The sequence below is a fragment of the Pseudoduganella aquatica genome (assembly GCF_020865585.1).
In the GTDB taxonomy this organism is placed as follows: Bacteria; Pseudomonadota; Gammaproteobacteria; order Burkholderiales; family Burkholderiaceae_D; genus Rugamonas; species Rugamonas aquatica_A.
Genome location: NZ_CP086370.1, coordinates 2,566,847 through 2,677,493, shown reverse-complemented (window position 1 = coordinate 2,677,493; position 110,647 = coordinate 2,566,847). Strand labels below are relative to the sequence as shown.

Sequence of the window (110,647 nt, the reverse complement as noted above, 5' to 3'; positions counted from 1 at the left end):
GCCCGCGCTGCTGGTCGGCATGTGCGTGGACGTGACCGAGCGCCGCGCCGCCGAGGACGCGCTGCAGTCCACATTGCGCCAGCTGCGCGAACTGAGCGACCTGCAGGAAACCGCGCGCGGGCAGGAGCGCCACCGCCATGCGCAAACCCTGCACGACAGCCTGGGCCAGAGCCTGATGGCGCTCAAGCTGGACGCCAGCATGCTCGCCAGCGCCAGCCGGGCCAGCCATCCGCGCCTGCACGCCCATGCCCAGCGCGTCCAGGGCACGCTGGACAAGGCCATCCACACCGTGCGCTCGCTCATCAACGACCTGCATCCCAGCACGCTGGAGCTGGGCCTGCCGGCCGCCACCGACTGGCTGCTCAAGCAGCAGGAGCGCGGCGGCGGCATGCACTGCCAGCTGCACCTGATCAGCGACAGCGCCGTGCTGGCGCAGCCGCAAACCTGGGCCATCTTCCGCATGATCCAGGAGGCGCTGTACAGCATCCAGGCGCACGCCCAGGCCACCCGGCTGGACGTGTCGCTGGACCTGCGCGCCAGCGCGCTGCTGGTGGTCATCAGCGATAACGGGCTGGGCTGCTGGGCGGCGGGCAGCCGCCGCGCCACCCTTTCCATGCTGGCCTTGCGCGAGCGCGTCTCGGCCCACGGCGGCCAGCTGACCGAAGACAACACGCCAGGACGCGGCACCACCCTCACGTTCATGTTCCCCGGAAATGAAAAACGGGAGGCCGCAGCCTCCCGTTTGAGTGATTCCGTGCGCGCCTGATGGCGCTCCCGCACGCGTAGGGCGGGTTAGCGGGGCACGCCCCGCGTAACCCGCCACCGCCACCGCTTAATGCGTGGTCAGGAAAGTCTTCAGCTTGTCCGAACGCGACGGCTGGCGCAGCTTGCTCATGGCCTTCGCTTCGATCTGGCGGATACGCTCGCGGGTCACGTCGAACTGCTTGCCCACTTCTTCCAGCGTGTGGTCGTTCGACATTTCCACGCCGTAGCGCATGCGCAGCACTTTCGCTTCGCGCGGGGTCAGCGAGTCCAGCACTTCCTTGATCACATTGCGCATCGAGGCGTGCAGCGCGGCGTCCAGCGGCGCCAGCGTGGTGTTGTCTTCGATGAAGTCGCCCAGCTGCGAATCGCCGTCCTCGCCCATCGGGGTTTCCATGGAAATCGGCTCCTTGGCGATCTTCATGATTTCGCGGACCTTGTTCTCCGGCATTTCCATCTTCACCGCCAGCGTGGCCAGATCCGGCTCGCTGCCGGTTTCCTGCATGATCTGGCGCGAGATGCGGTTCATCTTGTTGATGGTCTCGATCATGTGCACCGGCACGCGGATGGTGCGCGCCATGTCAGCGATGGAACGCGTGATGGCCTGGCGTATCCACCAGGTGGCGTAGGTCGAGAACTTGTAGCCGCGGCGGTATTCGAACTTGTCCACCGCCTTCAGCAGGCCGATGTTGCCTTCCTGGATCAGGTCCAGGAACTGCAGGCCGCGGTTGATGTACTTCTTCGCGATCGAAATCACCAGGCGCAAGTTGGCCACGGTCATTTCGCGCTTGGCGGTGCGGGCGCGCTTCTCGCCGGCAGCCATCTGCTTGTTGATCTTGCGCAGGTCGGCCAGCGGCAGCGCCACGCGCGCCTGCAGGTCTATCATTTTCGACTGCAGCTCTTTCACGGCCGGCACGTTACGGCCCAGCACGGCGCTGTAGGGGTAGGCCGAATCGACTTCGCCGTCCACCCAATCCAGGTCCGTCTCATTGCCCGGGAAGACCTTGATGAAGTGGGCGCGCGGCATGCCGCAGCGGTTCACGCACAGTTCCAGCACGGCGCGCTCGATGGAACGCACCTGCTCCATCTGGCCGCGCAGGGTGTCGCACAGCTTTTCCACCACCTTGGCGGTGAAGCGGATGCCCAGCAGCTCGGCGGAAATCACTTCCTGCGCCTTGTTGTAGGCCGGCGAACCGTAGCCGCCGGCGGCCTTGCGCATTTTCTCGAACTGCACTTCGATCACTTCGAACTTTTCCAGCGCGCCTTTTTTCAGCTGCACCAGCTGCTCGGTGGAGAAACCGGCCGCGCCGCCATTGGCGTCGCCGTCTTCCTCTTCCACTTCTTCTTCCTCTTCCTCGTCCTCATCGGACGCGGCGTGCTGGGCGGCAGGAGCCGGGGCCGGCGCGTTGCTCGCCTCGTTCAGGTCGACGAAGCCGTCCACCACTTCGTCCACCTTGAGTTCGTCGTTTTCAATCTTCTTGGCCAGGGCCACGATCTCGGCGATGGTAGTCGGGCAGGCGGAGATGGCCTGGATCATGTCTTTCAGGCCGCCTTCGATGCGCTTGGCGATTTCGATTTCGCCTTCGCGGGTCAGCAGCGCCACGGCGCCCATTTCACGCATATACATGCGGACCGGGTCGGTGGTGCGGCCGAAGTCGGAATCCACGGTCGACAGCGCGGTGGCGGCGGCCGCTTCCACTTCGTCATCGCTGGTCACGGCGGCAACGTTGTCGGTCAACAACAGGCTTTCAGCGTCCGGGGCGCGCTCGTAGACGGCGATGCCCATGTCGTTGAAGGTGGCGATAATGCCTTCGATCGCTTCCGGATCGATGATGTTTTCCGGCAACTGGTCGTTGATCTCGGCATAGGTCAGGAAGCCGCGGTCCTTGCCCATGTTGATCAGGTTCTTGATCTGCAGGCGGCGGCGTTCCAGGTCCTCGGCGGTCACGCCTTCGGTGCTCAGCGCGTCCAGGCCCTTGGCCTTGCGCTCGCGCGCCTTGGACACGGCTTTCAGTTCGGCGCGCTCAACGGCGTTCAGCGCTGCCACTTCGTCGTTTTCCGGCGTGAATTCGCTCGGCTTACGGCCACGGCGGCCCGGCACCTTCACGCCCGGCAGCAGGTAGCCCGAGGTGTCGATGGTGGCCAGGGTGGCGGCGTCGGTGACCTGGCTCACGGCCGGGGCGGTGCCCGGCGCAACCACGGTGACCGGCGCAGCTTCAATCTTGCTCTTGGCGGCGCGGGTTTTCACCACCACCGGCTTGGGACCGGCAGGCGCGGCCAGCGAAACGGCGGCCGAAGCGGCGCCGGCCTTGCGCGCCACCTTCACGGTGGCTTTCTTTTCTTCCGCCGCCACGTCGGCCACGGCGGTGGCTTCCACCAGCGCCGGGGTCGCCAGTTCAGCCGCGCCATCCGTCTCGACGATGTCGGACGCGACGGCGGCCAGGCGGGAGCGCGTCTTTTTTACAACGGTAACTTTGCCGGCAGCCTCTTGCGCATTGTCGATGACATAAGATAGAGTGGTCTTAGGTACAGCCAGTTGGGCCGCGGAACTGCGTGGGGCTTTGGCGGACAGCGTGAGGGTTTTCGGCGTTTTCGTCATTACAAATATCTCTCAATAGCAGACCCAAGGGCCGGCGGCGCGTAGTGAAAACAATGCCACCCGGGCCGGCAAGGGTCCGATGGCGCTTAGGTGTGCTGGAATGAAAAAAGCCCGCATTGACGGGCTGGCAACTATGTATCAGTGCGGAGCTGGCAAGGGATGTTCACTTCCTGTTTCGAGCTGCTGAGTACGTGCTTCATTTGGTGCGTCGGCAATTATAGCGCGTTTCAGGCCGGCGCGCACGCGCAAAATTGTGGTTGAAATAACATTTTAGCGGATCTGGCAATGCACTCCCTTCCCCAGCGTGATATGCTGGCGGCTCTTTGCTTAACCTGTGATGTCGATGAACACTAGCCTTACCCCTGAGCCAGCGGCTGCCGTTACCCCTTCGGAAACCGCGCCGGCGCTGACCGCCCGCACCCTGCTGAAGCAGCTGCAGCAGCAATTCCCTCCATTCCGCGATTGCTTGCCCCTGTCGATCGGCATCGACAAGCAGATCCTGGCCCAGCTGCCAGGCATCGACAAAAAGCTCATGCGCACCGCGCTGGGCATCCACACCGGCTCGCAGCGTTATCTGCGCGTGATGGAAAAAGCCACCGTGCGCTACGACCTGGACGGCACGGCCGGCGCCGAAGTGACCGATGTGCACCGCAAGCACGCCAAGGAAGTCCTGAAAGAACGCCTGAAGAAGGAAGCCGACCGCAAGAAGGCCGAGCGCGAAGCTGCCGCCGCCGAAGAAGCGGCCCGCCTGCGCCAGGACAAACTGGCCCAGCTGACGGCCAAGTTCTCCAAAAAAGGCTGATGAGCGACACCGCCGGCCCGGCCAGCACCGCCGCCGCGCCGGCGCCCGAACTCCCCCCGTACATCGGCATTACGCTGGCTGAAGTGCGGCTGGTGAAAACCGCTGCCGACGTGGAAGAAGCGCAGGCTGCCCTGCTGGCGGCCGACGTGGTGGGTTTCGACACCGAGTCCAAGCCGACCTTCCAGAAGGGCCAGAGTTCCGACGGCCCGCACCTGATCCAGCTTGCCACTGACCGGCTTGCCTATCTGTTCCAGATCGGCGCCACGCCCTCGCCCGCCCTGCACGCGCTGAAGGCGGTGCTGGAATCCGAGCTGACCATGAAAGTGGGCTTCGGCCTGTCCGACGACGTGCGGCGCCTGCGCGCCAAGCTCGGCATCGAGCCGGCGCGCGTGGTCGATCTGTCGGTGGCCCTGCGCGGCGGCCAGCGCAATGACCTGGGCGCGAAAAGCGCGGTGGCCAAGTTCTTTGGCCAGAAACTGCAAAAGTCCAAGAAGATTTCCACCACCAACTGGGCCAGCGCCCGCCTCAGCGAACGCCAGATCCTGTACGCGGCCGACGACGCCCAGGTGGCGCTGCGCGTGTACCGCCACTGGATCGCCGCCGGCAACGCACTGCCGCCGCAGCGCCCGGCCAAGCAGCGCCGCCCGCCCCGTCCCCGCGCACCCGCACAGGAAGTGTAGGGCGATACTACCCGCGTATCAGCTCCCCAAGCGTGGCGATGGCGGCCGCATGTTCCGTGCTCCACGGATGCCCATAATTCAATCGCAGGCAATTGCGGAATTCGCGCTTGGCCGAGAACATCGGCCCCGGCGCGATGCTGATGCCGCGCTCCAGCGCCGCCGCATGCAAGGCCAGCGCATCCGCGCCCTCGGGCAGCACCACCCACAGAAAATAGCCGCCCTCCGGATGCGTCACGCGCGTGCCGGGCGGGAAGTGCTCGGCCAGCGCGGCAAGCATCTGCGCCTGCTGGCCCATCAGCGCGGCGCGCAGCTGGCGCAGATGGCGGTCGTAGCCGCCCTGCCCCAGGTATTCGGCCAGCGCCAGCTGCGACGGCATGGCGGCAGCCAGGCTGGTGGTCAGCTTGAGCCGCTCGACCGCCCGCGCGTAGCGCCCCGGCGCCGCCCAGCCCACGCGGAAACCCGGCGCCAGGCATTTTGAAAACGAACTGCAGTGCAGAACCAGGCCCTGCGCGCCGGGCGCGTCGTAGCGCTTGGCCAGCGCGGGACGGCGCGCGCCGAAATACAGCTCGCCATAAACATCGTCCTCGATCAGCGGCACGCCGTGCGCCGCCAGCAGGCCCACCAGCGCCTGCTTTTTATCCGGCGCCATCAGGCTGCCAAGCGGGTTCTGGAAGCTGGTCATCAGCCAGCACGCTGCGGGACGGTGGCGCTCCAGCGCTGCGGCCAGCGCGCCCAGCTCCATTCCTTCGCGCGGATGCGTGGCCACCTCCACCGCCTTCAGCTCCAGCCGCTCCAGCGCCTGCAAGGCCGCATAGAAACTGGGCGACTCCACCAGCACCGTGTCGCCCGGCCGCGCCACCGCCTGCAGGCACAGGTTCAGTGCCTCCAGCGCGCCATTGGTGACCACAATGTCGTCCGCCGCCACCGCCGCGCCGTCGAGCTGGTAGCGCAGCGCGATCTGGCGCCGCAGCTCGCCGTTGCCGGCGCCCAGGTCCGCCACCGTGCTCCACGGGTCCAGCCGGCGCGTGCTGGAGGCCAGCGCGCGCGCCAGCTTGGGCAAGGGGAACAGCTCCGGGCTGGGGAAGGCGGAGCCGAACGGCACCACCCGGCGCGAGCGGGCCGCCTCCAGCACGCCGAACACCAGTTCGCTGACGTCGACGCTGCGCGGCGCGCCGTCCGGCCGCGAGGGTTCCGGTTCGGGAGCGGCCGTCGGCGCGCGGCCCGGCGCCACGTAGTAGCCCGAGCGCGGCCGCGATTCGATCACGCCGCGCGCCTCCAGCAGGTAGTAGGCCTGGAACACCGTGCTGGGACTGGCGCCGCGCCGCGCGTGCTGCTGACGCACCGACGGCAGCCGCTCGCCCGGCCGCAGCACCTGCTGCGCCACCATGTCCTCGATTTCCTGCGCCAGCGCTTCGTACAGTTTCAATCTGATCCTTGGTTTTATTGCGAATCTGAGCCTGTCAAACTTGGCAACTCAGGCGTATCCTGTCCCCTGATTCCCATCCAAAAGCTATTTTAACGGGACAGCCATGCCTACCACCCTATCGAAAGTCTGCGCCGCTGCGCTGCTGGCCTGCGGCCTGGCCGCCGCAACCCGCGCAGGTGCAGCTCCTGCAACTCCAGCGGCGTTGAAAGCCCTGCCCGACACGCTGGAACAGCGCGTGGCCGCCTGCACCGCCTGCCACGCGGCCAAGGAACGCAGCGACGCCTACTTCCCCCGCATCGCGGGCAAGCCGGCCGGCTATCTGTACAACCAGCTGGTCAACTTCCGCGAAGGCCGCCGCAAGTATCCCATGATGACGTATATGGTCGACCATCTGCCGGACGCCTATCTGCGCGAGATCGCCCAGTACTTCTCCGAGCTGCATCCGCCCTACCCCGCGCCCGCGCCGAACGCGGCAACGCCGGCCATGCTGGAGCGCGGCCGCGTACTGGCGCAGCAGGGCGACCCGGCGCTCAAGGTGCCGGCCTGCATGGCCTGCCACGGCCAGCAGCTGACCGGCGTGGCGCCCGCCATTCCGGGGCTGCTCGGCCTGCCGCGCGATTACATCAATGCGCAGTTCGGCGCCTGGCGCAACAAGATGCGCCGCGCCCACGCGCCCGACTGCATGGCCGAGATCACGGCGCGCCTGCCGGACGCCGACGTGGCCGCCGTCTCCGGCTGGCTGGCCTCGCAGCCGGCCGACGCCGACGCCCGCCCGGCCGCATCCATCGCCCTGCCGCTGCCGCTGGCTTGCGGCAGCGTTCCTGCGGAGGCCAAGCCATGAAGAAGATGCCCATCATTGCCATCGCTGCACTGGCGCTGGCGGCCGGCGCCGGCTTCATGCTGTATCCGGCCGACGACCCGCTGCCGGCGCTGAGCAGGACCGCCTCCCTGCCGCAAGCCGAGCGCGTGGCGCGCGGCGCCTACCTGGCCAAGGCGGGCGACTGCATGGCCTGCCACACGCCGCGCGGCGGCGCGCCTTACGCGGGCGGCCGCGCGCTGCAAACGCCGTTCGGCAGCGTGATCTCACCCAACATCACCCCCGACCGGGAAACCGGCATCGGCCAGTGGAATGCGGACGACTTCTGGCGCGCGCTCCACAACGGCAAGTCGCGCGGCGGCCGCATGCTGTACCCGGCCTTCCCCTACACCAGCTACACCCATATTACGCGCGACGATGCGGACGCGCTGTTCGCCTACTTCCAGAGCTTGCCGCCGGTGAAGCAAGCCAACCAGCCGCACCAGCTGCGCTTCCCCTACAACCAGCAGCTCGGCCTGGCGTTCTGGCGCGCGCTGTACTTCCGCCCTGCCGCCTTCCGCACCGACAGCGCCCAGAGCGCCGACTGGAACCGGGGCGCTTACCTGGTGCAGGGACTGGGCCATTGCAGCGCCTGCCACAGCACGCGCAACGCGCTGGGCGCCTCCGCCGACGGCCTGTCGGGCGGGCTGATACCGGTGCTGGGATGGTACGCGCCGTCGCTGACTTCGGATCGCGAAGCGGGCCTGGGCGAGTGGGCACAGCAGGATGTGGAACAGTTGCTGAAGACGGGCGTGTCGCCGCGCGCGACCGTCTTCGGGCCGATGGCCGAGGTGGTGCGCGAAAGCCTGCAGCACCTGAGCGACGGCGATGTGAAGGCCATGGCGGTGTACCTGAAGACGCTGCCGCGCAAGGAGGCGGCCGAGCGCTACGAGCGCAGCCAGGCGCCGGAAGCGCGCGCCCAGCTGGAAGCGGGGGCGCGGCTGTACACGGCGCATTGCGTGGAGTGCCACGGTGTGACGGGCAAAGGACTGCCGCCGCACTATCCGCCGCTGGCGGGCAACCGCGCGCTGCTGATGGACGAGGCGGTCAATCCGATACGCATCGTGCTCAATGGTGGTTTCGCGCCCGGCACGACGGGCAACCCGCGCCCCTACGGCATGCCGCCGTTCAGCCACAAGCTTAACGACGTGGAGGTGGCGGCCGTGGTGTCCTATCTGCGCAGCGAATGGGGCAACAACGCGCCGCCGGTGAACGGCAACGATGTGAACCGCTATCGCACCGTGCCGCTGGACTAGCCGGCATGGCGGGTTACGCGCTCCGCGCTAACCCGCCATGCGTGGCATAGGGGCTGCACTGGCCCGCTACACGGCCAAACCGAGGCGGTCGGTGGTGGCGTTGCGCGCATCCTCGGCCGCGATCTTGCCCTCGCCCAGCAGCACGCGCAGCGCGGCGTTCATGGTGTGGCAGCCTTCGCCGCCCTTGGTTTCCATCCAGTCGCGGATGGCGTTGATGCTGCCGTTCTCGATCAGACGCGCCACTTCCGGGTTCATGGTCAGGCATTCCGTGGCCAGGTGGTAGCGGTTGCCCTCCACCGACGGCAGCAGCGCCTGGCACAGCACGCCGCGCAGCGCGTGCGCCAGCGCCTGCTGCTGCGGCTCGCTGTTGCCCAGCATGCGCAGCATCTTCTGCAGGCCCAGCTCGGTGGAGCGCGCGTGCAGCGTGGCCAGCACCAGCGGGCCGGATTCGGCCAGCGCCAGCGCTTCCTGCGCCGTCTGCGCGTCGCGGATCTCGCCGATGACGATCACGTCCGGCCGCTCGCGCAGCGCGTCCAGCGCGCCCAGGTAGAAGCTTTCCACGTCGCCGTCGAAGCCCACTTCGCGCTGGGTGACGATGCAGCGGCGCTGCGGTATCAGCGTTTCCACCGGGTCTTCAATGGTGATGATGTGGCCGGATCGGGTCTTGTTGATCTCGTCCAGCATGGACGCGATGGTGGTGGACTTGCCTTGGCAGGTATCGCCGATGATGAGCACCAGGCCGCTGGTCAGCTTGGAGAATTTCTGTTCGTTGGCGCGCAGGCCCAACTGCGCCATCGCATGCGGTTCCTTGGGGAAGCGGCGGATCACGCAGCCCAGCCGCTTCTTGCCCTGGAAGGTGAAGCAGTTGGCGCGGATGCGCGCCGTGTGCAGGTCGATGGAGCGGTCGAAAGCGCGGTCCTGGATGCGCTCGCGCCAGTTCGGCTCCACCACTTCGAAGAATTCCTCCAGCTCCTCGCGCGTAATGGGCGAATCCGTCACCGCCACCAGGCCTTTGGGCTGGCGCAACAGCAAGGGGCTGTTCTGGTGGATCAGGATGTCGCTGAAGCTCAGCCTGGAATTGAGCAGATGCAGGATCTGCTCGACCAGGGTGCCGAAGACCGGATGGTCTTCGTTTTCTTCATAGCTGAGGGTGCGGATCTGCGAAGACTGGTGGTTGTCCATCGTACTCTACTCTCCGGGTAATAAATGTCGCCTGGAAAGATTATACGGGACGCTTGGGGAATTCAAAGCCTGTTTTCAGGTCCATGTAGACCTTTACGCCACTCTTGTTGACAACCGACTTGGGCGGTGGTGGAACGCCGGCCAGTTCGCGCGTAAACACCTGCAGGCCCTCGCCCTTGCGCAGGTCTTCGTCGGCGCGCTGGAACACATTGGGGCAGCCGGTTTCGGCCAGCAAGGCCTGCACGATGGGCACTTTCCAGGCGTCGGCGGCGCCGGACTGGAAGCTGCACAGCAAAAAGCCTGCCGCGCCGCCGTAATAGTCCACCACCAGGCCGGGCAGGCCGTCTTCTTCGGCGTTAATCAGCTGCATCAGGTCTTCCGGTCCGAGCTTGGCAACGGCGGCGGCCCGCTTGGCGATGGCGGCTTTGACGCGGCGCTTCATCATGGCGTGGTCGACCGGCTCGTCTTCGCGGAAGGTCCAGACGCGGGCGCTGATCTGCTTGGCGTGCGCGTTGTAGGCGGCCCGCGCCAGGAATTTGCGCGACGACGACTGCACGGTGGCGGTGGCGCCGGCCTTGCCTTTTTCCTGCGGACGGCCTTCGACGCGCTCGATGGCGGTCGGATAGATCCAGGGGTCGCCGGCCAGCAAGCTCTTTTCCTTGCCCTGTTTGATGGTGATGATAAGCATGTATTTCCAATGTAGTTGCAGCCGCCATGATACCGCATGGCACGCGCCGCCCCCGGAGGAATGCATTCTATTCCGCCTTCGGCGCAGTCTGTCGCACGGCGGGGGCGTCCGCCGGGGCGATTCCGTACTATCTCCAACATCGAAGCAGATCATACGAGGAGATCACACCATGGCAATCAAACCGACCGTCCGCACCTTCCTGAGCACCACCTTGCTGGCCGCCAGCGCCCTGGCCATCGTGCTGCCGGCCGTCAGCGTGCAGGCCGGCCCTTTGAGCTGGCTGACCAACGGCGAGCGCGTGCAAGGCAGCGGCAAGGCCGGCAAGCAGACGCGCGACGTGGGCCACTTCACCGGCCTGGCGCTGTCCTTGCCGGGCGAGGCGGAAGTACGCATAGGCAATACCGAAAGCGTGACCATAGAAACCGATGACAACATCCTGCCGCTGGTGGAAACCGTCGTGGAGGAAGGCACCCTGCGCGTGCGCCCCGTCAAGCGCAATATGCGGCTCGATACGCGCAGTATGAAAATCATCGTGCAGGCCAGGAGCATGGACCGCATCGCCGTGGGCGGCTCGGGCACGGTGGACGCGGAGAACCTGAAGGGCGCCAATTTGACGTTCGACGTCGGCGGTTCGGGCGCCATCAATGTGCGCGGCATGGAAAGCGAATCGGTGTCGGTGTCGCTGGGCGGCAGCGGCAGCCTGAAGGCAAGCGGCAGCACCGAGCGGCTCAAGGTGTCGATAGGCGGCTCGGGCAAGGTCAACATCGGCCAGCTGGCAGCGCGCGACGCCTCCGTGAGCATAGGCGGATCGGGCCAGGCGACGGTGTGGGCCAAGCAGTCGCTCAGCCTGAGCGTGGCCGGTTCCGGCGACATCGGCTACTACGGCGACCCGCAGATCAGCAAATCCATCATGGGTTCGGGCAGCGTCAAGCGCCTGGGCGGCAGCCCGCAATAATCCTGCGCAGATCACTCCAGCCCGGCAGGCGCACACCCCGCCGGGCTGCACTATTTGGTGTTGAACACGTCCTGCGCGGCGGCGCCGTCGAGCAGGCGCTCGATCCACTCATCCAGCTGAGGCGCCGGCGCAGCGGCGATCCGCGCCGCCAGGCGGGGCGGCACCGTCCCGGCCTGCCGCACCAGCAGCCGCGCCACCATCTGCCGCAGCGCTTCCGCCCGGCCCAGCGCGCACCCTTCCGCTTTACCCTCCGCTTTACCCTCCGCTTTACCCTCCGCTTTACCCTCCGCTTTACCCTCCGCTTTACCCTCCGCCAGTCCGAGAGCCCTGGCCTCTGCACGCTCGCGCTTGCGCGTCTGCTTCGCTTCACGAACGATAGACGCGGTCCATTCATCCAGAGTCAAATTCCCCATGACAATCTCCTCATCAGGCACAAAGTCCGTCATATATTCCTTGCGCTGAACACATCCGGACAACCAGCGCAGCAGGCTGTCGCGGAAAGGCTCGGTGCTGCCGGCTTGCAGCCATCTGGCCAGCGACCTCAGGACTTCCACGCAAGCTTGCCGCGACCGCGAGCGCTCCAGGGCAAACAGCGCCGCGACCATATTGCGCTCGGTATCATCCAGCGTAGTCGCCACCTTGTTTTGATCTATCAACAGGTATTTTAGTTCCGGCTGAAGGGCTGCCAAGCCCTCGGGCTGCGGCAATCTCAAACCCGACAGGGTGTGGCTTGCACTCCAGCGGCGCCTGCCGTTGTAGAGCACGATGGGCAATACCGGCGGCAGCTTGCCGCGCCGGCCAAGTTTGTGCTGCTTGATGAGATCCTGGTATAGCAAGCCCGTATAGACCTGCATGCGCAGCGCCATCCAGTAATCGCAAGTCGACTGGAATTCCAGCAGCAGGTAGACATAGATGCACTGGCCGCCGACGCGCAAGCGCCACACCATGTCGTCATGGCGCTGCTCGCCGTTGCTGCCGACATAGCTGGCATTGATGCGCTCCAGCGCGGATACATCCAGGTTCTTGACCCACGGGTAGAAAACAAACCCGCGCAACAAGTCCAGCATCAGCTCAGGATGCCCAAACAGCTGCTTGTATCCGGTATCGTGCTTGGCCTTCATGGCCTGATTCTAGGTCGCCGCGCCGGAGCACGGCCGCGCTACCGGTACCGGCTTTGACCGGCCTCAAGCAAGGGAGAAAAAGCCCGGCCAGTGGCCGGGCGAGGGGAACTTACAGGTCGAACTTAAGTTCCGCGATCAGCGTGCGCTGGGTGTACGGGTGGAAGGCCCAGTACTTGCGGTTGTTCAGGTTGTCGATACCGAGCGCACCGGTCCACTGGGGCGAGAAGCGGTAGCGCACCCGCAGGTCGGCCACGAAATAGTCCGACACGCCGGTGTAGGTGGCGCCGTTCGGATCGCTGTTGTCCAGCGTGCCGTACTGGCGCCCGCTGTAGCGCGCACCCAGGCTGGTGGTCCATTTGTCCCCGAGGTGGTAGGACGCCAGCAGCGTCGCGCGCCAGTCCGGCACGCGCGGCTGCCGCTTGCCCACGCTGGCCGGCAGCCTGGCGTTGCGGACGATCTCCGAATCGGCGTAGGTTGCGCTGCCGGTCAGCGACAGGCCGTGCACCGGCACATGGTCTGCCTGGTAGGACAGCTCCAGGCCCGTGGTGCGGATCTCGCCCACGTTCTGCACCGTGTTCACCGTGGGCGTCAAGGCCTGCGAATACAGCGCGTCGCGCGTGTTCTCGTGGAACACGGTGGCGCGCAGGCTGCCATGGTCCAGCATGCGCTCGGCGGTCAGCTCGCTGGTCCACGAGCGCTCGGCGCGCAGCGTGGGATCGGTGTTGATGATCTTGCCGTCCACGATGGAGCCCTGGAACAGTTCCGCCGCCGTGGGATTGCGCACGGCGCGGCCGGCGGAGGCTTTCAGCGTCCACAGCTCGGACGCGCGATAGGCCAACGCCGCCTTGGGCGACCAGCTGCTTTCCGAGCGCCCCGGGAAATACAGCAAGCCCGCCGCATTCGATATTTCGCCGCCGAACGCCTGCCAGCGCTCGAAGCGCAAGCCCAGCGTGGCTTTCCACAGTTCGTGTATGCGCCAGGTGTCCTGCGCATACAGGCTGTCCAGCCGCATCTCGCCGTTGAAGGTGGACACGTGCTTGCCATCGCCGGCGCCTATCCAGTCGGCGCTGCTGAAGACGCGGGTGCGCAGCTTGGCGCTGTCGCGCTGCACGCCGAAGTCCAGCACATGCGGCGCCGCGCCGCCTTGTGCGTCCACGCCCGGCCGCCACGTGCCTTTCAGCGCCAGCGTATTCCAGCCGCTGCCGCCCATGTCCGTGATGTTGCCCTGTCCATTCGTATTCAGGTCCGGCACCGCCACCGTGGGGGTGCGCACGCGGTCCCTGGCGTAGTCGTACAGGCTGGCCGCCACTTCCCAGCTGAACTCGCCCTTGCTGTGCTGCTTGAGCGAGAAGCCGTGCATGACGTGTTCAAGATCCCCACGGCTGGGCGCAAAATCCGACGGCAGCAGGCTGTATTTCACGCCCCCCACATTGATGTCGCCCCGGTAGACCGGATTCCCTGCCGCGTCGCGCAGATACGATTGCGACGAGCGCTCCGCATCGTTCTTCCACCAGCCCAGCGTGTAGCTGGCGCGCAGTATCGGCGACGCGTCGTAAGCCAGCTTCACCTTGGCGTGGTCCTGCACCGTATGGATCTGGTTGGTTGCGCCCAGTATCAGCCAGTCCTTGTTGACCGGGTTGCGGTCTGCGATGGCGCCCGTCACAGGCACGCCGCCGCCGCCAACCGTCCCTTGCGACAGCAGCTTGTTGGCGAAGGCGATGGGCTGGCCGTTGCTGTCCAGGCGCGACACATCCAACCACCACGACCACGCGCCCTGGCGGTCGCCGATGGAGGCGCTGCCCTGCTTGCCGTAATGATGGGTATCGCTGCCGTACTGCTTGAAGCCCTGGCCGTAGCCGGAAAGCTTGACGTGCGCTTCCAGGCGCGTCGGCATGCGGGTCTGGAAGTCCACCACCGCGCCCACCGAGTTGCCCGGATATGCAGCCGAAAACGGCCCGTACAGCACATCCACGCGTTCGATTTCCTCCGGCGTGACCAGGCCCCAGCGCGGCGTGTACGTGGCGCCGTTGCCCAGCAGGTTGGACAGCAGTATGCCGTCCGCATACACCATGGAGCGCGCGCTGTTGCCGGTGCCGGACGCCCGGCTGGCCAGCACCGCATGGTCATAGTCGCCGATGTAGCGCTTGCGCACGTTCAGGCTGGGCAGGTATTTCAGCGCGTCCTCGCTGTCGCTGGCGTTGATGCGGTCCTCCACCTGCGCGCCGGTGATGCCTTCTATGGTGGTGGGAATCTGCGTCGGCAGCGAGCTTGGGCGGCCGCCGTTCACGGTGACCACGGCATGATCGGCGTGCGCAGGACAAATCACGGACGCAGCAGCGCCCATCGCCGCCAGCATCACTGCCAGCGGCTTGCATTTCAAATTGTTCATGGCGTTCTCAGTGCTGGTGTACGGGGCCTTCGGCCGGAAGGACGTTCAGTATGGGTGCGGGCGCCTTGACTTTGACGCCAGCCTCGCCGGGAAGCTCATCCCAGGCCACACTACCCTTCACGCACTGCTGCACTATCTTGAAATACTGCTTGCCCGGTTCGGCCGGCAACTTGACCTGCATGGTGAACTCGTCGAAATACGCGTCCTCCAGCGGGCCGCCGGTCCACGTCACCTCGCGCACGGAGGTGGCTATCTTGCGGCCGTGCGACTCCACCGGCACCGACAGCGGACCTTCCACGGTGCGGATTTTCCAGCCCGGCTTGGGCATGGGCTTGGCGCCCGTCACCGCCTCCGGCAGCATGACGGTGATGGACTTGGTCGGACTGCCGTCGCAGCCATGGCCGACGCGGAAGGTCAGCTTCTGGTAGCTGTCCGCCACCGCGGTGGTCTGCTCCAGCGTGACGTGGGCCTGCGCCTGCGCGGCCACGAACAGGGCGGCGCATAAGATGGTTTTCTTCATGGCGGGCCTCACTTCGCGGCGGAATAGGTCAGCGGCCGCACGGCCACATTCAGCTCGATGGTCTCAAGCTTCTTGTCCTTCTTCTGCACCACCAGCGTGAGCGGCACGGTTTCGCCCTCTTTCAGCTGGCGTTTCAGCTGCATCAGCATGATGTGGTAGCCGCCGGAGGCCAGCTCCACGGTCTTGCCGGCCGGGAGGTCCACGCCATCGACCGGCTGCATTTTCATCATATTGTTTTCCATCCCCATCTGATGGATTTCGGCCATGCCGGCCGCGCTGGAGCGCACCGCCACCAGGCGCGCATCCTGCGCCGACTGCAGCTGCATGAAAGCGCCGCTGGCTTTGGCGGCGGGAACGGTGGCGCGCACCCAGGGATCTTTGACGGTGACCTGGGCCTGGGCGCAGGCGGTGGAGAACAGCAGCGCGCATGCCAGGGCCGCGCCGGTAAAGAAAGTGGTTTTCATATCTACCTCTGAAACGATTACGGGATGCGCACTAAGGCGCAGGTGTAAAGCAGTATCAGACTTGCGCGGGCGGCCCGCGCGGGCGCGCGGCCGACCACACCGCGAGCGGCTGCGGTGCGCGATAGAACAGGAATGGGTGCAGCCGGGACGGCGCGGCGTATGGGAGGCCGGACACCAGCGAAGGCGGCATGCCGAGCGTACCGGCGTGGTTGAGGCAATAGCCGCAATCCTCGCCCATGGACATGGCCTTCTTGCCGCCCACGTCCTCCAGCTGCAGGAAAGAGAGCGACAGCGGCTTGCTCTTGTCGGCGCGGCAGATTTCAAAGGCTGCCGGGTTGCCCTCGGCGTAGGCCATGGCGTGCGAGATCGACGGCGCGAGCGCGTTCATCAGCACCGCGGTAAGCGCGATCCAGATCCACAGCGCCTGGTATTTCCACCGTTTGGTCAATCTCGTTTGCATGGTGCGAAATTATACATTAGCTAGCGCCCCGCTGCTTCAAGGATGCCGGCCAGCTCCTGCGCCGCCTTCCAGCGCTGGGACGGCGCCGGATGGACGTGCTGCTCGAAATTGGGCGCGTGGCTGGCGCGCACCAGCTTCAGGTAGTAGCGCGCCAATGCCGCGCCTGGCCAGCCCACGCGCCAGGCCAGCTTCAGCCCTTCGCGGTCGGCCTCGGCCTCCTGCTTGAGGCCCAGCGGCGCGAGCTTGCGCATCAGCGCCGAGTCGTTGTCGACCGCGTCCTCCAGCTCGGCGAAGGGACGCTCGCGCCACGCCGGCTCCAGGCGCATGGCTTCCTCGTACTCCAGCAGATTGTGGCGCAGCACGGCGTGCGCAATCTCATGCGCCAGCAGCATGGCCAGTTCTGCGTCGCCGAGCAGCAGCTTGTCCACGTAGGCGCGGCTGACCAGCAGCTTGCCGCCCGCCATGGCATAGGCATTGTCGTCGCCTTCCGGCGTGGTGTGGACTTCCCATTGCCAGCCGGCCGATTCGGGATAGTCGTGCATGGCCTGCGCGATCAGGGGCTTGACGATGCGCTGCACGCGTTCGTGGAAAACCGGATCGGAATCCAGCTGGTGCTGGGCCTGGAGCTCGCGCAGATAGCCGCGATACTGGCGCTCGGCGCCGGCCATGACTTCGGCATGCGACAGCGCCGAGGCGGCGCCCGCAGAGAGGAGAAGCAGCAATCCGAACAGAAAGCGGTGCATGCAGTTATTGTGCCACAGTGCCGGCGGGTTAGCGCTCGTCCTTGAAGGTTTCGCGCTCGATCAGCACCGTGTCGGCGCCGTCGGTCAGCCAGATCTGGCCGTCCTGGATGGTGCATTGCAGCTGCATGGTACGCTGGGCCATCTTGGCCAGCTGCTCGGTCGCCTCGGACTGCAGGTTGATCACGCTGAGGTTCTTCGCGCGCTCCACCTTGTTCGCCAGCGCCTTCCACCAGATATGGCTGGTGGCGTTGTAGCTGTACACCACCACGTGCTCCGAACGGCCCGCGCCTTTCAGCAGCTTCTTGTCATCCGGCTGGCCCACTTCGATCCACAGCTGGATGGCGCCGGTCAGATCCTTCTGCCACAGGTCCGGCTCGTCCACGTCGAACAGGCCCTTGGTGAAGGTCAGGTGCTCGTGCGCGTGGATGGCGAACGCCAGCAGGCGCACCATCATGCGTTCGTCGGTCTCGGACGGATGGCGCGCCAGCGTCAGCACATGCGTGTCGTAGTAATTGCGGTCCATGTCCGCAATCGATAGTTCTGCTTTGTAGATTGTTGCCTTGAGTGCCATTGCTTACTTCACTAAATTCTAAAGGGTTATTTGAAGACGACGGTCTTGGCGCCGTTCTGCAGCACGCGGTGTTCGACGAACCATTTCACGGCGCGCGCCAGCACAACGCACTCCACGTCGCGGCCGATGGCCGACAGCGTGTCCGCGTCCATGGAGTGGTCCACGCGCTCCACGTCCTGCTCGATGATAGGGCCTTCATCCAGGTCGCTGGTGACGAAGTGCGCCGTGGCGCCGATCAGCTTCACGCCGCGATGGTGTGCCTGCGCATATGGCTTGGCGCCCTTGAAACTCGGCAGGAAGGAATGGTGGATATTGATCGCCTTGCCCTTCAGGCGCGCGCACAGCTGCGGCGACAGGATCTGCATATAGCGCGCCAGCACCACCAGGTCGATCTGGTGGTTGTCCATCAGCTCGATAATGCGCGTTTCCTGCGCCAGCTTGGCCTCCTGGGTCGCACCGGCCGCCAGCGGCAGGTAGTGGAAAGGAATGTTGTAGCTGGCCGCCAGCTGGTAGAAGTCCATGTGGTTGGACACGATGGCGGGAATCTCCACCGGCAGCAGGCCGCTCTTGTAGCGGAACAGCAAATCGTTCAGGCAGTGGCCGATTTTCGATACCATCAGCATCACGCGCGGCTTGGCGTGCGCGTCGCGCAGCTGCCAGTCCAGCTTCATGCTCTCGGCCAGCTGGGCAAAATCGGCGCGCAGCTGCTCGTCGCTCACGCCCGGCTCGTCGCGCGAAAAATGCACGCGCATGAAAAACAGCTGCGATTCCGCGTCGCCGAACTGCGCGGAGTCTATGATGTTGCAACCGTGTTCAGCCAGGAAGCCCGACACGCGATGCACGATGCCGCGCTGGTCCAGGCAGGATAAAGTAAGGATGTATTCTGGATGCGTCATGTCAATTTGTAAGGTTAGACGAATATCAACCCGCTATTGTCGCACGCTTGCGCGGCCGCGCCCTGAATTTGAAAAATAGCACGGTCGTTCAATTCTGCGCTATAGTTAGCAAAGCAGTTAAGAACCTCACCTATCTGGAGACATACAAATGACCTTGGAGAACCTGCAATTCCGCCTGGCCAGCCGCCCCGTGGGCATGGCGAAAGACACCGACTTCCAGCAAGCGGCCGAAGCGCTGCGCGAGCTGGCCGACGGCGAGATCACCGTCAAGACGCTGTACCTGTCGCTGGACCCGGCCATGCGCGGCTGGATGAACGACGCCAAATCCTACATCCGCCCGGTGGCCATCGGCGAAGTGATGCGCGCCGGCGGCGTGGGCGAAGTGGTGGCCTCCAAGTCCCCCAAATTCGCGGTGGGCGATGTGGTCTCCGGCGGCATCGGCGTGCAGGCCTACTGGCAAGGCGCGGCCACCGACAAGACCGCGTCCTTCTTCAAGATCGACAGCAAGCTCGCGCCGCTGACCACCTGGATGAACACCCTGGGCATGCCCGGCATGACGGCCTACTTCGGCCTGCTGGAAGTGGGCCAGCCGAAAGCCGGCGAAACGGTGGTGGTGTCCGGCGCGGCCGGCGCCGTGGGCCAGACCGTGGGCCAGGTGGCCAAGCAGCTGGGCTGCCGCGTGGTGGGCATTGCCGGCGGCAAAGAGAAATGCGACTTCGTGGTCAAGGAGCTGGGCTTCGACGCCTGCATCGACTACAAGACCGGCTCGGTGCGCGACGGCCTGAAAGAACACTGCCCGCAAGGCGTGGACGTGTATTTCGACAACGTGGGCGGCGACATCCTGGACACGGTGCTCACGCGCATCAACATGAAGGCGCGCATCGTGATCTGCGGCGCCATCTCGCAATACAACAACACCACGCCGGTGAAAGGCCCCGCCAACTACCTGTCGCTGCTGGTCAACCGCGCCCGCATGGAAGGCATGGTGGTGTTCGACTACGCCGACCGCTACCACCTGGGCGTGGCCGCGCTGGCGGGCTGGCTGAAGGAAGGCAAGATCAAGAGCAAGGAAGACGTGGTGCAAGGCCTGGAAAACTTCCCGCAAGCACTGACCATGCTGTTCGAAGGCAAAAACTTCGGCAAACTTGTGCTTAAAGTCGCCTGAACCTCAAACTCGCGGAACTAAGCGCCGCGACACTTCTCTAATTGACGGAGCAGCCAGCTAGGCTGCCCGTCCAACACTCACTAAGATCAAGGAGAAGGTCATGGCTACAAGCGAACAAGGCAAAAGCAGCACCACCAAGGGCACGGCAAAACGGGGCTTTGCGGCAATGGATGAAGCGCAGCAGCGCAGCATCGCGAGCAAGGGCGGCCAGGCCGCGCACCAGAAAGGCACGGCGCACGAGTTCGATTCCGAAGAAGCGCGCCGCGCCGGCCAGAAAGGCGGCGAAGCAGTCAGCCGCGACCGCGAGCACATGGCGGAAATCGGCCGCAAGGGCGGTGAGAGCCGCCAGTCCGCCAGCCGCCAATCAGCCAGCCGCGCTGCCGGCAACCGCCAGGGCGCCGACAAACCAGAAGAAAAATGAGGGCGCCGGCCGGCCCGGCTGCTAGCCCGGTGCGCCGACGATGACGCTGGAGGCCTTGAACAAGGCGGTCACTTCCATGCCCTCCTTCAGTGCCAGGGCCGCGCAGCTTTCCAGCGTCACGGTGGCGCCTATGGTGCCGCCGCCCGGCAAGGCGATGCTCACGTCCGCATTCACGGCGCCCGGCACCAGGCGCGACACCACGCCTTTCAGCTGGTTGCGCGCCGACAGCCGCGTCCCGTCGGCGTGCACCGCCACGATCACCGAGGTCGCCTTCACCAGCGCGAACGCGGCCGAGCCCACCGCCAGCCGCAGCGCTTCCGTACTCTCGCGCGTGATGATGGCGACGATGCGCTGCCCGCCCACTATGTCTATGCTCACTTCATCATTCACCGCACCGGCCTTGATGGCGGCCACGGTGCCGGCAAAATGGTTGCGCGCGCTGGTCTTCATTTTCATGGTCTGGATCAAAAGGAAATCATCGGCCAGCGCATGCGACTGGCTGCTCAGGTGCTCGACGAACAGGCGGTGCTCGCGGTCTATCTTGCGGAAATTCTCCACCAGCTGCGCACCGCGCCGGGTCAGGCGCGTGCCGCCGCCGCCCTTGCCGCCCGCCAGGCGTTCCACCAGCGGTTCGCCGGCCAGATTGTTCATCGCCTCGATGGCGTCCCACGCGCCCTTGTAGCTCATCTTGACGGCCTTGGCAGCCTGCGTGATTGAACCGTGCTCGGCAATGCTGGCCAGCAGCGCCACGCGGTCCGTACCGCCCAGCTGCTGGCCGCCCACCGTCATCCAGACTTTGCCTTGCAGAGCCAGTTCCTGCCCTTGTTCTTGATCTTTGTCAGCCATGGCGGCCTCCCTCCCTATTTTCTTCGACAATGGCGCCGTCGGCCATCGTCAGCACATGGTCGCCGAAGATGCGCGCATCCTCCGGATCATGGGTAATCATCAGCATGGGGATGCCCAGGCGCGCCAGCAAGGCGTCCAGCTCCGCGCGCATGCGCACGCGCAGCACCGGGTCCAGCGCGGCAAAGGGTTCGTCCAGCAGCAGTGCGGCCGGGTCGGCGATCAGCGCGCGCGCCAGCGCCACGCGCTGCCGCTGCCCGCCCGACAGCTGCGACGGAAACTGGTGCGCCACCGCCTGCAGCTGGAAAGCCTCCAGCCAGTATTCCAGCTGTTCGCCGTGCGCGCGCGGCGAGGGATTGAACCAGCCCTGCTTCAGCCCGAATACGATATTCTGCCGCACGTTCAGATGCGGGAACAGCGCATAGTCCTGGAACAGATAGCCGACGCGGCGACGCTGCACCGGCAGGTTGACGCGCGCCGCACTGTCGAACAGGCGGCGTCCGCCCAGTTCTATGCTGCCCGCGTCCGGCGTAATCAGGCCAGCCACGGCTTTCAGCAGCATGCTCTTGCCCGCTCCCGACGCGCCATAGATGACGATGCGGCGGCTGTCCGAGCGCAGGCGCGCCTTGAGCGTGAATTCGCGCGTGCCGGCGCGCAGGGTCTTGGCGATGTCGATCTGGATCTGCATATCAGGCTTCCCGCTTGGGCGTGAGCTTGTTGGCCAGCACCAGCACGGCGACGCAGGTGACGGAGGTGATAATGACCAGCAGGTTGGCCGTGTCGTCCTGCCCCGCCTGCACCGCCTCGTAGACCGCGATGGACAGCGTCTGCGTCTTGCCGGGGATGCTGCCGGCCACCATCAGCGTGGCGCCGAACTCGCCCATGGAGCGCGCAAACGCCAGCAAGGTGCCGGCCAGCACGCCGCGCCAGGCCAGCGGCAAGGTCACGCGCAGGAACACGCCGATGGCCGAGACGCCCAGCACGCGCGCGGCGTCCTCCAGCTGCGTGTCCACCGTTTCAAAAGCGGAGCGCGCCGCCTTCAGCACCAGCGGAAACGCCACCACGGCGGCGGCGATCACCGCCGCCTGCCAGGTGAAAATCAGGTTGATGCCGAAGTGCTGCTGCAGCCAGTGGCCTATCGGGCCGTTGCGGCCTATCAGCACCAGCAGGTAGTAGCCCAGCACCGTGGGCGGCATCACCATGGGCAGGGTCAGGAGCGCGTCCAGCATGTCGCGGCCGGGGAAACGGCAGCGCGCCAGCAGGTAGCCGAAGGCCACGCCGCACACCACGTCCAGCAGCGTGGCCCACAGCGCCACCTTCAGCGACAGGGCAAGGGCGATCCATGCGGACTGCATCTATTACGGACGCCCGAAGCCGTATTTCGCCAGGATGGCCTGCCCGGCCGGCGCCTGCGCGAACGCCAGGAAGGCGCTTGCGCCGGCCGCGTTAGGCGCGGTGCGGATGGCGGCGATGGGGTACAGCACCGGCGTGGTGGTCGGCACCGGCAGCGCGACCTTCACCTTGCCCTTCATCACCAGCGCATCGGTGGCATAGACGAAACCGGCGTCCACTTCGCCGCGCGCCACATAGTCCAGGCTCTGGCGCACCGAAGTGCCAAACACCAGCTTGGGCTCGACCGCGGCCCACAGGCCGGCCGCCTCCAGCGCTTCCTTGCTGTAGCGGCCCACCGGGACGCCGGCCGGGTTGCCCATGGTGATGCGGGCCACGGCGGGCAGGCGCAGGTCGGCCAGGGTTTTCAGCGGCAAGGTGCTGGCGGACGGGACCACCAGCACCAGCGTATTGCTGACGAAGTTCTTGCGGCTGCCGGCGGCCAGCAACTGCTGCTGCGTGGCCTTGTCCATCGCATCCTGGTCGGCGGAGGCGAACACGTCCACCGGCGCGCCCTTGGCGATCTGGGCGACGAGAGCGTCCGAGGCGGCGAAGTTCAGCAGCACCTTGTCGCCCGGATGCGCGGCTTCATAAGCCTGCGCCAGCTCCTTGAAGGCGTTGGTCAGGCTGGCGGCGGCGGACACGGTGATATCCGCAGCGAAGGCGCCGCCCATGGCCGACGCGAGCGCGGCGGCGAGACAAATCTTCTTCAGCATCAAGTACTCCTTCTGGATGGAAAACCGCAATATACCTGATTATATAGCGGAATATGATACATTCTCGCCTCCCCACCTATCCGGCAGTCCGTATATGCAGCCCCTGAAGTACCTCAGCGCCTATTCCGAGCAAATGCAGCAGCAAGTCCAGCAACTCATTGCGCAGGACAGGCTGGGCGAAGTGCTGAAAAAACGCTACCCGAGCGCGCACGACATCCGCACCGACAAGGCGCTGTACCAGTACGTGCAGGATTTAAAGACCGAGCACCTGCGCAACGCCTCGCCGATCGACAAGGTGGCGTTCGACAGCAAGATCCACGTGATCAACCACGCGCTGGGGCTGCACACGTCCATCTCGCGGGTGCAGGGCGGCAAGCTGAAAGCCAAGCACGAAATCCGCGTGGCCACCATGTTCAAGGAAGTGCCGCTGGAATTCCTGCGCATGATCGCCGTGCACGAGCTGGCGCACGTGAAGGAAAAGCAGCACGACAAAGCCTTCTACAAGCTGTGCACCTATATGGAACCGAACTACCACCAATACGAGTTCGACCTGCGCCTCTACCTGACGCAGCTCGACATCAGCGGCAGCAAGCTCTGGTAGCTGCTGAAATGCAAAAAGGGGTCAGGGTTAAAGGAAACGCTGCAGCAGCGTGCCGGGCACCGATTCGACCATCATCAGCTCGGCGTGCTGGGGACGGATGAAGCCTTGCCCGGTGGCGTGGCCGATGAAGCCTACCAGGCTGTCGTAGAAGCCATCCACATTCAGCAACCCTACCCGCTTGCTGTGGATGCCGAGCTGCGACCAGGTCAGCATCTCGAACAGTTCTTCCATCGTGCCCATGCCGCCGGGCATGGCGATAAAGCCGTCCGACAGCTGCGCCATCATGGCTTTACGCTCGTGCATGTCCTTGACGATGAACTGGCGCGTCAGCCCGGTGTGCCCCACTTCGCGCTCGACCAGGGCGGTGGGAATCACGCCCGTCACTTCGCCGCCCAGGCGCAGCACTTCGTCCGCGATCACGCCCATCAGGCCGACATTGCCGCCGCCGTACACCAGCGACAGGTTGCGCTCCACCATGCCGCGCGCCAGCGCCCTGGCCGCTTCCGCATAGCGCGGCGTGGCGCCGCTATTGGCGCCGCAGTACACACACAACGATTTCACTTATTCTTCCTCGATCTCGGCCTTCGCCAGTTCCACGTCCAGCCGCTCGTTCGCGTCGCGCGCCTCGAATGCGGCTGCCTCTTCGTACAAGGCGACAGCTTCGTCCATTTTCTTCTTGCCGTCCAGCATGGCCAGCGCATTGGCGTATTCGATGCGCGCTATAGCACTGTCGGGATTGAGCTCCAGCGCCTTCTTGAACAGCTTGTAGCCTTCTTCCTTTTTCGCGCCGTAGGTCAGCCCGCCTATCATGGCGCCCACCTTGTCGACGATCTCGGCGTGGTAGCTGCCCAGCGCAATGTGCGCGTCGGCGTGCTTGGGCGCCAGCTTGATGGCCATGTCCAGGCTGTTCTTGACCTTGGCGCCTATGCCCTGCGCCAGCGCCTTGACCACCGAGATGCCCTGCGCGTAGCGGCCCAGCGAGTAGGCGTGCCAGTAGTAGGCGGCGGCGTTCTTGGGCTGCTCTTGCTGCTGCTGTTCGCAGCGCTCGGCCACTTCCTGGAAGATGGCGAGCTTTTTCTTTTCGCTCGGTTCCAGATAGGTGGCGTAGATGCAGGTGGCGCGGTGCGCTACCGAGTAGCCGTCCGCGCCCAGCGCCAGGCCCAGCTCGGCGGCTTTCTCGAACTCGCCGGCATGGTAGGCGATCCAGGCCTGCACCAGTTCCGCCTTGGCCGGATAAGGTTCGGCGTCGTTGGCGTGCAGGCGCGGCCAGGCTTTTTTCAGGCTGGCTGCCGTGTAGACGTAAGTGTCTTCAGGATGCGGGAAGGTCTTCCATGCCATGCTTATCTCCTTAGCTTATCTTTTTTAGGTATTCTTCCGACAGTTTCTGGAACAGCAGCTGCGTTTCATTGCGCAGGTAGGGGCCGATTTGCGACAGCACCTGGTAGCAGCCGCGCGCCAGCGCGTCCGCCATCGATTGCTGCTCGCTGTACTTGCGCGGGTTGCGCACATATTCGTAGGACAGCCAATACGTCGCCACCACCACCATATTGGTGGACATGGCCTCGATCACCGCGTCCGACGCTTCCAGCGAGCCTTCGCTGCGCAGGTCTTCGCACAGCTGCTTGGCGACCTTGATCTTGTGCGCCAGGATCTGCTTGAAATGCAGCTCCAATTTGCGGTTGCGCGACAGCAGGTCGTTCAGGTCGCGGTAGAAAAAGCGGTAGCGCCAGATCAGTTCAAACATCAAATGCAGATACAGCCACACGTCTTCAATATTGGAGCGGCGGCCGTCCGGCACTTGCAGTATGCGTTCTATCTCCCCTTCGAATTGCGTGAAGATGGAATTGACGATGTCGTCCTTGTTGCGGAAGTGGTAATACAGATTGCCGGGCGAGATATTCATCTCCTCGGCGATCACCGTCGTCGTGATATTGGGCTCGCCGAATTCATTAAACAGGCGCAGGGATAATTCGAGAATTCGTTCGCGGGTACGGCGAGGTGCTTTCTGTAGCATGGCGGATGATCTTTGTTTTTGTTCCCGCAAGGATAACACCGATGATGCGCTTTTAGAAACGGCGTACCGGTCAGCGCCCATGCGCTACTTTCAGGTAGCGCTCCAGGTCGGACAGGGCCGCATCCAGCCGTCCCAGCGCCTTGCGGCGCGGCCGCTGGCGCACCAGGGTCAGGCTGCTGTCTTCCAGCACGTTCAGCTTCAGCCGCATGCCGTGCCGCGCCAGTTTGGGGCCCAGCTCGTGGCGCTGCTGCCACAGCATCAGCCGCGTGTTCTGGTAGGCCTGCTCGCAGGTGCGGCGGCGGTTGTTATAGCTGAACATATTGGTAAAGAACAGCTCGGCATCGTCCTCGCTGGGCTGGAACAGCAGGATGTCCACGTCCGGATGGCTGACCTGGTAACTGGCCAGCCCGGTCTCCAGGCGCGAGTGCAGGATGGAACGCACGGTCTGCGACAGCACGTCGATCAGCCCGCCGTTGGTGAGCTTGCGCGCGCCCTGCCTGAAGCGCGCGTTGTAGGGCACGATGGGATTCACGCACAACAGCAGGTCCACACCGTGCTCGAGCGCGATGGAGCCGTGCATGGTCTTGCGCAGCGCGCCGTCGACAAAATGGTGGCCGCCGATTTCCACCGGCGGGAACAAGCCGGGCACGGCGGAGCTGGCTTGCACGGCGACCGAGATCGGCGTGTCGTCCCAGCCGGGCTCGCCAAAGCAAACGGCTTTGCCGGTATCGAGGTCGGTGGCGACGATGCGCAGCTTGCGCGGCAACTGGCGGAAGTCGTTGCTGCGGCCCTGGGCGGCGAAGGCGGCCTTCAGGAAATTGCCTATGGCGTCACCGGACAGGAAGCCGGCCGGCAGCGCTTCGGTCAGGCGCTCGAAGGACGATGCCAGGCTGCCGCGCTGGCGCGCATAGTGCAGCGCGCCGCCGGCCAGCAGGCCGGGCAGCATGCGCGCGCGGCGGCCGAACTCGCGCAGGGCGGGACGCAGCAGGGTTTCGGGTTTGAACAGCATGGCGCCGGCCGGGGCGTGCGGATCGTCCACATCGCTCTCGACGAACAGGCGGCACATCTGGTGCGGGGTGTAGCCGTTGGCCAGGGCGGCGCTGATGATGGCGCCGGCGCTGACGCCGACGTAGATTTCGGCGTCGTTCAGGTCCAGGCCTTCAATGGCTTCGGCCAGCGCGGCCAGGGCGCCTATCTCGTAGACGACGGCCAGCGGTCCGCCGCCGGCCAGGGCCAGGCCGACCTTGGGTGCCACGGCAGGCGCGGCAGCGGGTTTTCTAGGCATAGACTTTCATTGCAGCTTTCCCTCGGACCCGGTCCGCGAACGGACCGGGGGAGGAGGACCGAGGGAACTGTTACAGCCGGCTTGCTTAAGCGGCTTTATTGGCGGCGCTTACCGATTCAGCGGTTGGGAAGGCAATCGCCGGGGCCTTGGGGGCAGCCTTGGCTTTTGGAGCGGCCTTCACTGCCGGCTTGGCGGCTTTGGCAGCAGGCTTGGCTGCGGCTTTGGCGGCCTTGGCGGCTGGCTTGGCAGCGGTTTTTGCTGCAGGCTTGGCGGCTTTAGCGGCTGGCTTGGCGGCTTTCGGCGCGGCCTTGGCGGCTGGCTTGGCTGCTGGCTTGGTTGCTGGTTTAGCGGCGGTTTTTGCAGCGGCTTTCGGCGCGGCCTTGGCCGGGGCCAGCTTCTTGCCGGTCAGTGCTTCCACGGCCTTGGTCAGCGCCTCAACGCGGGCGTTCAGTTCCTGCACGTCCTTCTGGGTCGGCACGCCGATGGTGCCCAGGGCGCGCGACACGCGGTCTTCGAACACCTGCTCCAGCTTGTCCCACGAACCGGCGGCTTGCTTGCCCACGCCGGACACCGTTTCACGCACTTCCGATACTTTGTCTTCCGCCAGGTCGCGGGTGCGCTGCTGCAGCGCATTGCCTTCTTTGACCAGCTTGGCGAACACGCGGCCGCCTTCTTCCTGTGCCTTGGCAAAAGCGCCCAGGCCGGCTTGCCAGATTTGCTGGGCCGAATTGCGCACTGCGCTGGCCAATTGCTTGTCGTCGGCGTTCGCCAGGGATTTCAATTTCTTTACCATAGTGGGCTCCAGTGGGACTTCGTTGGGTTGGATCGTTACTTTTGATGAAATCATTCTAGGCCCCATTTCTAGAGATGGGCTTCTAATGGGGTAGAGCGCCGGTTCTAATCAACTATGCAACAGCGCTTGCCATTTGTTGCCCATCCTGTAATGATTGTCCGCAGCAAATACCTAAGAATAAAGGAGAGACTTGATGCAATATTTTGTTACCGGAGCCACCGGTTTTATCGGCAAGCGCCTCGTGAAAAAACTGCTGGCGCGCAAAGGCAGCGTCGTCTATTTCCTGATGCGCGAAAGCAGCCGCGACAAGCTGGCCGGCCTGTATGAATATTGGGGCACCACCAAAGCCCGCGCCATTCCGGTATTCGGCGACCTGCGCAGCGCCAAGCTCGGCGTCTCCAAGGACGATATCAAGAAGCTAGCCAAAACCATCGACCATTTCTATCACCTGGCCGCCGTCTACGACATGCTGGCGGACGCCGGGGAACAGATCGCGGTGAATGTGGAAGGCACGCGCAATACCGTCGATTTCGCCAACGCCATCCAGGCCGGCACGCTGCACCATGTGAGCTCGATTGCCGCCGCCGGCATGTTCGAAGGTATCTTCCGCGAAGACATGTTCGACGAAGCGGAGAATCTCGACCATCCCTATTTCGCCACCAAACACGAATCCGAGAAAATCGTCCGCAATGAAACCAAGGGCGCGTGGCGGGTCTACCGCCCCGGCCTGGTGGTGGGCGATTCCAAGACCGGCGAAATGGACAAGATCGACGGCCCCTATTACTTCTTCAAGCTGATACAGCGCATCCGCCAGCTGCTGCCGCCGTGGATGCCCACCATCGGCATCGAAGGCGGCCGCATCAACATCGTGCCGGTGGACTACGTGGTCAACGCCATGGACCACATTTCCCACCTGCCCAAGCTGGACGGCCGCGCCTTCCACCTGACCGACCCCGAGCCTATGCGCGTGGGCGAAGTGCTGAACACCTTCTGCCGCGCCGCGCACGCGCCGACCATGAGCATCCGCATCAACGCCGCGCTGTTCGGATTCATTCCGAAGTCGATCAAGAAAGGCGTGTTCGCGCTGTCGCCGGTGCGCCGCGTGCGCGACGCCGTGATGAAGGACCTGGGCCTGCCCCCGGACCTGATGACCTTCGTGAACTACCCTACCCGCTTCGACAACCGCGACACCGCGCAAGCGCTGAAGGGCACCGGCATCGCCTGCCCGCCGCTGGAAAAATACGCCGCGCCGGTGTGGGACTACTGGGAGCGCAACCTGGATCCGGACCTGTTCATCGACCACACGCTGCGCGGCCAGGTGGCCGGCAAGGTGGTGCTGGTGACGGGCGGCTCGTCCGGCATCGGCCTGGCGGCGGCGCACAAGCTGGCCGAAGCGGGCGCCATCACCATCATCTGCGGCCGCGACGAGGACAAGCTGCTGGAAGCGAAGAAGGAAGTGGAAGCGCGCGGCTTCGAGCTGATCACCTACCCTGCCGACCTGTCGGACATGGCCGATTGCGACCGCTTCGCCCAGGTGCTGATCGCCAACCACGGCGGCGTGGACGTGCTGGTGAATAACGCCGGCCGCTCCATCCGCCGCGCGATCGAAGCGAGCTACGACCGCTTCCACGACTTCGAGCGCACCATGCAGCTGAACTACTTCGGCGCGCTGCGCCTGACCATGGCGCTGCTGCCGTCGATGACGGCCAAGAAGCGCGGCCACGTCATCAACATCTCGTCCATCGGCGTGCTGACCAATGCGCCGCGCTTCTCGGCCTATGTGGCCTCGAAAGCGGCGCTGGACGCGTGGACGCGCTGCGCCTCGTCGGAGCTGCAGGATCTGGGCATCAAGTTCACCACCATCAACATGCCGCTGGTGCGCACGCCGATGATTGCGCCGACCAAGATCTACCAGAACGTGCCGACCCTGTCGCCGGAGGAAGCGGCCGACCTGGTCGCCAACGCCATCGTGTACAAGCCGGTGCGCATCGCCACCCGCGTGGGCATCTTCGGCCAGGTGCTGCACGCCATCATGCCGCGCGTGGCGCAGATCGTGCTGAACACCAGCTTCCGCATGTTCCCGGATTCGGACGCGGCCAAAGGCGAAGGCAAGAAGGCGCCGCAGATGTCGTCCGAGCAGATCGCCATGCAGCAGCTTCTGCGGGGCGTGCACTTCTAAGCTAGTGGCCCGCCTTGGCCGGCACGCCGGCCTTGGCCTCGCCCGGCAGCGGGTAGCCGGGCAGCCACTTGCGGTGCAGCTTCTGGAAGGTGCCGTCGCGCTTCATGTCGCGCAGCGCGGCCTCCCAGGCCTGCACCGTGGCCACCGGCGTGGCCCTGGAAAAGGCAAAATTCACTTCCTGCGTTTCCAGGCGCTGCAGCAGTTCCACCTCGCCATCGCGCAGGCCCGCCGCCCGGGCGGCCTCCATGGCGATTTCCTCTCCCTCGAACCACAGGTCGAACCTTCCCTGCACCAGCATGCGCGCCGCCGATTCGGAGCCGTTGGTCTCGTCCGTGATGCGGTAGCCATGACGCTGCGCGATGCCGATAAAAGCGCTGCCGCGCCGGGCGGCGCCGCGCAGCGCCAGCCAGGCCCCCCTGCCCTGCGCGCGCAGTTGCGGCGCCTGGGACTTGCTGGCGAAAATGGCGATATAGGAATTGAAAATGGGGCCGACAAAGCGCATCGTGAGCTCGCGCTCGGGCGTGCGCACCATGGTCAGCGCCATCACATTCGGGGCCGCCAGCGCCATGGCGCTGGCGCGTGCCCAGGGCACCACCTTGATGTCGTCGTGCCGGTTCAAACGGTATGTCACCTGCTGGGCAAGTTCAACGGCAAAGCCGGCCGGCTTGCCGTTCTCGGTAAAGCAGATAGGTTTGCTCTCCATGCCGTAGATGACCAGCGCGGGTTCGTGGTCCGCAGCGCGGGCCGCGCCGGCCGTCAGCGCCAGCATAATCAGTAACCGCGATAGTCTTCCCGATGCATGCATATTCCCGCCAGTAGAGTGATCGCCCTAGCCGCAATATTACTCTTTCCGTTCAGGGATGTTTGAGTTCGCCGCCCCGGGCGTCGGCCGGCAGCGGATAGTGCGGCAGCCATTTGCGGTGGATCTTCTGGAAGCTGCCGTCGCGCTTCATCTCGCGCAACGCAGCGTCCCAGGCCTGCACGGTGGCGGGCGCGGTGCCGGCGGAAAAGGCGAAATTCACATCGTCCATGCTGAGCTGGCGAACCAGTTCCACGTCGGCCCGCGTGTAGCCCGCCTGTTCCAGCGCATGGCCGATGATTTCCTCGCCGTCGAACCACAGGTCGAAACGGCGGCTCATCAGCATGCGCGCGGCCAGCTCCGAACTCACGGGTTCATCGGTCACGGTGTAGCCCATGCCGCGCGCGCGCTCCACAAACACGCTGCCGCGCCGGGCGCCGCCGCGCAGCTGGTAGATGCCGTCGCCCATGGCGGCTATCCTGGCCGCCTCGCCCTTGCGGGTGAAGACCGAGATATAGCCGACAAAAATCGGGCCGACAAAAGTAAGGCGCCGTTCGCGCTCCGGCGTGCGGATGATGGACAGCAGCAGGACATTGGGCTGGTTCATGGCCACCGTGTTGGCGCGCGCCCAGGGTACGATTTCTATCGGATCGCGGCGTCCCAGCCGCTGCTGGATGTGCTGCGCGACCTCCACCACGATACCGGAGGGGCCGGACGCGCCCATGAAGCTGACCGGCTTGCTCTCCATGCCGTAGATGCGCAGCGGCGCTTCCTGCGCCCTGGCCGCGCCGGCGGCCAGCAGCACCAGGCACAGTACCAGCGGCAGCGCCCGCAGCGCCGTCCTGCGCGAAAGGCGCTGCGCGCACACCGGCTTACGCCGCCGCTTGCGAAGGCCCGCCGTGCACCTGGCTGTGCAGGCGGAAGCCTTCCTTGATGTTCTCGCGCAGCACCGCGCCTTTCCACGGCTTGGTGTAGAAGCGGTCGATGGCGCCGTGATTGATGGCGGCCATGATGGGCGTGAGGTCCGCATAGGCCGACAGCATGATGCGGAAGGTGTCCGGCGCCAGGTTTTTCACCCGCTCCATGAACTCGGTGCCGCTCATCAAAGGCATGCACTGGTCGCACAGGATCACCTGCACCTTGTGCCGCGCCAGCACGTCGAAGCCCTCGGCCGCCGTCTGCGCGGTGAGGATGCGGTAGCCGTCCTGGGCCAGGAAGTCGCTCAGCACGTCGAGCATGAAGGCGTCGTCGTCGACGATCAGCAAGGTCTGCTGGTCGGCCTGGACCTCGTCCACCGGCGCCTGCAGGTATTTGCCTTCCCTCATCATGGCCTCGAACTCGTCCTCCGGCAGCGGGCGGCTGAAGTAATAGCCCTGCATCTCGTCGCAATTGTGGCGGCGCAGATAGGCCAGCTGCGCGTCGCGCTCCACGCCCTCGGCGATCACCTGCAGCTTCAGGCTGTGCGCCATGTTGATAATGGCCAGCACTATGGCCGCGTCGTCCGGATTGCTGGTCACTTCGCGCACGAAGGCGATATCGATTTTCAGCTTGTCGATCGGGAAGCGCTTCAGGTAGGCCAGCGAGGAATAGCCGGTGCCGAAATCGTCGATGGAAATCTGGATGCCGAGCTTCTTCAGGTTCTGCAGCACCGTGATGGTTTCCTCGGCGTTCGACATCAGCGAGCTTTCCGTCAGCTCCAGCTCCAGCAGCTCGGGCGCGATGTCGTGCTGCTTGATGGCGCGCATGACCTCCTCCTCCAGCCCGCCCACGAAGAACTGGATGCCGGACACGTTGACCGACAGGTGCACCGCGCCGATGCGGGTCCTGCCCCATTCGGCGATCTTGCGGCAGGCCTCGTTCAGCACCCAGGTGCCCACCCGCACGATCAGCCCGGTCTCCTCCAGGATGGGGATGAACAGCGCCGGCGACACCATGCCGTGGCCGGGCCGCTTCCAGCGTATCAGCGCCTCGGCGCCGCTCACGCGGCCGCTGCCGATATCGATCTTGGGCTGGTAGTACAGCACGAACTCGTCGTTGTCGATGGCGCGCCGCAGCGCGTTCTCCAGGTCCAGCCGCGCCAGCGACTGCGCGTTCATCTCCGCCGTGAAGAAGCGGAAGGCGTCGCGCCCGGCCGCCTTGGCGCGGTACATGGCGGTGTCGGCGTACTGTATCAGCGTATCGGCGTCGGCGCCGTCGTCGGGAAAGACGGAGATGCCGATGCTGGCCGTCACCGTCACCTCGTGGCCCTTCAGGTCGAAGGGCTTGCGCATCGATTCGCGGATCTTGTCGACCACGGCGATGGCGTTCTGCGCCCCCTCGGGCAGCATCAGGATGGCGGCGAATTCGTCGCCGCCGAAACGGCCTATGGTGTCGCGCACGCGCAGGCAGTCGACCAGGCGGCTGGAGAACTGGCGCAGCAGCTCGTCGCCTATGGTGTGGCCCAGCGTGTCGTTGATGTTCTTGAAGCGGTCCATGTCCAGGAACAGCACCGCCAGCGCCCATTTGTGCTCGGCCGCCTGGTGCAGCGAGTGCGTCAGCGAGTCGTAGAACTGGCTGCGGTTGGGCAGGCCGGTCAGGGTGTCGAAGTGGGCCAGCTTGAGCAGGCGCTGCTCGGCTTCCTTGCGCTCGGTGATGTCGCGCGCCACCGCCACCAGGATCCAGCTCTGGCCCGAGCGCAGCGTGCGGCGCTGCACTTCCACCGACAGCGGCGAGCCGTCCTTGCGCTGCAGCAGCAGCTCGGCCATGGCGCCGCTCTGGTCGCCGGCCAGCAGCTTGTCGTACAAGTCCTCCAGGCGGCGCAGGTCGCCGTCCACCGACTTGTTCGGACCTACCTTGAGGAAGTCCTCGCGCAAATAGCCCAGCATGCGGCAGGCGGTCGCGTTCACGTCCACAAAGCACATGCCGGCGCGGTCCACCAGGAAGATGGCGTCGGCGGTGGCGTCCATGGCCAGGCGGAAGCGGCGCAGGTCCTCGTCCAGGCGGATGCGGGCGTTCATGTCCAGCTGCAGCTGGGCGTGGTGGCGCCGGATCTGGTCGTACAGCAGCAGGTTTTCATAAGCCACCGAAATCTGCGCCGCCACCGTGGCGGCCACGCGCTCGTCCACTTCGCTGAAGCTGTCCGCGCCCAGCTTGTCCACCAGGTAGAGCCAGCCGTGGATGCGTTCGCGCGAGGCGATCGGCACGCCGAGGAAGGAGTGCACCGGCGGATGGCTGGGCGGCAGGCCGATGGCGGCCGGGTCGCCGGCCAGCGCGTCGATGCGCACCGGCTGGCGCTGCTCCAGCAGCCCGCCCAGCACGCCGGCGCGCGGCGTGGAGGCGATCAGGCGCGCGTGCTGGCCCACGCCGCAGGCGGCGAAATGGCTCAGCTCCTGCGCGCCCGCTTCCAGCACGCCGATGCAGGCGTACTTCGATACGCAGATATTCTGCGCCACGCGGCAGCCCACTTCGATCAGCGCCTGCGGGTCGCGCTCGGCCCCCAGCTCTATGCCCAGCTCGATCAGCGCAGTCAGGCGCAGGCTCACCGCCTGCAGGCTGGACAGGGAGCGCGACAGGCGCTCGGTCATCGACGTCAGCGGCTCGGCGCTGGCGTGCGGCGACTCGCCGTTGCTGGCGATCTGCGACAGCAGCGCGCTGCTCGACTCCAGCTCGCCCAGATACTCGGCCACCTTGTTGTCGATGCCGAGATAGCGCCCGCCGCTGGGCGGCTCGGGCGAGAACTGCGGCACGTCGTCCTCGCCGTCCGGCAGCACGCCCAGCGCCTCGCGCACGGTGCGCAGGATCACGTCCGGGTCGGACGGCTTGGGCAGCACCCAGCGCACGCCGCAGGCCTCGGCCACCGCCATCGCTTCGCGCTCGCGGTAGGTGGCGGTGTAGAAGATGATGGGCACATGCGCCGTGTCCGGATTGCTGTGCATGCGGGTGACGAACTCGTAGCCGTCCATATTCGGCATCAGGATGTCGGAGATGACCAGGTCGGGCCGTTCGGCGCTGACCATCTTCAGGCCCTCGGCGCCGTTGGAGGCCTCCAGCAGGCGGTGGCCGCCGTAGCCCAGCAGCGTCATCAGGAACTCGCGGTTGAGCACGTGGTCGTCCACGATGAGGATGGTGGCGATGTCGTTTTTAACCGGGGGCGACATCTCCCCCGGCAAGAAAGACTCGATTTGCGCCACGAAGGTGTCCGGCTCGATGGGCTTGCCGATATAGCCGTCGAAGCCGGCCGCCAGCAGGCGCTCGCGGTCGCCCACCATGGCCAGCGCGGTCACGGCCAGCGCCGGAATGGGCCGCAGCGCAGGATCCTGCTTGAGCTGGGCCACCACGCCGTAGCCGTCCAGCTTGGGCAGGTGCACGTCGCAGATGATCAGATCGGGCAGCTCGCGCCGCGCGGTGGCCACGCCCTCCTCGCCGTCATGCGCAATCAGCGGCGTGTAGCCGAAGGCGTTGAGCAGATACACCATCAGCTCCATATTGGTCGGATTGTCTTCTATGATAAGGATGCGTGCGGACACGTTTGCACTCCCGGTTAAGTCATTCTTACGGCAGACTGGGCCGCCGCCAGCGGCACGGCCAGCGTAAACACGCTGCCCTGCCCCAGGTGGCTGGCCACACTGATCCGCCCATTCAGTAGCTGCGCCAGCTGCAAGCTCAACTGCAATCCCAGGCCCGTGCCCTCGTACTGCCCCCCGCCGCCAAGCCGGCTGAACGCCTGCGCCAGCATGCGCTGGTGGTCCGGGGCCAGGCCGGCGCCGGTATCGCTGACGCTGACGGTGGCGCAAGCCCGTCCGTCCACGTCGGCCATACCAAGCTCGATGTGCACCGCGCCGCTGTCGGTGAACTTGATGGCGTTGTTCACCAGCCGGCTCACGATCTGCTGCATGGCCCGCCGGTCGCAGCATACATGCAGCGCGTCCTTCGGTGCGTTGAAATCGAACTGCAATCCCTTCTGGTGCGCTTGCGGCTGGAATACTGGAAGTAGCTCCGCGATCAGCGCGTGGCACTCCAGCTGCTCCAGCGTCAACTCCACTTTACCCGAAGCGATCTTGCTCAGGTCAAGCAAATCGTTTATCAAGGCCAGCAACTGGCGCGCACTGGCCTGGATGGTGCGCAACTGGCGGTCCTGTTCCTGCGTCACCGGGCCGGGCAGCTTCATCAGCAGCGTGCCGGCAAAACCGATAATGGCGTTGAGCGGCGTGCGCAGCGCATGCGACATGCTCGCCAGGAAGGTATCCGTGACGCGCCGGGCATGGTCCAGTTCTGCATTCTTTGCGGCCAGCGCGAGGTCGAGGCGCTGGCGGTCGTGGCGGTCGCGGACGGTGCTCAGTATCAGGGTACAGCCGTCGGCGTTGATGATCTGGGCCGCGCAATCGACTGGCAGCGGCGTGCCGTTCTGATGCTGCCACAGCGCCTCGTAGCGCGCGTGGCCATGCTGCGTGATGTGCTGCTCGATGGCCAGGCCATCGTCGTCCTGCCCGGCCGGCAGCAGCAACTGATACAGCCGGCGGCCCAGCGCGTCCTGCTGCGTGTAACCGAACATCGCTTGCGCGCGGCGCGTCCAGCATACTATCTCCCCGCCCTCCCTGGTTACGATAACCGCGTCGGGCAACTCCTCCAGAATCAGCTTAGCGAAGTCAGTTGGCATCGTCTTGCCTTGTGCTGGGCATGCATGCATGCATAACCATACAGCAACCGGGCGCGCGGAATCTCACCAATAGTCACAAGCACCCGGACAGCCAGGGCAAGATGAGCACGCTATGGATTGCCTCTATCCAATGCAGTCTACCTAAGGACTGGCGGGCTGTCTATTTTGTTTCTGAAACTGCAAAATTTGGTGAAATTTGGGTGATTTCGTCCAGAACAAAACGCAGTACCTGGGGGTGGTAGCCGAGTTCAACGTGGCCTATGCCGCCCAGTTCCACATTGCGGGCGCCCGGCAAATGGCCGGAATTCTGCGGCGCCACGATGTTGTCGTGATGCGACCACACTGAAACGATCAGCGCGCGCAGCGAAGGCGCTTCGGACGCGGCCAGCTGCGCCAGCCAAGGCGAACCGCGGCGCATCTGGCGCGCATTCAGGCCGGGACCGAATCCGGCCAGCGCGGTGCCGTGGTGCGGCGTGCCCACGGTGATCACGCGGGCCACGCGCGCACTGCCGAAAGCGCGCAGATGCGCGCGCGCCACCAGGCCGCCCATGCTGTGGCCCACCACGACGGCCTGCGGCTGGCCCGTGGCGGCGCACAGCCGCTGCAGCGCCGCTTCTATTTGCGGCGCGTAGTCGTCTATGCCCGCGCCCAGCGGCTCCAGGTCCACCGCCAGGTAGCTGCGCCCGGCCTGGCGCAGCAGCGCGGCCAGCCGGCCCCAATAGGCGCCGTTGCAGGCATAGCCGTGCACCAGCAGCACCGGCAGTTCGGCATTGCCGGCAGCAAGATGAAAGGTGCTGCGCGGACGCAACACCGTCCACGAGGACAGCTTCATGGAGGAGGAAAATTCGCGGCAAAACATGCGCAGCGAAGCGGCCGGCGACAGCGCGTGCGGCGCCGGAACCGGCCCGCCGGCGCGGCGCGCCATGCGGAAATTGTTACTAGAAATCACTAGTCGGACCAGCACCACGCTGGCCAGGCCCAGCAGCAGCGCGGCCGGCCAGCCCGGACCGGACCAGCCCAGCAGCACACCCGCGAACACCGCCAGGCCGGCCACCGCCAGGCCAAAGCACAGCTGCAGCAGCAGGATGGCGAAGAGCAGGCGGCGCAGCATGGCAGCCTCAGGCAGCCCGCACCAGCGGCACGGCGGCGCCCGCTGCATACTTAGGCGCAGGCTTGCCGGTCAGCTGTTCGGCCAGGCCGCTGGCCAGGCGGGCGGTGATGCCATAGATCGACAACTGCGGATTGGCCCCGATCGACGTGGGGAACAGCGAGCCGTCATGCACGGACAGATTGCCCACGCCGTGATAGCGCCCCTTGCCGTCCACCACGCCGTGGCGCGCATCGGCCGCCATGCCGCAGCCGCCCATCACGTGCGCCGACACCACCCGCATCAGCAAATTCTTGAACGGCAGCGCGTTGATGGCCTCGCGCGCCTGGCTCCAGCTGGTGTAGCTCTGCGCCAGCTCGTGCACCGGCAGCACGCTGCGCGCCCCGGCGGCGAACTGGATCTCGGCCATGGACAGCAAGGCGCGCCGCGCGCCGTCCCACATGAACGGCGTGATGCGGTAGTCCAGCACCGGCTCGCCATGCCGGTTCAGCGCCACGGTGCCGCCCGGCGCTTCGGCATGGAAACCGTCGCGCAGCAGCGCCAGCAGGCCTTGCGCGTGCGGGAACTGGCGCATCATGGCCGCGTGCTGCTCGCCAAAGCCGGCCATGGTGGTCGACAGCAGCAGCGGATGCAGCGGCGGCGCTTCCAGCTTGTAGCCGACGGCGCCGTCGATGGCCTGGGTTTCCAGGAAGTGGTCCGAATAAATCGACTGCGGCGCACCCGCGTAGCCGTCCACGCGCTGCTCGAACAGGCCGGCCGAAATCACGGTGGGATGCAAAAAGGTGCGCTTGCCCAGCAAGCCGTGCGGATCGGGCGCTCCCGAGCGCAGCAGCAGGGCCGGCGTGTTGATGGCGCCGCCCGCCACCACATAATGGCGCGCCTTTACCATCACCCGCTTGCCGGTGGGTGCCTGCCCGCTGGCCGACAGCGGCGTGGCCAGCAAATGGTCCACCTGGCCGTTGCGGAACACCAGCTGCTCGGCGCGCACCCGCGTCAGCAAGGTGGCGCCCTTCTCCAGCGCGGACGGAATGGTGGTCACCAGCATGGACTGCTTGGCGTTGGTGGGACAGCCCATGCCGCAATAGCCCAGGTTCCAGCAGCCGTTCACATTGCGCCGGATGGCCGCCGTGGGTATGCCCAGCCTGGCCGCGCCGCGCCGCAGCAAGTCGTTGTTCTCGTTGGGCGGCACCTCCCAGGGCGTGACGTGCAGGCGCTGCTCCATCATGGCGAACCAGGGCGCCATCGCTTCCGGCGAGTAGTCCGTCAGGCCGAAATTGCGCTGCCAGTACCCCAGCGTGGACGGCGGCGTGCGGAAGCTGGAGGTCCAGTTCACGGTGGTGGAACCGCCCACCGTGCGGCCCTGCAGAATGTTGACGCCCTTGTCGCGCGTCTTGCGCGCGCCGGCCTCCTGGTACAGCGTGGGATAGGCGTCCGCCTCGCGCATCTTGAAATCGCTGGACGACTTCAGCGCGCCCTCCTCCAGGATCAGCACCTTCAGGCCCGCCATCGCCAGCAGCTCGGCCGTCACGCCGCCGCCCGCGCCGCTGCCTATCACCACCACGTCGGCGTCGAAGCCGCGGTCGCGCTCCAGGGCGGAGCAGTCCACCACATCCCAGCCCGCCGCCAGGCCGGCGCGGATAGGGTCGGGGATGATGTTATGCGTTGCGCTCATCAGCTCAGCTCCTTGATGGGGCCGGGATAGCCGGCGCCGGCCCAGCTGGCCGGGTCGGCATACCAGGCGCCCAGCACCAGGTCATGCAGCGCGTGGTAAGCCGTTTGCAGCATCTCCAGCCGGTGCAGGCGCCAGTCCTGCAGGAAGGCGGCGGCCTGCTCGGGCGTGGTGTCGCGCCAGGCCGGCACGCCCGCCAGCAAGCGCCGCGCGGGCGCCAGCGCCAGCAGGCCGAACAGGTCCTGCACTTCCTTTTGCGTACTCAGCGGCAAGCTGGCAACCGCCTGCTGAATCCCGTCCGTGGTGCGGGAAACGGCGGCGTCGCGCGCCGCGCCCGCCGGCGGCAGCATGGGGCCGACAATGGCCGGAATAATCGCCACCAGCACGGCGCGCGCCTCGCCGTCCAGCACGTAGCGCTGCAGCGGCGCGGCGCCCTGCACCGAGCGGTACAGCGCGCCCCCGGCCGCCAGCGCCAGCGCGCCCAGCACGCCGGTCTTCAAAAAGGTTCTGCGTTTCAGCATGTCTCTATTTATATCCTGAATATTTTCGTAGGGCGGCGTGCGCGGCGTAGGGCGGGTTAGCGAAGCGTAACCCGCCGAATCCAATGCACCGCCAAACCCAGTGTACGCCAAAGCCCCCGCCCGCCCCGCGTGCAAAAATAGAGCCACGCATCTATTTGCTTCTGGTAAAAACGCATGCATGAAGACACAAGCCAACCCAAGTCCGCTGGAACAGCAGCTGCGCGCCGCCCGGCTGGAACGCCAGGCCGCCGGGCGCGATCCGGCGCTGGCGTCGGCCCGCCTGGCGCTGAAAACCTTCCAGGCCGCCCGCCTGGCGCGCACCCACGCCGACCTGCTGGCCGCGCCGGACACCCGCGACGCGGCGCTGTTTTTCCTCGAAGAACTATACGGCACCCACGACCTGAGCCAGCGCGACACCGACCTCGAGCGCATCGCCCCCACCATGCAGCGCGTGCTGCCGGCCGACGCCCTGCAAACCATCACCGAAGCGATGCGCCTGGACGCGCTGGCCGAGCGCCTGGACACGGCCATGGCCCGCCTGCTAGGCCCGCAATTCACGGAGGACGACTACATCCAGGCCTACCGCGGCGCCCTCGCCCCGGACGACCGCGCGCGCCAGCTGGAGCTGGTGCAGGCGCTGGGGGAGTCGCTCAGCCAGCTGGTGCGCGTGCCCATGCTGAGCACCACGCTGATGCTCATGCGCGGCCCGGCCAAGCTGGCCGGACTGGGCAGCCTGCAGCAATTCCTGGAGCGGGGATTTTCGTCCTTCAAGCGCATGAAGCAGGCGCGCGCCTTCGTGGCCGCCGTGGTGGGGCGCGAACAGGCCATCATGGACCGGATCTACGCCGGCCATGCGGCGCCGTTCGAGCTGGACTAGCTTTTGGACTTCGCGTCCATGATCTTGCGCGCAATGCCGCGCAGGATGTTGACTTCCTCGGTCTCCAGCTGGGCGCGGGAAAACATGCGTTTCAGGCGCGGCATCAGCTTGCGCGGATTGTTCGCGTCCAGGAAGCCGATCGCCACCAGCGCCTCCTCGAGATGGGCGTACATGCCGTCGATCTGCGCCAGGCTGGCCGCCTCGCCCTGGAAGCCGATGGCGGGCGCCTCGGCGGCCACCGGCGCCTTCGAGGCCCCCTGGGCCGCCAGCGCGGCCATGCGGCATTCGTACACCAGCACCTGCGCCGCCTGCGCCAGATTGAGCGAGGAATAATCCGGATTGGCCGGAATATTGATCAGCGCATTGCACTTTTCCACGATCTCGTTCGGCAGCCCGAAGCGCTCGTTGCCGAAGATTAGCGCCGCGTTCAGCTCGGCGCCGGCCGCCGCCTGCTCGGCGAACTGGCGCGGCGCCAGCACCGGCGGCGAGTATTCGCGCAGCCGGGCCGACACGGCCGCCGCGAAGTTGATGCCCTCCAGCGCCTCGGCCATGCTGCCCACGATGCGCGCCGACGCCAGGATGTCCTGCGCGCCGCTGGCAAAGGCCACCGCCTCCTCGTGCTCCAGCATGCCTTCGAAGCGAGGCGTGACCAGCACCAGCTCGGCAAAACCCATGGTCTTCATGGCGCGCGCCACCGAGCCAATGTTGCCAGGACGACTAGTTTCCACCAAAATTATTCGTAGGCGTTGAAAAAGAGTCGCTGTGTTTTCGGGCTGCTTCATTTAAAATAGCGCCATTACGCGCGTCTGAGGTGGATTTCGGTGGCATTCTAACCATTCCAACCCGTTCCCGCACCGCTCTTTCTCATAATTGTTCACACGCCAACCTGCCTGGATGCAATGCGCCCGGCGGGCAGCAGCGTTTTTTAAATCGGAAGCTTACATGCACCCAATGCTCAACACGGCTATCAAAGCCGCCCGCCGCGGCGCCGCCGTCATCAACCGCGCCAGTTTCGACCTGGATCGCGTCATTGTTAATGAAAAGCAACACAACGACTTCGTCACCGATGTCGACACCGCTGCTGAACAGGCCATCATCGAGGTGCTGAGCAAAGCCTACCCCGACCACGGCTTCCTGGCCGAAGAATCCGGCGCATCGGCCAATGTGAACGACGAGAGCGAGTACGTGTGGATCATCGATCCGCTCGACGGCACCACCAACTTCATGCACGGCTTCCCGCAATACGCCATCTCCATGGCGCTGCAGCACCGCGGCGTGATCACGCTGGCCCTGGTCTACGACCCGGTGCGCAACGACCTGTTCACCGCTGAAAAAGGTTCCGGCGCCTTCCTGAACGACAAGCGCATCCGCGTGGGCAAGCTGGACCGCATCGCCAAGGCCCTGCTGGGCACCGGCTACCAGGCCGGCAACCCGGGCGCGCTGACCGAATACCTGAAAATGTACGGCATCATGGCCGAACGCAGCCAGGGCGTGCGCCGCGCCGGTTCGGCCGCGCTCGACCTGGCCTACGTGGCCTGCGGCCGCCTGGACGGCTTCTACGAAAAAGGCTTGAAGCCTTGGGATATCGCCGCCGGCGCGCTGCTGGTGGCGGAAGCGGGCGGCATTATCGCCGAGTTCAACGGCGAGTCCGATTACCTGCACAAAGGCAACATCATCGCCGGCAGCCCGAAGGTCTTCGGCCAGATGGTCGGCCTGCTTGCTGAGTTTGCATGATATAGACACAAGTCAACAAAGTTTGTTACAAAATAAAAGGGGCTGCGGCCCCTTTTTCATTTCCGCAACGCAACTTGAATGACAACTAGCTGTTATACTCGGCGGTGCGGCAACTCAACCAGTCCACGGCCGCCACCCCGAGAAATTACAGATTGCCTCTGACTGGCGCCCACAAGGCGATGAGCCGATCCTCACACAAAGTTACTATGTCATTTACTACTCTTGGCCTGTCTGACGCCATCGTTCGCGCTGTCGCCGAAACCGGTTACACCACGCCGACGCCCATCCAGACCCAAGCGATTCCGGCTGTACTGAACGGCGGCGACCTGCTGGCCGGCGCACAGACCGGCACCGGCAAAACCGCCGGTTTCACCCTGCCCATCCTGCACCGCCTGTCCACCGACGCGAATGGCGCCAAGCTGGGCAACCGCACCGCCGCCCGTCCCATCCGCGCGCTGATCCTGACCCCGACCCGCGAGCTGGCGGCCCAGGTTGAGGAAAGCGTGCGCGTGTACGGCAAGTACACCAATCTGAACTCCGCCGTGATTTTCGGCGGCGTCAGCATCAACCCGCAGATCAAGCAGCTCAAGCATGGCGTCGACATCCTGGTCGCCACCCCGGGCCGCCTGCTGGACCACATGATGCAAAAGACCATAGACCTGAGCAAGGTCGAGATCCTGATCCTGGACGAAGCCGACCGCATGCTGGACATGGGCTTCATCCGCGACATCAAGAAAGTGCTGGCCGCCCTGCCGCCGAAGCGCCAGAACCTGCTGTTCTCGGCCACCTTCTCGGACGAGATCAAGGCCCTGGCCGACACTCTGCTGGACAGCCCGGCCACCATCGAAGTGGCGCGCCGCAACTCCACGGTGGAAGTGATCGCGCAGAAGATCCACCCGGTCGACCGCGACAAGAAGCACCCCATGCTGTCGCACCTGATCCGCGCCCACAAGTGGACGCAAGTGCTGGTGTTCACCCGCACCAAGCACGGCGCCAACAAGCTGGTGGAACAGCTGGGCGGCGACGGCATCGGCGCCATGGCCATCCACGGCAACAAGAGCCAGGCGGCGCGCACCCGCGCGCTGGCCGAGTTCAAGGACGGCACGCTGCAAGTGCTGGTGGCCACCGACATCGCCGCGCGCGGCATCGACATCGACCAGCTGCCGCACGTGGTGAACTACGACCTGCCCAACGTGCCGGAAGACTATGTGCACCGCATCGGCCGCACCGGCCGCGCCGGCGCCACCGGCGAAGCGGTCTCGCTGGTGTGCGTGGACGAGCACGGCATGCTGAAAGACATCGAAAAGCTGATCAAGCAGACGCTGACGCGTGAAGTGATACCCGGCTTCGAGCCGGACCCGAACGCGCGCGCCCAGCCTATCCAGCTGCGCAGCGGCGCCGGCCAGCACCGCAACCCGCGCCAGGGCGGCGGTGGCGGCGGCAACGGCCGCAACAAGCCAGCCGCAGGCGCGGCAGGCGCCGGCAAACCGCGCAGCGCAGGCGGCGGCAATGGCGGCGGCGGCACCGGCGGCCGTGCCCCGGCCGTGCCGGGCGGCGGCCGCAGCGCCCCGCGCGCAGCGCCACCGCACCGCTCCGGCGGCCGCGGCCGTTAATTCCCCGCCGCCCCTGATCCGGGCGGCAATATAGGGAAAGCAAAAAAGGGGTCAGGGTTAATTAAGTCGGTATACTTAATTAACCCTGACCCCTTTTTTATTGCTGTATGCCAAAGTTCTGCGCCAATCTGTCCATGCTGTTCACCGAGCTGCCCTTCCTGGACCGCTTTGCGGCGGCGCGCGAGGCGGGCTTTGATGCGGTGGAATTCCTGTTCCCCTATGCCTACGATCCGGACCAGCTCAACGAGCGCCTGCACCGCCATCGGCTGAAGCTGGTGCTGCACAATATGCCGCCCGGCGACTGGGCCGCCGGCGACCGCGGCATGGCCTGCGATCCGCGCCGCGCCGACGAGTTCCGCGACAGCGTGCAGCAGGCCATCGCCTTCGCCACCGAGCTGGAGGTGGACAAGCTGCATTGCATGGCCGGCATCCTGCCCGGCGGCCTGGCGCCCGAGCGCGCCCGCGAAACGCTGGTCGGCAATCTGCAATACGCGGCGGACCGTTGCCAGGAGCACGGCATCGCCCTGCTCATCGAGCCCATCAACACCTACGACATGCCGGGCTACTTCCTGAACCGCAGCAGCCAGGCGCTCGACATCATGGCCGCCTGCGCCCGCCCCAATCTGTTACTGCAGTACGACATCTACCATATGCAGCGCATGGAGGGCGAGCTGGCCAACACCATCCGCGCCTGCCTGCCCCGCATCGGCCACATGCAGCTGGCCGACACACCCGGCCGCCACGAGCCGGGCACCGGCGAGATCAACTACCCCTTCCTGTTCCGCCTGCTCGACGAGCTGGGCTATGACGGCTACCTGGGCTGCGAATACACGCCGCTGGCCGGCACGGCCGAAGGCCTGGGCTGGATCGCGGGGCTAGCTGACGGCCGTTTGCGCTAGCGCAAAACCCCGATCTTTGCTCGGAGCAAGATAGGTCCTCACCTTCAAGGGAGAGGACCCGATGAAACTGCCCCGCATTCCGGCAAGCGCGCTTGCCGCCCTGCTCGCGGCGCTGGCCGCCGCGCTCGCCCTCGGCGGCTGCGCCGGCAATCCGCGCCTGCACGAAGCCCGCGAGTTCGCGGCCGAGTCCGCCAAGCTGGGCGGTTTTGCCGACCTCACCCAGCGCTTCCGCGACACCTACCAGCGCGAACAGCCCTACCTGTCCCCCGCCGCCGACCAGCGCGAGCGCGCCGCCGACGCGCGCCGCCACGCCGCCTATCCGGACCTGATGGCCATCCACGAAGCGGTGCTGCTGTATATGCAAACGCTGGGCAAGCTGGCCGGCGGCGAGACCTTCGACCTGAAGGCGCCGCTCAAGACCATGGGCGCCGGCATCAAGGCCTGGCCGGACACCGGCCTGACCGACCGCCACGTGAACGCCTACAGCGGCCTGGCGCAGCTGCTGGCGCGCACCGTCACCAACCCCTACCAGGAGCGCGCCGTGCAAGCCATGGTGCGCGACGGCGACCAGCAGCTGCAAGCCTTGCTGGAGGCGATGCAGAACCTGCTGCGCTACTACGGCAAGAGCAGCGACAACGAGCGCGACATCGTGCTGGGCATGCTGGAGGTGGAGATCGCCTACGCCGACACGCCGCGCGACCGCCTGCTGGCGGCGCTGGCCAAGTCGCACCGCCTGGCCAAGCGCAACGAGTACCGCCTGATCGGCCTGCGCCACACGCTGGCGGCCAAGCATGTGGCGGCCATTGCGGCGGCCCACGCGGCGCTGGTGCAGCACATGGCGCAGGAAGGCAAGCCGGACGCCGCCCTGGCCGACGAATATTCCACCGCAGCCGCCGCCCAATAAGGAGCACGCCATGAACCCATCCGCCCCCCCAGCCGTGACCGCCCGCGCCTTTGAAACGCTGGCCGACAGCCTGTCCGCCTGCGCCGACGAACTGCATCTGCGCATCATGAAGGCGATCCGCCGCAATCCGCCCGGCGGCCCGCCGCGCGAGCCGCAAACAGACCCGACCACGCAAGCCGCGCTGACCGGCCTGGCCCCGTCCGCCCCCGCCGCTGCCCCGTCCAGTCCAGCCAGCGGCAAGCTGGAGCTGGGCATTTCCCACGGCGCCGCGCAGGCGCTGTTCGAAAACGAAGTGGCGCTGCGCCAGCGCGCCAACAGCCTTTACGTGGACGCCGCGCTGCTGGCCGCGTCCGGCCTGCGCGTGCCCGAGCGCACGCTGCTGGACCTGGTGGCGGTGGCGCGCCGCCGCATCCGCGACGCCGGCCTGCTGAAAGACCTGATCGGCATCACCGCCGACATGCTGGGCCTGGCGGCCGCGCTGGCCGCCGGCAAGCCCGAGCATCTGCCCGGCGTGGTGGAAAGCATCAAGGACCGCTACGCGCGGCTGAAGGAAGACCGCGCCGGCTGATGCCGCAGCGGCCTATAATCAAGACATGCCCCCGCCAAGGAGCGCCGCATGTCTTACAAATCTATCGTGGTCCACGTGGACGAAGCGCCGCGCGTGGCCGAACGCATCCGCTATGCCGTGGAACTGGCGCAGCAGGACGATGGCCATCTGCTGGGCGTCGCCATGACCGGCATCGCCCGCGCCCTGTACCAGAACGCCATCGTCGACGAGCAGGATCCCAACCTGGCCCTGCATCTGAATTTCCTGAGAGAACGCGCGAACCGCGCGCTGGAGCAGTTCGGGCCGCTGGTCCAGCGCCTCGGCCTGCAGGACTATGAACAGCGCGTGATCGACGACGACCCCGGCGCCGGCCTGAGCCTGCTGGCGCGCCATGCCGACCTGGTGGTGATAGGCCAGGCCGATCCCGAACACGCGTCCACCTCGGCCGGCAGCGAGTTTCCGGCCCAGGTGCTCAGCCATGCCGGCTGCCCGGTGCTGCTGGTGCCCTACGCCGGGCTGCCCCGGCCCGCGTCCGGCCAGGCCGGGCCGGCGCGGCGCATCCTGGTGGCCTGGAACGCCAGCAAGGAGGCGGCGCGCGCGGTGCGGGAGGCGCTGCCGCTGCTGCGGCGCGCCGAGCGCGTGCAAATTGCCGTGTTCGATCCCGACAGCGAGCGCGACCTGCACGGCGCCTCGCCCGGCGCGGACCTGCTGCAATACCTGGCGCGGCAAGGCGTGCAGGCGGACATCCTGGTGCGCCAGTCGCAGCGCGCCGGCCTGCTGAAGCGCCCCACCGGCACCGGCGAGGCGCTGCTGGCCCTGCTGGCGGAGGAAGGCTGCGACCTGCTGGTGCTGGGCGCTTACGGCCATTCGCGCTTCCGGGAAACGCTGCTGGGCGGCGTCACGCGCACCGTGCTGGAAAGCATGACGGTGCCGGTGCTGATGGCGCACTGAACCAGCGCATCGCGCTGGCGCGCCGGCTAGCCCTCGGCCCAGGACTGGCTGCGGATCTTGGCCACCTGGCGCTGCGCCAGCCATTTCCACAGCTGCAGCGCGTCGGCCTGCGGCGCGCCCGCCATGCGGCGCGGGCTGGCCAGGGCGATTTCGCAGTCGCGGTCGGACCATTCGGCGAAGATGATGTCGCCGCCGCTGGCCACTTCCACTTCATACATCAGGCCGTCGTCATAGCCGAAGCGCAGCACGGCCGTGCCGGGGCCGCCGTCCGGTCCGGGCACGGCCCCGCTATAGATTTCCGCCAGGGCCGCAGCCAGCTGGGATTCCGTCGGCGCAGCCACGTCGCGGCCGTCCGGGCGAGTCAGCACTACCCATGCCTGTGTCATTGACGCTCCCCCTTCTCAACTCGTTAGCATTCTTCTGGCGAATAATGTACCGGCTCGGGCAACTACGCCATGATCCATGTCTAGCATGGGCCTTGAGGACCGCATATTGGTATTTTTATTGTAGCAACAATCCAGCCCATGGCCTGCCCGGCTTATAAATTCCCTGTCCCGGTTGCAGGCCCACAACAACGCGCGCCAGCCAGTGGGTTTCGTCTTGCAATCGGGAAAGAAGCAGCCCCGTCCTGCGGCGCTGCGCGCCCGGCATGCTGCGCGCACGCAGCGCCACGCCCGCCGTATAATCAAAGCAACCGCCGCTCCCACGCCAGCATGTTCACCGATAGGAACGCCCGATGGAACTGGATGCCACGCCGCAGTTATCCGCCCGCGTCAAGGAACTGGAAGACCTGCTGGCCTTCCACAGCACCTACGACAAGCTGACCGGCCTGCCCAAGCGCAACCTGTTCACCGACCGCCTGCAGCAAGCCTTGCTCAAAGCCCAGCGCCGCAACGGCCAGCTGGCCTTGCTGTGCATCGGCATCGACAACTACAACTTCATCAACGAAAGCCTGGGCCACACCGGCGGCAACCAGCTGCTGGCCGGCGTGGCCGAGCGCCTGCGCGCCTGCGTGCGCAGCGACGACACCGTGGCCCTGTTGGGCGGCAACGAGTTCATCGTCATGCTCAGCGAGGTCGGCAGCCCGGCCGACGCGGTGCCGGTGTGCGAAACCATCTTCGCCACCCTGGCGCCGGCCTTCGCGCTGCAGGGCCAGCAGGTGCACGCCAGCGCCAGCATCGGCGTGGTGCACAGCCCGCAGGACGGGCGCGACGGCGCCACGCTGCTGCGCTACGCCGACATGGCGCTCACGCGCGCGCGCGAGCTGGGCGGCGCGCACTACCAGTTCTTCGCCTCCGAGATGAACCACCGCACGCTGGAACGCATCGGCATGGAGGCGGCGCTGCGGCTGGCGGTGTTCCGCGACGAGCTGCAACTGCGCTACCAGCCGCTGGCGGACCTGCAAAGCGGCGCCGTGGCCAGCCTGGAGGCGCTGGTGCGCTGGCAGCATCCCGAGCTGGGACTGATCCCGGCGCAGCGTTTCGTGCCGGTGGCCGAGGAAGCCGGCCTGGCCGGCGCCATCGGCGCCTGGGTGCTGCGCCGCGCCTGCCAGGACATGCGCGCCTGGCGCGACGCCGGGCTGGCGCCGGTGCGGGTGGCGGTCAACCTCTCGCCCAAGCAGTGCCGCGACCGGCTGCTGCCGGGCCAGGTGGCCGCCGCGCTGGAGGAGTACGGCCTGCCGCCCAGCGCCCTGGCGCTGGAAATCACCGAGGCCGCGCTGCCGCTGGACAGCGCCGCCGGCGGCGAGCTGCTGGGGCCGCTCAAGGCCCTGGGCGTGGCGCTGGTGCTGGACGACTTCGGCACCGGCTACTCCTCGCTGAGCAATCTGAAGCGGCATGCTTTCGACGTGGTCAAGATCGACTGCGCCTTCATCCGCGACATCATCACCGACGCCGGCGACGCCGCGCTGTCCAAGACCATCATCTCCATGGCCCACCTGCTGGGCATGCAGGTGGTGGCCGAGGGCGTGGAAAGCGAGGCGCAGTGCGACTTCCTGCGCCGCCACAGCTGCGACCTGATCCAGGGCTATTTCTTCGCCGCCCCGCTGCTGGCCGACGAGGTGGCGGCCCTGCTGCGCGACGGCCGCCGCCTGCCGCCGCACCTGCTGCGCATCCAGAAGCAACAGCGCAGCCTGCTGCTGGTGGACGACGAGCAGAACATCGTGTCGGCCCTGAAGCGCCTGCTGCGCCGCGACGACTACCAGATCCACACCGCCCACAGCGGCCAGGAAGGCCTGGACCTGCTGGCGCGGCAGGCGGTGGACGTGATCGTGTCCGACCAGCGCATGCCCGGCATGCTGGGCGCGGACTTCCTGCGCAAGGCCAAGGAGCTGTACCCGGACACGCTGCGCATCATGCTGTCCGGCTACACCGAGCTGCAGTCGGTGACGGACGCCGTCAACGAAGGCGCCATCTACAAATTCCTGACCAAGCCCTGGGACGACGAACAGCTGCGCGGCCATATCGCCGAAGCCTTCCGCCTCAAGGAAATCGCCGACGAGAACGAGCGCCTGAACCTGGAACTGCGCACCGTCAACCTCGAACTGGCCTCGGCCAACCGCCGCCTGGAGGAAGTGCTGCGCCAGAAGCAGCAGCAGATCAGCCGCGACGAGATCAGCCTGGGCGTGGCGCGCGAGCTGCTGCAGCACCTGCCGCTGCCCGTCATCGGCATGGACGACCAGGGCATGATCGCCTTCGTCAACGCCGCCGCCGAGCATTTGTTCCGGCACGGCGGCCCCCTGCTCGGCGACGAGGCCTGCGTGGTGCTGCCTGAACTGTTCCCGGCCGGGGACGGCTTCCAGGCCATGGCCGCCGGCGGCCTGCGCGCGCCCGGCACGCACGAGGCCGACATCGGCGGCGTGCGCTACGCGGTCGATGTCTACCCCATGGGCGAAAGCTCCAGCTCGCGCGGCAGCCTGATCGCCCTGAGCCGCACCGGAACACTGCCATGAGCGCAATACAAATTGAACTCGAGGAAGCCAGCGCCGGCATGGTGCTGGCCGAGGCCCTGCTCGACAGCCACGGCGGGGTGCTGCTGCCGCCGGGCGCCGTGCTCAGCGAGTCCACGCTGGCCTCGCTGCGCCGGCGCGGCATTGCCGGCTGCAGCGTGCTGGCGCCGCAGGAACCGGACGGCGAGGACGCGTCCGACCCCGCGCTGGCCGCCGCGCGCGCGCAGCAGCGCCTGCAACGCCTGCAGCACCTGTTCCGCCACAGCGCGGACACCGAAGCCACGGGCCAGCTGCTGCGCCTGCTGGCCGCCTACCGCAGCCGGAGCTGACCATGGCCACCCTACCCACCATGGAAGACGTGGCCCGCCGCGTGCAGGACCTGCCCTCGCTGCCGGCCGTGGTGGGCGAGCTGCTGGCCTGCGTGGGCCAGGAGGGGCTGGACTTGCAGGTCCTGGCCGGCAAGATCGCGCTCGACCAGTCGCTCTCGGCCAAGACCCTGCGCCTGGCCAACTCCTCCTTCTACGGCATGCCCTCCCGCGTGACCACCATCCAGCAGGCGGTGGCGGTGCTGGGCGTGCACAATATCCGCACCCTGGTGACGGCCTGCTCGGTGACCGGCAGCTTCCGCGGCATGGCCGGCAGCAGCTTCGACCTGCCCGCCTTCTGGCGCCACTCCGTGGCCACCGCCGCCTGCGCGCGCGCGCTGGCCCGCCCGCTGCGCCAGAACCCGGACACGGCCTTCATCGCCGGCCTGCTGCACGACCTGGGCACGCTGGTGCTGGCCACCCGCTACCCGGACGAATACGCCATGCTGGAAGCGCACCGCGTGCAACAAGATTGCAGCCAGAGCGAAGCCGAGCGCGCCATCTTCGGCTTCGACCACGCCGGCATAGGCGGCGCGCTGGCCGCGCGCTGGCAGTTCCCGCTGCAGATCCAGCGCGCGGTGGCGCGCCACCACAACACCGAGGAACTGGAAGCGCCTTCGCTGGCCCTGGCCATCCACCTGGCCAACGCCGTTGCGCACGGGCTGGACCTGGCCGGGCGCGAGGACGAGCAGGCGCCGCCGGTGGGCTGGCCGGCCTGGCAGGCCGCCGCGCTGAGCGACCAAGTCTGCCAGGAAGTGTTCGCCGAGTCCGAGCGCACCTTCCACGACCTGTGCCAGATCCTGGTCAACTGAGCGCCCGGGAGAGCCGCCATGCCCCACAGCACAGCCAGCGCAGCCAGCACCAGCGGTCCCGGCGCGCATGCGGCCGGTGAAGCCGGCCCGGCCGCCATCGCCCTGTCGGCCTTCCTCGACGGCCACCCCGTGGCCACCTTCGTGCTCGACACCGCGCACACCATCACGCACTGGAACAAGGCCTGCGAGCACCTGCTGGGCTGGAGCACGGAGGAAATGGTGGGCACGAAAAACCACTGGCAGGCCTTCTACCCCAAGCAGCGCGCGCTGCTGGCCGACCTCATCGTGTCCGGCGTGGACCCGGCCGCCAGCGAGCACTACCGCGAACGCCACAAGCGCTCCGCGCTCATCCCCGGCGCCTACGAGGACGAGGACTTCTTCCCCAATATCGGCGTCAGCGGCCACTGGCTGCACTTCACGGCGGCGCCGCTGCGCGACGGCGGCGGCCAGGTGGTGGGCGCGATCCAGACGCTGCGCGACGTGACCGAGCGCCGGGTGGCGGAAAACGCGCTGCGCAAGGCGCACGACAGCCTGGAGCACCTGGTCGAAAAGCGCACGGCCCAGCTGGCCGAGGCGAACCAGCGGCTGGAGGACGACATCCGCCAGCGCGAACTGGCCGACGCCGAACTGCGCCGCCGCAATATCGAGCTGACCGAACTCAACGAGCAGCTCGGCATGGCCCAGCAGCAGTTGCTGCAGTCGGAAAAACTGGCCTCCATCGGCCAGCTGGCGGCCGGCGTGGCGCACGAGATCAACAACCCCATCGGCTACATCTTCTCCAACTTCGGCACCCTGCAAAGCTACCTGGGCAGCCTGTTCGAGATGCTGCAGGCCTACCGCGAGGCCGAGCCCCACGTGGCCGACGCCGCCACCGCCGAACGCCTGCGCGCCATGCGCGAGGGGCTGGACCTGGACTTCCTGCGCGAAGACATCCCCTCGCTGATGAACGAGTCCAAGGAAGGCATCGTGCGCGTGCGCCACATCGTGCAGGACCTGAAGGACTTCTCGCGCGTGGACGCCAACCAGGAATGGGTGTGGGCCAATCTGCACCAGGGCATAGACTCCACGCTCAACATCGTCAGCAACGAGGTCAAGTACAAGGCCGACGTGGTCAAGCACTATGGCGACATCCCGGACATCGAATGCCTGCCGCTGCAGCTCAACCAGGTGATCATGAACCTGGTGGTGAACGCGGCGCACGCCATAGCCGGCGAGCGCGGCACCATCACCGTCGCCACCGGCGCCGATGACGGCGGCCACGTGTGGCTGGAAGTGCGCGACAACGGCAGCGGCATCGCGCCGGACAACCTGTCGCGCATCTTCGACCCCTTCTTCACCACCAAGCCGGTCGGCAAAGGCACGGGACTGGGGCTGTCCATGGCCTACGGCATCGTGCGCAAGCACAACGGCGCCATCACGGTCCAGTCCACGGTGGGCGCCGGCACCACCTTCCGCGTGCTGCTGCCGGTGCGCCATGACAAGTCCCCGACCGAACCAGGAGCCCCCCAACCATGACGCCTGCCCAGCCCCTTGCCGCCGCGCCCCCGCCCGCCGCACCCGCGGCGGCCATGCCCACCCTGCTGTGCGTGGACGACGAGCCCAACATCCTGGCCTCGCTGCGGCGCCTGTTCCGCCCCGCCGGCTACCGCGTGCTGCTGGCCGAAAGCGGGGCCGAGGGCCTGCGCGTGCTCGAGGCCGAAGCGGTGGACCTGGTGATTTCCGACATGCGCATGCCGGAGATGGACGGCGCCCGCTTCCTGGCCCAGGTGCGCCAGCGCTGGCCGGACACGGTGCGGCTGCTGCTGACCGGCTACTCCGACATCCAGTCCATCCAGGACGCCATCAACTGCGGCGAGATCTACCGCTACATCACCAAGCCCTGGGACGACAACGACATCCAGCTGGTGGTGCGCCACGCGCTGGAGCGGCGCGCGCTGGAGCAGGAAAAGCAGCGCCTGGAAGCGCTCACGCTGCGCCAGAACGAGGAGCTGAAGCAGCTCAACCACAGCCTGGAGGCCAAGGTCGAGGCGCGCACCCTGCAGCTCAAGCTGTCGCGCGACGCGGCCATCGCCGCGAACGACAAGCTCAAGCACAATTTCGTCACCACCATCAAGGTCATTTCCAGCATGCTGGAGATGCGCGGCGGCGCGCTGTCCGGCCACGCGCGCCAGGTGGCCGACCTGGCGCGCAAGATCGCCGTCCACCTCAAGCTGGACGCGCGCGAGGCGCAGGACGTGTTCGTGGCCGGCCTGCTGCACGACCTGGGCAAGATAGGCTATAGCGACGACATGCTGGCCACGCCGCTGACCATGCTGCACGGCGAGGAGCTGGGCCTGTTCCGCAAGCATCCCGTGCGCGCCGAGCAACTGCTGATGCCGCTGGAGGACTTGCGCGGCAGCGCCGCCATCCTGCGCGCCCAGCTCGAACGCTTTGACGGCAACGGCTTCCCGGACGGCGTGGCCGGGCTGGCGATCCCGCTGGGCGCGCGCATCCTGGCGCTGGCGGTGGACTATTTCAACCTGCAGCAAGGCGCCATGGTGCAGCGCCACCTGCGCGCCGACGAGGCCAAGTCGCTCATCATCAACGCCAGCGGCACGCGCTACGACCCGCACGTGGTGAACGCCTTCCGCCATGTGGTGGACGGCGGCGGCGGCGACGAGGCCAGCGGCGTGGAGATGCTGTCGGGCGAACTGGTGCCCGGCATGGTGCTGGCGCGCGACCTGGTCAGCCGCGACGGCCTGATGCTGCTGGCCGCCGACCATGTGCTGGACGCGCGCATGATCCAGCAGGTGCAGGACTTTGAAGCGAAAAGCGGCGGCCGCCTGCCGATACGCGTGCGGCCCGCAAAGGAGAAGCAATGAGGCGCATCCTGCTGCTGGACGACGAAATGAATGTGCTGCTGGCCCTGCAGCGCTCCATGCGCGCCCACCTGGCCATCCCCGACCTGCGCGTGGAAATCTTCACCAATCCCTACGACGCGCTGCAGCGCGTGTGCGCCTGCGAGTTCGACCTGGCCATCTCCGACTACCGCATGCCCCACATGAGCGGCGTGGCCTTCCTGCAAGCGCTCAAGGACGTGGCGCCCAACACCATACGCATGATGCTGACCGCCTCCACCGATTTTGAAACCGCCATGAGCGCCATCAACGACGCCCAGGTGTTCCGCTTCATCCCCAAGCCCTGGCACCTGGCCGAGCTGCAAACCAATATCGGCGAAGCGCTGGCGCAGCGCGACAGCCTGCTCGCCAGCCAGGGGCTGCAGCCCGCGCCGCCCACGCCGCTCACGCCGCAGGAGCTGGAGGCGCAGCGGCTGGAAGCGGAGGAACCCGGCCTGCTGAAGGTCAACTGGGCGCCGGACGGCTCCATCATCCTGTAGCCGCGGCCGCTTCGGTCTTGGGCGGATGCACCGGCAGCCGTATCGTGAAGCGCGTGCCCTTGCCCACCTCCGAGGCCACCTCGATGCGGCCGCCGTGCTTGTGCACGATGCCGTAGGACAGCGACAAGCCCAGCCCCGTGCCGCTGCCCACCGGCTTGGTGGTGAAAAAAGGTTCGAAGATGCGGTTCAGGTTCTCCGCCGGTATGCCGCAGCCGCTGTCGCCCACCTCTATCCACACCCAGCCTTTCTCGGCGCCGGTGCGCAGGGTGATGGTGCCGCGCTCCTTGATGGCGTGGCCGGCGTTGACCAGCAGGTTCATGAACACCTGGTTCAGCTGCGAGGCCAGGCATTCGACCTGCGGCAGCACGCCGTAGTGCTTCTCCACCGTGCACTTGTACTTGATTTCATTGGCCACGATATTCAGCGTGCTGTCCAGGCCGTGGTGCAGGTCGGCCACCTGCCACTCGGTTTCGCCCACGTGGGAAAAGTCCTTGAGCGCCTGCACAATGTCCTTGACGCGCTTCAGGCCGTCCATGGATTCCTTCACCAGTTCGGTCACGTCCTCGCGCAGAAACGCCAGGTCGGCCGCCTGCCGCGCCGCCGCGATGCGCCCGGCCAGCACCGCCGGCAGCGGCTGCGCGGCCAGCGCCTGGTCGTAGGCGTCGAGCACGCCGAACAGCGTGCCGACATAGCTGCGCAGCGTGTTCATATTGGAATTGACGAAGCCCACCGGATTGTTGATCTCATGCGCAATACCGGCCGCCAGCTGGCCGATGGAGGCCATTTTTTCCGACTGCAGCAATTGCTCGTGCGCCTCGCGCAGCTTGGCGATCAGCTCGTGCTGGGCCTGCTCCATATGCTTGCGCACCGTGATGTCGGTCAGCGAGCCTATCACCTCCAGCGGCGCGCCGTGCTCGTCGCGTATCAGGCGCAGGCTGTCGTGCATCCACAGGTAAGAGCCGTCCGCCGCGCGGAAGCGGTACTCGTAGGCGCGCTGCCCTTCGGTGAAAATGCTGGCCAGGCTGGAGAAGATATTCGGCGCGTCGTCCGGGTGGATATGGTCGAACCAGAAATTCGGGTCGGCAACCATGTCCTCCGGCCGGTAGCCCAGCACATTGAGGGCGTTGTTGCTGACGAAGGTCATCTTGAAGTCGCCGCTGGGCACGGTGCAATAGATGATGGCGGGGGTGTTGTCGACCAGGTACTGCAAGCGCACCAGCGGCGAGGCGGCTTCGGCGGCGGTGGCCGGCGCCGAGGGGGCTTGCGTGAAAAAATCGAATTCCTCGAATTGCATGCAGCCCTCCGCCCACGCCAGGGATATGCTGCGATTATGCGCTTTTCCGTTTTGGAAAGCGCACTATTTATTCGCCCGCTACCAGCTTGCAATCGCGTAGGAACGGCGCGGCTCGCCGCTGTGCGCCGGCATGGGCGCCAAGCCCGTGGCCAGCGCCGTCAGGGGCTCCGGCGGCGCAGGCTGCGCCAGCCAGGCGCGCGGATCGACCCGGTAGTATTTCAGGAACTCGCCGAACAGCGCGGCATGGCGCTCGGCCATCTGCCACGGCTTTTCGAAAAAGGTCTCGGTGGCCACGGCGAAGAATTCGGCCGGGCTGGTGGCGCCGTAATGGTCGATCACGCTGTCCTGGCGGCCGTAATAGGCGTCGTAGCGCAGGTTGTCGTAGTCGCGCGACAGCACGGCCGACCAGCTGCGGTAGCTGTCCTGGCTGCCCAGGTAGGGCGCGCCGTTGGTGCTGCCCGATTCGCTGTCGAGCTGGTGCGCAAACTCGTGCAGCACCACATTGTGGCCGTCGGTCCAGTCGCGGTAGCCGAGTTTGACGTCCGCCCAGGACAGCACCACGCGGCCGTCGTCCCAGGATTCGCCCAGCAGGGTTTGCTTATGGGCCGTCACCACGCCGCCCGCCTCCATCTGCTGGCGCGGCGCCAGGAAGGCGCTGGGATACAGCAGGATGGTGTGCAGCGCGCGGTAGACCTTGCTGGGCCGGTTCAGCAGCAGCAAACAAGCCTGGCCGGCGATGGTGTAGCGCATCTCGTCGTCCACCTCCAGCCCTTCGCAGCCGACGAACTTCTTGGTGTGCAGGAACTGTTTGATCAGCTGCTGCAATTGCAGCTGCAATTCCGCGCCCATGCTGCTGTAGACCGGGATATTGCGCAGCAGCACGGCCTGCGCGGCGGCCGGCAAGGGCCGCGCCAGCGCGCGGCGCAGGGTCCAGCGCGGGTACAGCAGGGGTGCGGCCAGCGCCAGCGCCAACACGGGGAGCCACAACAATCCGTCCATAGTGCCATCCATAAGGAAACTCGTCCGCCTCAGGTGGGGTTCCTTTGCGCCAATTCAATGCGCAACAGCCGGAACGCTGTCCGGCTGTTCTTACTTTAGCACTGCGGCGGCGCTGCTGCGCCGGACTTACGCTTTCTGCAGCGAGGTGGGCGCGCCGAACAGGGCGGCGACCAGCGGATCGCGGGTGACCGGGCCGCGGTTCACGCGGATGGCGTAATGGGTGTCGTCGGCCAGGATGTGGAAATGGCGTCCGGCACCGGCCATGGCCTGCTCGCGCAGGCTGGGGCGTTCCTTGCGCGGCGGCGCGCCTTCGCGCTTGGGCTGCGAAATGGCGGCCAGGAACATCTTCACGCGCTCAGGGTCGGGCGTCAGCTGGTAGACCGCCTTGCCCAGGTAGGTGGCGGTGCCTTCTATATAGCGCGCCAGTTCGATCACGCCGGCATCGCGCAGGTCGCGGATGTATTTGCGCGCGCCGGACGGCGAAAACTTGAGGAACCATGCAATCTCGTCCGCCAGCATCTCGTGCTGCTGCAGCTCGCCGATCAGTTTTTGCATATTCTCGATGCGGCGCAGCGTGGCCGAAGTCGAGCGCACCCGCTCGATCGGCGCCAGCGACAGGGCCTTGCGTTCAGAAATGGGACCGGGACGCTCCACCAGCGTCAGCCGGGGCTTGTCAGCCGATTTGATGGGCTCCTGCAGGGCAAGACCGGAATTTTGGTTTTGTATGATTGCATGCATTTCATCACTCCTTTAACGATAGCCAGCATTGCTTGGAGCAGGCCCGACTGCCTTTTCCAGCGACACACTAGTCTGGTTTCTTGGCTCCAGAATGCCGCCGGGGCCATTTTTGGTCTGTGCGGCAACGAACATAAATGAGCAATACGCAAACTTGGGCTTGGTGCGTTCGCGTACAGAAGGGAACGCTGAAGACCGCTAATCTGGCTGCAGCTTGTCCACTTGAAGAGAGGATTCATCATGAAACTGTCCGTCCTGTTAGCTGCCGCCGCCGCCACCCTGGCCCTGGCTGCCTGCGAACGCACCACCGTCAACAATCCGCCGCCGGTAGACACGCCGGCCCCTGCCGCCGTTCCCGTCCCTGTGCCGGTGCCCGTCCCCGGTCCCGCCGGTCCGCAAGGCGCACCGGGCGAACCCGGCAAGCCAGGCGACACCCTGATCGTGGTGCCGGACGCCGCCAAACCAGCCCCGGAACCCGCCCCCCCGCCACCGGCACGCTGATTACAAGTAATTACAAGTCAGTGCAAGCCATTACAAGTCACTAAGCTTGTTACTCTGATACAATGCCACCGCGCCGCACCATTTTTGGTTGCCGGCGCTGTTTCCATTGGACCGCGCAATTTGCGTGTGGTTCACGGACTGGGGCGTCACAAATCGACAACACTTTTGATTTTGCGCAAGGTTTTGTGCGGTAACGCACGGTTCAGTTGGATAAATGTCCATAAAGTCCAGTCCAACAGCAGAGCAAGACGCTGGAAACTTCGCTGTGTAGGCAGCACCACCTTCAAATAAAAACGGGAGTTACTTGTGAAAAAGACCAACAAGCTCGCTATCATTGCAGCCATCGTTACGCTGTCGTCGACCGCCGCCATGGCCCAAGACGCACAGATCAATCCAAACTGGTACATCCAGCCTAGCGTGAGCGCATTCAAGCCGGACTCCGGTTTCGTAACCGACCAGAGCGCATACGGCGCGGGCCTGAAATTCGGCAAAGCCATCGCCCCGAACTGGGACATCCAGGCTGGCTACACCTATGCCCGCGCCAAGGAAGACGCGCGCCGCTACCAGCAAGAGACCCTGGGCCTGGACGGCTTGTACCTGTTCTCCCGCAACTCCTTCCGTCCCTTCCTGCTGGCCGGTATCGGCGCCGAGCGCGACACCCAGAACCAGCCTCTGCGCAGCGAAGTGCGCAAGAGCTCCCCGTTCATCAGCGCCGGCCTGGGCTTCCAGGCTGACCTGACCGACCGCGCTGCGCTGCAAATGGACCTGCGCAATGTGCACGGCTTCCTGCGCGGTTCGGCCTTCCCTGCCGTCGGCAGCAAGAGCAACAACCTGTACCTGACCGTCGGCCTGAACTACGCCCTGGGCGCCAAGCCAGTGCCGCCGGCGCCGGCTCCCGCACCAGCGCCGGCTCCCGAGCCAGTCGCCGCGCCGGCGCCTGCACCGGTTGCTCCGCCGCCGCCGCCAGCGCCGCGCTTCGAAAAAATCACCATGTCGGCGACCGAACTGTTCGCCTTCGACAGCGCCAAGCTGAACCCGAACCAGCCTAAGCTGGACGAGCTGGCCACGCTGCTGAACAACAACCCATCCGTGGGCAATGTGACCATCACCGGCCACACCGACCTGATCGGTTCGGACAAGTACAACCAGAAGCTGTCGGAACAGCGCGCCAACTCGGTCAAGGCTTACCTGACCGGCAAAGGCGTGGCTGCCGACCGCCTGACCGCCGTGGGCAAGGGCGAGTCCCAGCCTGTCGTTAAGTGCGACAACAAAAAACGCGCAGACCTGATCAAGTGCCTGGAGCCTAACCGCCGCGTTGAAGTCGACCAAGTGACCATCGAACGCCGCGTGAACTAATCGCACGGCTGGTCATCTGACTGATAGAGAGGGGGCTTCGGCCCCCTCTTTCCATTTCGGAAGGAGAACTTGCCATGAAACACATTCCGCCCCGGGTGAAGACGCTGCGCAGCGTGGCCGTCTGCACCGTCACCGAATGGCTGGAGCACCGCGCCAGCAGCAAAGGCGCGGCGCTGGCCTTCTACACCATGTTTTCCATCGCGCCCATCCTGGTGCTGGTGATCGCCATCGCCGGCGCCTTCTACGGCCAGCAGGCGGCCCAGGGCGAACTGTTCGGCCAATTGCGCGGCCTGGTCGGGCCGCAGGGCGCGGAAGCGCTGCAGGCGGTGCTGGCCGGCGCGCGCAATCCCGAGCAGGGCCGCTTCGCCACCTTGGCCGCCGGCGCCCTGCTGCTGTTCGGCGCCACCACCGTGTTCGCCGAACTGAAAGCCAGCCTGGACGAAATCTGGCAGCTGCCGCCGCTCACGCAGGGCACGCTGTGGGACACCGTGCGCACCCGCTTGCTGTCCTTCGGCATGGTGCTGGTGCTGGGTTTCCTGCTGCTGGTGTCGCTGGTGGTGAGCGCGGCGCTGGCCGTGCTGGACAAGTACTGGCAGGGGCTGTGGAGCAAGGCCACGCTGGCGTTAAGCGTGCTCAACTGGGTGATCGGCTTCGCCGTCATCGCCGCCATGTTTGGCGTGATCTACAAGCTGCTGCCGCGCATCGTGCTGTCGTGGCGCGACGTGACCATAGGCGCGCTCGGCACGGCGGCCCTGTTCACGCTGGGGAAGTATGGCATCGGGGCGTATATCGGCAACAGCGGCGTGGCCAACAGCTTCGGCGCGGCCGGCTCGCTGATCGCCCTGCTGCTATGGGTCTACTACTCGGCGCAGATCTTCTTTCTCGGCGCCGAGTTCGCGCGCCAGTACGCGCTGCAGCTAGGCAGCCTGCGCCACCACCCGCGCGACGAACACGGCAATCTGCTGTTCTAGTGCCGCTCGCCAGGCAGGCGGGCCGCCGCGTGGGTGATCTCCAGGCGTCCGCCGCCCAGGCAGCCGGCAATGGCGGCCGGCACGGCGCCGGGCCGGTTCACCGCATGCAAATGGAATAGCAGCTGGCCCGCCGCCAGTTCGCCCCAGCCGGCCATGGCCAGCTCGCCCGAGCGGTGCTGCACCAGCACGTGCACGCTGCAAGCCAGGCCCGCCACCGGCTCGGCCAGCAGCATATGGTCGATACGGTAGACGTCCTCGTCCATCGCACGCGTGGCGACCGCGCCCAGCACGGTCTTCTGTTTCAGCAGATTGCCGGCGCGGTCCGGCGCCAGGGCCTGGCGCGCCATGCAGACCATGTACTCGGCCCGGCCCAGGCGCAGGCTAAGGAATTGTTCGGGGTCGCACTCGAGCTGGGGCGCCGCTTGCTGCAAGGCGGCCATGGCGGCGCGCGCAGCCTGGGGGGCCGGGCGCAGGACGGGAATGGCGTGCCCGCCGCAGTCCTCCAGTTCCAGCAATTCGTCGGTGCAGGGAAAAGGCAGCGCCGTGCCTTGCTTGCCTTCAAAAAGAATAGCCATCATTATTCTCCGGTCAGTGCCAACGCAGGGGTGGTGTTGATTTTATACGCCCCCTGCCGGAGAAATTCAAGCCCGCTCTATTCTCCCAGCAGCTCGGCCACCGCTTCCATGCCTTCCACCCGCTCGGCCACCACTTTGACGATCACGATCACCGGCACGCCCAGCAGCAGTCCCCACACGCCCCACAGCCAGCCCCAGAACAGCAGGCTGACGAACACGGCGGCGGGATTCATGCGGGCGATGCGGCCGGTCATCCAGGTGGTGACGAAAGTGCCCACCAGCGTGGCGATGGCCAGCGAGGCGCCGGTCACCAGCAGCACCATTTGCAGCGATTCGAACTGCATGAAGGCCACCACGCCGGTGGCGCTGGTAATGAGCAAGGGGCCGAAGTAAGGCATCAGGTGCAGCAGCCCGGCCACGATGGCCCACGCGCCCGCGTTCTCCAGGCCGATGGCGCGCAAGGCCATCCACATCAGCAGCGCCAGCAGCACATTGGTCACCAGCAGCATGAACATATAGCGCTGGATGCTGCTGTTGATGTCCTCGAGAATATGCACGGTGACTTTTTTGCGGCTCAGCGAAGGCCCGGTCAGCTTGACCAGCTTGCGCTTGAAGGTGTCGCCCGAGAGCAGCAGGAAGAACACCAGGAAGATCACCATGGTGGCCTGGCTGACAAAGCCGGCCACGCCCATGGAGCCGGCCCACACCCAGTCGATCACCTTGATGCCGCCCTGCTCGGCCGGCACGGCCTTGCGCACGGTGCGCTTGGCGCTGCCGGACGCGGCCTGCTCGATCTCGGTGGCGACGGCCTGGATGCGTTCTATCGTGCTGGGGCCTTTGCCCAGCTTGTCGGACATCAGGCGCGCGAGTTTATGGGTAACGGTGGGAAGCTCGTCGACGATGCTCTCGAATTCGCCGTGCAGCTTGTCGGCAATGGCGGCCGAGCCGCACAGGATGGCGACGGTGACCAGGGTGGCGCCCAGGGCGCGCGGCAGGCGCAAGCGCTCCAGCCAGCACACCAGCGGATTCAGGGTATAAGCGAGGAAGATGCCGAGCAGCAGGGGCACGAGGAAATTCTTGGCCCATTGCAGCGCGTAGAGAAAGGAAACGGTGGCAATAATGCCGAGCGCGATGCCGCGCGCGTGTACATGCAGTGGAAGGCGGGAGGCAGCCTCGGTGTCGTCGGCGGGCGTCATGGGGATGTCGGCAGGCGGCGCCATCCCCGCAGGGACGGCGCCGCGCGCAGCTTACTTCACGCGAATGTCGTTTTTCACCGACTTCACGCCGGCTACGCCGCGCGCAATTTCACCGGCCTTGGTGATATCGCCAGGCTGGGCGACAAAGCCGCTCAGCTGCACGGTGCCTTTGAAGGTCTCGACATTGATCTCTGTCGATTTCAGCGTAGGCTCGTTGAAAATGCTGGCCTTCACTTTGGTGGTCAGCACGGTGTCGTCGACGTATTCGCCGGCGCCTTCCTTGGTCGGGCTGGAGGCGCAGCCAACAACGGTAAAGACGGTAGCGGCGGTAAATACAGCGGTAGCGAATTTTTGAGCGATCTTCATGGTCTTCTCCTTGGTTTTGAAAGGTGCTCAACTGAGCAGTCTGCAGTTTGGCCCAGGCGCGGCGCGGCTTCTGTACGCTAGCGTACACACCATGAATTATTTGCCGCATTTGAAACAAACCCTGCAGCAAAAGGCTCCGTGCGTCATCGCACAGACCCCGGAAGGCAAGCTGACTATGCTGTAAGCACACTTTCCAGGAGATCGATATGAAGACCACACCTACTCTTGCGGCATTGATGATCGCAGCTTCCGCCTTGATCACCGGCTGCTCCAGCACCCCCATGCAATCCACCAGCTACACCACCGCCGGCAACGAAGCCACCACCGGGGTGATCGACAACATCCAGATCGTCCGCCTCGATCCCGCCACCAGCGGCGTGGGCGCCGTCACCGGTGGCCTGGTGGGCGCGCTGGTAGGTAACCAGGTCGGCTCCGGCACAGGCCGCGCGGCTGCCACGGCGGCCGGCGCGATCGGCGGCGCCGTGGTCGGCAACCAGGTGGAACGCAACCGCAACCAGCCTTACGACGCCTATCAGATCACCGTGCGGCTGGACAACGGCGAGTACCGCACCATCAACCAGGACAGCGTCTACGACCTGCGCGTGGGCAACCGCGTGCGCATGGTCGACGGCCGCGTCTACCGCTACTAAGCAGCCACTACACAGCCACCAAGCAGCCACCAAGCAGCCACCAAGCACCGCACCACCAATTACAACTCAAGGAGAACGCCATGGGAACCATCATTCTGATCGTATTAGTCCTGCTGCTGATAGGCGCGCTGCCGGCCTGGCCGCACAGCCGCAACTGGGGCTATGCGCCCAGCGGCGTCACGGGACTGATCGTACTGGTCCTGCTATTCATGCTGATTACCGGCCGGCTGTAAGCGGCCGCATGCACAAGGAGCCCATCATGAAACGCACTCTCGTCTTAGGCCTGCTGGCCGCCTGCTGCGCGGCCCAGGCACAGGTCACGCCGCCGGAGGTGGAGAAGCACCAGCGCCAGGAACTGCGGCACGGCGATCCCGCCCGCTGGACCAAGCCTGACCGCACCGAAGCGCAGCAGCTGGCCACGCTGCGCAAGGAAATCAATGCCGCGCTGGCCGAGGCGCGCACCGCCTGCAAGCAGATGGAGCAGGCTGAACGCGCCGATTGCCTGAAGGAAGCGCAAGCCACTTATGTGGCGGATATGGGGAATATGCGCCAGCAGCTGGCCAATGCCAACAATCCGCGCCAGGCCGTGTACGACACCAGCGGGCAGTAAGCCGCCGGCTCAAAAAAAACGCCGCGATGATCGCGGCGTTTTGCTTTATCTACAGTGCTTATGGCTTGCGCCGCGAGAGCCACAGGCCGGCCGCCAGGGCGGCCACGCCGGCGACCAGCACCGGCTTGACGAGGCGGCGGCGCGCCACGAAGGAGCCGACGCGGATTGCCATCGGCAGCGCCCGCGTCAATCCCATGCCTTTGACCACGCCAATAATGCCGGCCAGGCTGGCCAGCCCGCCCAGGGCGGCCGTACCGCCCTCGCCCGCCGCGCCATCACGGCCGCCATGGCCGCCGAACAAGCCGGCGAAACGGTGCTGCACCGCCCCCAGCGCGTGCTCGATGGCGCCGTGCACCAGTGCGTCCGGCCGCAGCGCATTGCCCAGCTGGGCCTTGGCGTGCACCACGCTGACGCGGTAAAGCTGGCCTTCCAGCATCAGCTTCTCCTTGGCGGCGGCGTGCGCCGCGCGTTCTTCCTTGGTCATCGATCATTCCTTGGCACGTTACAGCAGCATGTCGCGGTCGCCTTTCAGCTCCGCCATCGTCATGGGCAAACCCAGCTTGTTCTGGCGCAGCAGGGCGCGCGCCATCATCACCAGCCATAGGGTGATGAGGACGAACGCCACTGCCAGGATCAGCAGGATTTTCCAGCCTATCGCGGCCCACGCCAGGTAGACCACAGTGGCGGTGGTGAACGCCACCGCGAACCAGCCGGCCACCAGCGCCAGCGCAAACACCACCGACAGCTGCACCAGGTGCTCGCGCACCTCGGACAGCTCCAGCGCGGCCAGTTCTATGCGCGACAGTATCAGCCGCGCGGTGTTGCGGCAGACACCGGCCAGCGAGCCGATCAAGCCAGGGGCGTGCGATGCGGGTTGCTCCATTTCAGCTCCTGGCACGCGCAATTACTTGCGGCCCAGGATCACGCCCACCAGCAGGCCGACGCCGGCTGCCAGGGCGATCGAACGCCATGGGTTTTCTTTCACATAGGCGTCGGTCGACTGCGCCATTTGCTTGCCGGCCGCAACCGCGCTTTGCTGCGCTTCGTGGGCCTTGGCCAGCGCCGTGTCCAGCGCGCGCATGCCGCGGCCACGCAGTTCCTCGGCCTTTTCACCGGTCAGCGCGGTGGCGGCGGTGAACAGGGCCTGGGCGTCTTTGACCAGGGTTTTCACGTCGTTGTTCACGGTACTGATGTTATTTTCAAGCATGATGGACTCCTGTTGTTATGGTGGGTTGAAACGGTACAGCAAAAAAAATATTCTATTCCAGCAAGTCTCGCATATCGTCGGCGTGTTCTTCCTCCACCGCCATGATCTTGATCAAGAGTTGCCGCGTCGTCGGGTCCGATTCGCCGATCTGCTCTATCATCTGGCGGTAGCTTTCAATCGCGACGCGCTCGGCGATCAGGTTGGCGCGCACCATCGATTGCACCTCCGCTGACTCATCATACTCGGCATGGCTGCGATCGAGCAATGTTGCCGGATTGAAATCAGGTTCGCCGTTCAACTGAATGATACGCTCAGCCAGCCAATCGGCGTGCTCCTGCTCCTGCGTGGCGTGCTCCAGGAACTCGGCCTTGACCCCGGCGTTGTCGCGCCCGGTGACCGTGTAGTAGTGGCGCTTGTAGCGCAGAATGCAGACCAGCTCGGTGGCCAGCGCGCCGTTCAGCATTTTGATCACCGCCTCGCGGTCGCCTTTGTAGCCGGCCGTCACCGGGCCGTCCGCCAAATTCTGCGCTGCCGCGCGGATGGCGGCCGTATCGATGCCTGCCGGTGCATGGGATGCTGGGGTTACTGTCGATTCAACCATGATGCGTCCTTTTCAAAAGTTCATTGGCGCGAGGTGACAGGGCGGCCCGCTTCGGACAGCACGATCTCCACGCGACGGTTCAGCTGGCGGTTGCCCGCCGAGTCGTTGCCGGCCACCGGATAAGCTTCGCCGTAGCCGCGCGTGGCCACCCGCGTGCCTTCCACGCCCATGCCCATCAGCGCGCTGCGCACCGCCTCGGCGCGCCGCTGCGACAGCTCCAGGTTGTGCGCCGAGGTGCCGGTGCTGTCGGTGAAGCCTTCCACCATCACATTGCGGTCCGGATTCTGCTTCAGCACGTCGGCCAGCTTGCGGATGGTGCGCTGGCCGCCTTCGGTCAGCACGGCCTGGTCGGTATTGAACAGCACGTCGCCGAAGGTGATGACGATGCCGCGTTCGGTTTGCTTGGCTTGCAGCTCGGCCAGCTGGGCCGCCAGCGCATCGGCTTTGGCTTGCGCCTCGCGCGTGGCGCCGGCCTGCTGCTCGGCGGCCATGCGCGCCGCATCGGCCTGCGCCTTGGCGGCCTCCGCCTCGGCCTGGGCCTGCTCGGCGCCGCGTTTGGCGCGGTCCGCCTCGGCGGTGCGCGCATCCAGGCGGAGCTGGTCGCGCTGGCGCGCCGCATCGGCCACCGACGCCTCGGCGCCCTTCTGCTTGGCCACTTCCTGCGCCACGCCTATGCGCTGCTTGGCGATATAAGCCAGCTTGTCAACGTCTGCGGCATTCTCCTTGCGCGCGGCCGCTTCGTTGGCGCGGTCCAGCGCGGCCGTGGCCTGGCGCCACTCAGCCTGGGCATACTGCGCCACCGCCGGATTGTTCTGCGCCGCCGTATAGTCGCCGCGGGTCTGGTCCAGCAAGCTGGTGGTGGTGGGCGCGGAGCTGCAGGCGCCCAGAGCGGCAGCCAGCGCCAGCACCAGCGCGGCGGGTTGGAAGATGGATTTTTTCATGGTGGCCTCCTGCTTATTTGACGGTGGTGGTGTTGGCGCGGTCCAGCTCTTCGCGCAGCACGCGGATGTTTTCCTGCAGCGCGTCGGCGGCGGCGGTGGCTTTGGCCGAGTTGGCCTTGCTTTGCGCCAGGCGCGCATCGGCCTGGGCCTGCGTGGCCAGGTCGCGCGCGGCCTGGTAATCCTTGGCGGCCAGCGCCTGGTTGGCGCGCAGCATTTTTTCACGGGCCGACGCAATCTCGGCCGGGGCCAGTTCGGCCGCGCCGGACGAGGTGGCGCTGTCGACTGCCGCGCGCGACACGGCGACATCGGCGGTGGCGGGCGTCTTCTGGCTGGCGCAGCCGGTAATCACCAGCAGGGCCAGGCCGCAAAGGGCGGCGGCGGATTGCCTACGCAGCGGTGTGTTCATTGTTATTCTCCTTGATGGTTGCGATGTGTAAACGTTATAAGCGTTCCCAGGAAACCATTCAGTACGGTGCCGCACATTGCAGCCGCGACGCGTGGTGTAGGCTGCGCGTATAAACATAGAACACAAAGAAAGGCCGCATCATGCCCATGCCACGAAAGACAAAAATCGCCCTCGCCATCGGCGCCACCGTGCTGGCCGTGCCGGCCGTGGCGCTGGTGGTGCTGCTCAACTACGACTGGAACCGCGCGCGGCCCTGGCTCAGCGAAAAAACCAGCGAGGCCATAGGCCGCCCCTTCGCCATCAAGGGCAACCTGGCGCTGACGTGGGAAAAACAGATCGTGCCCGAACGCGAGCGCAGCTGGCGCGACCACCTGCCCTGGCCCCACTTGGTGGCGCGCGACGTCCACCTCGGCAATCCCGCCGGCATGGAGCCGGCCGAGATGGCCAGCGTGGGCGAGTTCTCCTTCTCGCTGAATCCCTTCGCGCTGCTGGGCAAGGAGATTTCGATACCGGTGCTGCGCTTTGAAACCCCGTCCGTGCTGCTGCAGCGCGGCGAGGACGGCCGCAACAACTGGACCTTCGACAAAAAGGACAAGCCCTCGCCCTGGCGCCTGGACCTGCAGCGCGTGGTGTTCACCAAGGGCACCGTGCACTACAAGGACGCGCTGGCCAAGGCCGACGCCACCGCCGAGATCGACACCATCAACGCCGACCCGTTGTACGGCGTGTCCTGGAAACTCAAGGGGCAGTGGCGCGGCGCGCCCGTCAGCGGCGGCGGCAAGGCCGGCGCCGTGCTGTCGCTGCAGCAGCAGACCGCGCCCTACCCGATCGCGGCCGACGTCAACCTGGGCGGCACCCGCATTGCCGTGGAAGGCACGCTGACCAAGCCCGCCGCGCTGGCCGCGCTGGACATGAAGCTGACCCTGTCCGCGCCCAGCATGGCACGCCTGTACGCGCTGACCGGCATCGTGCTGCCGGAGACGCCGCCCTTCACCACCTCGGGCCACCTGAGCGCCACGCTGGGCAAGGACAGCGGCCACTACACCTACGACAAGTTCACCGGCAAGGTCGGCTCCAGCGACATCAGCGGCCATATGGAATACCAGCAAAAGCAGCCGCGCGGCTACCTGAGCGGCAACGTCCACTCGCGCCTGCTGCAGTTTGCCGACCTCGGCCCGCTGGTGGGCGCCGATTCCAACGCCAGCAAGGAAGCGCGCGGCCTGCCAGCCGTGCAGCCCAGCGGCAAAGTGCTGCCGGTGGAAAAATTCCGCACCGAGCGCTGGACCAGCATCGACGCCGACGTGAAATTCAAGGCCGACCGCATCGTGCGCGAGCACCAGCTGCCGATCGCCAACCTGGTGACCGACTTCCACTTGAAGGACGGCGTGCTGGCGCTCACGCCGCTCAATTTCGACTGGGCCGGCGGCACGCTGGCCTCCAACGTCAAGCTGGACGGCAGCGGCCGCACCGACAAGAACGCCATCCGCGCCGAGCTGAAAGCCACCGCGCGCCACCTCAAGCTGAAAGAACTGTTCCCCACCCTGGACGGCCTGAAAGCCAGCGTGGGCGAGATCAACGGCGACGCCTCGCTCAGCGCCACCGGCGACTCGGTGGCCACCCTGCTGGCCGGCTCCAATGGCGAAGTGAAGGCGCTGATCAACCAGGGCAGCATCAGCAAGCTGCTGCTGGAACAGATGGGGCTCAACCTGGGCAACGTGGTGCTGACCACGCTGTCCGGCGACAAGCAGGTCAAGCTCAACTGCATGGCGGCCGATTTCGCCGTCACCAAAGGCCTGGCGCAGACGCGCGAGTTCATCGTCGACACCGACGACGCCGTCATCAACGTGAACGGCAGCGTGAACCTGGCCAGCGAGCAGCTCAACTTGACGCTCAAGCCCGACAGCAAAGGCCTGCGCATCATCACGCTGCGCTCGCCGCTGTATGTGACGGGCACCTTCAAGCAGCCGGACGTGAGCGTGGACAAGGGCGTGCTGGCCCTGAAGGCCGGCGGCGCGCTGGCGCTGGCCGTGGCGGCGGCCCCGGTGGCGGCGCTGCTGCCGCTGATCAACACCGGCCCCGGCAAGGACAGCGAATGCGGCAAGCTGCTGGCGCAGGCGCGCGTCAAGCCGGTGGCGCCGCCGCCCGGCAAGACCCTGAAAAGCAAGCCCGCGCAGAAACAATAGGCCAGCTTTGCTCCAGCGTGAGGTGGCGTACAGAACAATCAGCCGCGACGGGCTACGCTGATCCTGTAGCAAGCGCCGCTCCAGGCGCCACACCACAAGGAGCCAATAATGAAACCTCTGCAATCCCTCCCTGCCCTGCTTGGCGCGCTGATGCTGGCCGCCACGGTGGGCTGCGCATCGACGAGCACCTCGGAAAGCACCGGCGAGTATCTCGACGATACGGTGCTGACCGCCAACGTCAAAGCCGCAATGGTGAACCAGCCGGACCTGAAAGCCTCCGAAATCAACGTGGAGACCTACAAGGGCGCCGTGCAGCTTAGCGGCTTCGTGTCCTCGCAAGAGGAAATCGACAAGGCAGTGGCGGCCGCGCGCAGCATCAACGGCGTGAAAAGCGTAACGAACGACATGCGTCTCAAGTAATCCCCCCAACCATCAAGGAGAACCACCATGAACACCATCAAACACCTCGCGGCCATCGCCGCCATCCTGTCCCTGAGCGCTTGCGCGGGCATGTCCCAGCAAGATAAAAACACGGCGGTCGGCGCGGCCGTCGGCGGCGTGGCCGGTTCGGTGCTGACCGGCGGCAGCGCGGTCGGCGCCGTGGGCGGCGCGGCAGTGGGCGGCGTGATCGGCAACCAGGTCAACAAGCCACCGCGTTAATCCCCGCCGGCTGTCACAGAAACACGTTAGCCATACCGATACTCCCCGTGTCCTTGACCATCTCGTAGCAACGGCAGGACACGGCCTCCAGGCCGGCCGAATCCAGTATCTCGATATTGCCCCGGCTGTAGGTAATCAGCTTCTGGTTCTGCAATGCGCTGGCCGCCTTGGTCACGCCGACGCGCCGCACCCCCAGCGCGTGCGCCAGGAATTCATGCGTCAGGTGGAATTTCTCCGATTGCAGCCGGTCCCGCGTAATGAGCAGCGAACGCGCCAGCCGCGCCTCCAGCACATGGAAGCGGCTGCACACGGCAATCTGGATCGCCTGCGCCAGCAAGGTATCGGTGTAGCGGTACAGCAGGCGCTGCAGCGACTCCATGCGGCCGAACTCGGCGCAGAAATCGCCCGCCTGGATGCGGCTGGCGTGCCCGGCTCGCTGCACCACGGCCCGCACCTGCGCCAAGCGATGGCCCAGCGCCACGGACGCGCCTATCATGCCCTCGCGCCCCACCGAGCCCACTTCCAGCGTCATGCGCCCTTCCGCCACGGCCAGCAGGGAAATCAGGCTGTCGCTGGGGAAGTAGATGTACTGGATGGCCTGGCCCGGCTCGTACAGCACGTCCCCGACGTCCACATGCACCTGCTCGCAGAGCGAATCGAGGTGCAGCAAATCGTCTTCGGGCAGGCTGGCCAGCAGCCGGTTGCCGAAGTCCGGCGGCGGCATGCTGCTATGTGCGGAGGCGAAGGTCAAGTCCATGGGATGGGAATAATTATCGTTTCTTTATCGTGAATTTCAGATTAGCGGCAATGAATAGCGGTGTATGTACGCTGACGCACTGAACCAGCCGGGCAGCGGGGAGAAAATCCTACGCATCAGACTGTTAAGGAAACCATCATGAACACCACCTCCCTGCGCACCAACCATCCACTGCTGCTGGCTGCGGCCATTGCCGTCATCCTGTTCTGCAGCGTGGGCATCGCCGCAGTGATGGGCTGGCTGCCCAACTCCAACAGCACGCCATCGCCCCGGGCCGAGCTGCCCGTCCAGGCCGCCGCAGCGCCGCTGCCAGAGGCACAGGGCCAGACGTCCTATCCCGGCTACCACCCCGGCCCCGGCCCCGGCTCCAGCCTGACGCCGGTGCCGCCGCCGGCGAACCGCTCCGGCGCCGATGCGGGCGGCGGCTACGCTCCCGCCGCCGAGCCGCAGCGCGTGGCGCAGGCCGAGCCTGCCGCACCTGCCGTGTGCAAGAGCTGCGGCGTGGTGGAATCCGTACGCGAAGTGAACACGCGCGCCCAGGGCAGCGGCCTGGGCGCCGGTGCTGGCGCCGTGGTGGGCGGCCTGCTGGGCCACCAGATCGGCGGCGGCACGGGGCGCCAGCTGGCCACCGTGGCGGGCGCGGTGGGCGGCGCCGTGGTGGGCAACCAGGTGGAAGGCAATATGCGCGCCACGCGCAGCTACACCATCAAGGTGCGCATGGACGACGGCAGCTACCGCACCTTCCACCGCAGCGCGCCAAACTGGCAGCAGGGCGAACGCGTGCGCGTGGTGAAAGGCGAACTGCGTCACGGCTAGGAAATTTTCCTGTATGTACGGCACCGTACAGATAAGCACTGCATCAACGCCGATACTGAAGCTTCCAACATCAACATCCACACGAGAGGACCACTATCATGCTCTATACCATCGCGGTTGTACTGATCATACTTTGGCTGCTGGGCCTGGTGACTTCCTACACCATCGGCGGCTTCATCCACGTTTTGCTGGTAGTGGCGGTCATCATGATCCTGCTGCGCCTGATAAGCGGACGCGGCATTTAGCGTAAAGGAGTCACCATGCAGCAAATCAGCAAGAAAAAACTGAGCGGCGCCCTGGCCGGCGCCCTGGCGCTGGCCATCGCCAGCACCGGCTGCGCCGACATGTCGGCCACCCAGCGCGGCACGGCCACCGGCGCCGGCGCCGGCGCCGCGCTGGGCGCGCTGATCGGCGGCACCACGGGCAGCCACAGCAGTGGCCGCACGGCCGGCGGCGCGCTGATCGGCGCGGCGGCCGGCGCCGTGATCGGCAATATCTGGTCCACCCGCATGGAGAACCAGAAGCGCGCCATGGAACAGGCCACGCAAGGCACCGGCGTCCAGGTCAGCAAGACCGACGACAACCGCCTGCGCCTGGAAATTCCCAGCGATATCTCCTTCGACACCGGCCGCGCCGACATCAAGTCCAACTTCCGCCCCATCCTGGACCGCTTCGCCGCCACGCTGAACGAGAACCCCGCCGCCACGGTCAGCATCATCGGCCACACCGACAGCACCGGCAGCGACGCCATCAACCAGCCGCTGTCGGTCGACCGCGCCAGCAACGCGCGCGACTACCTGGCCGCGCGCGGCGTGTCGCCCACCCGCATCACGGTGGAAGGCAAGGGCTCGCGCGAACCCATCGCCTCCAACAACGACGACAGCGGGCGCGCGCGCAACCGCCGCGTCGAGATCTTCGTGGCGGAACCGCAAAGCCGGGGCTGATTGGAGTATGCTGGCGGCTGAACTGACAGGAGCCGCCATGCCACAAGCCCGCCACATCCTGCCGGCCGCCATCCTCGCGGCCGGCTTTTTGCTTCCCGCCGCCGCCCAGACCATACGGCCCGGCCTGTGGGAAATCACCAACAAGATCCAGTCCGCCAGCGGCGGCAACGCCCAGGCCCTGTCCGAGGCGCAAAAGCAGCTCGCCAGCCTGCCGCCCGAGCAGCGCAAGATGGTGGAAGCCATGATGGCCAAGCAAGGCGTGGCCCTGAGCAGCAGCGGCGACGGCGGCATGAAGCTGACCTACTGCGTGACCAAGGAAATGGCGGAGAAAAAGGAATTGCCGACGGGGCAGCAAGGCGACTGCAAGTCCACCAGCACGCCCGTGGCCGGCGGCATGAACGTCAGCTTCACCTGCACCAAGCCGCCGTCCAGCGGCAGCGGGCAGGTGATCTTCCAGGGCGACAGCGCCTACACCGTGCGCATGACCATCAACGGCGCCATGCAGGGCAAGCAGGAGAGCATGACGGTGGACAGCACCGGCCGCCTGCTCAGCCCGGATTGCGCGGGCAGGAAATAGTCACTGGGTAATCAGTGCTGGTCCATGAAGGCGAAATACAGGTCGCGCGCCTGCGTGGCCACCGGCCCGACAGGCAGCGTCCGCCCTTCATAGCGCACGCAAGGCGTGACCTTGCCGTAGTTGCCGGTGTTGAAGATCTCCACCGCCGTCAGCAGCTCTTCCGGCTTGACCGAACGCTCCTCCACCGCCACGCCGGCCTCGGCCAGCAGCTTGATCACGCGCGCGCGGGTGATGCCGGACAGAAAGGTGCCGTTCGGCACCGGCGTCACCACCTTGCCTTCAGGCGTGACGAAGAACAGATTGGCGGTGGCGAATTCGGCCACGTGGCCCTGGCTGTCCACCATCACCGCATTGTCGTAGCCCTTGTCCTTGGCCAGGCGCAGCGCCTTGGTGGAATTGGCGTACAGCGCGGACGCCTTGGCGTCGGCCACGGCCATGTCGGCGTCCGGACGGCGCAGCGAGGACAGGCAGGCGGAAAAGCCCGTGAACGGCGGCATGGGCGCGTCGAACAGCGTCAGCGCGAAGGCCGACTTCTCGGCCACGGGGATCAGCAGGCCGTCGGTGCCGAACACCAGCGGACGGATATACAGCTCGGCGTCGGCCGGGAATTTGGCCACGCCCTCGCGCACCAGCTTTTCCATCTCGTCCACGCTCAGCGGGCACACCAGGCCCACGCTGGTGGACGAGCGCACCACGCGCTCCAGGTGCGGGCGCAGGTCCGGCATATGGCCGCGCACCGAGCGCGCGCCGTCGAAAACGGAAGAACCTAGCCAGACGCTGTGGTCCATGGCGCCGAACAGCGGCGCATTGCCTTCACTCCAGCTGCCATTGAAATAGGTGAGATACATAGGTTTCCAAGCGGTAGTTGTACACAGTCTTCGACTGTAGCACAGCCGCCTAGAAGGAGTGGTGCAAGCCCAGGTTGATGCCGCTGTTGCCGCGCCCCCTGTCGGTGGCGTTGCCCACCGTATAGCCGGCGCCGTTCTTGTTCTTGATCTTGGCGTAGGCCGCGTACAAGCTGGTGCGCTTGGACAGCGCGTAGGTCACGCCGGCCGCGAGCTGGTCCGCGTCCTGGTTGGCCAGCGTGCGGTCGTTCTTGTGGATGTAGGAGACCATAAAAGTCGCCGCCCCCACCGGCACCGCCACGCCGGCCAGCATGTCGTGGCTCTTGCTCGACGGCGTGGGCGCCACCAGCGCGCCGTAGGGAGTGGACGCGTCCCACGGCGAGCTGCCGAGGCCCCGGTTGACCCCGTAAGCCGCGTACACCGTGGCCCGGCCCAGATTCACATTGGCCGCCACCAGCGTGTTGCGCGAGGAATAATCGACCGCCGGCACGACGCCGGTCGCGTCCGACAGATTGTTCTTGCGCTGGTGCGCCACGCGCAGCGTGAACGGCCCCTTCTCATAGCCTATGGTGGCGCCGTAGGCGCGGTTGAAGCGTGTGCTGTAGGGCGACTCGCCGAAACTGTAGATGGCGCTCGCGCTCCAGCCATGCAGCTGTGGCGTGGCGTACTTGACGGTGTTGTCGTAGCGCCGCGTGGTGTAGCCGGCCAGGTTGGTGGCAGCACCCGCCATGCCGCCCCGGAACGGGTCGGCCACGTCGATCAGGGCCTCGTACTGCAGATTGTACTGGCGGCCCAGCGTAATGGCGCCCCAGCCGCTCTGCAGGCCCACAAAGGCCTGGCGGCCAAACAGCCGCCCCTCCTCGGACTGGCCGGTGTCCGCGCCCAAGCCGGCTTCCAGCGTGTACACCGCCACCGTGTCGCCGCCCAGCTGTTCCTTGCCGGACACGCCCAGCCGCGAACCGCTGGCGACGCCGCTGCTGACCTTGGTTTTGGCGCACGCCGTGCCGCAGCCGCGCTCGGCCACCACGCCCGCATCGAGCACGCCGTAAATATTGACCGACGACTGGTTGCCAGCCGACTGCGCCAGCGCAGGCAGCGGAACGATCAAGGCCAGGGTACAGAGCGCGGTTTTCATGATAAGGACCAGCCTACGCCCCCGAGCCGGGCAATTCTGTGCGCGCGCTCACATTCAAACCGGTCAATTGTCGTCCACTTGATATTCATCATATCAACAAGGGTATAGTTTAGAGAAAAATAGACGCAGATCAAAAACCCGGAAAGGCAGGAGACCATGAACACCGCAGCATCGCAGTACGCCAAGCAATACGCCGACAAGCGCATGTCCGCCAGCGACGCCATCGAGCAGGTGCGCGACGGCGACTTCATCATCGTCCCGTCCGGCGCCGGCGAGCCGCCCACGCTGCTCACCGAGCTGTCCGAACAGCGGCGCCGCTTCCGCGACGTGAAAGTGTCGCAAATCCTGGCGCTGCGCAAATACGGCTATTTCGACTGCGACACGGTGCAGCATGTGCGCCACGTCGCCCTGTTCTTCGGCGGCGCCTCGCGCGCGGCCGGACAGGCGGGCTGGGCCGATTTCATCCCCGCCTATTTCTCCGAGCTGCCCAGCCTGATCGAGCGCGCGCAGATCCCGTCCGACGTGGTGTTTTCCATGGCCTCGCCGATGAACGAGCAAGGCTGGTTCTCGCTCAGCCTGGGCGCCGACTACACCATGGCGGCGGTGCAGAAAGCCCGCGCCGTGGTGCTGGAAGTGAACCCCAACGTACCCTTCGCGCACGGCCAGTGCCACGTCCACATTTCGCAGGTGGCCGCGCTGGTGGAAAGCAGCGAGCCCATCATTGAAGTGGGCCTGCCCAAGATCGGCCCGGTGCAGGAAGCCATCGGCAAATACGTGGCCGACATGATAGAAGACGGCTCCACCCTGCAGATCGGCTACGGCGGCATACCGGACGCGGTGGTGATGCAGCTGACCGGCAAGCGCGACCTCGGCATCCACACCGAAATGATAGGCGACGGCATCCTCAACCTGGTGGAAGCGGGCGTGGTGACCAACCGCAGGAAGACCTGGCTGCCGAACAAGATGGTGGCCACCTTCGCGCTCGGCTCCAAGCGCCTGTACGACTATATGCACCACAACCCCATGCTGGAAATGCACCCGGTCAACACCACCAACGACCCCTATATCGCCGGGCAGAACGACAAGCTGATCGCCATCAACGCCAGCCTGCAGATCGACCTGCTGGGCCAGTGCGGCTCGGAGAGCATCGCCCACCTGCCCTACTCCGGCACGGGCGGCCAGGTCGACTTCGTGCGCGCGGCCAACCGCTCGCGCGGCGGCAAGGCCTTCATCGTGCTGCCCTCGACGGCCAAGGACGGCACCATCTCGCGCATCGTGCCCACGCTCACGCCGGGCACCCACGTCACGACGGGCAAGAACGACATCAACTACGTGGTGACGGAATACGGCGTGGCCCAGCTGCGCGGCAAGTCCGCCCGCCAGCGCGCCGACGAGCTCATCAGCATCGCCCACCCCGACTTCCGCGCCGAACTGCGGCAAGCCGCCGCGAAAATCAACCTCTGCTAAAGCAAAAAAGGGGTCAGGGTTAATTAATCCGTCCTGGACGAATTAATTAACCCTGACCCCTTTTTTGAGTCCTTTTTGCAGTGGAGAAAATGTGCGCTTGCAGCATTTAGGGTAAACTGTCGGGATGCTTAATATTCTTGAAAGCATCTCCGATGCGAACACCGGCATCGATACGCTGGTAAAACTGTTCAACACCCTGCGCCCCAAGCGCGCTGCCGACGCGGGCAAGGCGATCGCCAATGTCCGCACCCTGACCCGCTTGCTCAAGGCCGATCCGGCCCATGCCCAGGCCTTGCGCGACTACATCGTGCGCCTGCTGGGCGAGCGCCGCCATTCGAGCTTGTACACCGAGATCGGCGTGCTGTCGAACGATGGCTTCTTCACCGAGCTGAAGCGCCGCATCGCCTACCGCCTGCTGCCGCCCGCGCTGGGCGACGAGTACCTGAGCGATGCGCTCGACCAGCTGGCCCACGAGCAGACCGACCACCTGTGGATCGCCGCCGTGCCCGCCGCCGACTGGCTGGACCTGTTCGACACCATCTTCACCGCCGTGCCCGGCATGCGCAATGTGATGCTGGCCGGTCTGCTGGACGCGATCCGCACCCTGTCCTACCGCGTGGCGGCCATCGGCCTGGAGCCGAAGCTGACCAATTTCCACACCGAAATCGAGGTCTTCGATTCCCCCTTCACCGAGCAGAACCGCGAAGTGAACGCCTACCTGGACGGCTACCAGCTGCTGCTGGCCGGCGAGGCCGCCGAGGTGGAGGACGCGCGCCACCTGCTGGTGATGCTGGACCAGTGCGAGGACGTGGTGGCCAAGATCCGCAAGAAGGCCCTGGTGCAAGGCACCAGCATCGCGCTGACCTATCTGCTGGTGACGCTGACGCAAAGCGTGGACCGCCTGCGCAAGCTGCTGTTCCTCGTGGACACCCCGGACGCCTCGGCCGAGGCCCGCCGCGCCGCCGCCGTGGCCCTGATGCTGGAGCTGATCGAAGCCCACAACAAGAAGTACACCGTGCGCGACCTGCTGGCCGACAATATCCACCTGCTGGCGCGCAACGTCACCGAGAACGCCAGCCGCACCGGCGAGCACTATGTGGCCGACAAGCGCAGCCAGCTGGGCGGCATGTTCCTGTCCTCGGCCGGGGCCGGCGTGGTGATCGGCTTCATGGCGCTGTTCAAGATCCTGATGTCCTATCTGCGCGCCGCGCCGCTGGTGGAAGCCTTCCTCTTCAGCATGAATTATTCGCTGGGCTTTATGTTCATCCACCTGCTGCACTTCACGGTGGCCACCAAGCAGCCCGCCATGACGGCCTCGCGCATCGCCACCGGCCTGCAGAGCCGGGACGGCAAATACCTGGACATCGACAGCATGGCCGAACTGGTCAACAAGGTGTTCCGCACCCAGGTGTGGGCGGTGCTGGGCAACCTGGCCACCGCCATTCCCGTGGCCTGGCTGATCGCCTTCGGCTGGCAGCGCATCACCGGCCACCACCTGGTGTCGCCGGACAAGGCCATGCATCTGCTGCACGATATCGACCCCATCGGCAGCCCCGCCCTGCTGTACGCGGCGGTGGCGGGCGTGTGCCTGTTCCTGGCCGGCCTGATCTCGGGCTACTACGACAACAAGGCGCTGTACACGCGCTTTGCGCAGCGCGTGTCGCAGCGGCGCGGCCTGGGCCGCCTGATCGGCCAGCAGCGCCTGGACCGCCTGGGCGTCTACCTGGAGAACAACCTGGGCGGCCTGATGGGCAATTTCTACTTCGGCATCCTGCTCGGCACCATAGGCACGCTGGGCTTCCTGCTGGGCCTGCCGCTGGATATCCGCCACGTTACTTTCTCCTCTGCCAACTTCGCGACAGCAATTGTTGGACTCGATCACAATGTCAGCTGGCAACTGGTGTTGAAGTCCGTATCGGGATTCCTTGCCATCGGCGCGGTCAACCTTATGGTCAGCTTTGCGCTGGCGCTGTGGGTGGCGCTGCGTTCGCGGCAGGTGCGCTTCAAGCATGGCTTTGCGCTGCTGAAAGCGCTGGGACGCCGTTTCATCACGGCGCCGGTGGACTTCTTCCTTGGGGCCAGGGATACGGCCCCCTCGTTGCCGGACGAGTCCACTATCAAGAGATAAACCATGACACTCCGAGGCGCGCACTGCTGGCTGGCTACTTTACTGACCTGCTGGTCCCTGGTGGCGTGCGCTTCGCTGCCGGCGGTGGTGGCGGACGACGCCAAGGCCAAGGCGGCCGTCTCCGCCCCGCCCCGCATCGAAACCGCCGACGGCAAGCTGTCCGCCAGCACCAGCGCCGCGCTGCTCAAGAAGCGCTGGGCCAAGGGCGCGCTCGACGTGCAGCAACAAGCGGCGCTGGAGGAAGCGGCCACCGGCGTGCCCCTCATCGCGGGCAACAAGGTACAGCTGCTGTTCGACGGCCCGGCCACCATGGCGGAAATGCTGAAGGCCATCGCCGCCGCCAAGAACCACATCAATTTCGAGACCTATATCTTCGACCAGGACGAGCTGGGCAACCAGTTCGCCGACCTGCTGCTGAAGAAGCAGGCCGAAGGCGTGACCGTCAACATCATCTACGACAGCGTGGGCACGCTGGGCGTGCCCCAGGCCTTCTTCGACCGCATGCGCGCCGGCGGCATCAAGCTGGTGGCCTTCAATCCCGTCAACCCGGCCAAGGTGCGCGGCAACGGCTGGAAGGTGAACAACCGCGACCACCGCAAGGTGCTGATCGTGGACGGCAAGATCGCCTTCGCCGGCGGCATCAACATCAGCGACACCTATTCCAAGAGCTCGCCCTTCCGCTCCAAGAGTCCGCCCACCGACAAGTCGCAAGTGGGCTGGCGCGACACCCATGTGAAGCTGGAAGGGCCGGCCGTGGCGGCCTTCCAGTGGCTGTTTATCCAGGCCTGGGCACAGCAGGACAGCGACGACCTGCGCGACGCCGACTACTTCCCCACCCCGGTGATCGCCGGCGACCGCATCGTGCGCGTGCTGGGCAGCGCGCCGGGCGGCAAGTTCGAGATCTTCAAGGCCTATCTGCTGGCGATGCAGGAGGCGAAGAAATCCATCCACATTACCATGGCCTATTTCGTGCCGGACGAGCAGACCATGACGGCGCTGACCGACGCAGCCAGGCGCGGCGTGGACGTGCGGCTGGTGCTGCCCAGCGTGTCCGACAGCGGCCTGGTCTGGCACGCCGGACGCGCCAAGTACGACGAGCTGCTGGCGGCCGGCGTGAAGATCCACGAGCTCAAGCTGGCGGTGCTGCACGCCAAGACCGCCGTGATCGACGGCGTCTGGTCCACCGTGGGCTCGACCAACCTGGACACGCGCAGCTTCCTGCACAACAGCGAGATCAGCGTGATCGTGCTGAGCGACAGCTTCGGCGCGGAAATGGAGCGCGCCTTCCAGGAGGACTTGCGCAACTCCAACGAGATCACGCTGGAGCAGTGGCGCCACCGCCCCTGGAGCATGCGCATGAAGGAATGGTCGGCGCGCTTCATGGACTACTGGCTGTAGCGCCCTGCCCTTAGTTGCCTTAAAACATACGGTACGCTATGATATTGAGAATCATTTGCATTTAGCCAGCAGCCGCCAGCCGACTCCACTCTTACCCAGGAATCCGCATGGCATTGAAGAAAACCCCGCTGGCGCTGCTGCTGGCACTCAGCTTTCCCCCTTTGGTACAGGCGCAAGCCCAGGTCAACGACGCGGCCGAACCGGCCATGCCCGTGGTGACCGTGGTGGGCGCCGCCGAAGCCGACGGCTATAACGCCGCCAAGTCGTCCAGCGCCACCAAGACCGACGCGCCGCTGCGCGACATTCCCCAGACCGTGAACGTGATTCCGCAGGCGCTGCTGCGCGACCAGGGCGTGCGCTCGCTGCAGGACGCGCTGAAATCCGTGCCCGGCGTGGGCCTGTCGCACGGCGACGGCCAGCGCGACCAGGTGACCATACGCGGCTTCTCCGCCATCGCCGACCAGTTCGTCGACGGCGTGCGCGACGACGCGCTCTACTTCCGCGACCTGTCCAATGTCGAGCAACTGGAAGTGGTGAAAGGCCCGGCCGCCGTGCTGTACGGGCGCGGCTCGTCGGGCGGCCTGATCAACCGCGTGACCAAGAAGCCAGGCGCGGACATCAGCGAAGTGACGCTGCAGGCGGGCAGCTGGGCGCAAAAGCGCGCCGAGTTCGACCTGGGCCGCGACCTGCCCGACAGCGGCGTGGCCTTCCGCGTCACCGGCGCGGTGGAGGACGCGGACAGCTACCGCGACCAGCAGTTCCTGGAACGCCAGGCGCTGGCGCCGTCGCTGCGCTTCAAGCTGGGCGCGGCCACCACCCTGCTGCTGCAGGCCGAGTACCTGCACGACAAGCGCGTCACCGATTTCGGCATCCCGTCCTACCAGGGCCGCGTGGTGGACGTGGCGCCTGGCACCTACTACGGCGCCGCCAACGCCAGGGACAACGACTTCAGCGAATCCCGCGTGAAGGCGGCGGGCGCGGTGCTGGAGCACGCGTTCAGCCCCACGCTCAAGCTGCGCAACGCCCTGCGCTATTACGACTACACGCTGAACCGCAACAACACGCTGGTGGGTTCGGTCAACGAGGCCGCGAAAACCGCCTCCCTCACGCGCGGCAATGTGTACCGCGCCGAGGACGGCTATTTCAACCAGACCGAGCTGGTGCAGAAGGCCGGGCTGGCCGGCATGGCGCACCAGATCCTGTACGGCGTGGAATTCGGCCGCCAGGACAAGGAAGTGCTGAACCGCTCGCAGGCCAACGTGGCCACGGTGTCGCTGTTCAACCCGGTGGCGCCCGCCGTGCCCTTCACCGCAGGCGGCGCGCCCGGCGCCAACAACCTGTCGAAGTTCGACACCGCCAGCGGCTATGTGCAGGACCAGGTCACGCTGGCGGCCAACTGGAAGGCGCTGGCCGGCGTGCGCTACGACCGCTTCGAGCAGGCCACCACGGAGCGCCGCCCCAACCAGCCCAACCTGGCGCGCACCGACAGCACCTGGAGCCCGCGCGCGGGCCTGGTGTACCAGCCGGATACGCAGCAGTCCTACTACGCGTCCTTCAGCAAGTCCTACCAGCCGTCCGGCGAGACCTTCGCGCTGGCCGCCAACAATGCGGACATGGCGCCGGAAGCCACGCAGAACAAGGAACTGGGCGCCAAGATCGACCTGCTGGGCGGCCGCGCCACGCTGAGCGCCGCCGTGTTCCGCCTGCAGCGCGACCACATCAAGGCCACCGATCCGGCCACCAGCAAGATCATCCCCATGGGCACGCAGCGCACCGACGGCCTGGAGCTGACCTTTGCGGGCGACCTGGGCCAGGGCTGGCAGGCGTGGTCCGGCTATTCCTGGCTGGACGCCACCATGATCGCCTCCATCGCCAAGGACGACGGCCAGTTCGTGCAAGGCAAGCGCGCCACGCTGACGCCGCGCCACAGCATGAATCTGTGGCTGAGCAAGGCCTTCGACAGCCGCTGGGGCGCAGGCGCGGGCCTGAACTATGTGGGCGAGCGTTACGCCAATCCGGGCAACACCGTAGCGCTGGCGGGCTACACCACGGTGGACGCCATGGCCTACTACCGCGCCAGGACGGTGGAGGTGCAGCTGAATGTGATGAATCTGCTGGACCGCGGCTACATCGTGGCGGGCCACGGCTCCAGCAAGCTGCTGAGCCTGCCCGGCGCGCCGCGCTCGGCGCAGCTGACGGTGCGCTACCGCTTCTAAGCCTTAGTTCTAAGCCTGCCCTGCCGGCTCCCACACGTCGCCGCTGCGGCGGAACACTTCGGTGCTGGCCAGTTCAAAGCTGGCCAGCGCGCTGATCCAGCTGTAGCGCTCCACGGTCAGCTGGCCGGCCTCCACGCCGATGGCGTTGAAGGAATTCTCCTCGCCGCGCTTGCGGGTGGACGTGGCCGTGCCAGCCTGCACCACCAGCGCGGCGTAGCCGGCGATCTTGTAGCGCTGCGCGCTGTTGCCCGCGTGGCTGGCGTGCAGATGGCCGGCCAGCAGCAGGTCCACGCCGCAGCGCGCGAACGCCTCCATGGCCATGGGCGCGCGGTCCACCAGGTCGTCCTTGTCGAAGCTATCCGGCAGGTCGAAGGGGTGGTGGGTGACGACGATGTGCGTCAACCCCTCCGGCATGGCGCTGAAGCGCTCGCGCAGCCGCGCCACCTGTTCGCGATTCACGCGGCCGTCCTTGAAGGTCAGCGAGCGCGCCGTGTTCATGCCGAGCACGGCGATTTCATCATCCACGTATTCCGGCGCCAGGTTGGCCGTGATATGGCGGCGGTATTTCACCAGCGGCGAGAAAAAGCGCGCCGCCACGTTGTAGAGCGGAATGTCGTGATTGCCCGGCACCACGATCTGCGGCGTCGGCAGCGTGTCCAGCCAGGCCCGCGCCGCCTTGAACTGGGCGCTGCGCGCGCGCTGCGTCAGGTCGCCCGAGACCACCACCACGTCCGGCTTGAGCCCTTCCACGCGCGCGCGCAGCGGCGCCAGCAGCGCCTCGTCGACACGGCCGAAATGCAGGTCGGACAAATGCACCACAGTACGCATGGCATGCTCCTTAACTGTTTTTGGGCGTCACCACGATCAGCGCGCCGGCCCGCATGCGGTAGGACAGCGGGGTGTGCATCACCGTCACCTCGCCGTCGGTGGCGACGCGGATGCGCGTGTCACGCACGTTCCGCGTGTCGATCTCCATCTCCGTGGCCAGCAGCACGTCGAAGTCGCGCTGCCGGGCCAGCGTGCCGAGCAGCGCGTGCCAGGCCAGGCGCACCAGGCCCAGGCGGCTGGGCCGCTGCGCCACGTACAGGCTCAGCTTTCCACCGTTGATGCGCTCGCGCGCGCCGATGTTCAGGCCCTGCATCAAATACTCGTTGTTGCCGATGAAGACAAAGGGCGTGCGCCGCGCGTGCTCCTCGCCGTTCACGCTCAAGCGCACGTTCAAGAAGGGATAGCGCCGCAACGCCGCCAGCGCCGCCCAGGTGAAAGCCAGCCACTTGCCGCGCCCCAGCCTGCTCTGCTGCTTTTCTCGGTCGCGCACGATGTCCGGATACAGGCCCAGGCTGGAGTTGTTCAGGAAGATGCGGCCGTTCACCTCGCCCACGTCCACCCGCACATGGCCGCCGGTGGCGATGGCGGCGATGGCGGCGTCCAGCTCCAGCGGTATCTTCAGGTCCTTGGCGAAATGGTTCAGTGTGCCCAGCGGCAGCACGCCGTAGGCCACGTCCGTGCCCGCCAGCACCGAGGCCACGGCATTGATGGTGCCGTCGCCGCCGCCCGCCACCACCATGCGCGCGCCCGCCTCCACCGCCGCGCGCGCCGCCGCTATCATCTCCTCGCCGCTTTGCGCCAGCGTAATGTCGGCCATGTAGCCGTGCGCGGCGAACTTGGCCAGCAACTGCTGCGAGAACTCGCCGCAATAGCCCAGCCCCGCGCTGGCGTTGATGATGACGGGTAGTAGTATGGCCAAGGAGATCCTTTCAGCTGGTTTGAAGACGGGCCGCCTGCGCAGCGCGGCGGCGCCGCAAGGTGGAGCAGCCGGTGATGCAGACCGCCAGCCAGCCGCAGCCCTCCACCATGGCCGCCAGCACGTCGCTCGGGTAGTGCGCGCCAAGGTAGATGCGGCTGACGCCGGTCAGCAGCACCATCAGCGTAGCAGCCCCGGCCAAAGCGCAGCGCACGCGCCAGCGCCCGCCCCCCATCACCGCGTAGCTCGCCATCAGGCCCCAGAACAGCGTGGCCGCCACCGTGTGGCCGCTGGGGAAGCTGTAGGTGGCCAGCGTAAGCATGGGCTCCTCGAACACGGGCCGCGCGCGCTGGAAAATATGCTTGAGCGCCACGTTCAGCAGCATGCCGCCGGGGACCGACAAAGCCAGCGCCAGCAGCCAGTAGCGGCCATGCGGCTGCGGGCGGCGCCAGAAAAATACGCCCGCCAGCAGCACCAGCACCACCATGCCGGCCACGCTGTGCAGATGCGTGAACAGCCACATCAGGCTGGTGTACGGCTCCTGCGCGTGCGCATGCATCCAGTCGGACACATGGCGGTCGAAGGCAGCCACGCCGTCGTTCTCGGCCACGTCTTCCGCCACCTCGGCGAACACCGCCACGGCGGCCATCATCAGCGCGGCGCCGGCGGTCAGGTGCAGGCCGAATTCGTCGCCGGGGGTAAGGCGCGCCTCCACGAAACGCATCAGTTTTGTTGCTGGCTTGCTAAAAATGCCCTGCTCTCCAAAAATACAACAGTTATTAAATTAAACTGATATTTCATACAGTACTGTGTTTTTCAACAGTAGTTGTGCTACAGTGGCGTCACTGAATCAAAACCAAGACACCCAACTGACCCAAAGGAAGAATCATGACTACATTGAATAGCGGTTTCGGCTCCCGTTTCGGCCTGGAATATGCCCCGATGTCTTTCCTGGTACGCTTCGGCAAACGTGAAGTGCTGGTGTGCCGCGACTTCCGCAAGCGCTTCTACGCCGTCAATCCCATCCTGGAATGCGACACCGGCGTGCAGGCCGGACACCTGGAAATCCTGGTGTTCCGCCGCTGGCTGCTGATTCTGTCCAAGGCGCACTGATCTACATCTGTTCATACTGGGCGCGCAGGAAGTCGCGCAGCTGCAGCACTGTCGGCGTCACTTGCGAGCGGTGCATGCACACCAGATGCAGCGGCGTGGCTTCGCCCACAATGTCGGGCAGCAGCACTTGCAGCCGGCCGCTGCGCAAGTCTTCCGACAGATCCATTTTTGATTTATACGCAATGCCCAGGCCCGCCACGGCCCAGCGCCGCACCAGGTCCGCATCGTCGGCGCAGCGGTTGCCGCGCACGGCCACGGTGAGCGGCGCGCTGCTGCCGGGCGGGTAAAAGGTCCAGTTGTTGTGGATGACGTCGTCCAGCGCGTAGCACAGGCAATTATGCCTTGCCAGCTCGTCCAGCGACGCCGGCCTGCCGTGCTTGCGGATATAGTCCGGCGACGCCACCAGCACGCGCCGGTTGTCGGGCGCTATCGGCATGGCGATCAGGCTGGAATCGTCCTGCTTGCCGTAGCGGATGGCAATGTCCACCGGCTGCCGGTACATATCGGCCTGGCGGTCGCTGACGCTGATCTGGTAATGCACGCCAGGATACTGGGCCTGGAATTTGTCCAGCCAGTACAGCAGGATGTTGCGGCCCAGGTCGGACGGCATGGCGATTTTCAGCGTGCCGCCGGGCACGTCCTTGGCCTGCATCAGCGTGTCGTGCCCTTCTTTCAGCAGCCGCAGCGCTTCGCGCGCGTGCACCAGGTAGCGTTCGCCTTCGTCCGTCAGGCGCAGCGAGCGCGTGGTGCGCGCGAACAGGCGCAGCCCCAGTTCGCCCTCCAGGCGCTTCAAGCCCGCGCTCGCCAGCGCCGGCGAAATCTCCAACGCCCTGGCGGCCGCCGACAGGCTGCCCGCATCCGCCGTGCGCACGAATACCGTCAAATCATCGAGCCGCAGCACTATCTTCATTCCTTTGAAAGTGTTTCGCAGAATGGCCTCTTTTTCGGTCCTGCGAAATAAGTGATGATACTCGCATCCATCACTACACAGGAGTTTCCCCATGAAAGCCGTTGCCTACCGCGCCTCCCACCCCGCCGACCACGCCGAAGCGCTGATCGACGTGGAACTGCCCGACCCGCAAGCGGGCGGCCGCGACCTGCTGGTCGAAGTGAAGGCGGTCTCCGTCAACCCGGTCGACACCAAGATCCGCAAAAACGTGGCGCCGGCGGACGGCGAGCTGAAAGTCATCGGCTGGGACGCGGCCGGCGTGGTGAAGGCGGTCGGCCCGGATGTGACGCTGTTCAAGCCGGGCGACGAAGTCTGGTACGCCGGTTCCCTGACCCGCCCCGGCACCAATAGCGAGCTGCACCTGGTGGACGAACGCATCGTCGGCTACAAGCCCAAGAGCCTGGACTTCGGCAAGGCCGCGGCGCTGCCGCTGACCGCCATCACCGCGTGGGAATTGCTGTTCGAGCGCCTGGCCGTGAGCCGCGATCCCGGCGTGACCGGCAAATCGCTGCTGGTCATCGGCGCGGCGGGCGGCGTGGGCTCCATCCTGGTGCAGCTGGCGCGCCGGCTGACCGGGCTGACCATTATCGCCACCGCCTCGCGTCCGGACACGGCGGAATGGGTGCGCCAGCTGGGCGCCCACCACGTCATCGACCACAGCAAGCCGCTGGACGAGGAAATCAAGCGCCTGGGCCTGCCGCCGGTGAACTACGTGGCCGCGCTGAACCAGACCGACCAGCACTTCGCCGCCATCGCCGAGCTGATCGCGCCGCAAGGCAAGCTGGGCCTGATCGACGATCCGGGCCAGCTGGATGTAAGCAAGCTCAAGCGCAAGAGCGTGTCGCTGCACTGGGAATTCATGTTCACCCGCTCGATGTTCGAGACGGCGGACATGGCGCAGCAGCACGCGCTGCTCAACGACGTGGCGCAGCTGGTGGACAGCGGCGTGCTGAAGACCACGCTGGGCGAGCGCTACGGCAGCATCAACGCCGCCAACCTGAAGCGCGCCCACGCGCTGATCGAGAGCAACCGCGCCAAGGGCAAGATCGTGCTGGAAGGGTTTTAACCGGCCCGGCTGTCCTGCATCTGGCGCAGCAGCGCCAGCGCGCCGGCATCGTGCTCGGCAAGGGTGTGCTGCAGCAGCGTGGCGCATTCGTAGGATTCCGACAACAGCCTGACCAGCTCCTCCTGCAGCCGCGCCAGCCGGCGCGAGCTGTAGCCGACCGTGGTGAACAGCCGCGTCACGTCGATGCAGATTTCCCGCAAGTCCCACAGTGTGCGTTTGGTGCATTCCAGATCGTCGCGCATGGCCTGGCGCACGTCGATCAGCTCGGTCTTTGCCTCCTCTTTCGCGCACAGCTCGAGCACCGTCGCGTGCCAGCTGCGGATGCGGCGGGCAACGCCTTCAATGCGCGCCAGCTTGGGCTGCATGGTGTAGTAGTACTGCAGCGCCAGCAGCCAGTACGGCAGCCGCGCCAGCGCCTGCGGCAAACCCGCCGCGCGCAGCTGCTGCTCCAGCTTGCGGATTTTCGACAGCATCGCCCAGATGCCTTTGTTGACCGGATGCGGATGCATGATGACGGCCTCCGAAGCCGGCGGCGCACCACGCGCCGCCCGGTCCCCCCAGTATAGCCAGCGCACTACGGCACGGCACGGCGCCTGGTTTGACGCAGCGCAAAGACCGCAGCCAAAGCCGATGCGCCCCCCTCATCGTCCACGCCGGCAACACCGTAAGAATACTTGCTCGTCTTCCTAAAGAAATAGGCATAGGATAAATTCAAAGAATTGCTCCTAAAAAAGTAGTACACCTCGTGGGGATAGCATCGTGAACGTTCATACGTGGCTCGACCGGCTGCTGCTTTGGCAGAAGTTCATTATCCTCAGCGTGATTGCCCTGCTGCTGGCCAGCATTCCCACAGCGCTTTACCTGAACGAGGCCGGCAAGTCGCTGGCTGCGGCGCAGTCCGAAACCGCAGGCCTGGCGCCCTCCGCCGCCATCCTGAAAGTCAGCCAGAACACGCAGCAGCACCGCGGCCTGGCCGCGCTGGCACTGGGCGGCGTGGCGGGCGCGCAGGAAAAGCGCGAGGCCAAGCAGCGCGAAGCGGACGAGGCCTACGAAAAAATGGACGCCATCATCCGCGGCTTCCACAACCGCGCCATCGAGCAAGCGTGAGAGCAGCCCAAGAAGGACTGGGCCGCGCTGCGCGCGCAGGTGGCGGGCCGCAGCATCTCGGTGCCGGCCAGCTATGAAGCGCACACGGCGCTGGTGCCCCGGCTGCTGGTGGTGAACGACCTGATCGGCGACCTGTTCGGCCTGAGCCTGGACCCCGAGCTGGACAGCTACCAGCTGATCCAGGCCATGTACTACCAGCTGCCCTATCTGACCGAAGAAACCGGCAAGATGCGCGCCAAGGGCGCCGGCCTGCTGGCCAAGCAGGAAGCGTCGCTGGAGGACAGGATGGCGCTGGCGGCCATCGTGGCGCGCGTGAACGACAGGCTGACGCAGACCGGTACCGCCTACAACAAATCGGTGGGCGCCAATCCCGACGTCAAAACCAAGCTGGGCGCGCAATGGCAGGACGTGCAGGAGCTGGCGCAGAAATCCATGCAGCTGGCCAACGAGCAGATCGTGCGCGCCGAGGCCCTCACCTATCCCGGCACCGATTACGTGGCGCAGACCACCAAGGCCATCGACGCGCAGTTCGCCGCCAACTAGGCCGCCAGCAAGGAACTGGAGTCCATCCTGGCGCAACGCATCGCCAGCCTGCGCGGCACACGCTGGATCATGATCGGCTCCATGCTGGGCCTGATCGTGCTGGCCGGCCTGGTTGCGCGCCTGATCGCCCGCTCGGTCAGCGTGCCGCTGGAAGACGCGGTGCGCATCTCGCAGCGCATTGCGCAGGGCGACCTGACGGCGCACTTCGCGCTGGGCGGGCGCAGCGAGACGGCGCAGCTGACGCGGGCGCTGAAGGAGATGAACGACAGCCTGGTCGGCATCGTCGGCAGCGTGCGCTGCAGCATAGACACGATAGGCCACGCCTCCAGCGATATCGCCAACGGCAACTCCGACCTGTCCGCGCGCACCGAGGCGCAGGCCTCCAACCTGGAAGAAACCGCCGCCTCCATGGAGCAGATCACCTCCACCGTGCGCCAGAGCGCGGACCACGCGCGCCAGGCGGACGAACTGGTCAGCAGCGCGACGGCCGTGGCCAGCAAGGGCGGCAACGTGGTGGAACAGGTGGTGCAGACCATGGCAACCTGGCGCAGCGCAGCGCCAGCGCCGCCAAGGAAATCAAGGACCTGATCAACGACAGCGTGAGCAAGGTCGATGCCGGAAATGTGCTGGCCGCCGATGCGGGCAAGGCCATGAGCGAGGTGGTCGACAGCGTGCGGCGCATCACCACCATCATGTCCGATATCGTGCACGCGGCGCAGGAGCAGAGTTCGGGCATCGAGCAGGTGAATCAGGCCATCACCCAGATCGACGAGATGACGCAGCAGAACGCGGCGCTGGTGGAACAGGCGGCGGCTGCTTCGGAGAGCCTGCGCGAGCAGGCCGGCGCGCTGTCGGACGCGGTGGCCGTGTTTACCCTGCAGGAGAACGAAGCGGCGCATGCGCCCCACGCGCCGAAACGCCCGGCGGCGCGGCCGCTGGCACTGGTGCGCAGCGCACGGGCGGGCTGAACGCCAGGGCGGCGTTCCCGTTTCCTTGAAAATTTTGATTAGGACTCCTTTACAAATGCGAAAACAGGTCTATAATTCTCAGCATGGACATCAAACCTGAAACCCCTTGGGACGGCACCCCGGATGTGTCGGCGCGCATTATCACGGCGATCTCGCGTATCGCCAGTGTCATGCGCTCCGGCGTGTGGGAGTTCGCCACCAGCGAAAACCTGAACCCGGCCCAGGTCGACATACTGCAGCTGCTGCATGCGCGTCCGAAAGGCGTGCGGCTGTCGTGGGTGGCGGCGCAGCTGTCCATCTCGGCCGCCAGCGCCAGCGACTCGGTCGCTTCGCTGGTGTCCAAAGGCCTGGTGCGCAAGGCGCGCGCCGAGGATGACGGGCGCGCCACGGCCCTGTTCCTCACTGCCGCCGGCACGGCGGTGGCCGTCCGCATCGGCAGCGCCGTCAGCTTTGCAGACGACGCCGCCGCCGCCCTGCCGCCCGCGCTGCAGGTGCAGATGCTGACCGGCCTGCTGAAGCTGATCGCCGAGCTGCAAACGTCCGAACGCTTTCCGGCATTGCGGGCCTGCCCGTCGTGCCGCCACTTTGAAGCCAACAAGTATCCCGGCGCGGCCACCCCGCACCACTGTGCATTGGTCAACGCGCCGCTGCCGATCGCGTTTATCCGCATCGACTGCGCTGAGCATGAAGAGGCCGATTTGGCCACCCAGCAACGGAACTGGGCGCAATTTGCATGACCTTCCGTTTTTTTTTTGCCCTATTTAATTAGGACTCCTACTTTAATTTTGAAAGGAAATACCATGTCCCGCATTCAACTCGTCACCCCAGCCGACACTACCGGCGAACGCCAGCAACTGCTGGGCCAGATCCAGCAAGCCTTCGGCGCCACGCCGAATATGTTCAAGGCCGTGGCCAATTCCACCGCCGCCCTGAAAAGCATGTGGGGCTCCTTCGGCGCGCTGGGCGGCGGCGTCATCCCGGCCAAGCTAGGCGAACAGATCGCGGTCGCCATCGCCGACCGCAACAACTGCGAATACTGCCTGGCCGCGCACACCGCCCTGGGCCGCAAAGCCGGCGCCAGCGCGGAAGAAATGAGCGCCGCGCAAGCCGGCCAGTCGGCCGACGCCAAGACCGCCGCCGCGCTGCGCTTCGCCGTGGCCGTGGTGAACAACCGCGCCCAGATCGCCGACGCGGACGTGGCCGGCCTGCGCGAAGCCGGCTACAGCGACGAGGAAATCGTCGAGATCCTGGCGCACGTGGCGCTCAACCTGTTCACCAACTACATCAACGTGGCCTTCCAGGTGCCGGTCGATTTCCCGTCCGTCAAACTGCGCGCCAAATAAGGGGGAAAGCGCCATGCTCATCAACCATCCCGCGCCGGAACTGCAGGTTTCGGCCTGGCTGAATACAAGCCAGCCTCTCAGCCTGTCCGCGCTGCGCCGCAAAGTCGTGGCGCTGTACGCTTTCCAGATGCTGTGCCCTGGCTGCGTGTCGCACGGCATTCCGCAGGCCAAGCTGATCCGCGAAAGCTTCAGCGCGGACGAGGTTGCCGTTATCGGCCTGCACAGCGTATTCGAGCACCACGACGTCATGACGCAGCGCGCGCTGGAAGTGTTTATGCATGAATACCGCATCAACTTCCCGGTGGCCGTGGACATGCCCTCCTCCAACGGCCCGGTGCCGCTGACGATGGAGCAGTACCAGCTGCGCGGCACGCCCAGCCTGCTGCTGATCGACCGTGCCGGCAAGCTGCGTTTCAGCCACTTCGGCCGCGCCGGGGACATGCAGGTCGGCGCTCTGATCGGCCAGTTGCTGGCCGATCCGGTGGCCTCGCCGGACAACGCTGCGTGCAGCGAAGAAGGCTGCGCCATCGGGCGCTAGCAGCGGCTGGCGCGGAGTGCCGCCCGCCAGGCGCGGGCGGCATTGCCTTGCATTCAATTCGGCAACTATGTTTCCTTGAAGGAAAAATAGTGACATAATTACGCGAGCAAAAAACCGCACGCGCCACAATGACTCACGTATCAGATATTCAGACCCTGCTGGACCAGCGCTTGAAGGCGACTGGCTGGCAAATTGCCCAAACCGTTGTCCTCGGCCTGCTGGCCGCCTGCCTGGCCCTGTTCGGCCAGGTCTGCCTGGCGCGCGCGCGCCCCATCTTCCCCTTCATCGACCAGAACTATGAAGCCTGGCAAGGCGGCTACACGCTGGTGCTGACCATGATAGGCATCGTATGGGTGGTGGCCATGCTGCAAAAAATCAGCTTCTTCCAGGACTGCCTGGAACGCCTGCGCAGCCAGCGCCGGCTCGACGAACAGTACGCCTTGCGCGCAGAACAGGCCGAGCAGGCGCGCCTGGAGAAGCTGGCCGCCAAGGAAGCAAGGGAAGCGGAATCCACCCGCCCCTCCAGGGTGAACAGAAACGCGCGCAGCAATAAATTCGACTACTGAACCGGCGTTAGCCAGCGCACGGTCAGCAGGCGCGATCGCGCCTAGCATCTCTCCCGAAGGCCAAGGCATAAAGCCTGGCCACCCCTTGGGAGAATGCCATGCAAGAAGACCACCACCAGAATCTGACCGGCGCCGACGCCGTTAAACGCATCAAGGACATCGTCGAGGAAGCCAAGTCGGGCTTCCTCTGCACCGCAGGCCATGTCGTGCCCATGAGCCCACTGAAAGTGGACGAGGCCGGCAACCTGTGGTTCCTCAGCGCCAGCGACAGCCGGCACAACCAGGAGATCGAAGCCAATCCGGCGGTGCGCATGTATTTCCAGGCCTCGCACCATTCCGGCTTCTTATATTTCGACGGCCATGCCGCCATCTCGCGCGACGCGGCGATGATCAAGGAACTGTGGAGTTTTACTTTGAAAACCTGGTTCACCGAGGGCGAGCATGACCCGCGCATTACGGTGATCCAGGTGCGCCCGCTGGACGGCTACTACTGGGACAACAAGCACGGCAACGCCGTGGCCAGCGCCAAGATGCTGGCCGGCGCCGTTATCGGGCAGACGCTGGACGACTCGATCGAAGGGACGCTGCGGCTGTAGCCGCACGCCCTGTCAGCCCCATCCGTACCAGGCGTCGCGCAGTTCGCCGATCTGGATTTGCTGCAGCACGCCCTGGCTTTCCAGCCAGTTGCGCACCAGTTCGCGGTGGCTTTCTTCGACTTTGCCGTAGGCCTTGCCGGACACCACGAAGCCACTAAAATCGCTATTCATGCCGCCGCCGAAGGCCAGGCCGTTGGCTTCGACGGCCTCCAGCAGGAAGCGGTACAGCAGGCTGTCGCGCTGCGCCGCGTCCTGGCCGTCGGCCAGCTTGGCGTCGACCATAAAGCCCAGTTCCTGGAATTCGCCCAGGTGCATTTTCTTGCGCTGGCGCCGGTTGGCGCGGTGATGGGATCGGCTCATATTGTTCTATCCGCTGAGTGTGAAAGCCGGATTGTCGCATGCGCCCGCGCCAGCGCAAAGCGCCTGCCCGCTAGTCGCCCAGGCAAGCCTTGCACGCCGCCTCGGGGAAGCGCGCCTGGCAGCTGCGCTGGCCGGGATATTTGAGCTCGATCTGCTTGTAGTGGATGCAGCTGTCCGGAGTCAGCGCGGTGATGGCCGGCTGCTGGTAGGTCAGGCCGGCCTTGTCGCGCACGCTGAGGCGCGAACCGTTGCCGTCCGAGCGCAGCTCGATGCCGCCATCCTTGGTGATGAGCGTGAGCGCGCTGTCCTGCGACGGGTCGGGTCCGGCCACCATGATGGCGGCCATGCGGTGCTTGGAATCCAGGGTCAGCATGGCGTTGCTGCCGTTGTCCTGCGTGACGTAGCCGCCGCGCTCGATGCCTTCCTCGTCGTAGATGATCATGCCCGCCGCCTTGCTGCCGCGCTTGGACACGTGGCCGCCGGTCATTACCGCGTCCGGCAGGTCGCCGCCCAGGCGGGCGCGAACGATGCCCTTGCCATCGACCACCACCACTTCCTTGGCGCGCACGCTGTCGAAGATGGCGTTTTTCAGGCTGGCGCCGGCCATGGCGCCGCCGCCGGCCAGCAGCAGCAAACCGGCCACCCACAAGCCGTTCTGACGGTTCAGGCGCTTGCGCAGCCGGACATTCTCTTGCTCGCAGGCGAGCAGGCGTTGTTCTATCGAGGTCAAATCAGGTCTCCTGGTAAGTTCATTGCCAATCTTGCCACATTTCCAGATGGAAATGCAACCACCCGTGGCGTGCCAAACACATTGCAGGCGGCTGAGCGATAATGGCGGGCTCAAGCCAGCCAAATTCAAACAAGGAGCCTGCTTTGCTTAACTTCGATTTCCACAACCCTACCCAGATCCTGTTCGGCCAGGGCCAGATCGCCGCCATCACGCCGCTGGTGCCGGCCGGCGCGCGCGTGCTGATGCTGTACGGCGGCGGCAGCATCAAGCGCAACGGCGTCTACGAGGAAGTGAAGGCTGCGCTGAGCGGCCACACGGTGATCGAATTCGCCGGCATCGAGCCCAACCCGCACTACGAAACGCTGATGAAAGCGGTCGCCATCGTCAAGGCCGAGAAGATCGATTTCCTGCTGGCGGTGGGCGGCGGCTCCGTGATCGACGGCACCAAGTTCGTCGCGGCAGCCGCGCTGTTCGGCGAAGAAGACCCATGGCTGATCCTGAAGAAAGGCGGCGCCAATATCAACGCCGCCCTGCCCTTCGGCAGCGTGCTGACCCTGCCCGCCACCGGCTCGGAAATGAACGCCGCCAGCGTGGTCACGCGCGCCGCCACGCAGGAAAAGCGCGCCTTCCACAGCCGCCACGTGTTCCCGAAATTCTCCGTACTCGATCCGAGCAAGACCTTCACGCTGCCGCTGCGCCAGGTGGGCAACGGCGTGGTGGACGCTTTTGTGCACGTGATGGAGCAGTACCTGACCTACCCGGTCAACGCGCCGGTGCAGGACCGCTGGGCCGAAGGCCTGCTGCTGACGCTGATCGAGGAAGGCCCGAAAACGCTGAGCGAGCCGGAGAACCTGGACGTGCGCGCCAACGTCATGTGGAGCGCGACCATGGCGCTGAACGGCGTGATCGGCGTGGGCGTGCCCCAGGACTGGGCCACCCACATGATAGGCCACGAGCTGACCGCGCTGTACCAGCTGGACCACGCGCAAACCCTGGCCGTGGTGCTGCCGGGCATACTGACGGTGCGCAAGGAAGCCAAGCGCGCCAAGCTGCTGCAGTACGCGGCGCGCGTCTGGGGCATCAGCGAGGGCGATGAGGACAGCCGCATCGCCGCCGCCATCGCACGCACGCGCAGCTTCTTCGAGCAGATGGGCGTGCCGACGCGCTTGTCCGGCTACGGCCTGGACGCGTCCGCGATCGACGCCGTGGTGGCCGCGCTGGAAGCGCACAAGCTGGTCAAGCTGGGCGAACACCGCGACGTGGACGCCGCCGCCGCCCGCGCGGCACTGGAGCTCAGTTTGTAAATCGTGCTACACTTGTAATTCGCTAGGGGTCCTGGGAACGCGTTTTCCGGGTGAGAGATACCCTTCGTACCTGATCTGGATAATGCCAGCGAAGGAAAGCGCAAAGTTGTTTCCCCTCCTTTGTACCCTTCCGTTGGCTCCCATTTTTACGAGAGCCTAAAATGTCCGCACGAAATTTCGCAGTTAGCACGATCGCCCTGGCGGTCTCCCAAGCCTTTACCGTTTCCGCCTTTGCAGACGACGCGCCAGCCGTAGCGCCAGCCGTAGCGCCAGCCGAACAAGCGCCGTCGGAAGTGGTCGTCATCACCGGCAAGAACGCCGCCCCCCGCGCCTCCGTGGCCGGCTTTACCGACATGCCGCTGCTGCTCACGCCCGCATCGGTGACGGTGCTGAGCCGCGAGAAGATGCAGGATCTGAACATCCGCTCCACCACCGACGCCGCCAAGTTCGACGCCAGCATCAGCGACGCCTACAACGCCGTCGGCTACGCCGAGCAGTTCTCCATCCGCGGCTTCAAGCTCGACAACGGCAGCAGCTACCGCAAGGATGGCATGATCATCCCTGGCGACACCCAGATCCCGCTGGAGAACAAGGAAGCCATCGAGGTGCTGAAGGGCCTGGCCGGCCTGCAGTCCGGCATGGCCACGCCGGGCGGCATCATCAATTACGTGACCAAGCGCCCGACCGCCACGCCGCTGCGCTCCGTCACCATCGAAGCGAGCGAGCGCGGCACGGTGCTGGGCGCCGTGGACGTGGGCGGCCGCTTCGAGGACCGCCGCTTCGGCTACCGCGTGAACGTGGCCGGCGAGCGCCTGCGCTCCTACGTCAAGGGCGCGGACGGCCACCGCAACTTCATTTCCGGCGCCTTCGACTGGCAGATCTCGCCGCAGGCGCTGCTGCAGCTGGACGCGGACTACCAGAAGAAATCGCAAGTGTCGGTGCCCGGCTTCCAGCTGATTAACAACGCCACGCTGCCCAAGATCTCCGCCGACAATATGCTCAACAACCAGTCGTGGAGCTATCCGGTGGAGACCGAAAGCAGCAACATCGGCGCGCGCTTCAGCTACCAGTTCAACCAGGACTGGAACGCCACCGTGAGCGCCAACAGCCACTCCTTCAAGCGCGACGACTACACCGCCTTCCCTTACGGCTGCGGCGCCCAGGACCTGTACCCCGGCTTCTGCGCCAACGGCGACTACGACGTGTACGACTACATCAGCCTGGGCGAACGCAAAAAGCCGCAAGCCATGCAGGCCATGGTGCAGGGCAAATTCGCCACCGGCGCCGTCAAGCACGCCGTCACCGGCGGCTACTCCTTCTACAAGAACAGCGAGAAGTGGGGCGACGACATTTACGAATACGCGGGCACCAGCAATATCTTCCACCCTGTCGCCGTCAAGCCCACGGGCCTGACCAGCGGCCCGGTGACGGAGCGCCGCAGCGACCGTGAACGCGCGGTCTTCTTCCAGGACGTGGTGGGCCTGACCGAGCAGCTCACGCTGCACGCCGGCGCGCGCCACACCCAGGTGGAGCGCAACCAGCTGGCCGCAAAGGCCGCCACCGACGAAAGCTTCTGGCTGCCCAATGTGTCGCTGGTGTACGCACCGCTCGCCAACGTGTCGGCTTACGCCAGCTGGGCCGAAGGCCTGGAGCGCGGCGGCATCGCGCCCAAGCAGACCAGCAACCAGAAAGAAGCGCTGGCGCCCTCGCTGTCCAAGCAGGTGGAACTGGGCGTGAAGGCGGACCTGTACAAGGACCTGAGCCTGGCCATGTCCGTGTTCCAGATCCGCAAAGGCCTGGAATACACCGACGCGCGCAACACCTATGTGCGCAACGGCCAGGCGCAGCACCGCGGCCTGGAGCTGTCGGCGCAAGGCCACGCCACGCCGGACCTGATGCTGGCCTTCACCGCCATGGCGCTGAACACCGAGCAAAGCGGCACCGGCCAGGCCGCGCTGGACGGCAAGCGCGTGACCAATGTGCCCAAGTTCAAATCGTCGATTTACGCCGAGTACGCGCTGCCGCAAGTGGCAGGCCTGAAGCTGAACGCCAACTGGCAGCACGCGGGCAAGAAGGCCTTCGACCCGGAGAACACCTTCTTCGTGCCGAGCTATAACACGCTGAACCTGGGCGCGTCCTACGCCACCAGGATAGGCGCCACCTCCGCCATCTTCCGCGCACAGGTCTACAACGCCACCGACAAGTTCTACTGGCGCGACGTGACGCCGGACCTGGGCGGCTACCTGTTCCCCGGCGCCGAGCGCACCTTCAAGCTGTCGGCGCAGCTGGACTTCTAAGTCAGAAGATGTACTGCACCCGCATGGCGAAGCTTTTCGCCGTGCGGGCTGAATTCCGTCCCACCAGCCACGCGGCTTCGTATTTCAGCTCCTGGCCCGCGCCCAGTTCGCGCGACCCGAACAGCGCCGGCCCAAGCCGGTGCGAGCGCCGCTTCTCAGGCAGCCAGTCGTTCCACTTCCCCACTTCGCCAAAGCCCTGAATGCCGGGCTGCAGCCAGCTTTTCCAACGCTGCTTGACCTGCCACTGGTAGACCAGCTGCGTCTGTTCCGGCTCGCCGGTGCGGTAGTCGCGCTGCAGGAAGGCGTTGAAGTTGAACTGCGTGCGCCAGACTTCCGTTTGCAGCACCGGGCCTATCTCCACGCTGTAGCTGTGCGGGCTGGCGTTGCTGCGGCCCACGCTGGTGTGCAGCGCCAGGTCGAAGGCGTACTGGCCCTGCGTGAGCATGTAGTCGTTCTGCCATTCCAGTTCAGCCAGCCTGTCGCTGCGGCCGTGCAGCCGTATCCACACGGCGGACAACTCGGTGTACCAGCGCGACGTGACGCCGTAGCCGAAACCCAGTTCGGGCGACGACACGCTGGAACTGTGCTTGTAGTCGGCGTTCCAGTATTTGAAATCCACGGATTTCTGGCCTTCCACGTCATAGGTGGAGACCAGGTAGTAGCCGGTGCCGGCGCGGGCTTGCGGCAATGGCCCGGCAAGCAAGGCGGCGAGGAGTAGGAGGAGGAAGCGGGGGACGGTGGGCGCTCTTTTCATCCTGCCAATGTAGCAGGACTGCCCAGCAAACGCTCGACTTTCATCAAGCGTTGTTCAGGTGAGCCGCTCACCAGTGTGTACGGAATGCCACGCGCGGCCAGTTCCTCCAGCAGCAGCGCGCTGACAGGGCCGCTGGCGTCCTCCGGCTCGCGCATCAGGCCATCGGGCACCCAGGGCAGGTCCGGCGCGCACAGCAAGGTGACGTCGTAGCGGTGCGCCGCCGCCAGCGCCGCCAGTTCGGCGTCGATGCCGCCGAAATAGTGGCGGCTGTAGACCGCCGTCATCAGCGGCGTGGTGTCGCAGAACAGGAAGCGGCGCGCCTGCGGCATGGCGGCCTGCTCGCGCGCCACCTGGGTGCGGGCGATGTGGATCTGGTCGCTGGATACGGGCAGGCGGGCCTCGGTATCGACGAACTCGCGCAGGTACTCCGGCACCCAGATGGTGCGGTAGTGCTGCGCCAGGCGCGCCGCCAGCGTGGTCTTGCCGGACGACGCGGAGCCGACGATGGCCACGCGCAAGGGCTGCGTCATCGCCGCACCGTCACTTCAGCACCATGGCCCCGGCGGCGGCCCCGCCCTCGCCCATGGATTTTTTCCACGCCAGCAGGCCGACGGCGGCCATCGCCACGAACATGCCGTACAGGAGCGCGGTCAGCATCAGGCCCTTGTGCAGGTACAGGCCGACGTAGATCACATCGACCACGATCCACACATGCCAGTTCTCCAGCTTTTTGCGCGACAGCAGGAACTGGCCCACCAGGCTGCCGGCGGTCAGGAAAGCGTCCGTGCGCGGCACGTCGGTGTCGGTGTAGCGGTGCAGGAACCAGGCCAGTACGGCAAAGCCCACGGCCCAGCCGGCGGCGGCCAGCCACAGGCCGCGCCGCGTGGTGCGGGTGACGGGTAGCTGCTCGTGCGTAGCGTCGCCGTGCAGCCACTGATACCAGCCCCAGAACGACACCGTGATGAACACCGCCTGCAGCGCCATGTCGCCATACAGGCGCGCGCCGTAGAACACCACGCCGTAGGTGGCCGAGGACAGGATGGCGAACAGCCAGGCCCAGTGGTTCTGGCGGATATTGAGCAGCACCGTCGCAACGGAGAGCACGAAGGAGAGCAGTTCCAGTGGCGTGGTTGAAAAACCAAGCAGGTCGATGGCAGAGTTCATAGCGAGATCGGGCGGGGACGCCGGATTATGCACCCAATCGGCCGATAAGCCAACCATGGCCACGATGCGGCTTGCATATTGCCAAACCAAAAAAAGGGGTCAGGGTTAGTTCTCCCGCATGGGAAAACTAACCCTGACCCCTTTTTGGTTTACCGATTTATTTCTTCGGGTATTTGATGGTCATTTCTTTCAGCAGGTTGTCGGCGTGGTCGACTTCCTTCATGACCCACAGCATGTAGCGGATGTCCAGGTGGATGGCGCGCGTGATGGCGGTGTCGAAGTACCAGTCCTTGGTGATCGACTCATACGTGGAGTCGAAGTTCAGGCCGATCAGCTCGCCGCGCTTGTTCATCACGGCGGAACCGGAGTTGCCGCCGGTGGTGTCGGCGCTGCTCAGGAAGTTGACCGGCACCGTGCCCAGCACCGGGTCCTTGAACTGGCCGTAGCGCTTGGCTTTCACCGCTTCGATCAGATTGTCCGGGGCGATGAAGGGGTCTTTGCCGGTGTGCTTCTCGACGATGCCTTCGACCGTGGTGAACGGGCCCTTGGTCAGGCCGTCCTTGGGCGAGTAGGCCGACACGGTGCCGTAGGTGACGCGCAGCGTGGAGTTGGCGTCCGGGTAGACCGGCTTGCCCTGCGATTTCTTCCACGCGATCACGGCGGCCATGTATTGCGGCACCACGCGTTCCAGGTTGCCGTCCACTTCCATGCGGCGCTCTTCCAGCGACAGGCCCACGGCGTGCAGCTTGACGGCCAGCTTGAGGAAGGCGTCGTCGGACGCGGCGATAGCGGCGGCGTCCTTGTCCATCAGCGCCAGGCGCTCGGCGGTGGCGCCCAGCTTCGATTGCGCGTACAGCGCCGGCACGTCGGCCACCGCAGGCAGCAGCGCGTCCAGGCCTTGCGGATGGGACTTGGCGGCCAGCTTGGCGTAGCGCGCCAGGCCGTCGGTGTAGCGGGCCTGGTCCACCTTCAGCGTGAAGGACTGCTCCAGGCGGCTCAGGCGGGCCTTGATGGGGCTCACGTCGCGCTGCTGGTAGCCGGCCTTGCGCTCGGCGTCCGGCTTCTGCTTTTCCAGCGCCAGGCGGTGCAGCGTGCGGGCGCTTTTCAGCAGGTCGCTATTGGTGGCCACGTTCCAGGCGAATTCTTCGTCGGACAGGGCCATGTCGGCGGCAATGGCCGCGTCCAGCTCGGACAGCATGGCGGACGATACGCCCGGCTGCTTGGCGTACCAGGCGCGGAATTCGGCGTCCTGGCCGTCCTTGACGGCGGCCAGGTCCTTGCGCGCGAAGCCGTCCAGCAGGCCCAGCGTCTTTTTCATGCGGTTGTTGATGCTCTTGACCACGCTGGCGTAGCGCACCACGCCCGCTTCGTCGCCCTTGGTGGCGGCGGCGATGGTGTCCAGGTCGGACTGGTATTCGGCCGCCTGCAGCGGGTAGGCCGAATCGCGCGCGTTGCGGATTTCCACCGGCAGCTTGTAGCGGCTGGTGCGGCCGGGGTAGCCGGCCAGCAGGATGGGATCGCCGTTCTTCAGGCCTTCGGCGGAGACCACCAGGAAGTCCTTGGATTTGTACGGCACGTTGTCCGGCGACGGGTCCGCCGGGCGGCCGTCCTTGCCCACGTAGGCGCGCAGGAAGGAGTAGTCGCCGGTGTGGCGCGGCCATTCGTAGTTGTCGATGTCGCCGCCGTAGTTGCCGATCTTGTCGGACGGCGCGTAGACCAGGCGCACGTCGCGGATCTGCATCTGGCGGATGCGGTAGTACTCGGCGCCGCGGTGGAAGCTGGGCACCGAGCAGCGGTACATCTTGTCGGTTTCGCATTCGGCCACCAGGGCCTTGATGCGCTTCTGCGCTTCTTCGTGGCGGGCCTTGCCGCCCAGCTTGTCCAGGCCTTGCAGCACGCGGGCGCTGACGTTTTCCACCTTGTCGGTGATGTAGACCTGCAGGTTGGGGCCGCCCGGCAGTTCGGCGTCGCGGGTCTTGGCCAAGAAGCCGTTGGCGATGTAGTTGTGCTCCGGCGTGGAGTTGCGCTGGATGGCGCCGTATGCGCAGTGGTGGTTGGTGACCACCAGGCCGTCCGGCGAGACGAAGGACGCCGAGCAGCCGTCGGTCGAGACGATGGCGCTCATCGGGTGTTTGGACAAATCCGCCAGTTTTTCAGCCGGAATGGCGATGCCGATGCGTTTCAGCTCGGCTTTGAGCTGCGGCAGCTGGTGCGGCTGCCATTGGCCTTCGTCGGCGTGGGCAGGGCTGAAGGCGGCCAGCAAGGCGGCCGGCAGTGCTGAAAAGGCTAGCGTTTTGAACAAGATAATCCCCTAATATAGAAAGCTGCCGCAGTATAGACCGTGCGCATGCCGCTGAAAATGGTTTTTAGCTATTGCGGCCCGGCAGCCGCATGCTGACACGGCAGCCCTGCCCTGCACCGTAAACCACGTCCAGCGTGCCGCCGTGGGCGCGCAGGCGTTCGCCCACACCCAGCATGGCCAGGGCCTGGCGCTGGCGGCGCCCGGAGACCGGCACGCCACCGCCGCTGCCGGCGTCGCCGGCGCCGTCGTCGGTCAGCATCATCTGCACGCCGGAGCCGCCGCTGCGGCGCAGGCTGATGGCCACCGCGCTGGCGCCGCCGTCGCGCTGCACCGAGTCGAGCACCGCCTGCAACTGGCGGAACAGCATCAGGGACGCGCCGCCGTCCAGGCAATCGAACACCTGCTCGTCGGGCACGTCCAGCGTGCAAGCCAGGCCGCTGCGCTTGCGGAACTCGGCCAGCTGCCAGTCCATGGACGCTTGCAGGCCCAGTTCCAGCACGGCGGGGCGCAGCTGGTTCAGGATGGCGCGCACACTGCGCAAGGTGATGTCGATGGTTTCCAGCGCGGCGCCGGTGCGCTCGCGCAACGGGCCGGGGTGCGCCAGGCTGCGCTTGTTCAGCAGCACGGCGTCCAGGCGCAGCGCGAGCAGATTCTGCGCCACGTCGTCGTGCACGGCGCGCGCCATCTCCTGCCGTACCGTTTCCTCCAGGTTGGCTACATGCTCGCCCAGCAGGCGCAGTTGCGCATTGTCGCGTTCCAGCTCTGCGGTGCGTTCAGCCACCTCGGCCGCCACCTGGATGGACACCTGCGAGGCCACCGCCACGGCGCCCTGCGGCGCCAGCACGATGCAGCACAGGCCGGAAGCCGCGTCGAACCGGGCCTCGATGCGCACGGCGCCGGCGCCGGGAATGCCGTCGAACAGCTGCGACTCCATGCCGGCGCGTCCACTGCTGCCGAGCAGGATGGCGGCGAAAGCGCGCCAGCGCGGCTGCTGCTCGGGCGCCAGGTAGCGCTCGAAGGGCTGGCCCTTGAGCGCGGCCGCGCTTAGACCAAGCAGCGCGGCGCCGGCCTGGTTGGCGCTGACCACGCACCCGGCCTCGTCCAGCGCGTAGCTGCAGGCCGGCGACAGCTCGAACAGCTGCTGGTACAGCGCCTGCCCGGCCTGCGCCTGGTCGCTGCTTTCCTGCAGCGCCGTGAGCGCCTGCTGCTGCAGGTCCAGCTCGATCTTGCTGAGCTGGAGCGCCTGCCATTGGCGCAGCTGGTCGCTCGGGTGCTTGCCGCCACTCATGGACTGCCTCCGTCTGCGCCGTCGGCCAGGCTCAGCGCTCGCAACTGCGATTCAAGCTGCTTGGCGCCGGTGATGTTGATGAAGGTGAGCACCAGGCCGTCGATCACATTGTCCACCGTGCGGTAGGGCATGATGCGCACCGTGAACCAGCGCCCGTTGCGGGTGGGGATCTGCTTTTCGCTGAACACCAGCGTGCGCAGCACTTCCCCGGCGTCCTGCTCCAGTTCGGGGTAGACCAGGTCGCTGGCGATATCGCTCAGCGGGCGCTGCACGTCGCTGGCGATCAGCTTGTAGACTTGCGTGGCCTGCGTGGTGAAGCGGCGGATGTGCAGCACATTGTCGAGGAAGATGGTGGCGATGTCGGTGCTGTTGAGCAGGTTCTTCATGTCGCTGTTCACCAGCGACAGGTCGTCCACCTTCGACTGCAATTCGGCGTTGACGGTGTACAGCTCTTCGTTCAGCGACTGCATCTCCTCCTTCGAGGTGGTCAGCTCCTCGTTGGTGGATTGCAGCTCCTCGTTGGTCGATTGAAGTTCCTCGTTGGCCGAGCGCAGTTCTTCGCGCGAGGTTTGCATTTCGTCGCGCACGGCCTGGATTTCCAGGCGCGCCTGCGCCAGCTGCTGTTCCAGCTCGGTCACGCGCGGGCTGGCCAGACGGGTGCGGCGCGCGGCCTGGCGCGGCGCGCTGAGGAAAGTCACCAGCGCCATGCCCTCCAGCGCCTCGCCGTCGCGCAGTGCTTCGGCGCTCAGGTCCACCGACAGCTCCTGGCCGCTGGCGCTCTTCATCACCAGGCCGGGCAGCACCTGCGGCCCTTCCTCGGCCAGCGCGCGCTGCAGCAGATCGGCCAGCGGGTAGCGCAGGCCGTCGCGCGCCATGGCGTGGATATTCCAGTTGGCCTTGCCCGCCGCCGGCTCCAGGTAGGCGCCCGTGCGGCCGTGGATGTAAAGGATGTCGCCGTCGCGGTTGAGCAGGACGGCTGCCGGCGTGTGCTTTTTCAGCAGCAGCTGCTCAACCTGCGATTGAAGATTGCCGTTCATGGATGCAGACCTGGCTTCGTTGGGAATGGGCGCGACTGCCGCCACCCTGGTTGGGAAATAGTGTACCAGCCTCTGCGAGCCGGCATCGAGCCGCTGGTAGATGCGGCTGCCGCCGGGCAGCGGCGCGAACAGTTCGGTGAAATGGCCCGGCGTGTCGGCGCTGCCCAGCAGCAGCAGGCCGGCCGGCTTGAGCGCGTAGTGGAACAGCGGGATCAGGCGCTGCTGCAGCTTGGGGCTGAAGTAGATCAGCAGGTTGCGGCAGCTCAGCACGTCGAGCTTGGTGAACGGCGGATCGGAAATAATGTTCTGCTGCGCGAAGATGATCATATTGCGCAGCTCCTTGCGCACCCGGTAGCCGCGTTCGTCGGCCACGAAGAAGCGCTGCAGGCGCTCGGGCGACACGTCGGCCTCAATGCTGTGCGTAAACAGGCCTTCGCGGGCGCGGTCGATGGCGTCCGGATCAAGGTCGGTGGCGAAGATCTGCAGGCTGTACTTGGCGCGCGGGCTCACGTGCTCGATGGCTTCGCTGAACACCATGGCCAGCGAATACGCTTCCTCGCCGGTGGAACAGGCCGGCACCCAGGCCTTGAAGGCGGCGCCGTCCGGGTGCGCTTCAAGCAGCTGCGGCAGGGCCACGGCCTTGAGCTGCTCCCACACTTTCTGGTCGCGGAAGAAGTTGGTCACGCCGATCAGCATTTCCTTGAACAGCAGCTGGACCTCGCCCGGATTGTCCTGCAGCAGGGCGACATAGGCCTCCAGCGTGGGGCACTGGTGCAGCGCCATGCGGCGTTCGATGCGGCGCATCACCGTGTTCATCTTGTAATCGGCGAAATCGTTGCCGGTGCGGGTGAGCAGGTTTTGCAGCAGTTCGGCCAGCGCGTTGCGGCGCTGCGCGCCGGGCAGCACGTGCAGCACGTGCTGCGGCGGCTGCGCCAGGCGCTCCGCGATCAGGGCCGGCATGTCGCCGGCGCGGGCGACGATGTCGGCGCTGCCAGCGTCGATGGCGCTTTGCGGCATGGCGGCGAAGCGGGCCGACGCGGGCTGCTGGGCCAGCGTCATGCCGCCGCGCTCCTGGATGGCGCGCAGGCCGGCGGTGCCGTCGCTGCCCATGCCGGACAGCACCACGCCGGCAGCCAGGGAGCCGCATTCGGCAGCCAGCTGGTTCAGGAAATGGTCGATCGAGACGGATTGGGTGCGGGTTTGCGGACGTAGCGTCAGACGCAGCAAACCGTGCGCATAGCCCAGGTCGCGGTTGGGCGGGATCACGTAGACGTGGCCCGCTTCAAGCGGCATGCCGTCGGCCGCCTCCCGCACCGGCATGGCGGTCACGCGCTGCAGCAGTTCGGGCAGCATGCCAATTTGCAGCGGATCGAGGTGCTGCACCACCACGTAGGCGAACGGGCTGGCGGGCGGCACGGCTGCCAGCAGCTCGCAGATCGGCTCCAGTCCGCCGGCGGACGCGCCTATGCCCACCACGGGAATGGCTGGCCTGGATGCCGGCATGGGCTCGGTGGAATCGCGTTGGTTCATGGTGCGGGGCTTGGGCAAAGCGCTGATCTGGATTGCCGATTATACAAAGCGCCTTGCCCGAAAGCCAGCACGCGCTATTGCGCGTGCCAGCCGCCGCCCAGCGACTGGATCAGGGCCACGGCCGTGGTCTGGCGGTCGGCCTGGGCTTGCAGCAGCGCGCGGCGGGCGTTCAGGGCCGTGACCTGGGCCTGCACCACTTCGGTGTAGCCGACCTGGCCGGCGCGGTAGCGGTTGAGCATCTGCTGCTCGACCTGGTCGGCGGCGGCGGCGGCCGTGCGGCGGTGCACCTGCTGCTGTTCCAGCGCGCGGCTGGCGGCCAGCTGGTCCTCGACGTCGGCGAAGGCGGACAGCACGGTCTGGCGGTAGCGCGCGATGGCGGCGTCGCGCGAGGCCTCGGCGCCGGCCACGCGGGCCTTGATGGCGCCGGCGTCGAAGATGGTCTGGGCCGCGGACAGGCCCAGCGACCACAGGCTGTTGGAGGCGTTGAACAGGCCGGAGGCGGCGCTGGCGCCGAAGCCGTAGGAGGCGCTCAGGTTCAGGTTGGGGAAGTAGGCGGCGCGGGCGATGCCGATCTGCTCGTTGGCGGCGGCCACGCGGCGCTCGGCGGCGGCGATGTCCGGGCGGCGCTGCAGCAGCACCGAGGGCAGCACCAGCGGCACGGCGGGCACCACCGCCCCGCCCCACGCTGCCGGCTCTGCGCCCGGCCCGACAGCCAGCAGCGGCGGCGCCATCACGATGCGCCCGGAACCGTCCGGCTGCTGCGAAGCCGCGTTGCCGGCTGGCGCGGCAGCGCTGCCCGGCACGCCGGTGGCGGTGGCGGTGGCGGTGGCGGTGGCCGCGCCGGCGGCAGGCAGCGCGAGGCTGGCCGCTTGCGGCAGCGGCGCCAGCGAGAACTCGGCGGGCGCTTTGCCCAGCAGGACGGCGATGGCGTGCTCCAGCTGGGCGCGCTGGCGGGTGATGCTGATCAGGTCTATGCGGGCGTTGGCCAGCTGGGTTTCGGCCTGCAGCACGTCGGACTTGGCGGCGATGGCGGCGCCGAAGCGGTTTTGCGTGATCTGCAGCACGCGCTCGTAGCCCTGCACGGTCGCTTGCAGCAGCGCTTTCTGGGCGTCCGCCTGGCGCAGCGCGAAATAGTTGGCGGCCAGTTCGCCCTGCGCGGACAGGCGCGCGGCGGCCAGCTCGGCCGCGCTGGCGGCGGCGCTGGCGCTGGCGGCCGTGCTGGCGGCGCCGAGGCGGCCCCAGATGTCCGGCTCCCAGCTGCCGCCCAGGTTCACGCGGTAGGCGCTGGCGGTGCGGGTATTGCCGCCCCCGCCGCTGCGGTTGGCGCTGCCGTTCAGGTCCACTTGCGGGAACAGCTGCGCGCGCTGCTCGGACACCAGCGCGCGCGCCTGCGCATACGACGCGGCGGCGGCGGCCACGTTCTGGTTGGAGACCTCGATGGACGCGGCCAGCTCGTTGAGCACCGGGTCGCCGAACAGCGTCCACCACGGGCCGCGTTCGAGCGCGTCGGCCGGCGCGGCGGGCGCCCAGCCGTCGGCTTCCTTGAAAGCGGCCGTTTGCGGCGTGGCGGGCACTTCGTATTTCGGGCCGGCAGCGCAGCCGGCCAGGGCGGATGCCGCCAGCAATGCCAACGAAACGGGGGTAAGAGTGTGCTTGTTCATGGCGTGCTCGGTTCGGCAGTTGCCTGCCTGCTCAATTGGAGTTCGGACGCGCTGCGGCTGCGCAGCTTGTCCATCAGGATGTAGACGACCGGCGTGGTCAGCAGCGTCAGCAGCTGGCTGGCGATCAGGCCGCCGATAATGGCGATGCCCAGCGGCTGGCGCAGCTCGGACCCTTCGCCGAAGCCTATCGCCAGCGGCAAGGCGCCCAGCGCGGCGGCCAGGGTGGTCATGAGGATGGGGCGGAAGCGCAGCAAACAGGCTTCGCGCACCGCCACCACCGCCGTCAGCCCGCGCGCGCGCTCGGCCTCCAGCGCGAAGTCGATGATGAGGATGGCGTTCTTCTTGACGATGCCGATCAGCAGGAACACGCCGATCAGCGCGATGATGGAGAACTCCATCTTGAACATCAGCAGCGCCAGCACGGCGCCCACGCCGGCCGAGGGCAAGGTGGACAGCACGGTGACCGGATGCACCAGGCTTTCATACAGGATGCCCAGCACGATGTAGATCACCACGATGGCCGCCAGTATCAGCAAGGGCTGCTGCTTGTTGCTGTCGTCGGCCGCCTTGGCCGTGCCCTGGAAGCTGCCGCGCACGTTGTTGGGCATGGCGATGTCGGCCTCGGCCTGCTTGACGGCGGCCTGGCCGTCGCTCAGGCTGGCGCCGTCGGCCAGGTTGAAGGACACCGTGGTGGCCAGCTCGCCGTCCTGGTGGTTGACGGAGGTGGGCGTGGCGCTTTCGGCAAAGCTGGCGATGGCCGTCAGCGGCGCCATGGCGGCCACCGAGGTGCTCAGCGCCGCGCCGGTGGAGGCGTCGCGCGCGGCGGCCACGTTATTGCTGCCGCCGCCCGTGCCCTTGGCCGACACGTACACGTCCTTCAGCGCCTCCGGGCTTTTCGCGTATTCCGGCGCCACTTCCATCACCACCTTGTACTGATTCAGCTCGTCGTAGATGGTGGCGACCTGGCGCTGGCCGAAGGCGTTGTAGAGCGCATTGTCCACGTCGCGCACGCCGATGCCCATGCGGGTGATGGTTTCCTTGTCGATGGTGACGAAGGTCTCCACGCCGTTTTCGGCCTGGTCGGTGTCCACGTCGGTCAGCTCCGGCTGCTGCTTCATGGCGTCGGCCAGCTTGCTGGCCCAGGCCTTCAGGTCGGCGCGGTTGTCGCTTTTCAGCGTGTACTGGTAGGTCGAGTTGCTGGAGCGGCCGCCCATGCGCAGGTCCTGCACCGGGTTCAGGAACAGCGACACGCCGGTGACCTTGGCCAGCTGCGGGCGCAGGCGCGCAATCACGGCCTGGCCCGAGTCGCTGCGCTCGGCGGCCGGCTTCAGGTTGATGAACATGAAGCCGCCGCCGGCGCGCCCGCCGCCGGTGAAGCCGACCACGGTGGCCACCGCCGGATCGTTCTTGATGATGTTCACCAGCTGGCGCAGCTTGCCCTGCATGGCCTGGAAGGAAATCGACTGGTCGGCGCGCATGCCGCCGTTGATCTGGCCGGTGTCCTGCTGCGGGAAGAAGCCCTTGGGCGCGGCCGAGAACAGGTAGACGTTCAGGCCGATGACGAACACCAGGATGGCCATCACCAGCCAGACGCTGTGCAGCGCCCAGTCCAGCGCGTGCTGGTAGACGTTCAGCGTGGCCTGGAAGGCGCGCTCGAACTGGCGCGCCACCCAGCCTTCGGGCTTGCCGTGCTGGCCGGGCTTGAGCAGCCAGGCGCACATCATGGGCGTGGTGGTGAGCGAGATGAGCAGCGAGATCATGACCGCCACCGACAGCGTGACGGCGAACTCGCGGAACAAGCGCCCCACCTGGCCGCCCATGAACAGCAGCGGGATGAACACGGCCACCAGCGACAGGCTGATGGACAGCACCGTGAAGCCCACTTCGCGCGCGCCCAGCAGCGCGGCCTGGAAGCGCTCCATGCCGGACTCGATGTGGCGCGCGGTGTTCTCCAGCACCACGATGGCGTCGTCGACCACGAAGCCGGTGGCCACGGTCAGCGCCATCAGGCTCAGGTTGTTCAGGCTGAAGCCCATCAGGTACATCGCGCCGAAGGTGCCCAGCAGCGAGACGATGGTGGCCACCGCCGGGATGATGGTGGCGCGCGCGCTGCGCAGGAAGGCGCTCACCACCAGCACCACCAGCACGATGGAGATGATCAGCGTGAGCTCGATCTCGTGCAGCGAGGAGCGGATGGAGTTGGTGCTGTCCGAGGCCACCTGCAGCTTGACGTCCGGCGGCAGCTGCGCCTGCAGCTGCGGGATCAGGGCGCGCACGCCGTCCACGGTCTCGATCACGTTGGCGCCGGGCTGGCGCGTGACGAGCACGATGACGGCCGGGTCGCCGTTGAACAGGCCCAGCGTGTTCTTGTTCTCCGCGCCGTCCTCCACGGTGGCGATGTCGCGCAGGCGGATGGCCGAGCCGTCGCGCCAGGCCACCACCAGGTCGCGGTAGTCGACCGCGCTGGGGCGGGCTTTCGGCGCGTCCGCGCCGCCCTGGCCCGGCACCACGCCGCTGTTGCGCATGGGCGCCGAGTAGATCTGCAGGCGGCGCTCGTCGCCCTCCAGCGCGCCCTTGGGGCGGTTGGCGTTGGAGGCCTGGATGGCGGCGCGCACGTCCTCCATCGACACGCCGTAGCGGTTCACCGCGTAGGGCAGCAGTTCGACGCGCACGGCCGGCAGCGAGCCGCCGCCGATCTCCACGTCGCCCACGCCCTTCACCTGCGCCAGCTTCTGCTGCACGATGTTGGACACGGCCTCGTAGATCTGGCCCGGCTTGCGGGTGGGCGAGGTCAGCGCCAGGATGATGACGGGCGCGTCGGACGGGTTGGCCTTGCGGTAGGTGGGATTGCTGCGCAGCGTGGCCGGCAGGTCGGCGCGCGAGGCGTTGATGGCGGCCTGCACTTCGCGCGCGGCCGCGTCGATCTTGCGGTTCAGGTCGAACTGCAGGCTGATGCGGGTGGAGCCGCTGCCCGAGGACGAGGTCATCTCGTTGACGCCGGCGATCACGCCCAGGCGCCGCTCCAGCGGCGTGGCCACGCTGGAGGCCATGATGTCCGGGCTGGCGCCGGGCAGGCTGGCGCTGACCGAGATCGACGGGTAGTCGACCTGCGGCAGCGGCGAGACCGGCAGCACGAAGAAGGCGCCGATGCCCGCCAGCGCCAGGCCCATGGTCAGCAGGACGGTGGCGATGGGGCGCCGGACGAAGGGTTCCGACAGGTTCACGGCTGCGCTCCCGGCGGCACGGAGCCAGGAACCGGCGCCGAATCCGGGGCGGCGGCGCCCTGCCCGCCGCCGCTGCGGCCGCGCCAGCGGCGCGCCAGGCTGTCGAAGCCCAGGTAGATCACCGGCGTGGTGTACAGGGTCAGCACCTGGCTGACGATCAGGCCGCCGAAGATGGACAGGCCGAGCGGCCGGCGCAGCTCGGCGCCCTCGCCGAAGCCCAGCATCAGCGGCACGGCGGCGAACAGCGCGGCCAGCGTGGTCATCAGGATCGGGCGGAAGCGCAGCAGCGCGGCCTGGTGGATGGCGTCGCGCGGCGGCATGCCCTGGTCCCTTTCGGCCTCGATGGCGAAGTCGATCATCATGATGGCGTTCTTCTTGACGATGCCGATCAGCAGG

Annotated in this window: 114 protein-coding genes and 1 riboswitch (2 of these 115 cut by a window edge); of the genes, 53 read left to right on the top strand and 61 right to left on the bottom strand. The window is 66.2% G+C overall.

From position 1 onward, the window contains the following. On the top strand, nt 1–766 hold the 3' portion of the coding sequence (locus KT882_RS11850) for a PAS domain-containing sensor histidine kinase (RefSeq protein ID WP_161074921.1). Its footprint begins 488 nt before the window's first position; only the last 766 of its 1,254 coding nucleotides appear in the window; its start codon lies off the left edge, out of view; the stop codon is at nt 764–766. Nucleotides 767–832: 66 nt separating this feature from the next. Here the strand turns inward: KT882_RS11850 and rpoD are convergent, their stop codons facing one another. After that, nucleotides 833–3,361: an RNA polymerase sigma factor RpoD gene (gene rpoD, locus KT882_RS11845; RefSeq protein ID WP_161075138.1), complete on the bottom strand. Its 2,529-nt coding sequence runs from the start codon at nt 3,359–3,361 to the stop codon at nt 833–835. A gap of 343 nt (nt 3,362–3,704) precedes the next feature. On the opposite strand from rpoD, the gene KT882_RS11840 reads away from it, so the two are divergent. Next, complete coding sequence (locus KT882_RS11840; RefSeq protein ID WP_161075137.1) at nt 3,705–4,163, top strand: ProQ/FINO family protein; 459 nt, start codon at nt 3,705–3,707, stop codon at nt 4,161–4,163. Further along, nucleotides 4,163–4,843, top strand: coding sequence for a 3'-5' exonuclease (locus KT882_RS11835; protein WP_161075136.1), 681 nt, complete (start codon nt 4,163–4,165; stop codon nt 4,841–4,843). The genes KT882_RS11840 and KT882_RS11835 overlap by 1 nt, the downstream gene beginning before the upstream one ends. Nucleotides 4,844–4,850: 7 nt before the next feature. Here the strand turns inward: KT882_RS11835 and KT882_RS11830 are convergent, their stop codons facing one another. Next, complete coding sequence (locus KT882_RS11830; RefSeq protein ID WP_161075135.1) at nt 4,851–6,269, bottom strand: aminotransferase-like domain-containing protein; 1,419 nt, start codon at nt 6,267–6,269, stop codon at nt 4,851–4,853. A gap of 103 nt (nt 6,270–6,372) precedes the next feature. Here KT882_RS11830 and KT882_RS11825 point away from each other — a divergent pair, with 103 nt between their 5' ends. Then, complete coding sequence (locus tag KT882_RS11825; protein WP_161075134.1) at nt 6,373–7,110, top strand: c-type cytochrome; 738 nt, start codon at nt 6,373–6,375, stop codon at nt 7,108–7,110. After that, entirely contained in the window at nt 7,107–8,381 is a 1,275-nt protein-coding gene (locus KT882_RS11820; protein ID WP_161075133.1) for a c-type cytochrome, read from the top strand. Before KT882_RS11825 ends, KT882_RS11820 begins: the two co-directional genes overlap by 4 nt. Before the next feature lie 66 nt (nt 8,382–8,447). Here KT882_RS11820 and KT882_RS11815 read toward each other — a convergent pair whose 3' ends face one another. Both KT882_RS11815 and KT882_RS11810 read right to left on the bottom strand, forming a co-directional pair. Continuing rightward, nucleotides 8,448–9,563, bottom strand: a complete 1,116-nt coding sequence (locus KT882_RS11815) for a type IV pilus twitching motility protein PilT (RefSeq protein ID WP_161075132.1) — start codon at nt 9,561–9,563, stop codon at nt 8,448–8,450. A gap of 40 nt (nt 9,564–9,603) precedes the next feature. Beyond that, a complete protein-coding gene (locus KT882_RS11810) occupies nt 9,604–10,251 on the bottom strand; it encodes an SAM-dependent methyltransferase (protein ID WP_161075131.1) in 648 nt (215 codons plus the stop codon). A gap of 169 nt (nt 10,252–10,420) precedes the next feature. Between KT882_RS11810 and KT882_RS11805 the strand changes: the two genes are divergently transcribed. Continuing rightward, nucleotides 10,421–11,206, top strand: coding sequence for a head GIN domain-containing protein (locus KT882_RS11805; RefSeq protein WP_228895886.1), 786 nt, complete (start codon nt 10,421–10,423; stop codon nt 11,204–11,206). Between the two features lie 50 nt (nt 11,207–11,256). Here the strand turns inward: KT882_RS11805 and KT882_RS11800 are convergent, their stop codons facing one another. The 8 genes from KT882_RS11800 to purU all read right to left on the bottom strand — a co-directional run bounded on the left by KT882_RS11800 (nt 11,257) and on the right by purU (nt 18,370). After that, nucleotides 11,257–12,327 carry an Rpn family recombination-promoting nuclease/putative transposase gene (locus tag KT882_RS11800; protein ID WP_161075129.1) on the bottom strand — a complete coding sequence of 357 codons (1,071 nt, stop codon included), beginning with the start codon at nt 12,325–12,327 and terminating at the stop codon, nt 11,257–11,259. A 109-nt stretch (nt 12,328–12,436) separates the two neighbouring features. Further along, nucleotides 12,437–14,716 (bottom strand): TonB-dependent receptor, encoded by a 2,280-nt coding sequence (locus tag KT882_RS11795; RefSeq protein ID WP_228895884.1) that lies wholly within the window; start codon nt 14,714–14,716, stop codon nt 12,437–12,439. Between the two features lie 7 nt (nt 14,717–14,723). Beyond that, nucleotides 14,724–15,236: a YcnI family copper-binding membrane protein gene (locus KT882_RS11790; RefSeq protein WP_161075127.1), complete on the bottom strand. Its 513-nt coding sequence runs from the start codon at nt 15,234–15,236 to the stop codon at nt 14,724–14,726. Nucleotides 15,237–15,244: 8 nt separating this feature from the next. Continuing rightward, the gene (locus KT882_RS11785; RefSeq protein ID WP_161075126.1) at nt 15,245–15,700 is read right to left on the bottom strand and encodes a copper chaperone PCu(A)C; all 456 of its coding nucleotides are present in this window, start codon (nt 15,698–15,700) and stop codon (nt 15,245–15,247) included. A gap of 55 nt (nt 15,701–15,755) precedes the next feature. After that, nucleotides 15,756–16,148 (bottom strand): DUF2946 domain-containing protein, encoded by a 393-nt coding sequence (locus tag KT882_RS11780; protein ID WP_228895880.1) that lies wholly within the window; start codon nt 16,146–16,148, stop codon nt 15,756–15,758. Between the two features lie 32 nt (nt 16,149–16,180). After that, the gene (locus KT882_RS11775) at nt 16,181–16,903 is read right to left on the bottom strand and encodes a M48 family metalloprotease (protein ID WP_161075124.1); all 723 of its coding nucleotides are present in this window, start codon (nt 16,901–16,903) and stop codon (nt 16,181–16,183) included. A gap of 28 nt (nt 16,904–16,931) precedes the next feature. Further along, nucleotides 16,932–17,474, bottom strand: coding sequence for a YaeQ family protein (locus KT882_RS11770; RefSeq protein ID WP_161075123.1), 543 nt, complete (start codon nt 17,472–17,474; stop codon nt 16,932–16,934). Nucleotides 17,475–17,500: 26 nt separating this feature from the next. Then, the gene (purU, locus tag KT882_RS11765; RefSeq protein WP_161075122.1) at nt 17,501–18,370 is read right to left on the bottom strand and encodes a formyltetrahydrofolate deformylase; all 870 of its coding nucleotides are present in this window, start codon (nt 18,368–18,370) and stop codon (nt 17,501–17,503) included. A gap of 148 nt (nt 18,371–18,518) precedes the next feature. Here purU and KT882_RS11760 point away from each other — a divergent pair, with 148 nt between their 5' ends. Both KT882_RS11760 and KT882_RS11755 read left to right on the top strand, forming a co-directional pair. Beyond that, the gene (locus KT882_RS11760) at nt 18,519–19,535 is read left to right on the top strand and encodes an NADP-dependent oxidoreductase (RefSeq protein WP_228895878.1); all 1,017 of its coding nucleotides are present in this window, start codon (nt 18,519–18,521) and stop codon (nt 19,533–19,535) included. 100 nt (nt 19,536–19,635) lie between these two features. Further along, nucleotides 19,636–19,956 (top strand): KGG domain-containing protein, encoded by a 321-nt coding sequence (locus KT882_RS11755; protein ID WP_161075120.1) that lies wholly within the window; start codon nt 19,636–19,638, stop codon nt 19,954–19,956. 21 nt (nt 19,957–19,977) lie between these two features. Here the strand turns inward: KT882_RS11755 and KT882_RS11750 are convergent, their stop codons facing one another. The 4 genes from KT882_RS11750 to modA are packed head-to-tail and all read right to left on the bottom strand — an operon-like array spanning nt 19,978 to nt 22,904. After that, nucleotides 19,978–20,802 (bottom strand): TOBE domain-containing protein, encoded by an 825-nt coding sequence (locus KT882_RS11750; protein ID WP_161075119.1) that lies wholly within the window; start codon nt 20,800–20,802, stop codon nt 19,978–19,980. Next, nucleotides 20,795–21,487, bottom strand: a complete 693-nt coding sequence (locus KT882_RS11745) for an ATP-binding cassette domain-containing protein (RefSeq protein ID WP_228895876.1) — start codon at nt 21,485–21,487, stop codon at nt 20,795–20,797. Before KT882_RS11745 ends, KT882_RS11750 begins: the two co-directional genes overlap by 8 nt. Before the next feature lies 1 nt (nt 21,488). Then, a complete protein-coding gene (gene modB, locus KT882_RS11740) occupies nt 21,489–22,154 on the bottom strand; it encodes a molybdate ABC transporter permease subunit (RefSeq protein ID WP_161075117.1) in 666 nt (221 codons plus the stop codon). 3 nt (nt 22,155–22,157) lie between these two features. Continuing rightward, a complete protein-coding gene (gene modA / locus KT882_RS11735; RefSeq protein ID WP_228895874.1) occupies nt 22,158–22,904 on the bottom strand; it encodes a molybdate ABC transporter substrate-binding protein in 747 nt (248 codons plus the stop codon). 94 nt (nt 22,905–22,998) lie between these two features. Between modA and KT882_RS11730 the strand changes: the two genes are divergently transcribed. Then, entirely contained in the window at nt 22,999–23,505 is a 507-nt protein-coding gene (locus tag KT882_RS11730) for a YgjP-like metallopeptidase domain-containing protein (protein WP_161075115.1), read from the top strand. A gap of 27 nt (nt 23,506–23,532) precedes the next feature. Here the strand turns inward: KT882_RS11730 and KT882_RS11725 are convergent, their stop codons facing one another. The 5 genes from KT882_RS11725 to KT882_RS11705 form a co-directional block, all read right to left on the bottom strand. After that, the gene (locus KT882_RS11725) at nt 23,533–24,066 is read right to left on the bottom strand and encodes a TIGR00730 family Rossman fold protein (RefSeq protein ID WP_161075114.1); all 534 of its coding nucleotides are present in this window, start codon (nt 24,064–24,066) and stop codon (nt 23,533–23,535) included. Continuing rightward, nucleotides 24,067–24,843 (bottom strand): tetratricopeptide repeat protein, encoded by a 777-nt coding sequence (locus KT882_RS11720; protein ID WP_161075113.1) that lies wholly within the window; start codon nt 24,841–24,843, stop codon nt 24,067–24,069. Nucleotides 24,844–24,853: 10 nt separating this feature from the next. Further along, nucleotides 24,854–25,519 (bottom strand): TetR/AcrR family transcriptional regulator, encoded by a 666-nt coding sequence (locus KT882_RS11715; RefSeq protein ID WP_161075112.1) that lies wholly within the window; start codon nt 25,517–25,519, stop codon nt 24,854–24,856. A gap of 70 nt (nt 25,520–25,589) precedes the next feature. Then, entirely contained in the window at nt 25,590–26,804 is a 1,215-nt protein-coding gene (locus KT882_RS11710; protein WP_161075111.1) for a patatin-like phospholipase family protein, read from the bottom strand. Between the two features lie 85 nt (nt 26,805–26,889). Further along, complete coding sequence (locus tag KT882_RS11705; protein ID WP_161075110.1) at nt 26,890–27,597, bottom strand: phasin family protein; 708 nt, start codon at nt 27,595–27,597, stop codon at nt 26,890–26,892. Between the two features lie 193 nt (nt 27,598–27,790). Between KT882_RS11705 and KT882_RS11700 the strand changes: the two genes are divergently transcribed. Beyond that, nucleotides 27,791–29,776 carry an SDR family oxidoreductase gene (locus KT882_RS11700; protein ID WP_161075109.1) on the top strand — a complete coding sequence of 662 codons (1,986 nt, stop codon included), beginning with the start codon at nt 27,791–27,793 and terminating at the stop codon, nt 29,774–29,776. Nucleotide 29,777: 1 nt separating this feature from the next. Here KT882_RS11700 and KT882_RS11695 read toward each other — a convergent pair whose 3' ends face one another. The 7 genes from KT882_RS11695 to KT882_RS11665 all read right to left on the bottom strand — a co-directional run bounded on the left by KT882_RS11695 (nt 29,778) and on the right by KT882_RS11665 (nt 39,508). Next, nucleotides 29,778–30,545 (bottom strand): substrate-binding periplasmic protein, encoded by a 768-nt coding sequence (locus KT882_RS11695; protein ID WP_228895872.1) that lies wholly within the window; start codon nt 30,543–30,545, stop codon nt 29,778–29,780. 85 nt (nt 30,546–30,630) lie between these two features. Next, nucleotides 30,631–31,443 carry a substrate-binding periplasmic protein gene (locus KT882_RS11690; protein WP_228895870.1) on the bottom strand — a complete coding sequence of 271 codons (813 nt, stop codon included), beginning with the start codon at nt 31,441–31,443 and terminating at the stop codon, nt 30,631–30,633. Nucleotides 31,444–31,447: 4 nt separating this feature from the next. Further along, on the bottom strand, nt 31,448–35,080 hold the full coding sequence (locus KT882_RS11685) for an EAL domain-containing protein (protein ID WP_228895868.1): 3,633 nt from the start codon (nt 35,078–35,080) through the stop codon (nt 31,448–31,450). 14 nt (nt 35,081–35,094) lie between these two features. Next, nucleotides 35,095–36,210 (bottom strand): PAS domain-containing sensor histidine kinase, encoded by a 1,116-nt coding sequence (locus tag KT882_RS11680; RefSeq protein WP_228895866.1) that lies wholly within the window; start codon nt 36,208–36,210, stop codon nt 35,095–35,097. Nucleotides 36,211–36,370: 160 nt separating this feature from the next. Next, the gene (locus tag KT882_RS11675) at nt 36,371–37,321 is read right to left on the bottom strand and encodes an esterase/lipase family protein (protein ID WP_161075105.1); all 951 of its coding nucleotides are present in this window, start codon (nt 37,319–37,321) and stop codon (nt 36,371–36,373) included. Between the two features lie 7 nt (nt 37,322–37,328). Next, entirely contained in the window at nt 37,329–38,990 is a 1,662-nt protein-coding gene (locus tag KT882_RS11670; RefSeq protein WP_161075104.1) for a GMC family oxidoreductase, read from the bottom strand. Next, nucleotides 38,990–39,508 carry a hypothetical protein gene (locus tag KT882_RS11665; RefSeq protein WP_161075103.1) on the bottom strand — a complete coding sequence of 173 codons (519 nt, stop codon included), beginning with the start codon at nt 39,506–39,508 and terminating at the stop codon, nt 38,990–38,992. Before KT882_RS11665 ends, KT882_RS11670 begins: the two co-directional genes overlap by 1 nt. Nucleotides 39,509–39,686: 178 nt before the next feature. Between KT882_RS11665 and KT882_RS11660 the strand changes: the two genes are divergently transcribed. Then, the gene (locus KT882_RS11660) at nt 39,687–40,385 is read left to right on the top strand and encodes an FFLEELY motif protein (RefSeq protein ID WP_161075102.1); all 699 of its coding nucleotides are present in this window, start codon (nt 39,687–39,689) and stop codon (nt 40,383–40,385) included. Here KT882_RS11660 and KT882_RS11655 read toward each other — a convergent pair. Next, nucleotides 40,382–41,167 (bottom strand): RNA methyltransferase, encoded by a 786-nt coding sequence (locus tag KT882_RS11655; protein WP_161075101.1) that lies wholly within the window; start codon nt 41,165–41,167, stop codon nt 40,382–40,384. The genes KT882_RS11660 and KT882_RS11655 overlap by 4 nt on opposite strands. Before the next feature lie 169 nt (nt 41,168–41,336). On the opposite strand from KT882_RS11655, the gene KT882_RS11650 reads away from it, so the two are divergent. The 6 genes from KT882_RS11650 (at nt 41,337) to KT882_RS11625 (ending at nt 47,033) form a co-directional block, all read left to right on the top strand. Next, the gene (locus KT882_RS11650) at nt 41,337–42,119 is read left to right on the top strand and encodes an inositol monophosphatase family protein (protein ID WP_161075139.1); all 783 of its coding nucleotides are present in this window, start codon (nt 41,337–41,339) and stop codon (nt 42,117–42,119) included. A gap of 206 nt (nt 42,120–42,325) precedes the next feature. After that, a complete protein-coding gene (locus KT882_RS11645; RefSeq protein ID WP_228895864.1) occupies nt 42,326–43,732 on the top strand; it encodes a DEAD/DEAH box helicase in 1,407 nt (468 codons plus the stop codon). Nucleotides 43,733–43,839: 107 nt separating this feature from the next. After that, nucleotides 43,840–44,631, top strand: a complete 792-nt coding sequence (otnI, locus tag KT882_RS11640) for a 2-oxo-tetronate isomerase (RefSeq protein ID WP_161075365.1) — start codon at nt 43,840–43,842, stop codon at nt 44,629–44,631. Between the two features lie 61 nt (nt 44,632–44,692). Next, on the top strand, nt 44,693–45,535 hold the full coding sequence (locus KT882_RS11635; RefSeq protein ID WP_228895862.1) for a hypothetical protein: 843 nt from the start codon (nt 44,693–44,695) through the stop codon (nt 45,533–45,535). A 10-nt stretch (nt 45,536–45,545) separates the two neighbouring features. Then, the gene (locus KT882_RS11630; protein ID WP_187358875.1) at nt 45,546–46,103 is read left to right on the top strand and encodes a hypothetical protein; all 558 of its coding nucleotides are present in this window, start codon (nt 45,546–45,548) and stop codon (nt 46,101–46,103) included. Nucleotides 46,104–46,151: 48 nt separating this feature from the next. Further along, nucleotides 46,152–47,033, top strand: coding sequence for a universal stress protein (locus KT882_RS11625; protein ID WP_228895860.1), 882 nt, complete (start codon nt 46,152–46,154; stop codon nt 47,031–47,033). Between the two features lie 26 nt (nt 47,034–47,059). Here the strand turns inward: KT882_RS11625 and KT882_RS11620 are convergent, their stop codons facing one another. Then, the gene (locus KT882_RS11620) at nt 47,060–47,419 is read right to left on the bottom strand and encodes a hypothetical protein (RefSeq protein WP_161075367.1); all 360 of its coding nucleotides are present in this window, start codon (nt 47,417–47,419) and stop codon (nt 47,060–47,062) included. 350 nt (nt 47,420–47,769) lie between these two features. Here KT882_RS11620 and KT882_RS11615 point away from each other — a divergent pair, with 350 nt between their 5' ends. The 6 genes from KT882_RS11615 to KT882_RS11590 are packed head-to-tail and all read left to right on the top strand — an operon-like array spanning nt 47,770 to nt 54,533. Continuing rightward, the gene (locus KT882_RS11615; protein ID WP_267478648.1) at nt 47,770–49,983 is read left to right on the top strand and encodes an EAL domain-containing protein; all 2,214 of its coding nucleotides are present in this window, start codon (nt 47,770–47,772) and stop codon (nt 49,981–49,983) included. Then, entirely contained in the window at nt 49,980–50,309 is a 330-nt protein-coding gene (locus KT882_RS11610) for a hypothetical protein (RefSeq protein ID WP_161075369.1), read from the top strand. Before KT882_RS11615 ends, KT882_RS11610 begins: the two co-directional genes overlap by 4 nt. A 2-nt stretch (nt 50,310–50,311) precedes the next feature. Next, nucleotides 50,312–51,157 (top strand): HDOD domain-containing protein, encoded by an 846-nt coding sequence (locus KT882_RS11605; protein ID WP_161075370.1) that lies wholly within the window; start codon nt 50,312–50,314, stop codon nt 51,155–51,157. 18 nt (nt 51,158–51,175) lie between these two features. Further along, a complete protein-coding gene (locus KT882_RS11600) occupies nt 51,176–52,672 on the top strand; it encodes an ATP-binding protein (protein ID WP_228895858.1) in 1,497 nt (498 codons plus the stop codon). Beyond that, nucleotides 52,669–54,018, top strand: a complete 1,350-nt coding sequence (locus KT882_RS11595) for an HD domain-containing phosphohydrolase (protein WP_228895856.1) — start codon at nt 52,669–52,671, stop codon at nt 54,016–54,018. Before KT882_RS11600 ends, KT882_RS11595 begins: the two co-directional genes overlap by 4 nt. Further along, nucleotides 54,015–54,533 carry a response regulator gene (locus tag KT882_RS11590; protein ID WP_161075373.1) on the top strand — a complete coding sequence of 173 codons (519 nt, stop codon included), beginning with the start codon at nt 54,015–54,017 and terminating at the stop codon, nt 54,531–54,533. The genes KT882_RS11595 and KT882_RS11590 overlap by 4 nt, the downstream gene beginning before the upstream one ends. Here the strand turns inward: KT882_RS11590 and KT882_RS11585 are convergent. The 3 genes from KT882_RS11585 to KT882_RS11575 all read right to left on the bottom strand — a co-directional run bounded on the left by KT882_RS11585 (nt 54,523) and on the right by KT882_RS11575 (nt 57,564). Continuing rightward, nucleotides 54,523–55,827, bottom strand: a complete 1,305-nt coding sequence (locus KT882_RS11585) for an ATP-binding protein (protein WP_161075374.1) — start codon at nt 55,825–55,827, stop codon at nt 54,523–54,525. The genes KT882_RS11590 and KT882_RS11585 overlap by 11 nt on opposite strands. A 78-nt stretch (nt 55,828–55,905) precedes the next feature. Further along, the gene (locus KT882_RS11580; protein WP_161075375.1) at nt 55,906–56,826 is read right to left on the bottom strand and encodes a M90 family metallopeptidase; all 921 of its coding nucleotides are present in this window, start codon (nt 56,824–56,826) and stop codon (nt 55,906–55,908) included. A 126-nt stretch (nt 56,827–56,952) separates the two neighbouring features. Further along, a complete protein-coding gene (locus KT882_RS11575) occupies nt 56,953–57,564 on the bottom strand; it encodes a winged helix-turn-helix domain-containing protein (protein WP_228895854.1) in 612 nt (203 codons plus the stop codon). Between the two features lie 237 nt (nt 57,565–57,801). On the opposite strand from KT882_RS11575, the gene KT882_RS11570 reads away from it, so the two are divergent. The 3 genes from KT882_RS11570 to KT882_RS11560 all read left to right on the top strand — a co-directional run bounded on the left by KT882_RS11570 (nt 57,802) and on the right by KT882_RS11560 (nt 60,389). Beyond that, on the top strand, nt 57,802–58,062 hold the full coding sequence (locus KT882_RS11570; protein WP_228895851.1) for a hypothetical protein: 261 nt from the start codon (nt 57,802–57,804) through the stop codon (nt 58,060–58,062). 306 nt (nt 58,063–58,368) lie between these two features. Next, nucleotides 58,369–59,418 carry an OmpA family protein gene (locus KT882_RS11565; protein ID WP_228895848.1) on the top strand — a complete coding sequence of 350 codons (1,050 nt, stop codon included), beginning with the start codon at nt 58,369–58,371 and terminating at the stop codon, nt 59,416–59,418. Between the two features lie 74 nt (nt 59,419–59,492). Continuing rightward, nucleotides 59,493–60,389 (top strand): YihY/virulence factor BrkB family protein, encoded by an 897-nt coding sequence (locus tag KT882_RS11560; RefSeq protein WP_228895846.1) that lies wholly within the window; start codon nt 59,493–59,495, stop codon nt 60,387–60,389. Here the strand turns inward: KT882_RS11560 and KT882_RS11555 are convergent. The 3 genes from KT882_RS11555 to KT882_RS11545 all read right to left on the bottom strand — a co-directional run bounded on the left by KT882_RS11555 (nt 60,386) and on the right by KT882_RS11545 (nt 62,526). Beyond that, entirely contained in the window at nt 60,386–60,967 is a 582-nt protein-coding gene (locus tag KT882_RS11555; protein ID WP_161075379.1) for a hypothetical protein, read from the bottom strand. The genes KT882_RS11560 and KT882_RS11555 overlap by 4 nt on opposite strands. 74 nt (nt 60,968–61,041) lie before the next feature. Beyond that, nucleotides 61,042–62,160, bottom strand: coding sequence for an AI-2E family transporter (locus KT882_RS11550; RefSeq protein ID WP_161075397.1), 1,119 nt, complete (start codon nt 62,158–62,160; stop codon nt 61,042–61,044). Nucleotides 62,161–62,211: 51 nt separating this feature from the next. Continuing rightward, nucleotides 62,212–62,526, bottom strand: a complete 315-nt coding sequence (locus tag KT882_RS11545; protein ID WP_161075380.1) for a BON domain-containing protein — start codon at nt 62,524–62,526, stop codon at nt 62,212–62,214. A gap of 206 nt (nt 62,527–62,732) precedes the next feature. Between KT882_RS11545 and KT882_RS11540 the strand changes: the two genes are divergently transcribed. The 3 genes from KT882_RS11540 to KT882_RS11530 all read left to right on the top strand — a co-directional run bounded on the left by KT882_RS11540 (nt 62,733) and on the right by KT882_RS11530 (nt 63,786). Next, nucleotides 62,733–63,176, top strand: coding sequence for an outer membrane lipoprotein (locus KT882_RS11540; RefSeq protein ID WP_161075381.1), 444 nt, complete (start codon nt 62,733–62,735; stop codon nt 63,174–63,176). 80 nt (nt 63,177–63,256) lie between these two features. After that, complete coding sequence (locus KT882_RS11535; RefSeq protein WP_161075382.1) at nt 63,257–63,409, top strand: DUF3309 domain-containing protein; 153 nt, start codon at nt 63,257–63,259, stop codon at nt 63,407–63,409. A 26-nt stretch (nt 63,410–63,435) separates the two neighbouring features. Further along, nucleotides 63,436–63,786 carry a hypothetical protein gene (locus KT882_RS11530; RefSeq protein WP_161075383.1) on the top strand — a complete coding sequence of 117 codons (351 nt, stop codon included), beginning with the start codon at nt 63,436–63,438 and terminating at the stop codon, nt 63,784–63,786. 58 nt (nt 63,787–63,844) lie between these two features. Here the strand turns inward: KT882_RS11530 and KT882_RS11525 are convergent, their stop codons facing one another. From KT882_RS11525 to KT882_RS11500, 6 genes are read right to left on the bottom strand one after another with little or no spacing between them, the layout of a single operon-like run. Then, nucleotides 63,845–64,270, bottom strand: a complete 426-nt coding sequence (locus KT882_RS11525) for a hypothetical protein (RefSeq protein ID WP_161075384.1) — start codon at nt 64,268–64,270, stop codon at nt 63,845–63,847. Nucleotides 64,271–64,288: 18 nt separating this feature from the next. Beyond that, nucleotides 64,289–64,669: a phage holin family protein gene (locus tag KT882_RS11520; RefSeq protein ID WP_161075385.1), complete on the bottom strand. Its 381-nt coding sequence runs from the start codon at nt 64,667–64,669 to the stop codon at nt 64,289–64,291. A gap of 21 nt (nt 64,670–64,690) precedes the next feature. Continuing rightward, nucleotides 64,691–64,993, bottom strand: a complete 303-nt coding sequence (locus KT882_RS11515) for a DUF883 family protein (RefSeq protein ID WP_057155779.1) — start codon at nt 64,991–64,993, stop codon at nt 64,691–64,693. 52 nt (nt 64,994–65,045) lie between these two features. Further along, entirely contained in the window at nt 65,046–65,594 is a 549-nt protein-coding gene (locus KT882_RS11510; RefSeq protein WP_228895845.1) for a ferritin-like domain-containing protein, read from the bottom strand. Nucleotides 65,595–65,614: 20 nt separating this feature from the next. After that, the gene (locus tag KT882_RS11505; protein ID WP_228895843.1) at nt 65,615–66,535 is read right to left on the bottom strand and encodes an OmpA family protein; all 921 of its coding nucleotides are present in this window, start codon (nt 66,533–66,535) and stop codon (nt 65,615–65,617) included. 13 nt (nt 66,536–66,548) lie between these two features. Next, the gene (locus KT882_RS11500; RefSeq protein WP_161075388.1) at nt 66,549–66,941 is read right to left on the bottom strand and encodes a DUF4398 domain-containing protein; all 393 of its coding nucleotides are present in this window, start codon (nt 66,939–66,941) and stop codon (nt 66,549–66,551) included. A gap of 140 nt (nt 66,942–67,081) precedes the next feature. Here KT882_RS11500 and KT882_RS11495 point away from each other — a divergent pair, with 140 nt between their 5' ends. The 3 genes from KT882_RS11495 (at nt 67,082) to KT882_RS11485 (ending at nt 69,784) form a co-directional block, all read left to right on the top strand. Then, nucleotides 67,082–69,124 carry an AsmA family protein gene (locus KT882_RS11495; RefSeq protein ID WP_228895842.1) on the top strand — a complete coding sequence of 681 codons (2,043 nt, stop codon included), beginning with the start codon at nt 67,082–67,084 and terminating at the stop codon, nt 69,122–69,124. 108 nt (nt 69,125–69,232) lie between these two features. Beyond that, a complete protein-coding gene (locus tag KT882_RS11490; RefSeq protein WP_228895840.1) occupies nt 69,233–69,544 on the top strand; it encodes a BON domain-containing protein in 312 nt (103 codons plus the stop codon). Between the two features lie 27 nt (nt 69,545–69,571). Beyond that, nucleotides 69,572–69,784, top strand: coding sequence for a glycine zipper 2TM domain-containing protein (locus tag KT882_RS11485; protein ID WP_161075391.1), 213 nt, complete (start codon nt 69,572–69,574; stop codon nt 69,782–69,784). A 13-nt stretch (nt 69,785–69,797) separates the two neighbouring features. On the opposite strand, the gene KT882_RS11480 is transcribed toward KT882_RS11485, so the two are convergent. Next, the gene (locus KT882_RS11480) at nt 69,798–70,541 is read right to left on the bottom strand and encodes a Crp/Fnr family transcriptional regulator (protein WP_161075392.1); all 744 of its coding nucleotides are present in this window, start codon (nt 70,539–70,541) and stop codon (nt 69,798–69,800) included. Between the two features lie 138 nt (nt 70,542–70,679). Here KT882_RS11480 and KT882_RS11475 point away from each other — a divergent pair, with 138 nt between their 5' ends. The 4 genes from KT882_RS11475 to KT882_RS11460 all read left to right on the top strand — a co-directional run bounded on the left by KT882_RS11475 (nt 70,680) and on the right by KT882_RS11460 (nt 72,878). After that, entirely contained in the window at nt 70,680–71,357 is a 678-nt protein-coding gene (locus tag KT882_RS11475) for a glycine zipper 2TM domain-containing protein (RefSeq protein ID WP_228895838.1), read from the top strand. A 98-nt stretch (nt 71,358–71,455) separates the two neighbouring features. Then, nucleotides 71,456–71,602, top strand: a complete 147-nt coding sequence (locus KT882_RS11470) for a lmo0937 family membrane protein (RefSeq protein WP_161075394.1) — start codon at nt 71,456–71,458, stop codon at nt 71,600–71,602. A 15-nt stretch (nt 71,603–71,617) separates the two neighbouring features. Then, complete coding sequence (locus tag KT882_RS11465; RefSeq protein WP_228895836.1) at nt 71,618–72,301, top strand: OmpA family protein; 684 nt, start codon at nt 71,618–71,620, stop codon at nt 72,299–72,301. A 37-nt stretch (nt 72,302–72,338) separates the two neighbouring features. Next, nucleotides 72,339–72,878, top strand: a complete 540-nt coding sequence (locus KT882_RS11460) for a DUF3617 domain-containing protein (protein WP_161075206.1) — start codon at nt 72,339–72,341, stop codon at nt 72,876–72,878. An 11-nt stretch (nt 72,879–72,889) separates the two neighbouring features. Here KT882_RS11460 and KT882_RS11455 read toward each other — a convergent pair whose 3' ends face one another. Then, nucleotides 72,890–73,726 carry a branched-chain amino acid aminotransferase gene (locus KT882_RS11455; protein ID WP_228895834.1) on the bottom strand — a complete coding sequence of 279 codons (837 nt, stop codon included), beginning with the start codon at nt 73,724–73,726 and terminating at the stop codon, nt 72,890–72,892. 49 nt (nt 73,727–73,775) lie between these two features. Next, a complete protein-coding gene (locus KT882_RS11450; protein WP_228895832.1) occupies nt 73,776–74,858 on the bottom strand; it encodes a porin in 1,083 nt (360 codons plus the stop codon). A gap of 156 nt (nt 74,859–75,014) precedes the next feature. Between KT882_RS11450 and KT882_RS11445 the strand changes: the two genes are divergently transcribed. The 4 genes from KT882_RS11445 (at nt 75,015) to KT882_RS11430 (ending at nt 82,067) form a co-directional block, all read left to right on the top strand. After that, nucleotides 75,015–76,325, top strand: a complete 1,311-nt coding sequence (locus KT882_RS11445; RefSeq protein WP_161075209.1) for an acetyl-CoA hydrolase/transferase family protein — start codon at nt 75,015–75,017, stop codon at nt 76,323–76,325. 124 nt (nt 76,326–76,449) lie between these two features. Further along, entirely contained in the window at nt 76,450–78,453 is a 2,004-nt protein-coding gene (locus KT882_RS11440) for a site-specific recombinase (RefSeq protein ID WP_228895830.1), read from the top strand. A 3-nt stretch (nt 78,454–78,456) separates the two neighbouring features. After that, the gene (gene cls / locus KT882_RS11435) at nt 78,457–79,851 is read left to right on the top strand and encodes a cardiolipin synthase (RefSeq protein ID WP_228895828.1); all 1,395 of its coding nucleotides are present in this window, start codon (nt 78,457–78,459) and stop codon (nt 79,849–79,851) included. Nucleotides 79,852–79,958: 107 nt separating this feature from the next. Further along, nucleotides 79,959–82,067: a TonB-dependent receptor gene (locus KT882_RS11430; protein WP_228895825.1), complete on the top strand. Its 2,109-nt coding sequence runs from the start codon at nt 79,959–79,961 to the stop codon at nt 82,065–82,067. Nucleotides 82,068–82,076: 9 nt separating this feature from the next. On the opposite strand, the gene KT882_RS11425 is transcribed toward KT882_RS11430, so the two are convergent. Genes KT882_RS11425 through KT882_RS11415 form a run of 3 tightly spaced genes read right to left on the bottom strand, consistent with a single transcriptional unit; the run spans nt 82,077 to nt 84,535 of the window. Further along, a complete protein-coding gene (locus KT882_RS11425; RefSeq protein WP_161075213.1) occupies nt 82,077–82,895 on the bottom strand; it encodes a metallophosphoesterase family protein in 819 nt (272 codons plus the stop codon). A 10-nt stretch (nt 82,896–82,905) separates the two neighbouring features. Continuing rightward, complete coding sequence (locus tag KT882_RS11420) at nt 82,906–83,814, bottom strand: diacylglycerol/lipid kinase family protein (protein WP_161075214.1); 909 nt, start codon at nt 83,812–83,814, stop codon at nt 82,906–82,908. 10 nt (nt 83,815–83,824) lie between these two features. Next, nucleotides 83,825–84,535 (bottom strand): phosphatase PAP2 family protein, encoded by a 711-nt coding sequence (locus KT882_RS11415; protein WP_161075236.1) that lies wholly within the window; start codon nt 84,533–84,535, stop codon nt 83,825–83,827. A gap of 164 nt (nt 84,536–84,699) precedes the next feature. Between KT882_RS11415 and KT882_RS11410 the strand changes: the two genes are divergently transcribed. Then, a complete protein-coding gene (locus KT882_RS11410) occupies nt 84,700–84,924 on the top strand; it encodes a hypothetical protein (protein ID WP_161075215.1) in 225 nt (74 codons plus the stop codon). 1 nt (nt 84,925) lies between these two features. On the opposite strand, the gene KT882_RS11405 is transcribed toward KT882_RS11410, so the two are convergent. Beyond that, complete coding sequence (locus KT882_RS11405) at nt 84,926–85,825, bottom strand: LysR substrate-binding domain-containing protein (RefSeq protein WP_443094218.1); 900 nt, start codon at nt 85,823–85,825, stop codon at nt 84,926–84,928. 100 nt (nt 85,826–85,925) lie between these two features. On the opposite strand from KT882_RS11405, the gene KT882_RS11400 reads away from it, so the two are divergent. Then, a complete protein-coding gene (locus tag KT882_RS11400) occupies nt 85,926–86,939 on the top strand; it encodes a zinc-binding alcohol dehydrogenase family protein (protein ID WP_161075217.1) in 1,014 nt (337 codons plus the stop codon). Here KT882_RS11400 and KT882_RS11395 read toward each other — a convergent pair. After that, on the bottom strand, nt 86,936–87,448 hold the full coding sequence (locus KT882_RS11395; protein ID WP_161075218.1) for a hypothetical protein: 513 nt from the start codon (nt 87,446–87,448) through the stop codon (nt 86,936–86,938). The two genes, KT882_RS11400 and KT882_RS11395, sit on opposite strands and share 4 nt — an antisense overlap. Before the next feature lie 250 nt (nt 87,449–87,698). On the opposite strand from KT882_RS11395, the gene KT882_RS30795 reads away from it, so the two are divergent. The 9 genes from KT882_RS30795 to KT882_RS11365 all read left to right on the top strand — a co-directional run bounded on the left by KT882_RS30795 (nt 87,699) and on the right by KT882_RS11365 (nt 92,600). Continuing rightward, nucleotides 87,699–88,046, top strand: coding sequence for a hypothetical protein (locus KT882_RS30795; protein ID WP_321170356.1), 348 nt, complete (start codon nt 87,699–87,701; stop codon nt 88,044–88,046). Nucleotides 88,047–88,085: 39 nt separating this feature from the next. Then, entirely contained in the window at nt 88,086–88,589 is a 504-nt protein-coding gene (locus KT882_RS30790) for a hypothetical protein (RefSeq protein WP_321170355.1), read from the top strand. Nucleotides 88,590–88,658: 69 nt separating this feature from the next. Further along, on the top strand, nt 88,659–89,177 hold the full coding sequence (locus KT882_RS30785) for a HAMP domain-containing protein (RefSeq protein WP_308807786.1): 519 nt from the start codon (nt 88,659–88,661) through the stop codon (nt 89,175–89,177). An 11-nt stretch (nt 89,178–89,188) separates the two neighbouring features. After that, on the top strand, nt 89,189–89,557 hold the full coding sequence (locus KT882_RS30780; RefSeq protein ID WP_321170354.1) for a methyl-accepting chemotaxis protein: 369 nt from the start codon (nt 89,189–89,191) through the stop codon (nt 89,555–89,557). An 83-nt stretch (nt 89,558–89,640) separates the two neighbouring features. Further along, complete coding sequence (locus KT882_RS11385; protein ID WP_161075221.1) at nt 89,641–90,294, top strand: MarR family transcriptional regulator; 654 nt, start codon at nt 89,641–89,643, stop codon at nt 90,292–90,294. 63 nt (nt 90,295–90,357) lie between these two features. Then, on the top strand, nt 90,358–90,900 hold the full coding sequence (locus tag KT882_RS11380) for a carboxymuconolactone decarboxylase family protein (RefSeq protein WP_161075222.1): 543 nt from the start codon (nt 90,358–90,360) through the stop codon (nt 90,898–90,900). Nucleotides 90,901–90,913: 13 nt separating this feature from the next. After that, nucleotides 90,914–91,438 (top strand): redoxin domain-containing protein, encoded by a 525-nt coding sequence (locus tag KT882_RS11375; protein WP_161075223.1) that lies wholly within the window; start codon nt 90,914–90,916, stop codon nt 91,436–91,438. 128 nt (nt 91,439–91,566) lie between these two features. Then, a complete protein-coding gene (locus KT882_RS11370) occupies nt 91,567–92,004 on the top strand; it encodes a hypothetical protein (protein WP_228895823.1) in 438 nt (145 codons plus the stop codon). Between the two features lie 98 nt (nt 92,005–92,102). Beyond that, nucleotides 92,103–92,600 carry a pyridoxamine 5'-phosphate oxidase family protein gene (locus tag KT882_RS11365; RefSeq protein ID WP_161075225.1) on the top strand — a complete coding sequence of 166 codons (498 nt, stop codon included), beginning with the start codon at nt 92,103–92,105 and terminating at the stop codon, nt 92,598–92,600. Between the two features lie 12 nt (nt 92,601–92,612). Here KT882_RS11365 and KT882_RS11360 read toward each other — a convergent pair whose 3' ends face one another. Continuing rightward, the gene (locus tag KT882_RS11360) at nt 92,613–92,960 is read right to left on the bottom strand and encodes a YggL 50S ribosome-binding family protein (RefSeq protein ID WP_161075226.1); all 348 of its coding nucleotides are present in this window, start codon (nt 92,958–92,960) and stop codon (nt 92,613–92,615) included. Nucleotides 92,961–93,030: 70 nt separating this feature from the next. Continuing rightward, nucleotides 93,031–93,690 carry a hypothetical protein gene (locus KT882_RS11355; protein WP_228895821.1) on the bottom strand — a complete coding sequence of 220 codons (660 nt, stop codon included), beginning with the start codon at nt 93,688–93,690 and terminating at the stop codon, nt 93,031–93,033. A 143-nt stretch (nt 93,691–93,833) separates the two neighbouring features. On the opposite strand from KT882_RS11355, the gene KT882_RS11350 reads away from it, so the two are divergent. Then, on the top strand, nt 93,834–94,994 hold the full coding sequence (locus KT882_RS11350) for an iron-containing alcohol dehydrogenase (protein ID WP_161075228.1): 1,161 nt from the start codon (nt 93,834–93,836) through the stop codon (nt 94,992–94,994). Between the two features lie 14 nt (nt 94,995–95,008). Continuing rightward, a riboswitch (TPP riboswitch) is annotated at nt 95,009–95,108 on the top strand. Between the two features lie 47 nt (nt 95,109–95,155). Continuing rightward, nucleotides 95,156–97,291, top strand: a complete 2,136-nt coding sequence (locus KT882_RS11345) for a TonB-dependent siderophore receptor (RefSeq protein WP_161075229.1) — start codon at nt 95,156–95,158, stop codon at nt 97,289–97,291. A gap of 1 nt (nt 97,292) precedes the next feature. Here KT882_RS11345 and KT882_RS11340 read toward each other — a convergent pair whose 3' ends face one another. From KT882_RS11340 to KT882_RS11300, 9 genes are all read right to left on the bottom strand, one after another. Beyond that, complete coding sequence (locus KT882_RS11340) at nt 97,293–97,979, bottom strand: hypothetical protein (protein WP_228895819.1); 687 nt, start codon at nt 97,977–97,979, stop codon at nt 97,293–97,295. 62 nt (nt 97,980–98,041) lie between these two features. Then, nucleotides 98,042–98,575, bottom strand: coding sequence for an AAA family ATPase (locus KT882_RS11335; RefSeq protein WP_161075231.1), 534 nt, complete (start codon nt 98,573–98,575; stop codon nt 98,042–98,044). 10 nt (nt 98,576–98,585) lie between these two features. Further along, nucleotides 98,586–99,209, bottom strand: a complete 624-nt coding sequence (pnuC, locus tag KT882_RS11330) for a nicotinamide riboside transporter PnuC (protein ID WP_161075232.1) — start codon at nt 99,207–99,209, stop codon at nt 98,586–98,588. A gap of 157 nt (nt 99,210–99,366) precedes the next feature. Next, nucleotides 99,367–101,511, bottom strand: a complete 2,145-nt coding sequence (locus tag KT882_RS11325; RefSeq protein WP_161075233.1) for a S46 family peptidase — start codon at nt 101,509–101,511, stop codon at nt 99,367–99,369. Between the two features lie 64 nt (nt 101,512–101,575). Further along, a complete protein-coding gene (locus tag KT882_RS11320; protein ID WP_228895817.1) occupies nt 101,576–102,799 on the bottom strand; it encodes a PAS domain-containing sensor histidine kinase in 1,224 nt (407 codons plus the stop codon). Beyond that, the gene (locus KT882_RS11315) at nt 102,796–105,366 is read right to left on the bottom strand and encodes a chemotaxis protein CheB (protein ID WP_228895815.1); all 2,571 of its coding nucleotides are present in this window, start codon (nt 105,364–105,366) and stop codon (nt 102,796–102,798) included. The genes KT882_RS11320 and KT882_RS11315 overlap by 4 nt, the downstream gene beginning before the upstream one ends. 74 nt (nt 105,367–105,440) lie before the next feature. Beyond that, the gene (locus KT882_RS11310) at nt 105,441–107,027 is read right to left on the bottom strand and encodes a TolC family protein (protein WP_228895813.1); all 1,587 of its coding nucleotides are present in this window, start codon (nt 107,025–107,027) and stop codon (nt 105,441–105,443) included. Next, nucleotides 107,024–110,251: an efflux RND transporter permease subunit gene (locus KT882_RS11305; protein WP_267478647.1), complete on the bottom strand. Its 3,228-nt coding sequence runs from the start codon at nt 110,249–110,251 to the stop codon at nt 107,024–107,026. Before KT882_RS11305 ends, KT882_RS11310 begins: the two co-directional genes overlap by 4 nt. Further along, a protein-coding gene (locus KT882_RS11300; protein ID WP_161075668.1) for an efflux RND transporter permease subunit crosses the window boundary here: on the bottom strand, nt 110,248–110,647 show its 3' portion. The gene runs 2,753 nt beyond the window's last position; only the last 400 of its 3,153 coding nucleotides appear in the window; its start codon lies beyond the right edge, outside the window; the stop codon is at nt 110,248–110,250. The genes KT882_RS11305 and KT882_RS11300 overlap by 4 nt, the downstream gene beginning before the upstream one ends.

Bases quoted from the DNA above. Each gene is read 5' to 3' on its own strand.
- rpoD (WP_161075138.1), bottom strand. From the start codon at position 3,361: ATGACGAAAACGCCGAAAACCCTCACGCTGTCCGCCAAAGCCCCACGC.
- KT882_RS11840 (WP_161075137.1), top strand. From the start codon at position 3,705: ATGAACACTAGCCTTACCCCTGAGCCAGCGGCTGCCGTTACCCCTTCG.
- KT882_RS11835 (WP_161075136.1), top strand. From the start codon at position 4,163: ATGAGCGACACCGCCGGCCCGGCCAGCACCGCCGCCGCGCCGGCGCCC.
- KT882_RS11825 (WP_161075134.1), top strand. From the start codon at position 6,373: ATGCCTACCACCCTATCGAAAGTCTGCGCCGCTGCGCTGCTGGCCTGC.
- KT882_RS11820 (WP_161075133.1), top strand. From the start codon at position 7,107: ATGAAGAAGATGCCCATCATTGCCATCGCTGCACTGGCGCTGGCGGCC.
- KT882_RS11815 (WP_161075132.1), bottom strand. From the start codon at position 9,563: ATGGACAACCACCAGTCTTCGCAGATCCGCACCCTCAGCTATGAAGAA.
- KT882_RS11810 (WP_161075131.1), bottom strand. From the start codon at position 10,251: ATGCTTATCATCACCATCAAACAGGGCAAGGAAAAGAGCTTGCTGGCC.
- KT882_RS11805 (WP_228895886.1), top strand. From the start codon at position 10,421: ATGGCAATCAAACCGACCGTCCGCACCTTCCTGAGCACCACCTTGCTG.
- KT882_RS11800 (WP_161075129.1), bottom strand. From the start codon at position 12,327: ATGAAGGCCAAGCACGATACCGGATACAAGCAGCTGTTTGGGCATCCT.
- KT882_RS11795 (WP_228895884.1), bottom strand. From the start codon at position 14,716: ATGAACAATTTGAAATGCAAGCCGCTGGCAGTGATGCTGGCGGCGATG.
- KT882_RS11790 (WP_161075127.1), bottom strand. From the start codon at position 15,236: ATGAAGAAAACCATCTTATGCGCCGCCCTGTTCGTGGCCGCGCAGGCG.
- KT882_RS11785 (WP_161075126.1), bottom strand. From the start codon at position 15,700: ATGAAAACCACTTTCTTTACCGGCGCGGCCCTGGCATGCGCGCTGCTG.
- KT882_RS11775 (WP_161075124.1), bottom strand. From the start codon at position 16,903: ATGCACCGCTTTCTGTTCGGATTGCTGCTTCTCCTCTCTGCGGGCGCC.
- KT882_RS11770 (WP_161075123.1), bottom strand. From the start codon at position 17,474: ATGGCACTCAAGGCAACAATCTACAAAGCAGAACTATCGATTGCGGAC.
- purU (WP_161075122.1), bottom strand. From the start codon at position 18,370: ATGACGCATCCAGAATACATCCTTACTTTATCCTGCCTGGACCAGCGC.
- KT882_RS11760 (WP_228895878.1), top strand. From the start codon at position 18,519: ATGACCTTGGAGAACCTGCAATTCCGCCTGGCCAGCCGCCCCGTGGGC.
- KT882_RS11755 (WP_161075120.1), top strand. From the start codon at position 19,636: ATGGCTACAAGCGAACAAGGCAAAAGCAGCACCACCAAGGGCACGGCA.
- KT882_RS11750 (WP_161075119.1), bottom strand. From the start codon at position 20,802: ATGGCTGACAAAGATCAAGAACAAGGGCAGGAACTGGCTCTGCAAGGC.
- KT882_RS11745 (WP_228895876.1), bottom strand. From the start codon at position 21,487: ATGCAGATCCAGATCGACATCGCCAAGACCCTGCGCGCCGGCACGCGC.
- modB (WP_161075117.1), bottom strand. From the start codon at position 22,154: ATGCAGTCCGCATGGATCGCCCTTGCCCTGTCGCTGAAGGTGGCGCTG.
- modA (WP_228895874.1), bottom strand. From the start codon at position 22,904: ATGCTGAAGAAGATTTGTCTCGCCGCCGCGCTCGCGTCGGCCATGGGC.
- KT882_RS11730 (WP_161075115.1), top strand. From the start codon at position 22,999: ATGCAGCCCCTGAAGTACCTCAGCGCCTATTCCGAGCAAATGCAGCAG.
- KT882_RS11720 (WP_161075113.1), bottom strand. From the start codon at position 24,843: ATGGCATGGAAGACCTTCCCGCATCCTGAAGACACTTACGTCTACACG.
- KT882_RS11715 (WP_161075112.1), bottom strand. From the start codon at position 25,519: ATGCTACAGAAAGCACCTCGCCGTACCCGCGAACGAATTCTCGAATTA.
- KT882_RS11710 (WP_161075111.1), bottom strand. From the start codon at position 26,804: ATGCCTAGAAAACCCGCTGCCGCGCCTGCCGTGGCACCCAAGGTCGGC.
- KT882_RS11705 (WP_161075110.1), bottom strand. From the start codon at position 27,597: ATGGTAAAGAAATTGAAATCCCTGGCGAACGCCGACGACAAGCAATTG.
- KT882_RS11700 (WP_161075109.1), top strand. From the start codon at position 27,791: ATGCAATATTTTGTTACCGGAGCCACCGGTTTTATCGGCAAGCGCCTC.
- KT882_RS11695 (WP_228895872.1), bottom strand. From the start codon at position 30,545: ATGCTGGCGCTGACGGCCGGCGCGGCCCGCGCTGCGGACCACGAACCC.
- KT882_RS11680 (WP_228895866.1), bottom strand. From the start codon at position 36,210: ATGCCAACTGACTTCGCTAAGCTGATTCTGGAGGAGTTGCCCGACGCG.
- KT882_RS11675 (WP_161075105.1), bottom strand. From the start codon at position 37,321: ATGCTGCGCCGCCTGCTCTTCGCCATCCTGCTGCTGCAGCTGTGCTTT.
- KT882_RS11670 (WP_161075104.1), bottom strand. From the start codon at position 38,990: ATGAGCGCAACGCATAACATCATCCCCGACCCTATCCGCGCCGGCCTG.
- KT882_RS11665 (WP_161075103.1), bottom strand. From the start codon at position 39,508: ATGCTGAAACGCAGAACCTTTTTGAAGACCGGCGTGCTGGGCGCGCTG.
- KT882_RS11660 (WP_161075102.1), top strand. From the start codon at position 39,687: ATGAAGACACAAGCCAACCCAAGTCCGCTGGAACAGCAGCTGCGCGCC.
- KT882_RS11655 (WP_161075101.1), bottom strand. From the start codon at position 41,167: ATGAAGCAGCCCGAAAACACAGCGACTCTTTTTCAACGCCTACGAATA.
- KT882_RS11650 (WP_161075139.1), top strand. From the start codon at position 41,337: ATGCTCAACACGGCTATCAAAGCCGCCCGCCGCGGCGCCGCCGTCATC.
- KT882_RS11645 (WP_228895864.1), top strand. From the start codon at position 42,326: ATGTCATTTACTACTCTTGGCCTGTCTGACGCCATCGTTCGCGCTGTC.
- otnI (WP_161075365.1), top strand. From the start codon at position 43,840: ATGCCAAAGTTCTGCGCCAATCTGTCCATGCTGTTCACCGAGCTGCCC.
- KT882_RS11635 (WP_228895862.1), top strand. From the start codon at position 44,693: ATGAAACTGCCCCGCATTCCGGCAAGCGCGCTTGCCGCCCTGCTCGCG.
- KT882_RS11630 (WP_187358875.1), top strand. From the start codon at position 45,546: ATGAACCCATCCGCCCCCCCAGCCGTGACCGCCCGCGCCTTTGAAACG.
- KT882_RS11625 (WP_228895860.1), top strand. From the start codon at position 46,152: ATGTCTTACAAATCTATCGTGGTCCACGTGGACGAAGCGCCGCGCGTG.
- KT882_RS11620 (WP_161075367.1), bottom strand. From the start codon at position 47,419: ATGACACAGGCATGGGTAGTGCTGACTCGCCCGGACGGCCGCGACGTG.
- KT882_RS11615 (WP_267478648.1), top strand. From the start codon at position 47,770: ATGGAACTGGATGCCACGCCGCAGTTATCCGCCCGCGTCAAGGAACTG.
- KT882_RS11610 (WP_161075369.1), top strand. From the start codon at position 49,980: ATGAGCGCAATACAAATTGAACTCGAGGAAGCCAGCGCCGGCATGGTG.
- KT882_RS11605 (WP_161075370.1), top strand. From the start codon at position 50,312: ATGGCCACCCTACCCACCATGGAAGACGTGGCCCGCCGCGTGCAGGAC.
- KT882_RS11600 (WP_228895858.1), top strand. From the start codon at position 51,176: ATGCCCCACAGCACAGCCAGCGCAGCCAGCACCAGCGGTCCCGGCGCG.
- KT882_RS11595 (WP_228895856.1), top strand. From the start codon at position 52,669: ATGACGCCTGCCCAGCCCCTTGCCGCCGCGCCCCCGCCCGCCGCACCC.
- KT882_RS11590 (WP_161075373.1), top strand. From the start codon at position 54,015: ATGAGGCGCATCCTGCTGCTGGACGACGAAATGAATGTGCTGCTGGCC.
- KT882_RS11585 (WP_161075374.1), bottom strand. From the start codon at position 55,827: ATGCAATTCGAGGAATTCGATTTTTTCACGCAAGCCCCCTCGGCGCCG.
- KT882_RS11580 (WP_161075375.1), bottom strand. From the start codon at position 56,826: ATGGACGGATTGTTGTGGCTCCCCGTGTTGGCGCTGGCGCTGGCCGCA.
- KT882_RS11575 (WP_228895854.1), bottom strand. From the start codon at position 57,564: ATGCATGCAATCATACAAAACCAAAATTCCGGTCTTGCCCTGCAGGAG.
- KT882_RS11570 (WP_228895851.1), top strand. From the start codon at position 57,802: ATGAAACTGTCCGTCCTGTTAGCTGCCGCCGCCGCCACCCTGGCCCTG.
- KT882_RS11560 (WP_228895846.1), top strand. From the start codon at position 59,493: ATGAAACACATTCCGCCCCGGGTGAAGACGCTGCGCAGCGTGGCCGTC.
- KT882_RS11555 (WP_161075379.1), bottom strand. From the start codon at position 60,967: ATGATGGCTATTCTTTTTGAAGGCAAGCAAGGCACGGCGCTGCCTTTT.
- KT882_RS11550 (WP_161075397.1), bottom strand. From the start codon at position 62,160: ATGACGCCCGCCGACGACACCGAGGCTGCCTCCCGCCTTCCACTGCAT.
- KT882_RS11545 (WP_161075380.1), bottom strand. From the start codon at position 62,526: ATGAAGATCGCTCAAAAATTCGCTACCGCTGTATTTACCGCCGCTACC.
- KT882_RS11540 (WP_161075381.1), top strand. From the start codon at position 62,733: ATGAAGACCACACCTACTCTTGCGGCATTGATGATCGCAGCTTCCGCC.
- KT882_RS11535 (WP_161075382.1), top strand. From the start codon at position 63,257: ATGGGAACCATCATTCTGATCGTATTAGTCCTGCTGCTGATAGGCGCG.
- KT882_RS11530 (WP_161075383.1), top strand. From the start codon at position 63,436: ATGAAACGCACTCTCGTCTTAGGCCTGCTGGCCGCCTGCTGCGCGGCC.
- KT882_RS11525 (WP_161075384.1), bottom strand. From the start codon at position 64,270: ATGACCAAGGAAGAACGCGCGGCGCACGCCGCCGCCAAGGAGAAGCTG.
- KT882_RS11520 (WP_161075385.1), bottom strand. From the start codon at position 64,669: ATGGAGCAACCCGCATCGCACGCCCCTGGCTTGATCGGCTCGCTGGCC.
- KT882_RS11515 (WP_057155779.1), bottom strand. From the start codon at position 64,993: ATGCTTGAAAATAACATCAGTACCGTGAACAACGACGTGAAAACCCTG.
- KT882_RS11510 (WP_228895845.1), bottom strand. From the start codon at position 65,594: ATGGTTGAATCGACAGTAACCCCAGCATCCCATGCACCGGCAGGCATC.
- KT882_RS11505 (WP_228895843.1), bottom strand. From the start codon at position 66,535: ATGAAAAAATCCATCTTCCAACCCGCCGCGCTGGTGCTGGCGCTGGCT.
- KT882_RS11500 (WP_161075388.1), bottom strand. From the start codon at position 66,941: ATGAACACACCGCTGCGTAGGCAATCCGCCGCCGCCCTTTGCGGCCTG.
- KT882_RS11495 (WP_228895842.1), top strand. From the start codon at position 67,082: ATGCCCATGCCACGAAAGACAAAAATCGCCCTCGCCATCGGCGCCACC.
- KT882_RS11490 (WP_228895840.1), top strand. From the start codon at position 69,233: ATGAAACCTCTGCAATCCCTCCCTGCCCTGCTTGGCGCGCTGATGCTG.
- KT882_RS11485 (WP_161075391.1), top strand. From the start codon at position 69,572: ATGAACACCATCAAACACCTCGCGGCCATCGCCGCCATCCTGTCCCTG.
- KT882_RS11480 (WP_161075392.1), bottom strand. From the start codon at position 70,541: ATGGACTTGACCTTCGCCTCCGCACATAGCAGCATGCCGCCGCCGGAC.
- KT882_RS11475 (WP_228895838.1), top strand. From the start codon at position 70,680: ATGAACACCACCTCCCTGCGCACCAACCATCCACTGCTGCTGGCTGCG.
- KT882_RS11470 (WP_161075394.1), top strand. From the start codon at position 71,456: ATGCTCTATACCATCGCGGTTGTACTGATCATACTTTGGCTGCTGGGC.
- KT882_RS11465 (WP_228895836.1), top strand. From the start codon at position 71,618: ATGCAGCAAATCAGCAAGAAAAAACTGAGCGGCGCCCTGGCCGGCGCC.
- KT882_RS11460 (WP_161075206.1), top strand. From the start codon at position 72,339: ATGCCACAAGCCCGCCACATCCTGCCGGCCGCCATCCTCGCGGCCGGC.
- KT882_RS11455 (WP_228895834.1), bottom strand. From the start codon at position 73,726: ATGTATCTCACCTATTTCAATGGCAGCTGGAGTGAAGGCAATGCGCCG.
- KT882_RS11450 (WP_228895832.1), bottom strand. From the start codon at position 74,858: ATGAAAACCGCGCTCTGTACCCTGGCCTTGATCGTTCCGCTGCCTGCG.
- KT882_RS11445 (WP_161075209.1), top strand. From the start codon at position 75,015: ATGAACACCGCAGCATCGCAGTACGCCAAGCAATACGCCGACAAGCGC.
- KT882_RS11440 (WP_228895830.1), top strand. From the start codon at position 76,450: ATGCTTAATATTCTTGAAAGCATCTCCGATGCGAACACCGGCATCGAT.
- cls (WP_228895828.1), top strand. From the start codon at position 78,457: ATGACACTCCGAGGCGCGCACTGCTGGCTGGCTACTTTACTGACCTGC.
- KT882_RS11430 (WP_228895825.1), top strand. From the start codon at position 79,959: ATGGCATTGAAGAAAACCCCGCTGGCGCTGCTGCTGGCACTCAGCTTT.
- KT882_RS11425 (WP_161075213.1), bottom strand. From the start codon at position 82,895: ATGCGTACTGTGGTGCATTTGTCCGACCTGCATTTCGGCCGTGTCGAC.
- KT882_RS11415 (WP_161075236.1), bottom strand. From the start codon at position 84,535: ATGCGTTTCGTGGAGGCGCGCCTTACCCCCGGCGACGAATTCGGCCTG.
- KT882_RS11410 (WP_161075215.1), top strand. From the start codon at position 84,700: ATGACTACATTGAATAGCGGTTTCGGCTCCCGTTTCGGCCTGGAATAT.
- KT882_RS11400 (WP_161075217.1), top strand. From the start codon at position 85,926: ATGAAAGCCGTTGCCTACCGCGCCTCCCACCCCGCCGACCACGCCGAA.
- KT882_RS11395 (WP_161075218.1), bottom strand. From the start codon at position 87,448: ATGCATCCGCATCCGGTCAACAAAGGCATCTGGGCGATGCTGTCGAAA.
- KT882_RS30785 (WP_308807786.1), top strand. From the start codon at position 88,659: ATGATCGGCTCCATGCTGGGCCTGATCGTGCTGGCCGGCCTGGTTGCG.
- KT882_RS11385 (WP_161075221.1), top strand. From the start codon at position 89,641: ATGGACATCAAACCTGAAACCCCTTGGGACGGCACCCCGGATGTGTCG.
- KT882_RS11380 (WP_161075222.1), top strand. From the start codon at position 90,358: ATGTCCCGCATTCAACTCGTCACCCCAGCCGACACTACCGGCGAACGC.
- KT882_RS11375 (WP_161075223.1), top strand. From the start codon at position 90,914: ATGCTCATCAACCATCCCGCGCCGGAACTGCAGGTTTCGGCCTGGCTG.
- KT882_RS11370 (WP_228895823.1), top strand. From the start codon at position 91,567: ATGACTCACGTATCAGATATTCAGACCCTGCTGGACCAGCGCTTGAAG.
- KT882_RS11365 (WP_161075225.1), top strand. From the start codon at position 92,103: ATGCAAGAAGACCACCACCAGAATCTGACCGGCGCCGACGCCGTTAAA.
- KT882_RS11360 (WP_161075226.1), bottom strand. From the start codon at position 92,960: ATGAGCCGATCCCATCACCGCGCCAACCGGCGCCAGCGCAAGAAAATG.
- KT882_RS11345 (WP_161075229.1), top strand. From the start codon at position 95,156: ATGTCCGCACGAAATTTCGCAGTTAGCACGATCGCCCTGGCGGTCTCC.
- KT882_RS11335 (WP_161075231.1), bottom strand. From the start codon at position 98,575: ATGACGCAGCCCTTGCGCGTGGCCATCGTCGGCTCCGCGTCGTCCGGC.
- pnuC (WP_161075232.1), bottom strand. From the start codon at position 99,209: ATGAACTCTGCCATCGACCTGCTTGGTTTTTCAACCACGCCACTGGAA.
- KT882_RS11320 (WP_228895817.1), bottom strand. From the start codon at position 102,799: ATGAGTGGCGGCAAGCACCCGAGCGACCAGCTGCGCCAATGGCAGGCG.
- KT882_RS11315 (WP_228895815.1), bottom strand. From the start codon at position 105,366: ATGAACCAACGCGATTCCACCGAGCCCATGCCGGCATCCAGGCCAGCC.
- KT882_RS11310 (WP_228895813.1), bottom strand. From the start codon at position 107,027: ATGAACAAGCACACTCTTACCCCCGTTTCGTTGGCATTGCTGGCGGCA.